This window comes from Mycobacterium sp. DL440 (assembly GCF_011745145.1).
Lineage (GTDB): Bacteria > Actinomycetota > Actinomycetes > Mycobacteriales > Mycobacteriaceae > Mycobacterium.
Map to the genome: position 1 here is coordinate 5472473 of NZ_CP050191.1, position 113961 is coordinate 5586433.

The following is a 113961-nucleotide window of genomic DNA, read 5'->3' on the forward strand; positions in this document are numbered from 1 at the left end:
GCACCGAGCCACGACTCGATCTCACGATCTTCACGCTGCGGGGGCCCCGCCGGAGCTCCGCCGGGCCGTGCGGGCGGCTGCGGGGTGCGCTCCGTGCCGGCGTTGGTGTTGCCGGTAGCGGTGTTGACCGTGTTGACCGCCGTGTTCACCGCGTTGCGCACGGCGTTTCGAGCCATGGCGAACCGGGTGGTGGACGGCTCCTGGTCGGGCCGCTGAGGCTGCTGCTCGGGCTGCCTGTGCGGCGGTTTGATCCGCGCCGTGCCCGCCGCCGAGGGCGCGTTGGTCCGCGGCATCTGCGGGCGCATGGGCTCGGCCGCGGGATGGGTCGGATCGTGTGGCCGCGGTGCAGGCAGAGCGCCGACGCCGGCCAGGGCGCGGGGGTCCTCGCCGGAGTCCTGCGCCATCGGGCGCTTCCGCTCGTCGGGCAGTTCGGTCTCACCGAGGCCGAGCTTCTGTTGGACGCGCTTCATCCAGTGCGGAGCCCACCAGCAGTCATCGCCGAGCAGCTTCATGATGGCCGGTACCAGGAACATCCGGATCACCGTGGCGTCCAGCAGCAGGGCGATGAGCAGACCGAAAGCCAGGTACTTCATCATCACCAGGTCGGAGAAGGCGAACGCGCCGACCACCACTGCCAGCACCAGGGCCGCACCGGTGATCAGACGGCCGGTGGTCGCGGTACCGATGCGAATGGCCTCCGCGGTGGACATGCCCCGTTCCCGGGCCTCCACCATGCGGGATACCAGGAAGACCTCGTAGTCGGTGGACAGGCCCCAGATCACGGCGATGATCAAGCCGATCATCGGTGCCATCAGTGGTTGCGGGGTGTAGTTGAGCAGCCCGGAACCATGACCATCTTCGACGAACATCCAGGTCAGGATGCCCATTGTGGACCCGAGTGTCAGCGCGCTCATGAGTGCGGCCTTGATCGGCAGCACTATCGATCCGAATGCCAGGAACATCAGGACGGTCGTGGTGAGAACGAGGATCACCGCCAGCAGCGGCAGGTTGTCGAACAGGCTCTGAATACTGTCCTGCGCCAGAGCCGGCGTGCCGCCTACGAAGACCTGAGTGCCGTGGGGTGCGGGCAGGGCCCGCAGTTCGTTGATCTTCGCGGGTGCGTCGCTGCTGTTGACCAGGCCGTTCTGAATGCTGCGCACCGACGGATCCTTGGATCCGCTTTCCTGTGCGTTGCGTTCCTGCCACATCTTGGACGGGTTGTCGGCGTCGGTGAAGCCGGACACCGCAGCGGCCTTGGAACGTAGCTCGTCGAGCTGCTGGTCGGTGACCGGTTTGCCGTCGTCACTTTGGATGACCATGGTCAGCGGCTCGGTCCGGAAACTGGAGAAGCGTTTGTCGAACTCCTCCTGAGCCATGCGCACCGAGTTGTCCGGCGGCAGGTACTTCTCGCTCATACCGCCGAGCGCGAGCTGGCCGAGCGGGATGACCAGCAGCGTCATCACGACCAGGATCGGCGTGGCGAAGGCGATGGGCCGCTTCATCACGATGTTGACCAGCTTGCCCCAGAAGCCCCGCTCAACTTCTTCGCGGGTTTTGGTCTTCTGGGTCTTCTCGGCGAACCAGTCGATGATCTTCCGGGAGAACGGCCAGTTGGCCAGGAACGGCACCTTCAGCAATGTCGTCACACCAAGTGCGTCGACTCTGGGTCCCAGGATGGCCAGCACAGCGGGCAGCACGGTGATCGACAGGAACGCCGCCAGCAGTACCGAGGCGATGATGGCGTAGGTGATCGATTTCAGGAAGCCGAGCGGTATCAGCAGCAGAGGCAGCGAGGACGCCACGATGATCACCGCGGAGAACGCGACGGTTCGTCCCGACGTCATCACCGATCTTCGTACCGCCGCCTCGGTGTCATAACCTTCAGCCAGCTCCTCTCGGAACCGGCTGACCATGAACAGGCCGTAGTCGATGGCGATGCCGAAGCCCATCATCGTCACGACCGGCTGGGCGAAGAAGTGCACGGGCCCGAACTCGGCGGTGAGCCTCAGGATGCCCAGAGCGCCGGCGATCGTCAGGCCACCGATGATTGCGGGCAGGGCCGCGGCGACCGCTCCGCCGAACACAAAGAACAGCACCACGGCGACCAATGGCACAATCGCCAGCTCGGCGCGTTTCTGGTCGGTGCCGATAGTGCCCGTCAACTCGCTGGCCAGTGGGTTCAGCCCGGCCAGTTTGATGTCGCCGTCGTTGACTTTCCGCAGGTCAGGCTCGATGACTTGGTAATTCTTCAGAATCGTGTCGTCGTCGTCGCCCTTGAGCGGCACGCTGATGAAGGTGTGCTTCAGGTCCTGCGTCTTCATCTGGTTGACGAGTTCGTCGGTGGTGTCAGGGGCTTTGAGCCAACCCACCCAGCCGACTATCTGATCCGGGTGATCCTTGACCACCTGGTCCAGTTCCCCGGTGACCTTCTTCTGCCACGCCTTGTCGGTGACCTTCTTGTCATCCGGCGGCGTCAGGATGGCGACGATGTGGCTGGTTCGGTCACGGCCGTAGACCTCGTCGCCCAACAGCGACGCCTGGACCGATTGACTGCCCTCATCGTAGAAACCACTCTGCGTGACGTGCTCTCCGAGACTGGCGCCGAAGAGGCCGCCACCTAGGCACAGCGTCACCATGACACCGATGACGATGTACCTGAACTGGTACACCGTTCGACCCCACCAGGCGAACACTTAGGCTCCTAACGCTTCATAAAACTTGTGGTGACCCGCGCTTTGGCTGACGAAGGCCTTCAGTTGTTACACACGCGCGGTCAGTAGCGATGACAGCGGCCGGAACGGCTGTAGCCATGCTCCCTGCTCGGGCAGCGAGTCCAGGCCGATCCGTGGCAACGGTTCCCGGAACACACCGGGAATGTCCTCCAGATCGACAAACTCCAAGGTATCCGACGCTAACGCCCAGCTCGCATGTTCGCGAAATCCGAGCACGTGCACCGGGGTGCCCTCACGGGCTATTTCTTCCAGCGGTTGCCGGAACGCCTGTCCGTCCGCCGAGGCAACCAGGACCGCTGCCAGTCCTTCGCTGCGACGCAGCGCGATGTGATCAAGCATGTCGCTGTCGACATCGCTGTCGTCGTCGATCTTCGGCTTGGCGAAGACGGCGAAACCCACGTTACGCAACGCTTCCACCCACGGGCGTACCACATCGGCGCTACCTGGGGCGATGTTGGTGAAGACCGTGGCCTCGGGCTCCAGAGACACCTCTGTGTTGTCTCCGGCGGAGTGGCCGGATTCGGCGGACAGGTCCGAGGCATATCCGAGCAACCAGCGGCCCAACGCGTCGAAGCGGGGACGGTGTGCAGCGGTGGGGCGGCCACCCAGGATCGCGCCCAGTCCCATGTCGAGGTTCGGCGCATCCCACACCAGGAGCACCCGCCGTGCGGGCGTGCCGGCCGGCGTGTCGGACCCGGCGCTGGATCGGGCCTCTACCTGCGCGGTGTCGTCCTGCATGTCTTCGGTCACACTCATGGCAGTTTCTCCCACACCAACTCGGTGACGTCGGGGCCGGCCAGGGCCTTGCGTTCGTATTTGGTGACCGGTCGCTCGACCGAGATGGGCAGTTCCCCGGAAGCGGGAGGCGCCCCTGGCGCCTCTATCGCTACCCTGCGCAGCCGTGGCTCGGCGTCGCCGACCTCGGCGATGTGCTCGGCGTATCCGGCGTGGTCGGTCGCCGCATGCAGGATTCCGCCGGGACGCAACCGGTCGGCGATCAGTGCCACCGTGGCCGGCTGCAGCAGGCGGCGCTTGTGATGGCGTGCCTTGGGCCAGGGATCCGGGAAGTACACCCGCACGCCAGTCAGGGTCCCGCTACCGAACATGTGCTCCAGCACGTCGACGCCGTCCCCGCGAACCAAGCGGATATTTGTGACGGGCGAGGAGGTCTGGGCGGAGCGGTCGATCGCGCTGAGTAGTTGGGCCAGGCCTTTGCGGTAGACCTCGACCGCGATCACGTCCAGATCGGGCTCGGCCTGGGCCATCGCCAGCGTGGACGTCCCGGTGCCGGAGCCGATCTCCAGGATCAGCGGGGCCGAGCGGCCGAACCAGGCCGCGGCGTCGAGGTCGACGACCGGTGTCGAATCCTCGTCACGGGCCTGGATGCCGATCTCGGGCCACAGCCGGTTCCAGGTTTGTTGCTGGGCGGGCGACAGCGTCGACCGCCGGGTGCGGAAGCTGGTCACCCGGGGAAAACGGTGCGGCTGGGCAGACGGCACGTCGGCCGCCTCATCTGCCGGCGCCGGCCCACCGACATCGGACGTGGACGGGTGCATCCGTCCATGGTCTCTTATCGGGGGCGGTGTGCCAGCATCGTGGTAGAGATTGATACCCAACAGTTGCCTCCAGCTGCCAGGGCTTAAACATCCGTTCGCGAGTCCGTCCGGGACGTGTCACGATTTTTCGTGAGGCAGCGGGGTTTGCGCCCGTCACCACGCAGGGAAGGCCGCGAGATTTTCGCAGACGAGCTCACCAACTTTGCCGACCGTGACGGCGATGCGCGGTTGGCGGAGATCAGTGCGCGGGTTTCGGCTGGGATCAGTGTCGATGTGCGCGGGCGCCGCGGCGTCGGCGTGAGCACCGTGGCCTCCGCACTGGCCGGCGCAGGCCAGGAGGTCGCCGATACCGGCGACGTGACGGTGGTCGTGATCGCCGAGGTGCTCAAACCCGAGGATGAGGCTGTGCTCGCCGAGCTGACCCGGGCGGGTCGGCCGACGATCGTCGTTCTCAACAAGGCGGATCTGGCCGGGTCCGGGCCCGGAGGTCCGGTCGCGACCGCCCATCACCGGGCCGGCCGCCTGCAGGAGTTGGCCGGAGTGCCGGTGGTGCCGATGGTCGCGCTGTTGAATCGGGCGGTTCTGTCGGAGGGTCTGGTCGACGCACTGCGGTTGTTGGCCGCTGAGCCCCCCGACCTGACCTCGGCGGACGCCTTTGTGGAGGGTCCGCACCGGGTGGAACGTGCCGTGCGCGCCGAGCTGCTGCGACGTCTCGACCGGTTCGGGATCGCGCACACCACGCTGGCGTTGAGCCGGGGCGCGGCTGCCGAGACCTTGCCCGGGCTGTTGCGACGGCTCAGTGAGGTCGATCGGGTGGTGGCGGCCATCGATACTGCGGCCGCGCCGGTCCGGTACTGGCGGATGCGGTGGGCGCTGGCTGAGCTGCGCGCGGTCGGCGGCCCGGCGGTGGGGCGCTTTCTGGCCGCCGACGAGACGGTGATCGCGGTGATGGCCGCGGCCGTAGACGTGGTGCGGGCCGACGGGCTGACGGTGGATCCCGGAGCGGACCGTGACGCCCATCTGTGCCGGGCCCGCTACTGGCGGCGCTACCGTGACGGTCCGGTGAATGCCTTGCACCGCAGTTGTGGAGACGACATTGTGCGAGGGTCACTGAGACTGTTGGGTGCGGCGGGTAAGGGGCGATGACCGACGTGGATACGGCCCGGGATGAGGCCGTGGCGGATGCGGTGGCGGCGGCTGACGCGGTGGTGGTGGCGATCGATCCCGGCTTGAACTCGCCGGGCGTGGAGACCCGCGACGCGGTGCTGGTGGCCGGCCCGTGGTTGGCCGGATCGACGAGTGTGATGGCGGCATTGCGGGAGCGGATGCCGCAGACCACGTTCGTCGAATCCACCGATTTGGTCGCAGGTGAGGCGCCGGCGGCCGTGGTGTTCGTGGTTTCGGGGGCCGCTCCGATCACCGAATCCGATTGCGCCCTGGTCGATTTGGCTTCGCGATACACCGATCTGGTGGTGGGCGTGGTGTCCAAGATCGATGCGTACCGCGACTGGCGCGACGTGCGCGACGCCGACGCGGAGATCCTGAGCGGGCGCGACGAGCGCTACGAGCGTATGCCCTGGGTGGGGGTGTCGGCCGCGCCCGATCTGGGTGAGCCGCAGCTCGACGAACTCGTCGAACTGCTGACCGGGCAGTTGGCTGATCCCGACATTGCGCGCCGGAACAGGCTGCGCGCCTGGGAAACTCGTCTGGAAGCAGTGATCGGCAGGTATGAGGCCGACGGATCCGGGGCTGACCGTCGGGCGCGAGTGGATGTGTTGCGGGAGCGTCGCGCCGAGGTGGCCAGGGCCCGCAGGCTGACCCGCACCGAGCGCAGCATCGGGTTGCGCAGTCAAATGCAGCAGGCCCGGGTTCAACTCGGCTACTTCGCCCGCAACCGTTGTAATTCGGTGCGCACCGAACTGCAGGAGGATGTCGCCGGCATCAGTCGTCGCCGGATTGCGACGTTCGAGGAGTACGCCCGTCAGCGCGCCGGCGAGGTTGTCGGCGAGGTCGACGAGGGCGTGACCGCGCACCTGCGCGGGGTCGCCGCGGAACTCGAGTTGCCCGTCCCCACGGCGTCGGTTCCGGAGGCGGTGGTGCCCGACCTGCCGTCGCCGCCGCTGAAATCCCGCACACCCGAGACCCGGCTGATGTTGGTTCTGGGCGCGGGCTTCGGGCTGGGTGTCGCGGTGGCGGTGAGCCGGCTGCTGGCCGGTGCGGCGCCGCGACTGGCCGTGGCCGGACTTGTGGTCGGCGCGGTGGTGGGTCTGCTGCTGGCGGTCTGGGTGGTCGGCACCCGGGGGCTGCTGCACGACCGGGCGGTACTGGACCGTTGGGTCGGTGAGATCACCACGACCCTGCGTTCGGCGGTTGAAGAACTCGTCGCGACGCGGGTGCTCGCCGCGGAAACCGTACTCACCACCGAACTGGCGGCCCGAGAGGAAACCGAGACCGCCGCGGCGGCCGAGAAGACCGCCGCGATGGACGCCGAACTGCGTGAACATGCCATCGCCACCGCGCGGGCGGCGGCTCAGCGGGACCGTCGGATCCCGCCGCTACAGCGGGCGCTGAGCGCGGTCCGGGCGGATTTGTACGGCAACAGCGATGCTACTGGCGAGTAACCGGCTGATAACGTTGATCTGAATCGTTCCTGTGAGTCATCGGACATACCACTGGTTCACCGTGGGTATGTGACCCGCGTTAACCTCTACCCAAGGGGTAGCCGTGACCGCGTCGTGACGTGGCTTGGGTTACACGAACCTACGCAGGAGAATTTGATGACCTCAGCGACCATTCCGGGTCTGGACACCGCACCGACGAAACATCAGGGACTGCTGGCCTGGGTTCAGGAGGTCGCAGAGCTGACTCAGCCCGACCGGGTGGTCTTCGCCGACGGGTCCGCCGAGGAGTATGACCGGCTCGCCGCCCACCTGGTCGAGGCGGGCACCTTCCAGAAGCTGAACGAGGAGAAGCAGCCGAACTCGTACCTGGCGCTCTCCGATCCCTCAGATGTCGCCCGCGTGGAATCACGCACCTTCATCTGCTCCGAGCGGGAGCTCGACGCCGGCCCCACCAACAACTGGATGGAGCCCGCCAAGATGCGCGGGATCATGGCCGATCTGTACCGCGGCTCGATGCGTGGCCGCACCATGTATGTGGTGCCGTTCTGCATGGGCCCGCTGGACGCAGCGGATCCCAAGCTCGGCGTGGAGATCACCGATTCCGAGTACGTCGTGGTCTCGATGCGCACCATGACCCGAATGGGCCAGGCCGCGCTCGAGAAGCTGGGCGACGACGGTTTCTTCGTCAAGGCGCTGCACTCGATCGGCGCACCGCTGGAGCCCGGTCAGAAGGATGTGCCGTGGCCGTGCAACGACACCAAGTACATCACCCACTTCCCGGAGACCCGCGAGATCATGAGCTACGGCTCGGGTTACGGCGGAAACGCGCTGCTGGGCAAGAAGTGCTACTCGCTGCGTATCGCCTCGGCTATGGCCCACGACGAGGGCTGGCTCGCCGAGCACATGTTGATCGTGAAGCTGATCTCCCCGGAGAACAAGTCCTACTTCGTCGCTGCGGCGTTCCCATCGGCCTGCGGCAAGACCAACCTCGCGATGCTGCAGCCCACCATCCCGGGCTGGCGTGCCGAGACCGTCGGTGACGACATCGCCTGGATGCGGTTCGGCAAGGACGGCCGCCTCTACGCCGTCAACCCCGAGTTCGGCTTCTTCGGCGTCGCGCCCGGCACCAACTGGGACTCCAACCCGAACGCGATGAAGACCATCGCCGCGGGCAACACCGTCTTCACCAACGTCGCCAAGACCGACGACAACGACGTGTGGTGGGAAGGCCTGGAGGGCGAGCCCGACCATCTGATCGACTGGAAGGGACAGGACTGGAACCTGCGGGAGGCGGAAACCAAGGCGGCGCACCCGAACTCGCGCTACTGCACCCCGATCGCCCAGTGCCCGACCCTGGCGCCGGAGTGGAATGACCCGGAGGGGGTGCCGATTTCGGCGATCCTGTTCGGCGGCCGCCGCAAGACCACGGTCCCGCTGGTGACCCAGGCCCGCGACTGGCAGCACGGCGTCTTCATCGGGGCCACCCTCGGCTCCGAGCAGACCGCCGCCGCCGAGGGCAAGGTCGGCACCGTGCGCCGCGACCCGATGGCCATGCTGCCGTTCCTCGGCTACAACGTCGGTGACTACTTCCAGCACTGGATCAACATCGGCAAGAACGCCGACGAGTCGAAGCTGCCCGCGGTGTTCTTCGTCAACTGGTTCCGTCGCGGCGACGACGGCCGCTTCCTGTGGCCGGGCTTCGGTGAGAACAGCCGCGTGCTGAAGTGGGCCATCGAGCGCATCGAGCACAAGGCCGACGGCAAGAGCACCCCGATCGGCATTGTGCCGACGGCGGCCGACCTCGATCTGTCCGGGCTCGACGTAGATCCCGCTGACGTGGACGAGGCCCTGGCCGTCAATGCCGAGGAGTGGAAGGCGGAGCTCCCGTTGATCGAGGAGTGGTTCGAGTTCGTCGGTGAGAAGCTGCCTACCGGCATCAAGGACGAGTTCGACGCCCTCAAGCACCGCCTGTCTGAGTCCTAAAACCGCGAGCGTGCGTGTCTGCTGCTAGACACGCCGCCACGCGTCAGCATTTCGCGCACCCTCGTGACTCCACGAGGGTGCGCGTTTGCTTTGTGGGCCAAAGTGTCACGCCGGTGAACTCGCGCGGGCCGGCCACCACATGCGTTCTCCCAGCAGGCTCATCGCGGCGGGAACGAGGTAGGTTCGCACGACGGTGATGTCCAGCAGCAGACCGATGCCGACGGTGGACCCGATCTGCACCAGGTTGAGCACCGTCCCACTGGTGAGCGCGAACATGGTGATCGCGAAAACGACTCCCGCGGTGGTGATCACGCTTCCGGTGCTGCCGAACCCGCGGATGATGCCGCTGATCACGCCACTGTGGGATTCATCCCGGATGCGGGCGGCGAACAGCATGCTGTAGTCGGCACCGACGGCGACCAACGCCATGAACGACACCGGGAAGACTGACCAGTCCAGGTTGATACCGATGATGTGCTGCCAGATGAGGGTGGACATTCCGGCCGCAGCGCCGAAAGACAGCACCACCGCTGCGATCATCAGCACGGGTGCCACCAGGCTGCGCAGCATGACGATCAGTACCAGTAGGACAGCCGCCACCGCGACGACACCGAAAAGGGCGAAGTCACGCCAGGTTTGGTCGATGTGACGTTGCGACAGCGAGGCCAGTCCGGTCGACTCGATGTTCGCGTGCTCGAGCACCGTGCCGGTGGCCGCGTTGTTCGCTGCTGCGATGACATCCGGTACCGCACCCATCGCCTCGGCGCCGTACGGATTGACCGACCAGACCACCATCATGCGGGCGCTGTGGCCGTCCGGCGAGATGAGCAGCCGCTCACCTGCGGTGAACCGGCGATCGCTGCGGCCCTCCTCGGGTAGGTAGAAGCCGCGCCCCGCGCCGGTCGCGGTGTCGGCGGACAGCCGGTGCAGGAAGTCTGATGCCCGGTTGAGCCCGGCACCGAGTTCGGTAGTCAGCGCCACCATGGTGTCGGTGCCGGATTTGACCTGGCCCAGCCCGGTGGTGAGCCGGCTCAGACCTGTTGACAGTTCGTTGATTCCGGACATCAACCGATTGAGGTCGCCGCGGGTCTGCTCGGGCGTACGGGTGCCGAGTTGGTCGAGCATGGTCCGCAAGCCCTTGATGCCGGCGCGGAGATCGGGCAGGGTGTCCAGCGCGGTGCTCACCGGACGCTCGGGAACCAGCGGCGCGGCGAGCGTCAGGCCGTTGATCGCGAGGAGCGCCTGCCCACCGGTGGCCGCGTTGAGGTCGGCGAAAGCCTGACGTGCCCGCAGGCAGTCCGCAGCGCAGTCAGGCCCAGGTGCGGCTGCCGTGAGGGGATCGAACACTGAATGCACCGCAGCCGTGGGGGCAGCCAATTTATTTCGGGTGGCGTCGATTTCGTTGACCGCACGGTCCAGCGCGTCGGTGGCGCCTGCCATGGTGCGCACCACGGTCGCCACGTCGAGAGATCCGTCCGAGACGGTGTTGACCACCCGGTTCGCGGATTCCAGGGTGCCGAGCAGGTTTCGGGTGAGGGCGACGAGATCGCGGGCCCCCGTGGCGAGCTCGGGCAGCCTGTCGGCGGCGCCGGCCGAACCGTTGTGCAGCTGGGTCACCCCGGCCGCGAGCTGTTTGAGTTGAGGGATGGCCTGCTCGACGCGGTCGTGCGCGTCGGCCAAGCCATCACCGACCTGAGCGGTCTGCGATCCGATTGCCGTCTCGGGCAACGGCTTTCCTTCGGGGCGCGTGATGGACCGGACATGGGCGACCTGCGGGAGGTTGCCGATCGACATCGCGATCAGGTCCAGCGCGGCCAGATCGTTGGTGTTGCGCATATCGTGGTCGGCCCGGATGGTGACGAACTCCGGTGCTGCTTCGTTCACGCCCCAGTGCCTGTAGACCGCCTCGTAGCCGCGCTTGCTGTCGGTGGCGCGCAACTGCATCGCGTTCTCATCGATGTTCGGTTCGAAGGTGAACAGCACCGAACTGGTGGCGATCAGGAACGCCAGGGAGGCCGCGACGAGCGCCGGTGCCCGGCGGATGATGTTGGCACCGCGCCTACGCCAGCGGCGTTCGTCGAGCGGGCGGGGTTCGGCGTATCCGCGCCGGCCCCACAGCGCCATGATCGCCGGGGTCAGTGTCAGGCTGACAGCCATCGTTATCGCGATGGACAGCGCGATCGGCGGACCCGCGGTGCGGAACATCCCGATCTTGGTGAAGATCATGGCCATTCCGGCGCCGGCGATGGTCAGAGCGGAGGCGATGACGATGCCTGCGGTGTGCGCGCCGGACCGGGTCACCGCCTCGTCGACGGCCAGCCCGCGGCGCCTGCCCTCGTGGTAGTTGGCCAGCAGGAAGATGCCGTAGTCGGTGCCCGCGCCCAACACCATCGCGGTGACCAGGGCGATGGTGAAGTTGGAGACCGTCAGTAGCTCGTGACCGCCCAGCCACGAAACGACCGGCCGTGCGACCGCCAGTGAAATGCCAACGGTGAGAAGCGGGACCATCGCGGTCAGCAGTGAGCGGTACACCGCCAGCAGCAAGAGCGTGATCAGCACGACCGAGACCACGGTGATGATGGCCAGCGAGGTGTCGATGGCGGAGAACAGGTCCGACAGTGTGGGTGCGGCCCCGGTGAAATTCACGTCGAGCCCGGACGGGCGGGGGAGTTCCTCGACCACGGCGCGGACGTTCTCGGTGGACCGGTGCGCGCGGGTGGAGCCGACGTCGCCGGTGGTGGCGACGATCAGGTGGATGGCTTCCCCGTCGGGGCTCAGGCCGATGCCCTCCAGCCCGGGGGTGCCGTAGGTGTCGAGCACGTAGGCGACGTCATCCTTGTCTGCCACCAATCGGGCCACCAGGTCGCGGTAGTACGCCGTGTCCGCCGCGCCGAGGACGCGGTCACTGGAGACCACGATGCTGCCGACTGCGGTGGTGTCGGGGACGCCGAAGTCCCGCGACATCTGCCGCAGGGTTTCGGTGGTCGGGCTTTCCGGGGTGAACGGCGCGGAGTGCTTGGCCACCGTGCGTTCCAGCTGGGGGATGGCCACGTTGAGCACGCCGGCCACCGCCAGCCACGCCCCGAAGATCAACCACGCATGCTTCGCGCAGACCCTGGCGAGTTTGCCGAAGATGGCGAGATTGTGCATCCCGGAATCGTAGACCAGTCGGTCTATGTGTAGTCAACTAGGATGGACCGGCTGGTCTATTCGGTGGTGGGGAGGTGGGCGATAGTGGCGGGTCCACGTGAACGTCTCATCCAGGGCGCAATCGAGTTGATGCGCGAGCGCGGCGTCCACGCGACGGGTCTCAGTGATCTGCTGGACCGCAGCAACACCGCCCGCGGATCTATCTACCAGCACTTTCCCGCGGGGAAAACGGAACTGATGGAGCAGGCGACGCTGGTGGCCGGTCGGATCCTCACCGCTAGGATCGAAGCGCTGGCGCGGGCACTGTCCCCCGAGGACGCGATCCGCGCCTTCATCGAAGGCTGGAAACAGAACCTCATCGAGAGTGAATTCACGGGCGGATGTCCCATCGTGGCGGCTGCCCAGGCTGGACCGGATGCGCTCGCAGTGCGGGAAGCCTCGGCCACGGTATTTGCTGATTGGGCCAGGGTGATAGCAGATTCGATCGAAGCCAAGGGGGTTGACGCAGCCACCGCGGCCCAACTCGGCAGCTTCATCGTCAGCGCAGTCGAAGGCGCCATCATGCAGAGCCGAAGCGCCAGGTCCGTGCACCCGCTCGACGACGCGAGCGCCGGTCTGACGTTGCTGCTGCGCGGTGTGGGTGCAGACTGGCAATCGGGCTTGAACGTGTAACCGCGCCCTACTTGACACCTGTCAAGTGGCGCCGGTTACAGTGCCATCATGCAGATCCGCGAGCATGCCGAGGCCAACCCCGAAAAGCCGGCGATCATCCTCCACCCGTCGGGAACCGTCGTCACGTTCGGTGAACTCGAAGCCCGCGCGAATCGGCTGGCCCGGTACTTCCGGCAGCAGGGGCTGCAGGAGGGCGATGTGGTCGCGATTCTGATGGAGAACAACGAGCACATCCACGCCGTGATGTGGGCGGCCCGCCGCAGCGGGCTGTACTACGTGCCGATCAATACGCACCTGACCGCCGCCGAGGCGGCCTACATCATCGACAACAGTGGGGCCAAGGCCATCGTCGGCTCCGCCGTGCTGAAGGACATCCTGAGCGGCCTCGAAAAGGAGTTGCCCAACGGCTTGCCGGGCACTCTGCTCATAGCCGACGGCGAGCTGGACGGTTGGAAGCGTTACCCGGAGGCCGTCGCGGACCTGCCTGCCACCCCGATCGATGACGAGTTGGACGGCGATCTGTTGCAGTACTCGTCGGGGACGACGGGCCGGCCCAAGGGCATCAAGCGCGACCTGCCGCATGTGCCGCCGTCGGAAACCCCCGGCATGATGTCGGCCCTCGTCGGGTTCTGGATGCAACCGGATTCGGTGTATCTGAGCCCTGCCCCGCTCTACCACACGGCACCGTCGGTGTGGTCCATGCAGATTCAGGCCGCCGGCATCACCACCGTGGTGCTCGAGAAGTTCGACGCCGAAGGCTGCCTGGACGCGATCCAGAAACACAAAGTCACCCAGGGCCAGTTCGTGCCGGTGATGTTCACCCGGATGCTGAAACTGCCCGAGGACGTGCGTAATTCGTACGACCTGTCGAGCCTGCGGCGCGTCATGCATGCGGCTGCACCGTGTCCGGTCGAGATCAAGAAGCAGATGATGGACTGGTGGGGGCCGATCGTCGACGAGTACTACGCGTCCTCCGAGGCCATCGGCGCGACGGTGATCTTCGCCGAGGACTGGCTGACGCACCCCGGTTCGGTGGGCAAGCCGATGAACGGCCTCGTGCACATCCTCGACGAGGACGGCCAGGAAGTGCCACCCGGCCAGGCCGGTGAGATCTTCTTCGAGGGCGGCGCCGATTTCGAATACCTCAACGACGCCGAGAAGACCGCATCCTCGCGTGACTCACACGGCTGGAAGACGGTGGGAGACATCGGGTATGTCGATGAGGACGGCTACCTGTACCTGACGGACCGGCGCCACCACATGATCATCTCGGGCGGAGTGAACATCTATCCGCAGGAAGCCGAGAACACGCTCGTCGTCCACCCGAAGGTGATGGACGCCGCGGTGTTCGGCATCCCCGACGACGAGATGGGCCAGAGCGTCAAGGGTGTGGTGCAGACCGTGGACCCGGCGGATGCGACGCCGGAATTCGCCGAGGAGCTGCTGAGCTGGCTGCGTGAACGGCTGACGCATTACAAGTGCCCGCGGACCATCTCGTTCGAGGTTGAGCTGCCCCGCACCGACACCGGCAAGCTGTACAAGCAGGAGCTGATAAACAAGTACTCGTGACCGTCCTGGAACTGCCCGCGGGTATCCGGGTCGGGGTCGACACCCCGACCGATGCCGCGACGTTCACGCTGACCGAACACCCCGGTGCGGACCGGCGGGCGGTCACCGTGGACTCGGTCGAGCAGGCCCTGGCCGAACTCACAGAGCGGTGTAGGACATGGTCGCAGGCCGCGGCGGTTTGTGACGACGTGCTGCGTTCGCTCGATCCGGCCGGGCCGACTCGATCGGGGTTGGTCACCGAGTCCCTGGCGTATTCGACGCTGCAATCGGGATCCGAATTCGCCCGGTGGCTGGCCGAGCGTGGGCCGGCGACCGTGCCGCAGCTGCCCGAACCGGTGCAGGCCCACCGCGACGGGAACACACTGCACGTCAGATTCAACCGGACCCAGCGGCACAACGCGTTCTCCACCGATGCCAGGGGCGCGCTGCTTGAGGCCCTCGAAGTGGCGCGATTGGACCCGTCGGTCGAGGAGGTGGTGCTCGGCGGCAATGGCCGATCCTTCTGCAGCGGAGGCGATCTGGCCGAATTTGGTTCGTTCACCGACCCGGCGAGCGCCCACCTGGCCCGCACCCGGCACAGTCCGGCGCTGGTGCTCGACGAACTGACGGCGAGGCTGGGGCCACGCTGCCGCGCGGAGGTGCACGGCCAGGTGCTGGGCAGTGGTCTGGAGATGGCGTCGTTCTGCGGGTGGGTCAGCTGTCATCCCGATGCCACGATCGGCCTGCCGGAACTGGCCCTCGGGTTGATTCCCGGGGCGGGCGGCACGGTGAGCATCGCGCGACGCATCGGCCGGTGGCGCACCGCCTACCTGGTGCTCTCCGGGCGCACCATCGACTCGGCCACGGCGCTGGCGTGGGGCCTGGTCGACGAGGTGCGCCCAACAACGGCGACATCGCGGTGAGGGCGATGCCTTACTCACACATCCACGCCCTAGACGCAGAATCAACGTCGGTGAATGGCATAGTGCGAGATGTGAAACAGGGTGGCCCGTACTTCGATGACTTGGCGGTTGGCCAGGTATTCGACACCGCGCCGTCGATGACGCTGACCGCCGGTGCGGCGGCGACGCATCAGGCGATCCTCGGCGACCGATTGCGCCTGGCGCTCGACACCGACCTCGCCACTGCGGTGACGGGGGAGTCGGGCCCGCTGGCGCACCCGGGGTTGGTCTGCGACGTGGCGATCGGTCAGAGCACGCTGGTGACGCAGCGGGTGAAGGCGAACCTGTTCTACCGCGGCCTGGCGTTTCACCGCTGTCCGCGCATCGGGGACAGCTTGTACACCCGTACTGAAGTGGTTGGCCTCAAGCAGAACTCGACGAAACCCGGGCGAGCGGCCACCGGTCTTGCCGCCCTGCGGATGACGACCGTCGACCAACAGCACCGCAAAGTTCTCGATTTCTACCGCTGCGCGATGCTCCCGCTGTCCAGGGACGACATCGACACCGGTCATGCCGACGACCTCTCGACCATCGGGGCCGATGCGACAGCCCCGAACCCCACCGCGGGGTGGGACGCCGACGCATTCCGCACCCGGGTACCCGGACCGCATTTCGATCCGGACCTGGCCGGCGCGGTGCTGCACAGCACCGCCGACGTGGTCAGCAGTGCCCCCGAACTTGCCCGGCTGACCTTGAACATCGCTGCCACCCATCATGATTGGCGCGCCGGTGGCCAGCGCCTGGTGTACGGCGGGCACACCATCGGACTGGCCCTGGCCCAGGCCGGCCGCCTGTTGCCGAACCTGGCCACGGTTCTGGGCTGGGAGTCCTGTGACCACACTGGTCCGGTGCACGAGGGTGACACCCTGTTCAGCGAGCTGCACGTCGAATCGGCCGACGCCGGAGTCCTGAGGTTGCGCTCGCTGGTGTACGCGGCCGGCGGACGCGACGACACCGACCGCCAGGTGCTGGACTGGCGGTTCAGCGCGTTGCACTTCTGATGGCCCAGTTGGCGATTCCGAGGGCTCTGCTGAGGCAGGCCCAGACGGTCGCCGACGGTTTCACCGCACACACCGGCGTGACGGTCGACGCCACTGAACTGCTCACCGGCCGCGCCGCGCTGTTGGACATCGCGCCTCGAGGGCAGATCTCGGCGGGCGGGGCGTCGCGGCTGCTCGCCACCCGTGACGGGTGGTGCGCCCTGACCCTCTCTCGCCCCGATGATGTCGCCATGATTCCCGCACTGCTGCAGGATGATTCGGCAGAGGCTGACCCATGGCCGGCGATCCGGAGATGGGTTGCGGAATCCCGCACCGCGGAGGTGGCCGAACGCGCCCGCCTGCTCGGACTGCCGGTGGGCGTGCTTGGTGAAACCTCGCCCGCGCCGCCGGTGGTGCGCTCACTCGGACCGCCCGGGGCCGCACCGTTGGCCGGAATCCTGGTGGCCGACCTGTCGTCGATGTGGGCCGGCCCGTTGTGTGGACAACTGCTGGCCCGGGCCGGGGCCATCGTGGTCAAGGTCGAGAGCTGGAGCCGCCCGGACGGGACCCGTGCCGGAGTGCCGGGATTCTTCGATTGGATGAACGGCGGGAAGCTCTCGTATGCCACCGATTTCGATGATCCGCGCGATCTGGCCGCGCTGATCCGGGCGGCCGATGTGGTGATCGAGGCCTCGCGGCCGGTCGCGCTGGCCCGGCGTGGGCTGGGTCCCGATACCGCCGATCCCAGGCCGGGGCGGATCTGGTTGCGCATCACCGGGCACGGCGCCGCCGGGGAGAAAGCCGATTGGGTGGCGTTCGGCGACGACGCCGCGGTATCCGGAGGTCTGGTCGAATACGATGGCAGCGCACCGGTATTCAGCGGGGATGCCATCGCCGATCCGCTCACCGGACTGCATGCTGCCGCCGCGGTCGCGGCATCTCGGGAACGCGGAGGCGGTGAGCTGATCGAATTCTCGATGGCGGCTGTGGCTGCCGGGTACCGCTCTCTGGTGGGCGACGACACCGAGGTGACGCCGGCGCGTCCCGCAATCGGGCCGGCCGCCCCGGGACTCGGAGCCGACAATGAAGCAGTGCGCCGGTTGGTGGCGGAACGGACCGTGGCCCCATGCTGATTCGTCGCGCGACACTACTCGACGGGGTGGTGGTCGACATCCGGGTCGGCGAGACCATCGAGCAGGTCGCCGAGGCGTTGTCGCCCGAGCCGGGCGAAGAGGTACTCGATGCGGCATCCGGCACCGTGATACCCGGGCTGCACGACCATCATCTACACGTGCACTCGGCTGCGGCCGAGCAGGATTCGATCCGGGTCGGCCCCGCCGAGGTGGCCGATGAGGCAGGACTGGCTCAAGCGTTGTCCGCGGCGGTCGTGGGCAGCGACGGTTGGATCCGGGCTGTCGGTTACCACGAGGCCGTGGCCGGACCGCTGGACCGCCAGTCGCTGGACCGGTTGCGGCCCGGCACACCGGTGCGGGTGCAGCATCGCAGCGGCGTGATATGGACGGTGAACTCGCCCGGCCTCGCGGCCCTCGGATTGGGCGATCACCCCGATGGGCGACTGCGCAGCGAGGACCGGACCTGGTCAGATGCGTTGCAGCGTCGTCCCGCCCAGATCGGGGAATTCAGCGCCCGCCTGGCCGGCTATGGCGTCACGGGTGTCACCGATGCCACCCCCGGCCTGCAGCCCGCAGATCGTCCCAAAGGCATGCGGCAGCGCGCGCACTACCTGGCTCCGGGGAAGCGAATCCTCCACGACGACGGACTCGACCTGGATGCGTTGACAACCTGGATATCCGAACGCCACCGGGCCGGTGAACCGGTGGCGGTGCATTGCGTGACCGCGGTCCAACTCGTGGTCACCATCGCTGCATTGCGCGTCGCGGGCAGCCATCCGGCTGACCGGATCGAGCATGCCGCGATGGTCCCCGCGGACTGTGTCGACGACCTCGTCGCCCTCGGGGTCACGGTGGTGACCCAGCCCAACTTCGTCGCGGAGCGGGGCGACCAGTACCGCGCGGATGTGCCTGGCGCAGAACATGATCAGCTGTGGCGGCTGGCCACCCTGCTGGCCGCCGGGGTGCCGGTGGCGCTGTCCACCGATGCGCCGTTCGGAGACGCTGACCCCTGGGCGGTCATGCGCGCCGCAGTACATCGCCGCACCCCCCGCGGTGCGGTGCTGAACCCGGTCGAACGGATCTCGGGGCGTCGCGCATTGACGCTGTTTCTGGGCAGCGCAGCCAATCCAGCCCGGCCGCGCCGTATCGCGCCCGGCGAGCCTGGGGACCTGTGCCTGCTGGTCGGCTCCCCGCAGCGGGTGGTGGATGCGCTCGACGCCGATCTGGTGGCCGCCACGATCATCGCCGGTGCGGTGGTGTTCCGGCGGTGACCCGGGAAAGTGTGTGGCGGGTGTCAGGCATGCCCGCCCTGTTGGCCTGTGCCGCACTGGGATTCGCCGGCTTTTCCCTGCTGCTACCAGTTGCCCCGATGTGGGCGGTGCGGATCGGTGCGGACAACCTCGGTGCCGGTGTGGTCAACAGCGTGCTGATGCTGTGTACGGTCGTCGCGCAGCTGCTGGTCGGGCGGGTGTTACGGCGAGCCGGATGGGCGGTCACGCTGTCGCTGGGGCTGGTACTCCTGGGGGCACCGGCACTGCTGCACCCGCTCACCTCGTCGCTGTGGCAGGTGTTGGTCCTGGCAGCGTTGCGTGGATTGGGTTTCGGCATCCTGACGGTCTGCGGTGTCAGCGGCATCGCCGCCCTGATTCCACAGGAGCGCCGCGGCCGTGCGATCGGCGCGTACGGGCTGGCCATCGCCGCACCGCAGTTCGGGCTCATTCCACTGGCGCCATGGCTGGCCGAGAATGTCGGCTATCAGCTGGTATTCGTGCTGGCTGCCGCCCCGCTACTGGGGCTACTGCTGGCTTTTGCCCGCCCGGCACCGATCCTGGCCGACGAGGCGCATGCCGATCGCCTTCGCGGTATCGGCGGGCTCGTCGGCCCGATCGCAGCCCTCGTGGTGATCACCGCGGCCGGCGGTGGGATCCTCACCTTCGCCCCGCAATTGGGCGGTGCGGCAACCGCATTTGCGGCGCTGCTCGGCATGACCGGGACGGCCGCACTGGCTCGGTGGTGGATCGGGGGCGTTGCCGATCGTCACGGCCCGGCCAGATTCATCGCCCCGATGCTCGGCCTGGGCGCGGTCGGTCTGGCGGTGATCGGGACCGGCATCGGCATCGGCTCGATCAGGGGCGCAATCGCCGTGATTCTCGGCTGTGTCCTGCTCGGGATCGCCTACGGGGCCCTGCAGAACCTCACCCTGGTGCAGGCGTTCGCCGCCACCGGTGAGCGTGCCCGCGGCGCCGTCAGCGTGGCCTGGAACGTCGGATTCGACACGGGCACCGGCCTGGGGTCTCTCGTGGTCGGCGCGCTGGCCACGTCGTTCTCCTTCCCGACGGCGTTCGCGGTGATGACTGCGTTATGTGTGGGGGTGGGGTTGATGTGGGTATTCCCCCGGCATGACCGGCATGGACCAGGGCCAGGCTCCGCTGCTTGACGCGTTGCACGAGTACCACCATTCCAATCGGTACGGGTTTTCACCGCCGGGGCACCGGCAGGGCCGCGGTGTTGACCAGCGAGTACTCAAGGTGCTGGGCCGCGACCCGTTCTTCAGCGACGTTCTGGCCAGCGGCGGTCTCGATGACCGGCGGATGAGCAAGGGCTATCTCAAGCGGGCCGAGGACCTGATGGCCGAGGCGGTCGGGGCAGACGCGGCGTGGTTCTCCACATGCGGCAGTTCGTTGTCCGTCAAGGCGGCGATGATGGCGGTTGCGGGCACCGACGGCAGCCTCCTGCTCAGCCGGGACAGCCACAAGTCGGTGGTGGCCGGGCTGATCTTCTCGGGCCTGGTGCCACGTTGGATCACGCCGCAGTGGGATGCCGAGCGGCACCTGTCTCACCCACCGTCGCCGCAACAGGTGGAAGAGGCCTGGCAGCGGCACCCAGATGCGGCGGCCGCGCTGATCGTGAGCCCCAGCCCGTACGGCACCTGTGCCGACATCCAGGGTATCGCCGACGTTTGCCACGCCCGGGGCAAACCGCTGATCGTCGACGAGGCCTGGGGTGCGCATTTGCCGTTCCATGAGGACCTGCCGACATGGGCGATGAACGCGGGCGCCGACGTGTGCGTGGTGAGTGTCCACAAGATGGGCGCCGGCTTCGAGCAGGGCTAGGTTTTCCATCAGCAGGGTGACCTGGTGGATCCGAGCCGACTGTCCGCCTGTGCTGATCTGCTCATGACGACGAGTCCGAATGTGCTGGTGTACAGCGCGATTGACGGCTGGCGGCGGCAGATGGTGCAACACGGTCACGAGTTGATGGGCGCAGCGCTGGATCTGGCGAACGAAACCCGGCGCGAGATCGAGGAGATCGATGATGTCGAGGTGCTCGACAAAGAGCTGCTGGGCAAGGAGGCATCACACGATCTGGACCGGCTGCAGGTGTTGATCGACGTCGCGGCGACCGGCACATCGGGTTATCAGGCCGCGGACTGGCTGCGGGAGTACTGCGAGCTCGATCTCGGGATGACCGACCATCGCCGGGTTCTGGCCACCATGTCACTGGCCGACGGACCCGACACCGCGGCCAGGTTGGTCGAGGCACTCAAGCTGTGGCGCAAGGCCGCCCACGATTTCGACCCACCACCACGCGTCCACCTGCCCGCTCCCGCCGAACTGGAGCTGGAGACCGTGGTCGCGCCCCGCGACGCGTTCTTCGGCCCGGTCGAAGACGTTCCGGTCGAGAAGGCAGCCGGACGGATCTCCGCCGAGCAGATGACCCCGTACCCGCCGGGTATACCCGCGGTGGTCCCGGGTGAGCGGATCAACCAAGCCGTGCTCGATTACCTGCGCACCGGCCTGGCCGCCGGGATGAATGTGCCCGATCCGGCCGACCCTTCGCTGGGCACGGTCCGGGTCATCGCGTAGGCGGTGCGAAGGTCGGTGACCAGGCCGTCGAAGGATTCCTCGCGGGTGTCTGACGGTCCACGCAGCACGGCCGACGGGTGAATCGTCGCTACCAGCGGAGGGTCTCGCTCGGACATCAGGCCCGCAGCGTGGAGGATCTCCCATCGGTGGCGAGAGACCCGAAAGTCGTTGCCCAGAAGCGATTTCGCGGCAGTCGCTCCGAGCAGGACCACGACCTCCGGGGAGACGGTGTCCAATTCAGCGAGGATCCATGGCCGGCATGCCTCCACTTCGGTTCGGCTGGGGGTCTTGTGGATACGGCGTTTGCCGCGCTCGTTGGTGGTGAACTTGAAGTGCTTCACGGCGTTGGTGAGATAGAGCTCGTCACGGTCGATCTCGGCTGCGGCCAAGGCTTTGTCCAATATTCGGCCCGCTGGACCGACGAAGGGCTCTCCCGCCCGGTCCTCCCGGTCACCCGGCTGCTCGCCGATCAACATCAGCCGGGCAGACGGTCGTCCGGACCCGAAAACCGTTTGTGTGGCGTCTCGATAGAGCGGGCACCCCTCGCATTGGCGCGCGGCCTCGGTGAGCTCGGCCAGCTCACGTGTGTCGGGCACGAATGGCGCTGCGCTGTTCATTGCCGTGGAATACCCGATCGACTGTTTGCCACGCGCAAGTGCGGGTATCCGTTGTGATGACACAAGGAGATGATCGCCATGACCGGGGCATACGCGGCCAAGAGGGTACTTCACCGCAGGAGCAGCCTTGAGGCCGCGGCCCTGGGAATCGGCTGTCGGTTGGCCGTGAAGAACGTGGTCCGCGCCTGGGCGTTGCAGCCTGATCTGGCGTGGCCGCTCAGCTCCATTGATCAAATTGTCGGATTGGTCCCGCGGCGCTCGCCGGTGTCGGTGCAGCCCGTGGCACTGCCGAATTGCCCGGCGGAACTGGTGCGCGCACCGGGGATATCGGGGCGTAACGCGGTTCTGTACTTGCACGGTGGGGCGTTTCTTACCTGTGGGCTCAACACCCACCGTGCTCTGGCTTCTCGATTGTCGGCTGCGGCAGACGCACTGGTGCTCAACGTCGGCTACCGGATGTTGCCCGTGTGCGGCCTTGCCGACGCGGTCGAGGATGCCCTGGCCGGGTTGTCCTGGCTTCGGCGGCGGGGTTACGGCGCCGAGCGGACAGTGATCGCCGGCGACTCGGCCGGTGGATACCTGGCCTTCGGGACGGCGCTCAGGTCGCTGGCCCGCGGTGTGGTGCCGGCAGCCGGTCTCGCCGCGATCTCGCCGTTGATCGATCTGAACCCGGCGCAAAAAATGGCTCACCGCAATGTCTCTCGGTGCTCGATGTTCACCGGTGCGGCGTTGTCGGCATTCGCCCGGTGTGTGCGGGGGAGCCAATGTGAGCCCGAACGGTGTGACGCCGAGCCGTTGATCGACCCGGCCACAGCCGATCTGACGGGTATGCCGCCGGTCATGATCCATGTGGGGGCCGACGAATTGCTCTTGGCGGACTCGGAATTGGTGGCCGACCGGCTGGCCGCCGCGCATGCACCCTGTGAGCTTCACGTCTGGAGCGGCCAGATCCACGACTTCCCGCTGGCCGCCGAGATCCTGCCGGAAGGAAGGCGGGCCATCGGCTATATGGGCGACTTCGTCAAAGGTGTGACCGCCGCACCTGCTCAGCGTGCAGCCTGATCGATCTGCCGCAGTTTCCCGCGGCGGTGCCGTGGGCATCCCACCACCATGAGCGATATCGAAAATGGCCCGGACGATACTCTCTCGCCGAGTGAGTCGACCGATTCCGACGAAGTCGCCAATAGCGACGGTGACGATGTGGTCGATCCGCCGGAGCAGTGGCACGGCGCTGACCGGGCGGGCGAGCCGGAATCGCTCGAGAGCAAACTGGATGCGGAACGGCCCGACAAGCCGGCCGGCGCGGCGCCAGCGCGAGATGTCGACGAGGCGATCGCCGAGCCTGAGGGCTTTCGGATCATCAGCCCCGACGATGAGCCTCAGGAAGGGTGACGAAATCCACCCGGGCGGCGGAGAACTCCGTCAGCCGGCCTGGCGTTGCAGTGTGACAGAGGCCGTGTTGGCGTCGGCGTGGGTGGCGATGCCACTGCCCTTCGCCGTGACGGCCAGTGCGGTCCGGTCCCCGCGGAACAGGTCGCGCGAGAACTCGCACGGAGAACCGTTCTGGTCGTAGGTGACCCGCGTGATCAACAGCAGTGCAGCCTTGGGCTTGATGCCGAGCAGGGTGGCTTCATTGCTGGTGGCGTTGACTGCCTCGATGCGCTCATCGGCCCGGCCGGTGACCAAACCGTATTGGGACTGCAGGATTTCGTAGAGTGACCCACCCAGCTGCTGGTCGAGCAGGCCGGGAAAGGTGTCCGCGGGGAACTGCGCGTGTTCGAGCGAGATGGGCGAGCCGTCGGCCAGGCGGACGCGCTGGATCTCGATGACGTAGTCACCGGGGCCCAGGCGCAGCGCGTTCCGGGTGGCGTCGTCGGGGGTGGTGATGCGCGTGGAGAGCACCCGGGTACCGGCGACATAACCCTGGTTGGCCAGGAATGCTGGCACACCGACCACATCGGAGAGGTGCCGCTCCACCTGCCCGTGGCTGATGAAGATGCCGCCGGCCCGGCCGATAACCCGGTGCACCAACCCGGCTTCCTCCAGGGCGGCCAGCACCTGGCGCAGGCTGGAGCGACTGGTGCCGTGACGTTCGGCCAGGTCACGCTCGCTGCCGAGTTTGGCGCCGGGGGCGCCCGCGTTGATGTCGGCGACGATGCGCCTGCGCAACTCTTCGCTGTGAACTGCCACCCCGGCCCCCTGCCCGTGTATTGGTACAGCCAATTCTATCCGGGCTGAACTAGAGTTCAGCGATCGCCATGTGTGATTCGGGCAGAATCTGCCCGCCGTCCACGACCAGCGACTGTCCGGTGATGTAGGCGGCCTCGTCAGTGGCGAAGAACAACGCCGCATTGCCGATGTCGGCGACCGATCCGAGACGGCCCGCAGGCACTGCCGAGGCCATTTGGTTGAGGTAATCCTGGCCCATTTCGCCAAGGCCCTCGGTGATGATGTTGCCGGGCAGGACGGCGTTGACGGTGATGTTCTTGGGTGCCAGTTCCATTGCGGCGGTGCGCAGGAAGCCCAGCTGAGCAGCCTTCGACGCACCATAGTGTGACCAACCGGGGTAGCCGGTGATCGGACCGGTGATCGACGAGGTGATGACGACGCGTCCGTGGCCGCTGGCGGTCAGCGCCGCGAGCGCGGCCTGCACGATGTACACGGTGCCCTTGAAGTTCACCGCAAGGACCTGGTCGATGTCGTCGGGGGTGAGGTCTTCGATGCGCCCCGACGGGAAGATACCGGCGTTGGCGCAGACGATGTCCAGTCCGCCGTGCCGCTCTACGGCGGCACTGACCACCTGACGGGCGTCTTCGGGGCTGGTCACGTCCGCGCGCAGGGCGCTGACCCGCCCGGGGGCGTCGGCGGACGCCGCGACCGCCTCGTCGAGGTCGGCCTGGTTGCGACCGGTGATCAGGACGTCCACACCGGCGTTGGCGAAGGTCCGGGCGATGCCGCGGCCGATGCCCTTGCTGCCGCCGGTGACGATGGCCGAGCGGCCCTGAAGCGAAGCGAACATATTGGGGTCCTTTGAGGGTCAGGTCAAGGTGAGGCCGTTGGAGCGCAGGTAGCGCTCGGCGAGTTCGCAGCTGCCGGCGGCATAGCTGATGGCCTTGGTGGCCGATTCTCTGGAGTGACTGTGAGTGCCCATCCAGGCCAGCAGCAGCAGCCTGCGCAGCAGGACGAAGGAGGCCAGCATGTCTTCGTCGGAGACCGGCAGATCGCGCCGGGTGCGGTAGCCGTTCACCCAGGCATCCTGCCACTCCGGCAATGCTGGATCATCCTCGATGAACGAAACTGCGGTACCGAAATCGTAGAAATACCAGCCGAATCCACAGTCATCGAAGTCGATGACCGTGATCTTCGGGGATCCGGTCGGGTCGGGGTCCACCAGCAGGTTGGCCAGCCGCAGGTCGGCGTGGATCAGACCGTAGACATCGGGTCCGGTGCCGTAGGCATGCAGCCGATCGTGCAGCAGCGCCTGGGCGCGCTCCAGCACCTGCTGCTCTGCCGAGCCGACGCCGGAGGCGTCCTGCCAACGGCCCCAGCGCGGAGTTCCGCCCAGGCTGTGCTCCCAGTCCCAGGAGAACCTGCCGAACCCGGTCGGGCGTTCCCACCGCTGCGAATGGTCGTGCAGCGCAGCGGTGATCCGGCCCAGCGTGTGGAAGTCGTCGAGGGTCAGCGTGCCCTCGTCGGGCTCGGCCCCCTCAACCATGCCGAAATGTACGACATGGCGGGCGATTCCGCCTGTCTCCTCACCGTTGACGGTGACCAGCCGCCGACCGTCGCTGGTCGGCAGCACGGTCGGCACCGTGACGTCACTGTCGGTCTGCAGGGCCTGCAGCCAGTCCAGTTCGGACTCGATCTCATGGGGTCGGTGGTAGTCCTGCCGGTGCACCCGGAGGATGGACTGGGTGCTGCCATCTTCGACGAGATAAGTGGCGTTCTCGGACAGGTTCAGCAACCGCAGCGTTGCGTCCGTCCCGATGTCGTACTGGCGTAACGCCAGTTGGGCGACATCGATCTCGTCGGTGATGACCATTAGTGATCCCGTCCTTCGATACCGTTCAGCACCCCAGTGATCCGGTCCCGTGCCACCGTCACATCAGCAGTGCTGCCACCGATGTAGAGCCTTCCAGCAGCACCGATCATCTGCACGTCCACCACAGTAAGCCCGGGTGCGGCGCGTTCCGCCTCATTGGCCGCCACCGCTGCGAACAGTGCCGGGGTCATCTCGTACACCAGCAGAGACTGCCCGGGCAGGATCATCGACGCCTGCCGGTTGCGGTTGAGGATCACCGCGTGCTGATCGGTGATGTTTTCGATGATGTCGTGGTACAGCACCTGTGGCCGCAGCTGGTCGGAGGCCTTGTTGCCGGTGCCGGCCAGGATCGCCTCGCCGGCGCGCCGGACATCCTCCAGGTTGGCCGAGTGGATCTCCAGGACACCGAATTGGCGTTCCACGTACAGGATTCCGGGCTGGATGCCGGGAACCTCACGTAGGGCCAGGTCGATCACCCGCTCGATGGCCAGGGCGGGGGACACCTCGACGATCAGCGCATGCTCACCTTCATACGGTGGGTATCCCCGGGCCCGGGTCGGCGTTCCGAGGTACGCGGCGAACTGGCGCTGCAGATCCTCCACCAACAGGTAGACACGGATCTGGGTGCGGATCCGTGTGCTCTCCTCCGCTTTGGTCGGCATGGTTACTTGCTGGCGACCGCGAAGTGCGCGCCGAGCTCGTTGTGCGGACGCGGGATGACGTGCACGCTGACCAGTTCGCCGACCTGCGAGGCGGTCTCGGCACCGGCCTCGGTGGCGGCCTTGACGGCGCCCACCTCGCCGGTGACGATCACGGCGACCAGTCCGTCACCGACTTGCTGACGATCGGTGATGGTGACGTTGGCGGCCTTCACCATCGCGTCGGCGGCGGCCAGCGCAGCCACGTAGCCCTTGGTCTCGATCAATCCGATTGCATTGCTGGACATGGGTGTTTCTCCTTATTTGTTGGGGTTGGTGTCGATGGATCCGATGATGAGGGCGTCGACGGGCGGCGGGGTTCCGGTGAACCAGCCCGAAGCCACCGAGCCCTGGGCCACGAGGACGTGCTCGCCCACGCCGCTGCCCAGGACGTCGAAGGCGATCAGCTTCGATCCGGTGCCGTCGACCTCGACCTCGAGGAACGCGCCGGCGGGGATACCGTCGATGCGCCGGGTCGACCACACGTTGCCGGTGACAGTCGCTGCTAGCACTTTGGCTCCTTTTCAATCTTGATTCCCAAGGTGCGGGCCTTCTCCCGGGCCAGCGGGGTGAGCACCGCCTTGCGACCGAGCACGAGCGTGCCGCCGGCCATGTCGGCGATCTGGCGTTCGGTGACGGCACCGGTGTCGATGCGCCTACTGGCGCCGCCAGCCGAGGGCCGGGCCGATCCGGTCAACCGGAAGCTGAGCCGGCCGGCCTTGAGGTCAGCGCGGGTCTTTGGGCTTTCGAAGAGCCGCAACAACTTCCGGACGAAGCCGTCGAGGTCCTTGTCATTGGCCAACTGCACGGTCTCGGTGCGGTTCTTGCCGTCGGCCGCGCGAGGTCCGGTGGGCTGGAGGCCCATCTGGTCGGCGACCGTCGGCGGGGCCGGAGCCGGCGGCGGGGGGTCAGCCGCCGGCCCCGGGGTCCTGGCGGCAGCGCCGGCATCGCGGACCGCCTCCCGCACCACCTCACGCACCAGCGCGCGCAGTTCGTCACGGTTCATGCAGTCGCCCTGGCGAGTGCGTCCTGCGCCGCCTCGGCTGCGGTGCGGATATCGGCCTCGGTACCGGACAGGTACACGCGGCCGGTGGCACCGATCATCCGGAAGTCGACCACCTTGATGTCGGCGGCCTTCTCGGCCTCGTTGGTGGCCAGGATGGCGTAGGACGCCGGGGCAACTTCGAGCACGAACAGCGACTCGCCCGGCAGCACCATCGACCCGATCTTGTTGCGGTTGATCAGGAATGCGTGTTGGTGGTCGATGCTGGAGATGATGCGTGAAGCCAGCACGTTGGCCTGCTTTGCCGCACTTACGTCACCGCCCAGCTCGTCGAGTGCGGCATCGGCCGCCGCCTTGACCGCGCCGGTCTCCCCGTGGAACTCCAGGTAGCCGAATTGCCGTTCGACCACCAGGATTCCGGCCTTGACCTCGGCGTGCTTGAGGGCGACGTCGGTGACGCCCTCGATGTCCAGTCCGGGAGCCACCTCGATGATCTGGGCGGCCTGGTTGGCCCGCGGCAGCGCACCCTTGATCCACGTGCCCAGATACGACATGGTCTGCGGTTGCAGCCGGTCGATGAAGATGAAAGAACGAAGTTCAGCCACAGCCCTACCTCTTGATCAGTTGTGCGAGTTCTTCGACGACCAGTGCGCGCAGTTCGGCACGCAGCGTGTCCAGTCCGGGATCCGACGACCGGTTGACGGTCGGGTACGAGCGGCGCGCCGTGACGGGCACACCGTCGCGATCGTTGGAGGCGCGCGGGTATTCCGGCACGGGGCCGGCCGGTGCCTGCCACGGGTTGATGCCGACGAAGTTGCCCATCGCCACGCCGGAGTCGCTGTTGTAGGCGATGCGAGCCCAGTTGATCAGGTTCTGCGGCTGCAGGTTCTCCCCGATCGAGCTTCGCCCGACGAATCCGGTGCCGATGGTCATCGACGGCGCCAGGTTGGTGTCCAGCCCGGAGCTGCCGGTGGAGTTGCCGACGTTGACCGACACCCGCAGCACGGGCACCTGAGCGGCGAAATCGGTGATCACCGAAGGGTTCTCGCTGTGGATGGCGGCAGAATGTCCGGCCCCGCCGATCCGCACCACGGCCCGGGCCGCCCGGATACCGCGCGCGGTGTCGGCAACGGTGGTCATGCCGAGTACCGGAGACAGCTTCTCGTGGGCCAGCATCTCCTCGCTGATCACGTCATCGAATGGCGCGATCAGCACTCGGGTCTTGGGGGTGACCCGCAGGCCGGCCTGTCCGGCGATCCATGCGGCGTCGCGTCCGACCACGTCGGTGTTGAGGTGGCCGTCGGCGAACATGTAGGCCCGCAGCCGCCGGGCGCCGTCCGCGTCGAGGATGTGCGCCCCGGCCCGGGTCAGCGCCGAGCGCAGTTTGTCGGCAACGGCGTCTTCGACGATCAGTACCGACTCGTTGGTGCACAGCACGGAGTTGTCGAAGGCCTTGCTGTCCACGATCCGCTTGGCCGCGGCGTTGATATCTGCACTGGCGTCGACGAACACCGGAACGTTGCCCGGACCGACGCCCAGTGCCGGGTTGCCCGACGAGTACGCGGCGCGCACGACGCCGGTGCCGCCGGTCGCCACGATGACGTCGGTGCGCTCGTCGGCCATCAGCGCCTGCACGAGAGGGATCGACGGCTCGTCGATCACCTGCACGATGCCGTCCGGTGCGCCGGCCGCGACGGCGGCCTCGCCGAGCACGCGGGCCGCGTCGGCCGAGCACTGCTTGGCCCGCGGATGCGGAGCGACGACGACGGCGTTGCGGGTCATCAGCGCCAGGATCACCTTGAAGTACACCGTGGCAACGGGATTCGTGGTCGGTGTCAGTGCCAACACCACGCCCGCGGGCCGGGGCAACTCGACAATCTTGCGGGCCTGGTCGATCCGCGGCGACACATAATCGCCAGCGGCGTCCCCGCGAGCGTAGTAGTCGACGATGCCACGCGAGCAGGCCCGGTTCTTGGTGGCCTTGTCGGCCACCACACCCATTCCGGTCTCGGCCACTGCTTCGGCGGCGAACCGTTCGGCCTCGGCGTAGCCGGCCTCGGCCACCGCGTTGACGATGTTGTTCACCGCCGCGGCGTCGTAGTCGGAGTACGCTGCCGCGGCCCAACGGGCCCGTTCCAGCATGTGGCCGGCCTGTGCGGTACTGGTCATGATGCTTTACGTCCTCTCACGACGGTCTCGGCCCTGGCCACCGCGACGGCGAGGCGGTCCAGGACGTCCTCGCAGAGTTCGCGCGAGAGCAGGAGACCCGGTTTGAACTGCAGGACACGGGGATCCAGCGTCGAGAAGATCGCCCACACCCCGTTCTCGTAGAGCTCCCGCATCACGAACTTGGCGCCTTCGGGGTGGTCGAACTCCAGGCCGATCACCACACCGTTCTGCCGGATACCGACGAACCAGTCCGGGTGGTCGGCCTGGATGCGCTGCAGCCCGTGGTCGAAGATGTCGGCGATGTAGTGGACCATCGAGCGCACTTCGGGGCGGGTGGAGATCTCGAGCGTCTTCAGCGCGGCGACACAGCCCAGCTCGGCGCCGCCGAAGGTGGAGATGTGGCCGAAGCCGTCCTCGTCGAGCCACTTCGCGGCGCGATCGCTGAGCAGGGCCGCGGTGATCGGGTACATGCCACCGGACAGGCCCTTGCCGGTCACCAGGATGTCGGGCTCGATGCCGTGTTTGGTGATGCACCACAGCTCACCGGTGCGCATCAGACCGGTCTGCACCTCGTCGGCGATGTAAAGAGTCCCGTGCTTCTCGGTGATCGCCTTGACGGCTTCCAGATATCCCGGTGCGGGCAGCGGGAATCCGTAGGTGGCCGGAATGGTCTCCATGATCACCGCGGCGACGTCGCCGGGGGCCAGCACCTGTTCCATCGCCTCGACGTCGTTGAACGGCACTTGGAGGAACTCATCGGGCTGGTCGGCCAGAAACATCTTGGCGAACCGGTCGTCGCCGGTGGCCACCGCCAGACCGGTGTGGCCGTGGTAGGCCTTGACGATCGAGACGATCTTGCGGCGCTTGGTGGCGTGGCGGGCACTCTTGAGGGCGATGTCGATCGCCTCACCGCCTCCGGACCCGTACGCCACCTTCTTGATGGACGCCGGCGCGGTCTCGACCAGGCGCTGCGCCAGGGCGGTGCGGGCCACTGACGGGAAATGGTGGTTACCGACGTCGAAGTGCTGCATGCCCTCGGTAATCGCCTGCATCACTTCGGGATTGCGGTGACCCAGATTGTAGGTGCCACCGTTGAGGTGCAGATCGATCAGGCGGCGTCCGCCCATATCCCACAGGAAGTACCCTTCCCTGCGGTCGATCACGAGATCGACTCCCGTGTCGGTCCAGAACTGTGTCTTGTCTGGATTCCAGAACGTTTTCGCCTTCTCCAGCACTTCGGCTTTGGATTCGAACGTGAACGTGCCGTAGTCGTACATGCGGCTCCCTTGAGTAGCTACCCGGTAGCTGTGATGGGCCTCACCGTAAACGGTCGCAACCATTTATGTCAATGGTTGCAGAAAGTCCTTGCCAATCAATTTTGGTAGTGCCAATATACGTAAGTCTCGACTGTGGCCCGGGCCACATCAGGCATCCAACTGTTACCTGGAAGGTGCCCCGATAGATGACCGATCAAGCTGTCGCTGGGAGCGAAGACACAGCTCACGACGTACAAAGACTCAAACGCAACGCCGTCGGCACGGTCGGCGTCATCTTCATGGCGGTGGCGACCGCCGCTCCGATCACGGCAATGGTCGGTAACGTCCCTATCGCTGTCGGCTCGGGAAATGGTTCGCACGCGCCCGCCGGCTACATCGTCGCGACCGTCGTCCTCGGCCTCTTCGCGGTGGGCTACGCGACCATGGCCAAGCACATCACCACCACCGGTGCCTTCTACGGCTATATCTCCCACGGCCTCGGCCGCATCGCCGGGATGGCCAGTGGCGGACTGATCACCATGGCCTATGTGGTGTTTGAGGCCTCGTTGATCGGGATCTTCTCGTTCTTCTTCCAGAACCTCATGCAGACCCAACTGGGCATCCACATCCATTGGGTGATCCCGGCGCTGCTGATGCTGGTGACCAACGCGGTCCTGACCTACTTCGACGTCAATCTGACTGCGAAGGTGCTCGGCGTGTTCCTGGTGACCGAGATCGTCATGCTCGCACTCGGCGCGCTGGCGGTACTGGTCAAGGGTGGTGGTCCGCAGGGCTTCGCGGTCGCCGAGACCCTCAACCCGATCGGGGCGTTCACCCCGGCCGCCGGAATCGCCGGTGCCAGCGCAGGATTGGGTCTGTTCTTTGCCTTCTGGTCGTGGGTCGGCTTCGAATCGACCGCCATGTACGGCGAGGAGTCGCGCAACCCGAAGAAGATCATCCCCCGGGCCACCATGCTGAGCGTCCTCGGCGTCGGCCTGTTCTACGTGTTCGTGTCCTGGATGGCGATCGCCGGCACCGGACCGCAGCGCGCGGTGGAGCTCGCGCAGGATTCCGCGACGTCTTCGGAGATCTTCTTCGGCCCGGTGCGCAGCACCTACGGCGAGTGGGCGATCACGGTCTTCAACATCCTGCTGGTCACCGGTTCGTTCGCCTGCGGCATGGCGTTCCACAACTGCGCCTCGCGCTACCTCTACGCACTGGGCCGGGAAGGCCTGTCCAAGAACCTGCAGAAGACCATCGGCTCAACGCATCCCACCCACGGGTCTCCGCACATCGCCTCATTCGTGCAGAGCGGTATCACCCTGGTGATCATCCTGTCGTTCCTGTTCGCCGGGATGGACCCGTACGTGCACATGTACACACTGCTGGCAATCCTCGGCACCATGGCGATCCTGATCGTGCAGTCGCTGTGCGCCTTCTCGGTGATCAGCTACTTCCACATCCGCAAGAACCATCCGGTGTCCAAGCACTGGTTCAAGACGCTCATCGCCCCCGGCCTCGGCGGAATCGGCATGCTCTACGTCGTGTATCTGCTGTGGGAACACAAGGACGCTGCCGCGGGCACCGCATCCGGCACGCTGTTGTTCAAGCTGACCCCGTGGATCGTGGTCGGGGTGTTCGTGTTCGGCGCGGCCATGGCGACCTACTTCAAGCTGCGCGATCCGCGCCGCTACGATTTGATCGGCCGGATCGTGTTCGAGGACAACGTTGTTCGAGACTGAACTGTTCGAGGCGGAAGTCTTCCGCGACTGGAACACCGACCTGGCGGGTAGATGGACTCCTTCGAACGTCTCCTGCTGAAGTTCGTCCTCGCGTGGGCTCCCTACGGGGGTCCGCGCGAGGACGACGTCTGGCTTGAGTTCGGGATGACCGCTGAGCAGTTGTGTGCCCGGTTCGTCAGGATCGTCTCCGGTCAGGTGTCCAGGGCCAGGTCGCTGTCGGCCGACGACCGCTGCCTACTGGAACGTGCCTGCCGGTACCTGCGTCACCAGCGTGAATCAGGCAAACGCCGCGCGTAGATTCGCGCACTGGCTGGCCAGGAAGGCCTGGGCCACAGGTGTTTTCGCGGCGATCTGGTCGAACCCGTGGAAGGCCCCGTAGACCTCTTCGACCTGGCATTCGACCCCGGCGGCCCGCAGGCGCTCGGCGTAGGCCATGTCCTCGTCGTGGAACAGGTCCAGCGTCCCCACGCCGATCCAGGCCGGCGGCAACCCGGCCAGATCGTCACGGCGTCCCGGTACCGCGGTCATCGGATCGGCACCACCGAGGTAGGCCGACCAGCCGAATTTGTTGCTGCCCTGCGTCCACAGCCGGTGGCCGGGATTCTCCAGCTCCGGGCCCACCGAGCGGTCGTCGAGCATCGGGTACACGAGTATCTGTGCGGCGAGGGAAACCTCGCCGCGGTCACGGGCGAGCAGCGCCAGGGCGGCAGCCAGTCCGCCGCCTGCGCTGGCGCCGGCGACCGCGACCCGTGACGCGTCGACCGCGGGAAGCGCGGCGAGCCATTTCAGTGCCTCGTAGCAGTCCTCCAACCCGGCCGGGTAGGGGTTCTGCGGCGCCAGGCGGTACTTGACCGCCGCTACCGTGATGCCGAGTTCCCTGGCAAAGCGCCGGCACAGGGCGTCGTCCTGCGCCGGGCTGCCCAGTACGTAGCCACCGCCGTGGATCCACAGCAGCGCGGGCGTCGGTTCGGTGATCCCGGTCGGCCGGATCAACCGCACCCCGACACCGGAGCTCAAGGTGAGCACCTCGACGTCCTCGGGCGTCTGCCGGTTCTGAAGCCCGGTCAACCGCTGAAGCAACGGCAGCGAACGCCTGGTCACCAGCTGACGTGGGATGAAGCGGGCGATGCGTTCGAGGTCCGGGTGGAAACCAGTGGCGGTCGTCACCCCACAGTTCTACCCGGTGATCTCGGTCGTGTGAAAAAGATGCCGCGAGACGCTGGTAAGACGTCGACATTGGCGGACACTAACGTCGTGAAGGCTTCAGTCGACGGTCGTGGAGGAGTACGGGGTGAACCCCGGGGTGGATGAGGTGTCCCGTGAGTGGCTGAGGCTGCTCGACGGGTCTCCTGCCGAGCGGGCAGCCGGCGTGGAGCGGCTGCACGCGCTGCTGGTGCGGATCGCTCGTCGCGAGGTGCACCGCAGGCAGACACCGATCCGCGGAGCCGAGCTCGATGACCTCGCGCAGCAGGCCGCCACGGACGCCACCTTGGCGATTCTGGGCAAGCTGCCGACATTCCGAGGGGAGAGTCGGTTCACCACCTGGGCATACAAGTTCGTGATGTTGGAGGTCTCCAGCAAGCTCGGCCGACACCATTGGCGTAATCCGCCCGTCGCGCTGGGACAGCAAGACTGGGACCGGTTGCCGGCCGGCGCGGGGATGGACCCCAGTGCGCAGGCCGAAGCCGCCGAACTAGTCGCGGCGGTGCGAGTGGCGGTCGAGACGATGCTCACCGAACGTCAGCGGCTGGTGTTCGTCGACATCGTGCTTCACGGCGTGCCGCTCGATGCGCTTGCGCACAAACTGGGAATCAGCCGCGGCGCGGTCTACAAGACGGTGTGGGATGCGCGGCGAAAGATCCGCGCCTACCTGGTGACCAACAATTATGTGAACGTCGACGTTGTATTGGATGCCCCATGACCGAATGGACGCGGCTGCAACAGTTCCTCGCGACGGATCCGCGCGACATCGGATGCGACGAGGCGACGGACCTGCTGCACATCTACGCCGAACTGGCACCCGCCGAGCGGGCCGCCCGCTATCCTGGCGTGCTGGCGCACCTTCAGGCCTGCACGCCGTGCGGTGAGGACTTCGACGGCTTACTGGCAGCGCTGGCCGCGGAGCCCACCGAGGACTGATCGGGCGAAATTTCCGCGGCCGCACAGGTAAGACATCGACTGGTGCCGACGCTCATGATCGTGAACCTCAAGAAGCAGTACGACTTCATCGTGTGCGGGTCCGGTTCGTCGGGGTCCGTGGTGGCCCGGCGTCTCGCCGAGAATTCCGAGGTCAGCGTGTTGCTGCTGGAAGCCGGCGGTCTCGACGACGCACCGGCCGTGCAACGGGCGGACCGGTGGCCGCAGAACCTTGACACCGAACGGGACTGGCAGTTTTCGGCCGAGGCCAATCCGCACCTCAACGGCCGGGCGATCCCGATGAATATGGGCAAGGTGCTCGGCGGCGGCTCAAGCATCAACGTGATGATGTGGTCGCGCGGTCACCGGGACGACTGGGATTTCTTCGCCGCCGAAGCCGGTGACCCGGCCTGGGGGTACGAGTCCGTGCTCGACATCTATCGGCGTATCGAAGACTGGCAGGGTGTCCCGGACCCGGACTATCGCGGCACCGGGGGCAATGTGTTCGTCCAGCCCGCACCCGATCCCAATCCGATCGCGCCTGCGGCCGTCGCTGCCGCAGCCACGGCGGGCATACCCACCTACGAGCACCCCAACGGCGCCATGATGGAGACGGCGGGCGGTGCCGCGCTCAGTGACATCCGGGTGCGCGACGGCGTGCGACAGTCGGTGTTCCGCTCCTACCTTCATCCCTATCTGGGCCGGCCCAACCTCACTGTGCTCACCGATGCCCTGGTGACCCGGGTGACGCTGGACGGCTCGCGGGCAACCGGGGTCGAGTTCGTCTGCGCGGGCAGTACACACCGGGTCGCCGCCGCGGCGGAGGTGGTCCTGAGCCTGGGCGCCATCAACACACCGAAAGTGTTGATGCTCTCCGGGATTGGCGATGCCGCCGAACTCAACCGGCATGGCATCGCCACCGCGTCACACCTGCCCGGCGTTGGCCGAAACTTGCAGGACCATCCCGGATTCGGCTGCGTGTGGGAGTACCGGACCCCGTTGGCCGCCCGTAACACCGCGTCCGAAGCCACCTACTTCACCAAGAGCGATTCCCGTCTGGGCGCTCCGGACCTGCAAACCTGCCAGATCGAACTGCCGCTGCCGAGCGTCGAGAACGCCGCTCGATTCGGTGTGCCGCAGGCTGGTTGGACGTTGTTCGTCGGACTCGTACGTCCGGCCAGCCGCGGCAGCGTGCAGTTGACCGGAGCCGATCCGGCCGACCCCGTGCGCATCGACCCCAACATGCTCTCCGACCCCGCTGACCTGGTGGCTGCCGTGGCCGGGGTCGAACTGTGTCGCGAGATCGGCAACGCCGCACCACTGGCTCCCTACACCCGACGAGAAGTCATGCCGGGCAACCTCAGCCGTCGCGAGCTCGAGACTTTCGTGCGCGATGCCGCCTGCACCTATTGGCACCAGAGCTGCACCGCGAAAATGGGGCGCGACGAGATGTCGGTCGTGGACGGCGATCTCCGGGTGTACGGCGTCGAACGCCTCCGCATCGCCGACGCCTCGATCATGCCCCGCGTCACGACCGGCAATACGATGGCGCCGTGCGTCGTCATCGGGGAACGTGCCGCGCAACTGCTCAACGACGCCTATGCGTGAGTGTGCCGGTTCGTCAGGACTTGTTGAGCACGATGAACAACGCGGCGATCAGGTTGTCGCGGGTCACGATGTAGTTGGTGAGAATCAACTCCTCGGGCAGGTTCGTTTTGTCGTAGTCGCCGTCGTAGCGGGCACGCAGCACCGTCACCCCGGACCGTTCCACCACCTCGACGACCCGCATGGTGACTCTGTCACCGACGATCTCGTCGCGCACCCAGGTACGGATGGCGTCGGGTGTGGTGAACTCACGCTGGTTATCGTGGACCAGTGCGTCAGGGGTGAAAGCGGCCAGTACCGCCTCGACATCGAAAGAATTGACGGCGTCGACGTAACGGCGCGCCGCGGCGGGTACTTGAGACATCTGTTCAATGGACATGCCGACAGCGTCGACCCGTCGGTAGGCGGAGGGTCAAGGCCGAGATCGAACCTTGAGTCTCCCCTTGGGGGAGCCTTCACACTGACCTCATGACGATCGATCTGTCCATCGGCGATTTCTCCCGAATGACGCAGCTGTCGGTCAAGACGCTGCGGCACTATCACGAGGTCGGCCTGCTCGAGCCGGACCGTATCGATTCGAGCACCGGGTACCGGTACTACGCCGCCGACCAGGTGCCGACGGCCCAGGTCGTGCGCCGGCTGCGTCAGCTGGGCATGCCCATCGCCGATGTGCGAGCGGTGCTGACGTCCGCCCCCGCCGACCGCAACAGGCTGATCAGCGGTCATCTGCAACGGTTGGAGGACCAACTCGCCGAGACCCGCAGCGCCGTAGAATCCCTGCGCGCGATCCTCGAACGCCCCGTGGGGAATTCAGCAGCTGCGACGATCGAGCACATCAGCGTCGCGGCGACCGCGGCCGCTGCGATCACCGCGACCGTCGACCGCGACGATCTGTTGCCCTGGTGGCACGGTGCGATGGGCGAACTGCGGGCCACGGTCGCCGCCGATACCGGCTCGAGGGCCATCGGTGCGCCCGCGGCGCTGTTCGACTTCGACATCTTCGCCCACGATCACGGCACCGCGACCGTGTTCATTCCGGTCGAACGCGGTGTGCGGCCGGCCGGGCGCGTACAGGACGTCGTCATCCCGGCGGCCGAGCTCGCGGTCCTTCGTCACCGCGGATCGCATGACGATGTCGACCTGGTCTACAGCGCTCTCGGCGAGTACGCGAACCGCCACGAGATCAGTGTCGAGGGCCCGCTGCGTGAGTACTACGAGCGATTTACTTGGGACACAGACGATTCCACGGAGTGGTTGACCACATTGTGCTGGCCGGTTTTTCGGGCTGACGCATGAGCGCGTTGCAGGGGCGGCGCGCGGTGGTCACCGGCGGCACCAAGGGCGCGGGTGCGGCCATCGTCGCGCGGCTGCGGTCCGCCGGCGCACACGTGACCGCGGTGGCCCGTCACCACGGTGACGGCGTCCTGACAGCAGATGATTTCGTCGCCGCGGACCTCACCTCGGTGATCGATGTCGCCGATCTGGCCTCTCATATTCGCCGGAACGGCGGCGCCCAGATCCTGGTGCACACAGCGGGCGGCTCCGGGGCGCCACCCGGAGGTTTCGCGGCGCTGAGCGATCAGGACTGGGCCGACGAGCTCAACCTGAACCTGTTGGCGGCGGTTCGGCTCGACCGGGCACTGCTGCCGATGATGATCGAAGCCGCCACGGGCGCGGTGGTGCATATCGGGTCGATTCAGAGTCGGATGCCGCTGTATGACGGCACCCTGGGGTATGCCGCGGCAAAGGCTGCCCTGCGGGCCTACAGCAAGGGACTGGCCAATGAGTTGGCGCCCAAGGGCATTCGGGTCAACACCGTATCCCCGGGCTTCATTCAGACCACGGCAGCCGAGGCGTTGATCGATCGTATCGCCGCAGCCGCCGACGGATCCCGTGAGGAGGCACTCGAATCGTTGATGTCCGCGCTCGGTGGCATCCCGCTGGGGAGGCCGGCCCAGCCTGCCGAAGTCGCCGAGGTGGTCGGGTTCCTGGTGTCCGACGCCGCATCCTCGATCGTGGGTGCCGATGTGGTGGTCGACGGCGGCACGGTGCCGACGGTGTAGGCCCGGCGGCTACTTCAGCAGCGGATCGCGGGGCAGGCCCAGGATCCGCTCGGCAATGGTGTTGCGGGTGATCTCGGAGGTCCCTCCCGCGATGGTCATGGCCCGGTTGCCCAGGTAGGCCCGGCTCAGCTTCGGCGTCTGTCCGGTGACCCCGGCCGAGCCGACCAGATCCATGCCCAGCTCCGTCAGATGCTGAGAATGCTCGGCGACCAGCAGCTTGGTGACGTTGCCCTCGGGTCCGGGCTCGGTGCCTGCGATGGCGCGGCTGACCCGGCGCAGGTTCAGCAGCCGCAGGGTGTGGCCCACGGCGATCATCTCACCGGCGCGGCGTACGTAGCGGGCCCCGTCGGGATCGGCGTCGATCAGAGCCACCAGTTCGTCGGCGTCGAATCCCGTCGGAGCGGCCGAACCGCCGCCGATGGAGATGCGCTCATTGCCCAGGGTGGCGCGAGCGACCAGCCAGCCCTTGTTCACATCGCCGACCACATCGGTGTCCGGGACGAACACATCGTCGAAGAACACCTCGTTGAAGTGGGCGTCGCCGGTCAGCCCGCGCAACGGATTCACCGTCACCCCAGGGGCTTTCATATCGATCGCCATCATGGTGACACCGGCGTGCTTGGGGGCGTCGGGGTCGGTGCGCACCGTGGCCAGGCCCCACTGGCAGTGCTGGGCCAGGCTGGTCCACACCTTCTGGCCGGTGACCCGCCAGCCGCCGTCGACCTTCTTGGCCGCGGTGCGAACCGCGGCCGCATCCGAGCCGGCGCCCGGCTCGGAGAACAGCTGGCACCACATGACCTGCCCGCGCAGCACGGGCTCCACCCAGCGTTCGCGCTGATCTTCGGTGCCGGCCTGGGCGATGGTCAGGGTCACCCAACCGGTGATACCCATGTCTGCCCGCTCGACGTCGGTGAACTCCTCCTCGATCACCAACTGCTCCAACACATTCGCGGCCCGGCCCCATGGCTTGGGCCAGTGCGGCACCAGATAGCCGGAATCCACCAGGTAGTCGCGGCGCCTGTCCTCGGACAGTGCGTGCACCGCGGCCGCCGCGTCCCTGGCGTCCTGGCGGTACTGCTCGGCCTCGTCCGGTAGCGCGAACGACGCGCCGTGCGCCTGCCCGCTGCGTTGCCCGTCGACGACGTCGATCAGGGGATCGGCACCGTCGCCGAGCACCGCGGCCAGGGTCCGGGCCCGGCGCAGGTACAGGTGCGCGTCATGCTCCCAGGTGAAGGCGATGCCGCCGTGAAGCTGAACGTTGTTCTGCGCACAGAAGATCTGGGCCCGGATGGCGTGGGCGGCGGCCACCGCAGCGGCGAACCAGGCACCGTCGAGGTCGTCGGCGCGGGCAGCGTCCCACACCGCGGCGGTGGTCTGTTCGGCGTCGACGAGCATGTTGGCCGCGTGGTGCTTGACGGCCTGGAAGGTGCCGATGGTGCGACCGAACTGCTCGCGCACCTTGGCGTACTCGACCGCCATGTCCAGTGCGGCCCAGGACACGCCGACGGCCTCCGCCGAGCCGAGGATACGGAACACTGTGCGTGCCCCACGTGCGGCGCCGCGCAGGATGCGGCTCTCGTCGACCGTGACCGCGCGCAGATCCACGGCGCCGATGCTGCGGGTGGTGTCCAGGGAATCCTGTGCGGTGACGGTGATTCCGTCGGCCGTGGCCTCCAGGACGACGATGTCGTCGCCGGCAGCCAGCACGAGCACCTGCGCGTCGGGTGCGCCCAGTACCGCGCGTGCCTGCCCGCCGAGTAGGCCGTCGGCACCGATAGTCACCGAGCCGGCCAACCCGATGGCGCCCACAGCCGCGCCGCTGGCGAGGCCCGGAAGGAGTTCGGCCCGAACGGAATCCGGTGCGTAACGGTCGATGACCACCGCGGCGGAAACGGTCGGCAGGAAGGGGCCCGGGCACAGTTCGCGCCCGGCGGCCTCGGCTACCACCGCCAGTTCGGGCAGGCCGAACCCGGAGCCGCCGTACTCCTCGGAGATGGCCAGTCCGTTCCAGCCGAGTCCGGCGCCGGCTGACCAGAGCTCGTCGGGGTAGCTGCCGGCTTTCTCCAGGGTGGCGCGGGCGGCCGCGCGGCTGTCGAGCCGGTTCAACTGCCCGAGCGCGGCGTCGGCAAGGTCCTGGTGCTCTTCGGTGATGGCCAGCGCTGACTTAGTCATGGTTAGCGAAGCTAACGGGGGTTACGCGGAGAAGTCGACGTGATGCAGGTCACATTTGGACGTCGGGTGGACAAGTCGGCGAAGTTGTCGCCTGAGTCAATACGCTGCGGGGTACGCTCGCGCAATGACGGCACGACCGGATAACCGGTACCCCGCACCGACGCTCGCTGATCGAGCACGATGGTTGCTGCATGCCAAGCCCGCTGACCACATGCTGGCACTTAGCGTCGCAACGGCTTCGCTGCCAGTGGTGGGTAAGCACCTGGAACCGCTCGGCGCCCTCACCGCCATGAGCGTGTGGGGGTTCCGTCACCTCCCCGAGTTCGTCACCTCGTCGGCGAAGTCTTGGCTCGCGCCGGACAACAACGAGTTGCGGCAGACGGAGCGGGAGCAGACCAACGCGGTCGCCCAGGAGGCACTGCGCGGCGTGGTCTCGCCCGCTGACCTGGCCATCGACTGGCCGGCCCCGGACAGCGTGCCGCCGTTGTGGCACACCCTGGAGTACCGGCGCGACGTGTACCGGACCTCGGTGCGCTACGGCGACGACCCGGCCCAGCTGCTCGATGTGTGGCGGCCCGCTGAACTTCCCAGCTCTTCCCCCGCTCCTGTGCTGCTGTTCGTGCCGGGCGGTGCGTGGGTGCACGGCGGCCGGATCCTTCAGGGCTATGCGTTGTTGTCACACCTGGCCCAGCAGGGTTGGGTGTGTCTGTCGATCGACTACCGGGTGGCCCCGCACCACCGTTGGCCGCGGCACCTCGATGACGTGAAGGCTGCGATCGCCTGGGCCCGAGCCAATGTCGACAAGTTCGGTGGTGACCGCAATTTCGTCGCTGTCGCGGGCTGCTCGGCCGGCGGTCACCTGGCCGCGCTGGCCGGGCTCACTCCCAACCGCCCCGACATGCAGGGTGATCTGCCAGAGGGGTCCGACACCAGCGTCGACGCAGTGGTGGGCATCTACGGGCGCTACGACTGGGAGGACCGCTCCACTGAGGAGCGGGTCCGGTTCATCGACTTTTTGGAACGGATCGTGGTGGGCCGCAAGCTCGATCGCCATCCGGAGATCTTCCGACAGGCCTCACCGATCGCGCAGATCCATCCCGACGCGCCGCCGTTCCTGGTCATCCACGGCACCGGCGACAGTGTCATCCCGGTGGCGCAGGCCCGCAGCTTCGTCGACAAGCTCAAGGCTGTGTCGCGGGCGGTGGTCAGCTACATCGAGTTGCCCGGCGCCGGACATGCGTTCGATATGACCGACGGGGCCAGAACAGGGGCAATGGCCACGGCAATTGGTCTGTTCCTCAACCAGATTCACCGAAACCGGGCGATGGACGAGGCTAAAGCGGTCATATAGGCGTTTCCACACCTGGGGAGGGATACCGTGAAGCGGTTGAGTGGGTGGGACGCGTTCCTGCTGTATACAGAGACGCCCAACGTGCACATGCACACGTTGAAGATCGCGGTCATCGCGCTCGAAGACATGGGTGAGCGGACTTTCGGGATCGACGAGTTCCGGGAGGTGATCCGCGGGCGGTTGCACAAGCTCGACCCGTTCCGCTACCAACTCGTCGACATCCCGTTCAAGTTCCACCACCCGATGTGGCGGGAGAACTGCGACGTCGACCTGGAGTACCACGTCCGGCCCTGGCGGGTCCGTGCGCCGGGCGGGCGCCGCGAACTGGACGAGGCCATCGGCGAGATCGGCAGCACCTCGCTGGACCGCAGCCGGCCGCTGTGGGAGATGTACTTCGTCGAAGGTCTGGCGGACGGGCGCATTGCGGTGGTCGGCAAGATCCACCACGCACTGGCCGACGGGGTCGCCTCGGCGAATCTGTTGGCCCGCGGGATGGACCTGCAGGACGGGCCGGAGCGCGATGACGACTCATATGCCACCGATCCCGCGCCCACCAAGAACGAACTGGTGCGCTCGGCGTTTGCCGATCACATGCGGCAGCTCGGCCGGTTGCCCGGGACCATGCGTTACACGGCCCAGGGGTTGGGCCGGGTTCGACGCAGCAGTCGCAAGCTGTCGCCCGAGCTGACCCGCCCATTCACCCCGCCGCCCAGCTTCATGAACCACATCCTCGACGAAAAGCGCCTGTTCGCCACTGCCACACTGGCATTGGCAGACGTCAAGGAGACGAGCAAGAAGCTCGGGGTGACGATCAACGATCTGGTGCTGGCCATGTCGTCGGGTGCGCTACGTGCGTTGTCCCTGAAGTACGACGGCCAGGCCGACCACCCGTTGCTGGCCTCGGTGCCGATGAGCTTCGACTTCTCGCCGGATCGCATCTCGGGCAACCGTTTCAGCGGTGTCTTGGTGGCGTTGCCGGTGGATGTCGCCGATACGGCCGAGCGCGTACAACGCGCGCATGACGCGGCCGCCCTGGCCAAGGAAAGTCATCAACTGATCGGTCCGGAACTGATCGCGCGCTGGGCCGCATACATGCCGCCGGCCCCGGTCGAGGCCGCGTTCAAGTGGCTGTCCCATCAGGACGGCCAGAACAAGGTGCTCAACCTCAACATCTCTAATGTGCCGGGACCTCGGGAGCGCGGCAAGGTCGGCGGTGCCACCGTCACCGAGATCTATTCGGTGGGGCCGATCACGACCGGCAGCGGGCTCAACATCACTGTGTGGAGCTATGTCGACCAGCTCAACATCTCGGTGCTGTCCGACGATGCCACGGTCGATGATCCGCACGAGGTCACCGATGGAATGGTCGAGGAGTTCCGCGAAATCCGCAGGGTCGCAGGACTTTCGGACAAGTTGACGGTGGTCGAGTCGGCAATGCCGCAGTAGCTTCTGCACCGCGAGCGTGCGTGTTTGTCTGCCGACACGCCCTGCAGCAGCGACAGTTGCCGCACCCTCGCGCATTCGCAGATCGGCCGGGGTGCCGGATAAGCCGGCCAAAGGAAAGGATTCCACCCATGGACATCGGGGACTCGAGCTCCGGCGATCTCGCCGAGCTGCAGGAGGAGATCAGGCTTCGACTGATCGCCGGGTTCTGGGACTACCGCGACTTGCTGGACTGGGTGTCCGATTCCGAAGTGCTGCAGCCTGACGACGCGGCGCTCCTGGTGGGATCGATGTGGGATGAGCGGGTGGCCGAGCAGGCCGCCTGGCTCGACACCGGTGATTACGGACGGCTGAAGGACGCGTTCACTCAGCTGGAATCGGAGGGCATCCTCGGTCGGATGTGCTTCTCCTGTTGCATGACCTGTGGCACCAGCGAGATCGATGACGAGCGCACCCTCAATCCGAATCCGCCGGACTGGTATCGCTACCGCGAGTGGGCCTACACCTTCTTCCACGAGCAAGATGCACTGCGGCTCGGTGAATACCCGCCGCAATTGGCATTGGGATACAGCTCTTTTCGTGCGCATCCCGACTTGCCGGAGGCATTGGTCCAGGCATCCTACGACGGCGACGAAGCGGCGACCGAGGAGGTAAAGGACCGCACCGACACCATGGTGGGGCAGCGAATCGTCGCAGTGGCCGAGAGTTTCGGTCTGACTACGTACTGGTCGGGGTCACGCCGCGAACGCATCGAAGTGGAGATCAAGGAGTGGCGCAAGCCGCTGTCACCCCGCGCGGCCGACGTGTCGCAGGAGCCGAACCGGAGCTGGGCGGCGCCGGTGCGGTGGCTGGGCAGTCTGTTGAAACCGCGTGGCGACAGTTTCTAGGGCCGAGGGCGCCCATCAGAGGTAGTATTTCTACAAATAAATCTTGGAGAAACTCCTCGGGAGGTTGCCGTGCGCGTCGAAGTCGACCTGGACCGTTGTGAAGGCAATGCGATCTGCGAGAAACTCGCGCCGCAGCTGTTTGAACTCGACGAGGACGACTACTCGGTCGTGAAGCTCGATCCGGTGCCGGCCGAGTTGGAAGCACTCGCCGCTCGTGCGATAGAGGAATGCCCGCGCGCGGCACTGCGGCGCGGCTGACCGGGTCCTCTATCTGCCTGTCGGTCAAATGGTCGATCCGCCTGCGCATCTCGAGTGAACTGGCTAGCCTCCGTGGCATGCCTGCCGCCGACATTGCTGACTTCATCGTCGTCGGTGCGGGTTCGGCCGGATCGATCGTGGCATCCCGGCTGGCGTCGGCAGGTGCCGATGTGGTGCTGATCGAGGCCGGCGGCACGGATCACCGGCCCGACGTCCGCGTACCGACCGGGATTGCCTCGCTCTACATGACGGCGAACTGGAAACACCAGTGCGCACCCGACCCGAGCAAGGGCGACATCGCCGAGCACTTCCCCGGTGGCCGCATCATCGGCGGCAGCGGGTCGATCAACGCCATGGTCTACGTGCGTGGACGCGCTGCCGACTACGACGGTTGGTCCGAGGCTGGATGCGCGGGTTGGTCGTTCGATGAGGTTCTGCCGCATTTCAAGGCGATCGAGAACTGGGTCGGCGGCGGTGACGAGTATCGCGGCGACGCCGGCCCGATTCCGGTGTCGTGGTGTGGGCACCACCATGCGGTTGACGAGGCGTTCATCGCTGCCGCCGCCGAGGCCGGACATGACCTCAACCCGGACCAGAACGGCCGGTCACAACTGGGCGTGTCCCGAACCCAGGTCAACCAGCGCCGGGGCCTGCGGGTCTCCTCGGCACGTGGCTTCCTCCGATCGCTGCCCCGAGATCGACGGCCGCGGCTGCTCGCCAGGACGACGGTGTCACGGGTACTCATCGAGAACGGTCGAGCCGTCGGCGTCGAGTGCGGGGGTCGCAAACTTCTTGCCCGCCAAGAGGTTATCTTGAGCGCGGGCGCCATCGGCTCGCCGGCGCTGCTGTTGCACTCGGGTATCGGGCCGGCAGGCGCCGTACTCGACCTTCCCGGCGTCGGCGAGAACTTCCAGGACCACCTGGTCGGCACTCAGTTCTGGGAATCGAAGGTGCCCACCGCAAATACGCTCGGCCCGATCGGGGCGCTGAGGGGTGTCGGCTCACTGCTGCTCGGCGGCACCGGCATACTCACCATGGCGCCGTTCGAAGCCCAGATTTTCACCGACGATTTCCAAATCGCGGTCAGTCCCATACATTACGAGCTCGACGGGAGCACGGGCCGCACGGCCATCGAGCGCATCGACGGGTTCACCGTCTATACCGTGCTCATGCATCCGGAGACCCGGGGCCGGGTCGGACTGCGCGACGGGAAGGCCCGGATCGAATTCGAGCGGTTGGGCGCCGGGGACGACATCGATCGGCTGCGCAAGGGGATGAGCCATGCCCGCGATGTCGTGGAGGGAACCTCGGCGATGAAAGGCATTGCGGGCGCGTACCTGAACACCGGCGATCAGGATCACGCATGGCTGGCCCGCCGGGAGACCAGCATCGGCCACGCGGTCGGCACGTGCCGTATGGGTACCGATGACGCGTCGGTCGTGGACCCCGAGTTGCGCGTGCACGGCATCGACGGGCTCCGCGTCATCGACGCATCGGTCATGCCGACACTGACCTCGGGCAACACCAACGCGCCCACCATGATGATCGCTCACCGCGCCGCCGATCTCGTGTTGCAGAGCGTCTGAGACGCCTTACTCCGGAGCGCGACCCGGTTCACCGGCCCGGGGCTGCGGCGAGCAGAAACTCGGCCAGCTTGGCACTGGCGGGCCCGAGCCGCGACTGATCGGCCGACGCGAGGTAGATGTCCCACATGATTGCTGGTCGTATCTCGATGGCCCGCAGGTCCGGGTAGCAGGCAGCCTCACTGGCGGGCATGACGATGGTGCCGAGGCCATGTTGGACCAGACGGCCGGCAATCGCATATTCGAGTGCCACTTCGTGCGAGACCCGCGCAGCCACTCCGGCGGCCGTGAACGCGGCGTCGACAAGACGTCTGAGCCCGAACTCGCGCGGAAAACCGATCAGATCCTCGTCGCAGAGCTCGGTGACTTCGACGTGAGTACGGTGCGCAAGCGGATGATCGGTTCGGCAGACGAACACCATGGGCTCCTGGCACAGCAACTGCATCTGAACACGGGCGGGGAAACGATCGGGGGCTGACACGAGGGCCAGGTCGAGCGACCCGTCGGTGATCGCCGAAAGATAGGCTATGGAGCCAATTTGGCTCTGACGCAACCGGATACGGACGAGCGGGTATTCGCGGTGAAAGTCACCGAGCATCTTGGGCACGTCGAGCGTGCCGAAGGAGATCAGCGACCCGAGGTCGACTGTTCCGGTCAGTTCCCCTTGGTACGCACTCACCGCATCTTTCGCCAGACGGGCGGCCTGGACCACCTGGCGGGCATGCTCCCGAAACAACTCGCCCGCGGGCGTGATCCGGATCGATCGCGGCGCAGTTGGCGCACGCATGCGGGGTCCGGGTGATCGGTACTGGCCGGCCCACGCATCGGCGCGCCGCGCTCGACCTGGGGGTCGATGTGTTCGTGGATCTCGAAGGTGGATGGGTCGAGGCGGTCGGCCAGGTAGATGTGGTCTTCGATGTGCTCGGTGGCGAGATCCTGGATTGCTCGACGCAATTGGTGCGCGCGGGCGGCACCTTGGTCACCATCGCCGAGCCGCCCCGAGTTCAGCCGGCGGATGCGCGTGCGGCCTTCTTCGTCGTCGAACCCGACCGGGCGAAACTTGCCGTGCTGGAGCGCAGGCTCCGCAAGGGCAAACTGCGGTCGATCGTCGGAGCGGTACTTCCGCTCTCGGATGCGGTGTCGGCGTTCAACCCGGCGAAACGCGTCGCGGGCAAGACGATCATCCGGGTGGTCGAGGGCAGCTGAAGCCGCGCACCGCGAGCGTGCGCACAATGCGGCCGTTTCGAGGCGTGTCGGGCGACAAACACGCACGCTCGCGGTACCCAGGGAGCTACTGAATCGGTTCGTCGCCGAGCACCGTGGTGCGCAGCATGTGCCGGGGAGAGTTGGGCTCATACGGTGCCGCGCGGTGCAGGACGCCCTGGTTGTCCCAGATGACGGTGTCGCCGACCGACCACTTGTGGCTGTACACCTTGTCGGCGGTGGTGGCGTGGGCGAGGAGTTCGGCGAGCAGGGCCCGACCTTCGTCGCGATCCATGCCGACGATGTAGTCCGCCGAAGCGCCCAGTACCAACGACTTTCGCCCGTTGCGATGCGTCCACACCAGCGGGTTCTCGTGGGTCGGCCGGGCCTTCCAACGGCTCAGCTGGTCTGCGGTCGGATCCGCATAAACCCGTCGCTGCGAGGCTTCCAGGGAATGGACCACCCGCAGCGCGCGGTAGCGCTCCTTCTCGGCCTCATCGAGTGAGTCGTAGGCGGCGTAGGTGTTGGCGAACTCGGTCTCGCCGCCCCGCGCTGCGACTTCCAGGGCGGACAGCACCGTGGCCTTTTGCGGGCATTCGTCGTGCATGGGAGTGCAGCCGTCGATATGCCAGTCGAAGGTGGCCTTGAGGTATTCGGCGGCCTTGTTCTTCGCCTTGTCCAAGGTGATCGGGTAGATGCCCGACACCGGGTGGTGGCCGTCGGCCGAGCGGTCGATCTCACCCAGGCGCAGCGAGAAGGCCACTTGGGCTTCGGGATCCAGGTGCAGGCCGTGAAACACCAGCACCCCGTTGTCCTCGAGGGCGTCCAGCACGGCGGCCCCCAGGCTGTCGTCGGTGCCCAGGCGTCCCGGGTCGACGCCGACAACCTCGGCGCCCACCGAAGCGGTCAGCTTGTTGATGGTCAGCACACTCATCGGTGCGTCCTCTCGGTGTTCAGTAGTGGTGACGGTGGCGGTTACGGCCGCGGTTCTCCGGTGCGGATCATGACGGCATCGGCGGAGTCGGTCGGGGCCGGTTGGTGCATGATCTCCACCGACATGGCGACCATGATCAGCGAATAGATCAGGTGCAGCAGGTTGAGCGCATCGTCGGGGATGTCGTCGAGCGGAAACTTGTCGCAGTACTCGATGGCCTCTTCGACGCGCGGGAAGAAGGCGTCGTAGAACTGGTGCATCTCCGGCATGGTGCTGGCCAGCCGTCGCTCCCAACGTTCGGTCTCCGTTGGCAGACACCAGATGTCGGTGTAGGGCTCCAACTCGGCGAAGGCACTGGGCAGTCGGGACGAGGTCATCGTCACACTCCTGCCGGCGCGCGGTCGCGCTGATAGGCCTCGACCCAGTCGACCGCCATCTTGTGCAGGTGGCGCACCAGGATCTCCTGGTCGCTGAGCGGGTAGTCGTCGATGACGTCGTACTCGAGGGCTGCCTGCGTGCCACCGAGCATGCCGGCGTCCTGCAGGGCGAATTCCTTGAGCACCACCGCGGCCACCTCGTGCTCGACGCGTTCCCGCACGGTGCGGGCCGGATGGAAATAGGTGAACGCTTCAAAGCGGTGGGTGTTGTGCGAGGTCGGCCAGTAGCGGTAGAGCAGGTACCAGCCGCCGTAGATCAGGATCTCCAGGTTGGGGAAGATCTGGAAGTTGCTGATACCCCACGGCTCGATGTCGCCCGGGTTGAGTCCGTGCATCGGTAATTCGCCGATGTCGGGGGTCCGCCACGGACCCACCAGGCCGCTTTGGGTGGCGCGCTCGATCGGGTACATGTACTCGGGCGCCAACAGCCAGCGGCGGGTGCCGGCCGTCGAGACGAGGCGATGCGGACCGTCGAGTTGAAAGTGTCCACAGGTGAAGCCGGCGTTGGGATCCCGTACCTCGGGCGGCACCTGCTGGGTGTGCAGCGACGGTACGTGGTAGTACTCCTGGAAGGCGTCGGCGAAGATTTTCCAGTTGCTGTTGTTGTGCGCCACCCAGTCGTATCGCTCGGTGAGTTTGCCGAAGGGGTAGTCGTCGAGGGCGGTGACCATGGGCCCGAGGAACTCGCGCAGGCTCTGGCGCGGTTCGCTGTCGAAGTTGACGAACACGAAGCCGGCCCACACATCGCAGTGCACCGGCGCCAGACCGTAATCCGCGGTGTCGAGACCGGCGAAGCGGTCCGCATCTGGCAGGGATATCAGGTTGCCGTCGAGACCGTAGCGCCATCCGCAGCGTCGGCACTCGAATTCACTGCCGGTGCTGCGTAATTCGGTGGCGCGGAACTCTGCCGGTACCAGTGTGTGTCCGCGTCTGCGGCAGAGGTTGTGAAAAGCGCGGATACCGCCGTCATGGTCTCTCACCAGGAGCAGCGACGCATCGGCCGCCTCGATCTGGCGGGTGATGTAACTGCCGACGTCGGGAGTCTCCTCGATCCGGCTGATGTTGAGCCAGGCCCGCTTGAAGACGGCCTCCTTCTCCACGGCGTAGAACTCTTCGGAGATGGAGTCCCGGAACGGGATCGCCCCGGTACCCAGATCGGGGTAGTGCTCGGTCCAGGATCCCTCAGCCGGCTTGGGCCACTTGATTGCCATGTGAACCTCCGTGTCACTAGTGCGTTTTGGGACTGCTTGGGCGGCTGGAGGCCGCTACATCACTGCGCCGCCATTTACTCCGAGGGTTTGTCCGGTGATGAAGCCGGCCTCCTCGGAGCACAGGAACCCCACGGCGGCAGCGATATCCGCTCCGGTGCCGAGCCGGCCGAGCGGGATATTGGCGGCGATGGTCTCATTGGGCGGCAGGTAGCCCGCGGCTTGCGACTGGTGCTGCATGGGGGTCTCGATACCCGAAGGTGGGATGTTGTTGACCGTGATGCCGTGTGCGGCGTACTCGCGGGCCAGCGATTTGGTCAGGGTCAACAGGGCGCCTTTGGAGGCGGCGTAGTGGGCCGCGAACGGTGTACCGCGCTGGGCGCTCGATGAGGAGATCATCACGATGCGACCCCACCCGGCATCGACCATGTCCGGCAGGGCCACCTGACAGCAGCGGAACGTTCCGCTCAGGTTCACCTCGAGCATCTGTGCCCAGGACTCTTCGGCGATCTCGGCGAACGGTGCGTATCCGAACATCCCTGCGCTCGTCACCAAGATGCCGACCGGCCCGAGTTCACTGCGGACCTTTCCGAAGGCCTCTTCCACCGCGGTTCGGTTGGTGATGTCGACGCCGACCGCGAAGGCGGTGACGCCGTCCGATCGCAGATCATCGGTGACACGTTGAGCGGCATCGGCATTCACGTCGAGCACGGCGACCTGATGGCCGCGCCGGCCCAGCTCGTGGCACGTCGCTTCACCCATGCCCGATGCCCCGCCGGTCACCACGGCCACTCTGCTCATTCGTAAACCACCTTCACTGTGCGGCTGGTGGGCAGTGCCTGGCACGTCACCACCCAGCCTTCGGCAACTTCGTCGTCGTCGAGGGCATCGTTGTTGAGCATGCGTGCGCTGCCCTCGACCACCTGAGCCATACATGTTCCGCACGAACCGGTTTCGCAGGATGACGGAGCCTTCAGGCCGGCCAGTCGCGCGGTCTGCAGCAGGGTGTTGCCGGCGCGGTAGGGCGCGGTAACGGTGCTGCGGTCGAGTTCGATCGTCACCTCTTCGGTGACCACGGGTTCGGCAGGGTCGGGCGGCGGGATCGTAACGACGCTGAACCGTTCCAGATGCACCTGCTGCTTGGGGATCCCGGTGTCGAGCAGGACGCGCTCGACGGTGTCCATGAACGGTGCGGGACCGCAGACGTAGTAGTCGGTATGAGCGTGGGTGCCGCCGGCCTCGATGAAGTCGGCGATGCGTTGCGGCGACACGACGCCGTCGAGGTCATCGAGATGGTGGTGGACCTCGAGGCGCCCGCTGTGGGCGTCGGTGAGATCGGCCAATGCATCCCGGAAGATCACCGAGTCGAGATTGCGGTTGGCGTAGAACAGCCGGGCTTTACGGGTGGTGGCGGCCAATGCCGAATGCACCAGAGCGAACACCGGGGTGATGCCGCTGCCGCCGGCGAAGGTGACGACGTCGCGCTCGGTGTCGGTGAGGACGAAACGACCCTCGGGCGGCGCGACGTGGAGAGCGTCGTCGACGCTCGCCGTGTCGTTGATCCAGTTGGAGACCAGACCGTCGCGATCGCGCTTGACGGTGATTCGCAGATCGGACTCGACGGCCGGTGAGGAGGACATCGAATAGCAGCGACGATGTTCCGCACCGTCGATCGTCACCCGAACGGTAACGAATTGACCTGCCGCATAACGGAACCTGTCCCTGCTCGGCTCGGGGATGTCGAGCACCAGTGACACGGCGTCGGAGGCCTCCTGGATCACTTGTTTGACCCGCACGGGGGTGAACCCGTCGGCGTCGATCACGTCGGCGGGTTCCATGCGGGGCGTCGTCGATGTCTCCATCACGGCCAACAGTATCAAGTACTTGTCATTAATCTCAAGTGCTAGATATCGGCGACGGCGTGGGGCATGGCCGAGTCCGTCAGAGACGCGCAGGCCGTTACGTCAGCGCTGCCATTTCTCCTGTCCGCCGCACCTCGATTACCCGTCGGTAAGTCTCAGGCTCTAGGCTGCGGTCTGACGCTCGCGGTGTTTGCGCCGCTCTACCTGCCGCACCACCCCGAGGACACCTTGATGGCGATCGCCGATGTTCCCGCCTATCTGCATCTGAGCAGTGAGGACGTCGACGAGATCGCCTATGAACTTGACGTGATCCGCCGAGACGTCGAGGAGTCGCTCGGGGCGGCGGACGCGGCCTACATCCGGCGGGTGATCCATTTCCAGCGGGCGCTCGACGTCGCGGCGCGGCTGATGATCGCCGGCAGCCGGTCGAAGACCGGTTGGTTGGTGGGAACGTGCGCGCTGGCATATGCGAAGTCCATCGAGAACATGGAACTTGGCCACAACATCTCCCATGGCCAGTGGGATTGGATGAACGATCCCGAGATCCACTCCAACACCTGGGAGTGGGACATGGTCGGACATTCCGCGCAGTGGCGGTACTCCCACAACTACCGGCATCACGTGTACAGCAACGTGCTCGGGATGGACGAGGACATCGGCTACCGCCTGCATCGCGTCACCACCGACCAGCCGTGGCGCTGGGTCCACTTGGCGACTCCGGTGCGAAACCTGGTGCTGGCCGCGATGTTCGAGTGGGGCATCGCCTTGCATGGCCTGCACTCCGAGCGTCTGCGAGACGAGACGTCAGACGGCCTCGCCGTGGAGAACAGGAAGTTCCTCGGCAAGATCGCCCGCCAGTTGAGCAAGGATTATGTGCTCCTGCCCGCTCTGAGCCTGCGTCGGTGGCGTCGGACTCTGGCAGCCAACATCACCGCGAACCTGCTCCGGAACCTGTGGGTGTACGTGAATATCATCTGCGGGCACATTCCCGACGGCACCGAGACGTTCGACCCGGCGGTGGTCAAGGATGAGACCAAAGGCGAGTGGTATCTCCGGCAAATGGTCGGGACGGCAAACTTCAACGCGAGCCCGCTGCTGGCGATCTCGGGCGGTCACCTGTGCTACCAGATCGAGCATCACCTGTTCCCCGACCTGCCGAGCAACCGCCTTCCACAGGTCAGCGTTCGCGTACGGGAACTGTGCGAGAAGTACGACCTGCCCTACAACACGGCATCGCTTCCGCGCCAGTACTTCCGGACGCAACGGATCATCCACGGGTTGGCATTTCCCGACTGGCTGCTGAGCATCGGCGGGCGACGCCGCAAATAGACCCGGCTGCTCGCCCCATCCGGAGACAGAGATCTCATGGGTCGATGTGATCGGAGTGCGGCGTGTGGCCCGTTCCCTGCTCGATCACCCGGCGCAGGAGTGCCTTCAGCTGCTCCTGCTCCTCGTCGCTGAGTACGCCGAAGACCCGCTCATGGGCCTCGACGGCATCGGCGACGACGGCCGAGGCCACCGCCCGACCTTCATCGGTGAGGAAGACCTGCAGGATGCGCCCGTGCTGGGGATCCTGTTTGCGCTCGACCAGACCCCGTTTCTCCAGCGCGGTGAGTGCGAGCTGCACGCCCTGCGGGGTGATCAGCAGCCGACGGGCCAACTCGGCGCCGGACAGGCCCGGTTGATTGGTCAACTGGCGCAGGACACCGATCTGGGCGGTGGTGACCCCATGTTCCTTGACCGACTCGTTGACCTCGGTGAGCGAGAAATAGAAGGCCTGTTTGAGCCACCACAGGGTGTTCTCGGTCAGATCCATCCTCGTCTCCTGCCACACGCGTCAACTCGACGCTAGCGCACCGTCATGTTTGACGATGTTTCCGTCCTTCATCACGAACCGGACATCGAGCGTCGTCGCGATATCGGTGCTGGGATCGCCCGCAACGGCGATGACGTCGGCCAGGTAGCCCGGGGCCAGCTGCCCCAGCTCGTCGGCGGCATCGACCAGGTCCGCGGCCACTACCGTCGCCGCCTGCAACGCCTGCATCGGGGTCATGCCCCGTTCGACAAGTGCACACAACTCCTTGGCGTTCTCGCCGTGCGGGACGGCTGGGGCATCGGTGCCGCAGGCGATCCGCACTCCGGCGGCAATGGCTTTGGGCAGCATGGCTTTTGCTCGAGGGAAGACTTCGAGTGCCTTCTTGCGGAGCTCCGGCGCGATGCGGTCGATCGCCATGGCGTCGGTGAGGTAGGTCGTGGAGACCAGGAAGGTGCCGTGGTCGACCATCATCTGGATCGTCTCGTCGCTGGCCAGGAAGCCGTGCTCGATGCAGTCGATGCCGGCGCGGATGCAGGCCTGGATGGCGGTGTCCCCGACGGCGTGGGCGGCGACCTTGACGCCGGCGCGGTGGGCCTCGTCGGCGATCGCGGCGAACTCGGCATCGGAGTACTGCTGTGCGCCGGGTGCCGTGCTGTGCGACATCACCCCACCGGAGGCCGATACCTTGATCAGCTTGGCGCCGTGGCGGATCTGGTAGCGCACGCACGCGATGACGTCCGGTACCCCGTTGGCGATGCCCTCGGCGACCGACAGCGGCATGACGCCGGGAGCGAGGCGCTGGAAGACCGTGGGATCGAGGTGGCCGCCATAGGGGGTGACGGCGTGGCCGGCCGGATAGATGCGCGGCCCTTGGTGCCAACCCTGGTCGATCGCCCGCTGCAGTGCGACGTCGAGCAGGTAACCGCCGGTCTTGACCATCAGACCTAGGTTGCGGACGGTGGTGAACCCGGCGTCGAGTGTGGTGCGGGCGTTGACCGCGCCGCGCAACGTCCGGTACGCCGGGTCGTCCTGTACGCCGTGCATCGGGGTCGGCAGGCCGCCGGGGTTACCCGGACCGCCGATCAGCAGGTTGAGCTCCATGTCCATCAGCCCAGGCAGCAGGGTGGTGTCCCCCAGGTCGACGACGGTGGCCGAATCCGGCAGTGGCCCTTTGGGGTTGATCGCGGTGATCCGATTGCCCTCGATGACCACAATCGCGGGGGAGTGGACCTGGCCGCCGGCCACGTCCACCCAACGGGCGGCGCGAAGGACCGTCGTCGCGACGTCAGCTTGGCTCACGGGACCGGCTCGACGACGCAGTCCAACGATGTCGCGCCGGAATCGGGTACCCGTGGCTGCTTCCAACACTCCACCGGGAAGGATACCGTCACCATCGAATACAGCAGGTGCATCAGGTTGAGCACATCCTCGGGCATGTCGTCGAGGCTGAACTTGTCGCAGTAACTGATCGCTTCCTCGGCCCGCGGCGTGATCGCGTCGTAGAACGCCTGCATCTCGGTCATGGTGCTGTCCATTCGCTTGCCGTAACGCTGTGGCTCACTGGACAGGCACCAGTCCGAAAACTGTTCGAGGTCGGCGAATTCGGCCGGCAGTTTCGTACTCATCGGTTCACACCCCCGCGGTCTTGCTCTGGTAGTCGTCGATCCATGCCGCGGTCTCCTTGTGCAGGTGCCGAAGCAGGATTTCCTGATCGCAGAGCAGGAACTCGTCGACCACGCGGGTCTCGATCGAGCTCTGGGTGGCCTCCAGGGTGTTGGCGTCCTGGAGGCCGTACTCCTTGAAGGAGACCGCGGCCAATTCCTGGCCCAACCGCTCCCGCGGTGTCCGCGGCTGCGGGAAGTACAGCGTGCACTCGAAGGTGTGCGTGTTGAAGGACGTCGGCCAGTAGTGGTACGTCAGGTACCAGCCCTGCCCCCAGAACAGAATCGTGAAATTCGGGAACAACTGGAACGAGTCCAACCCCCACGGATCGCATTTGGCGGGGTTGAGGCCGGCCGGCATCGCGCCGAGATCCGGAGCCGCCCACGGGCCGAAAAGTCCGCTCTGGCAGATGTCTTCGATGGGCTTACGCATCTCGTCGGCCATCTCCCAGGCCCGCACCCCGGAGGTGCTGACCAAACGGTGCGGACCTTCGATCCTGTAGTGCGGCGCCTCGAAGCCCGACTCGGCGGCAGCCTTCGAGTAGGCGGTGGGGGATTGGTTCGCGTGCAAGATGGGCGCGTGGTAGAACTCCTGGAAGGCGTCCATGTAGAGCTTCCAATTCGCCTTCACCTCAGAGCGATAGGTGAACCGCGAGGTCATCTTGTCGAATGGGTAGCCCTCCAGATCGGTGATCATGGGGCCCAGGAATTCGCGGAGCGATTGTTCGGGTGCTTCAGCATTGCTGGCGAAGTTGACGAAGATGAACCCTTCCCACACCTCGCAGTGGACGGGAACCAGGCCGTAGCGGCTCTTGTCCAGGTCGAAGAACTCGGCCTCCTGCTGGACGAAGTTGAGCTCACCGTCCAGGTCGTAACGCCAGGCGTGGTACTTGCAGGTGAACTGCCGGCACACCCCGCTGGTCTCCTCCAGGGGCATGTCGTCCCACACCAGCTTGTTGCCCCGGTGACGGCAGACGTTGTGGAAGGCCTTGACCTCGCCGGACTTGGTGCGCACCAGGATGATCGACGTGTTGGCGGCTTTCATCTCCCGGGTGAAATAGCTGCCCTTGCGTGGAAGTTGTTCGACCCGGCCGACATTCAGCCAGGCGCGTTTGAAGATCGCCTTGCGCTCCAGTTCGTAGATCTCCGGACTGATCGAGTCTTCATACGACACCGGGCCGGTGCCGAGCTCCGGGTAGTGCTGAGTCCAGCTGCCTTCAGCCGGCTTGGGAAATCGAGCCATGCCCGCTCCTAAAGAGATGTGATTCGACCGATGATGCCGACATGGGGCTGCACATGCCGGCCAGGGCTTCAGGCTTGACGGTAGACGGCGGTTTCATCAATAACAAGTAGTTGATACTCTGAATTCGATTGAGGCGGGAGAGTCTGGATGGATCAGCATCTTGGGGAATACCTCGGAATCGAGGCCGACTGGTCGCTCGACGGCGACCACGCCAATGCCATGGAGGTGATCTCGCCGCACACCGAGCAACCCATTGCCCGTGTGGTGGCGGCCGGTCCGGCCGAGGTGGACGCCGCCGTCGCGGCAGCTCGTGCGGCCATCGACCAGGGACCGTGGCCACGGCTCGACCCGGCGGAACGCATCGCGGCGGTGCGACGCCTCGCCGAGGTCTACGCCGGACGACGCGGTGAGATGGCCCAACTCATCTCGGCCGAGATGGGTGCGCCGATCACTTTCGCCCAACGCGCGCAGGTCGGGCTTCCGACGATGATGATGTCCGCGTTCTGCGACCTTGCCGAAACGTACCCCTGGCGCGAGGTCCGCGCCGGTTTCTTCGGATCGGACATTCACGTCCGCAAGAATCCGGTGGGGGTCGTCGCCGCCGTCGTGCCGTGGAACATGCCGCAGTTCCTGATTGTCACCAAGCTGGTGCCGGCGCTGCTGGCCGGCTGCGCGGTGGTGCTCAAGCCCGCACCCGAATCCCCGTTGGATGCACTGCTTTTAAGCGACATGCTCAAAGAGGTCGGCCTGCCCGACGGCCTCGTTTCCGTCATACCGGGGGACGCCGGAGTCGGTGCCCATCTGGTGGGTCACCCCGGCGTCGACAAGGTGTCGTTCACCGGCTCCAGCGCCGCCGGCCGGGCCGTCGCCGCGGCGGCCGCCGCCAACCTGACCAAGGTGAGCCTCGAGCTCGGCGGCAAGTCGGCAGCCATCATCCTCGATGACGCAGACCCGGCGACGGTCGCCGCGGGGGTGCGGTCGGCCAGCCTGTCCAACAGTGGCCAGATCTGCAATGCACTGACTCGCATCGTCGTCCCGGCCGCTCGGGAACACGAGTTCGTCGACGCTCTGGCTGACCGGATGGGCGCACTCGTCGTGGGCGATCCGGCCGACCCGGCCACCGAACTGGGACCACTCGTATCACGACGACAGCAGCAGCGCGTCCGCGACTACATCGACCTCGGCCAAGGTGAGGGCGCCCGGCTGATCTGTGGCGGCACCGAGCTGCCCGACGGCGTGGACACCGGCTGGTATGTCCGGCCCACCCTGTTCGCCGGGGCGCACAACTCGATGCGTATTGCCCGCGAAGAGATCTTCGGTCCCGTGCTCACCGTGATCGGGTACCGGGATGAGGATGAAGCGGTCGCGATTGCCAACGACTCGGACTACGGCCTGGCGGGCTCGGTGTGGACGGCCGATCCGGACCGCGGGATCGGCATCGCCGAACGTGTACAAACCGGCACTTTCGGGGTAAACCAGGGGTACACGATGGATCCGTTCGCACCGTTCGGCGGCGTCAAGGACAGCGGCTACGGCCGGGAACTCGGCCGTGAGGGACTCGATAGCTATCTCGAGACCAAGTCCATCGCCGTCGCGGCCACCCGGTGATCGAGAGGGAATGACGATGACCACCACCACCTCACCCAGGATTCCCGCCGCCGAACGCATCGCGGTGCGATGCGTCGACTCCGACGTGCATCCGACGCCCCGCCGGGGCGACCTCGGGCAGTACATTCCCGAGCCGTGGCGGTCCAGATATTTCAACAACCACGACGTCGGCGACCTGATCTACTACGACGCCCCCGACTATGCGCATGCCTACGCGATGCGGGTGGACACCTTCCCCTCCGATGGCGAATTCGCCGGCAGCGACCCCGATCTCGCATTCCGGCAGCTGATCATGGAGGCCGGGGCGGACATCGCGATCCTGGAACCCGCGGCATACTCGGCCCACATTCCCGAGGCCAACCACGTGATGAACTGCGCGCTGAACGACTGGCAGGCCAACCATTGGCTGGACAGTCACAACAACTGGCACGAGCGCTGGCGCGGTTCCATCTGCCTGGCCGTCGAAGCGCCGGAGCTCGGGGCCCAGGAGATCGAGCGGTGGGCCGGCCACCCCTACATGGCGCAGATCCTGATCAAGGCCGAGCCGCGTCCGTCCTGGGGTGACCCGAAGTACGACCCGATCTGGGCCGCGGCCACCAAACACGACATCACCGTGAGCTGCCACCTGTCCCGGGGCGAATACGACGAGCTGCCGCTCCCGCCGGTCGGGCTGCCAAGTTACAACCACGACTTCATGGTCACCTACTCCTTGTTGGCGGCCAACCAGGTGATGAGCCTGATCTTCGACGGGGTCTTCGATCGGTTCCCGACGCTACGCATCGTGTTCGTCGAGCACGCCTTCACCTGGATCCTGCCCTTGATGTGGCGCATGGACGCCATCTACGAAGCACGCAAGAACTGGATGGACATCAAGCGCAAGCCCAGCGAATACGTCAAGGACCACATCAAGTTCACCACCCAACCGCTGGACTACCCCGAGGACAAGACCGAACTGTCCCGGGCCTTCGAATGGATGGAATGCGACAAGATCCTGTTGTTCTCGTCGGACTATCCGCACTGGACCTTCGACGACCCCCGCTGGCTGGTCAAGCACCTACCCGAGCACGCGCGCGAAAACGTGATGTTCCGCAACGGGATTGCGACCTACAAACTGCCCGACACGGTTCCAGTGCTGGAAGGTCAGGTCCGGGTCTTCTAGGGCAGCTTGATCGCTGACACGTACATCTCGACGATCGGCCGGTAGAGGTCGACATCGTCGAGTTCGCTGCCGAGGACCACGGCGTCACTGGTGGCGATGAGCACCTGAGCGAAGGTGGACGCGGGAATCAGCAGCGTCGCGCCCCAGCGTTCCATCCCGGTCGCGATGAACTTGCCAAGCGCCTCGACGACTTCGGCGCGCTTGGCCGCCACCCGATCCCGCGCCTCTGGATTGCGACGCAGGTAGAGCGTGAATTCGTGGCCCAGCGCGGCGTGGTCGGCGCCTCGGTCACGGCTCAGCTCGCGCCAGCGTTTGGCGATCTCGTCGAGCTCGGCCGGCCCGACCCGGGACGCACCGGACATCACCTCGGCGAAGTTGTCGAAATACCGCCGCCAGTACCTGTCGCTGACGGCCAGAAAGAGGTCGTCCTTGGTGGCGAAATGCTTGTAGATGGCGCCCTTGGTGTAACCAGCGGCGCGGGCGATGTCATCGAGAGTGGCTGGCGCAAAACCCTTCTCGGCGAACACCTCCTCGGCGGCATCGAGCAGCACTGAGCGCGTGTGCTCAAGTCTGCGTTCCCGGGTCCAGCGCTCCGCCATGGCCAAAGTCTGCCACAGAATCTGAGTGACCTATTGGAATCTCAGATACCAGCGAGTATATTTGCATCGGTCGGCCTGCCTCGCGCCACCGACTGCATCCACGATCGTCAAGGGGAAACCGATCATGAGTGATCTGTCCAAGAAGCCCGTCGTCACCGAATCGGTCAGCGGGATCGCTGACCTCGGAAAGCAAGGCCCGTCGTCATCGAACGCGTTCAAGATCTGGGCGACCATCGGCGGTTTGGTTCTCGCGCTGACGTTGTACCTGTTCGTCCGATGGGTCACCGGGCCCTATTTCGAGCCGGTGTCGGGTGGCCCGAGCGAGCCACCGCTGTATATGAAGATCCCGCTGCTGGCCAATGCTGTGGTGCTGTGGATTGGCCTACCAGTCGCATTGTGGTTCTTCATCATTCGTCCCTGGGTTCGGGAGAGGCGAATCACCCTCGACGGCATGCTGCTGGTGTCGATGGGTCTGATGATGTTCCAGGACCCGATGCTCAACTACTACAGCACCTGGTGCACGTACAACGCCTGGCTGTTCAACCAGGGTTCGTGGGCACCGCACATTCCGGGCTGGGTGGCACACGAGGAGCCGGGGCATACCGTGCCCGAGCCACTGCTGACCAACGTTCCCGGCTACGCGTACGGTGTCTTGCTGCTCACCATCGTCGGATGCCTGATCATGCGCAAGATCAAGAACCGGTGGCCTGGCATCAGCAACCTGCGCCTGATCCTGGTCACCTATGGCATCGCCATCGTCTTCGACTTCGTCATGGAGGCCCTGATCATGCTGCCGATCGGGTTCTACTCCTATCCCGGTGCCATCCAATCGCTCTCGTTCAACGCCGGAACCTATTACCAGTGGCCGATCTACGAGGGCTTCATGTGGGGCGGGGTCCAGACGGCGCTTGTCTGCCTGCGCTTCTTTACCGATGACCGGGGGCACACCGTGGTCGAACGCGGAATCGACCGGCTCCGCGGCGGTTTCGTCAAGCAACAGTTCATCCGCTTCCTGGCGATCTTCGGCGGTGTCAGCGCGTGCTTCTTCCTCTTCTACAACGTTCCCGCGACCTGGCTGGGCATGCACGGAGATGCGTGGCCCGAAGATGTCCAGAAGCGCTCGTACTTCAACCCCGGCATCTGCGGCGAGGGGACTGACCGGCCGTGCCCGAATCCTGATCTGCCGCTACCGACCAAGCACTCGGGGTTTGTCAATCACGAAGGTGAACTGGTGCTGCCGGATGGGGTGAGCATCCCGCCCGTCGTGCCGATCGTTCAGGGCGCACCGCGATGACGGTCAGCAAGGTTCGACCGATCACCGAGTCGGGTTCACCTCCGCCGTTCTACCGGGCGGCGGGCCGGGAGGTCGAGATCTTCCGGGCGGCCGCTCGTCGCGGCGCACCGGTGCTGCTCAAAGGACCTACCGGGTGCGGCAAGACCCGGTTCGTCGAGGCGATGGCTCACGAACTCGGGCGTGAGCTCATCACCGTCGCCGGTCATGAGGACATGACATCGGCGGATCTGGTGGGGCGGTTCCTGCTCAAGGGCGGCGAAACCGTCTGGGTGGACGGCCCGTTGACCAGGGCGGTGCGCGACGGCGCCATCTGCTATCTCGACGAGATCGTGGAGGCGCGTCAGGACACGACGGTGGTCATCCATCCGCTCGCCGACCATCGGCGTGAGTTGCCGATCGATCGGCTCGGCACCACCTTGTCCGCGGCGCCGGGCTTTCAACTGGTGATCTCCTACAACCCCGGTTACCAGAGCATCCTGAAGAGCCTCAAAGACTCGACCCGCCAGCGCTTCGTCGCGATCAGCCTCGACTTCCCGACCGCCGACATCGAGACCGAGATCGTGGCCCGGGAAGCGGGGATCGACTCATCTATCGCTGAGTCGCTGGTCGTCCTCGGAAACGCCATCCGGGACCTGGATGGCTCGGCACTGAGCGAGGTGGCCTCGACCCGCATGCTGATTCTGGCCGGCGGCCTCGTCGCCGAGGGGCTCAGCCTGCGCGTCGCTGTCCAGTCCGCCGTCGTGGAGGTGCTGTCCGACGATCCCGACGTGATCCGGGGCCTCGAAGAACTCGTCGACGCGGTCGTGCCATTACGGTGAGTGCTGGTCTCCCGGAACCGCACCACTTTCGGTATCTGGCCGGTTTTCTCGCCCGGCGGCCCGTCGATATCGCGGTAGCCCGCGCGGGTGAGTTCGCCTACACCGACGGGCAGATCGTCTACGTGTCGGCGCGCGCCGATCGGGACAGGCAGCGTCGCGAAGTGCTGGTCCAGAGCGCGCTTCTCGGCGCCGGAAGCTTAGGGGGTCAGTACGTCAAGCGGCTGCTGGCGCGGCCCCCGGTTGCCCGCCGCTACCTGGCGCTCGAAGGGCGCCGCGTCCTGGCCGAACTCGGTCCGCGGATCCCCCTGGCGGCAGCCGTCGGCCCCGGCCTTCCTCCGCAGTCGGCCAGTTCCGAGGAATCACTGCGGATCGCTCTGGGCCGCACCCAGCTCGACGCACCGCCGGACTGGTTCGGGACGATCAAACCGGCCAAACTGATCCGCACCCGGGGCGAATCGGGGCCACCGGCGAGAGCGGCCGACGTTCGGATGAATGTCGAATACACGTCCGAGACGGATGAGGACGATGACGACGACGGGCCGGCAGAGACGAGCTGGATTCTCAAACTGTTCGAGGTTCCCATCGGCACGCAGGCGCCGGCGAAGTTCCTGCGCAAACTCTTCGGCAGCGCCCGCTCCTCCGGAAGCGAGGGCGCCGGCGGGGAATTGGGAGTCGGCTCGATGCGGCGGACGTCGCGTGCCGGCGTGAACGCACGTCCGGTCCCGACCCCGATCCGCTTCGCCGACGGCGAGAAACCTGGTGTGGCACTGGCAGTCGGTGGCGCGACGTATCCGGAATGGGACGTCTTCGGTGACCGGTACCGAGAAGACTGGTGCCGTGTCATCGATTTCCTCATCCCCACCGTGGTGGACGCCTCGCCGCTCGGCGTGACACGTGACGCGGTGCTGCGACGCAGACTGGCGCGAGTGGGACTCGGGCCCAAGGTATTGCGTGCCCGCTCCGACGGCGACGACGTGGACATCGAGGCCTTGATCGACCTGTTTGTCGATTTGCGGTCGGGCTGTTCACCACCCGAGCATGTGTACACGGAGCGCCGCAAGCTGGCCCGCAACCTCGGTGTTCTCATCCTCGTCGACGCATCCGGATCGGCGACCGATGCAGACGGCGACGGCCGCGCCGTCCACGATCACCAACGCCATGCGGCAGCGACGCTCGCCATGACGCTAGAGGAACTCGGTGACCGCGTCGCGGTGTACGGGTTTCGTTCCCAGGGGCGCCACGCCGTGCATCTGCCTGTCGTCAAGACCTTCGGGCAACGGTTCGGTGCGGGTGCGCGCGCCCGCCTCGGCCAGTTGCAGCCCTTCGGCTACACCCGGCTGGGCGCAGGGATACGCGGTGCCGGTGAAATCCTCAAAACCCAAGCGGGAACGCCCCATCGGCTATTGATCGTGCTCTCCGACGGCTACCCGTACGACGACGGCTACGAAGGCCGCTACGCTCGGGCCGATGCCGCCAAGGCGCTCGAGGAGCTTCGCGCCGACGGGGTGGCCTGCCTGTGCCTGGCCATCGGTGCCGATGCTGACGCCCCTGATGCCCTCGATCAGGTCTTCGGCGCAGCCAGTTACGCCAGTGCCGCGACGCTGGGCGAGTTGAGTCCGCGCATGGACGAGTTGTTCTTGTCCGCGTTGGCCGAGTTGGCCGCTCCGAAGCCGCGGTGACGTGTGTCAGGAGTCGGCGGGCCCACATGCGGTGTCGTCGCGCCCGGCCTTGCGTAGCAGCGCTTTGAGTTGCCGTTGTTCGGTGGGTGTCAGTCGGTCCAGTACCCGTTGATCGGCGATGTGGACGGCATCCTCGGCGCGGGTGAGCAACGCGCGGCCTGACGGGGTGAGTTCGGCAGGCAGAGCTTTTCCCGCCGCTGCGGTATCAGGGCGGTACACGGCGCCCGCGCCTTGCAAGCGGTGCAGCAACTGGTTGGTGGCTTGCGCGCTGACGTTGGTGATGCGGGCCAGTTCGGCGCTGGTGAGCCCGGGATTCAGCGAGATGATCCGCAGGCAGACGAACTCCGCCAGCCCGAGTCCCAGCGGGGCGAGAACCGTGGCCGCCTCTGGCCGCAGCGTGGCAGCCACCCGGTGTAGGAGGTAACCCAGCGGCTCGCTGTCGGGGGCGGTCATAGCAGGCATCCTCACATGCGTAGCCTTCGTCGACCATGCAGATCGATCGCACCGTTTCGCCCACAGCTCAACCAGTTCTCAGGCAGATCTCATTGAAATGTCTCCCGGGCGGGCGTATCAAGGAACTTGATACACCTACTGGGCCGCGTTCCGTCGGTCCGGATGAGATCTGGAAAAGGATGTGTGACATGGGTTTTGGAGGATTCGGTGGCGGCTGGGGTCCGGCGGGATTCGGCGGCGGCAGCTGCGGCCATGAAGGACAGGGCGGTTTCGGCCCGGGAGGGTTCGGCGCATCCGGTTTCGGCGGAGGCTTCGGCGGCCCCGGTTTCGGCAAGGGCTTCGGACCCGGCTTCGCTCTCAAGCGTGCGGCAGTCGGCACAGCAGCACTCTTGCTTGACGGGCCGGCCACGGCGGAACAGATCGTCGAGCGCACCACCGAAGCGACGGGCGGTGCCGTCACCCCACCGCTGGACATCGTCGAATTGGCCATCGCGGGGTTGGCCGGCCGCGGTGTGGTCACCGTCTCCGACGGCGTCGCCACGCTGACCGAATTCGGCACCCAGCTGCTGGCCTGGCGTGGTGTCACCAGCGAGACCGCGCACGCGTTGTTGGGCAAGGTGGGCAAGTTCGCCGACGTCATCAAGATCCGCACCGGTCTGCACGAGGTCGCGGGTCTGGCCCGCACCATCGCGTTCACGGGCACCGACGAACAGAAGGCCAAGCTCGGTGAGGTGCGGTCCAACCTGCTCGCGGCGGTTACCGAGGCGAAGAAGGCCCTGCACGGGGTGCTGGCCGAAAGCTGAAATTCCCCGCCGAGACTGCGGTTTGTGGCCCAAATACCGGGCGGATCACGTCAGAAACCGCAGTCTCGGCGGGCGGCTAGTTCAGTACCGAGCCCGGACTGAGGATGCCGAGTGGGTCCAGGGCGTCCTTGATTCGACGGGTCAACTCCATCACGTCATCGCCGAGCTGTAGCGGCAGCCAATCCCTTTTGAGCCGACCGACACCGTGCTCGCCGGTGATGGTGCCGCCCATGGCGATGGCGAGTTCCATCACCCGAGCGAACGCCTGGCGGGCACGCTCGCTCATGTCGGGATCCTCGGCATCGAACACCACCACCGGGTGGGTGTTCCCGTCGCCGGCGTGGGCGACGACGCAGATCAGCACGTCGCAGTCCTCGGCGATGCGCTTGATGCCGGCCACCAACGCCGGCAGGTCGGGTATCGGCACCGTCACGTCCTCGAGATAGAACGTGCCCAACTGCATCAGCGCCAGGCCCACCAGCCGCCGGGCCGCCGTCAAGGCAGCCCCTTCCTCGGGGTCATCGGTCGCGTAAACCTCGGTGGCCCTAGACTTCTCGCAGGCCTCGACGATGTGGGCGATCTCCTCGGCCGCCGCACCCGGTGCGTCCGACTGGACCAGCAGCAGCGCCTGTGCCGAACGGTCCAAGCCCATGCGGCGGTAGTCCTCGACCGCGTTGATGGTGGCGTGGTCCATCAACTCCAACATGGCCGGCCGCACCGTCGCCGTGATCGCCACGACCGCGTCCGCAGCGTCTTCCACCGAGGAGAACACCGCGACCACCGTCGACGCCGGAGGCTGCGCCGGGATCAGCCGCAGGGTGAGTTCGGTGATCACCCCGAGGATGCCTTCGGAGCCGACGAACAACTTGGTGAGCGACAGACCGGCGACGTCTTTCAGCCGCGGGCCGCCCAGTCGGACGGCGGTGCCGTCGGCCAGCACCACCTCCATTCCCAGTACGTAGTCGCTGGTGACCCCGTACTTCACGCAACACAATCCGCCCGCATTGGTGGCCGCGTTCCCGCCGATCGAGGAGATCTCGACTGAGCCGGGGTCGGGTGGGTACCACAGGCCGTACTCGGCGGCGGCCTTCTTCACCTCGGAGTTCAACAGGCCGGGTTGCACCACCGCGGTGCGGTTCGCGGAGTCGATGTGGATCTGCCGCATCCGTTCGGTGCTGAGGATGATGCCGCCGTCGACCCCGTTGGCGCCGCCGGCGAGCCCGGAACCCGCGCCTCGGGCCACCACGGCTACGTGGTGTGCACTCGCCCACCGCAGCACGGCCTGCACGTCTTCGGTGCTGGTAGCCCGCACCACGGCTCGCGGCACGCCCGCCTCGGGATCGAGGGCGGCATCGCGGCGATATCCCTCGATCACGGCCAGGTCAGTGACCACCGTGCCGTCGGGTAGTGCGGCGGCCAGCGTGGCGATCCCGGTGTCCGGTGCGGACATCTTCGGGAGTTTACCGACCGGCAGCGGAGCTCGCGGTGAGCTGAGCCCGGGCCCGCGCCCAGGCCAGAAACTCTGCGACGGCATCGGCCGTATAGTGCCCACGGGGTGAGCCGAAGATGTCGAAGGCGTGCTGTGCATGCGGGATCTCGGCGTAGATCACCGGCGATTTCGATACCTCGCGCAGGGCGGCGACGAAATCGCGGCCTTCGACCACCGGGATGAGTGAGTCGTTAGTCCCGTGCAGCACGAAGAACGGCGGTGCATCGGGATGTACCAGGGTGATCGGTGACGCGTCCCGGTACACCTGGTCATTGGTGGCCAGCGGCAGCTTGACGATCAGCCGCTCCAGGATCTCCATGAACTCTTCGCGCCCGGGGCCCGTGGTGCTGAACCAGTCGTAGCGACCGTAGACGGGCACCGCGGCCGCCACCGAGGTGTCGGCGTCCTCGAATCCCGGTTGCCACTTGGGATCGTTGGGAGTCAGCGCGGCCAACGCGGTCAGGTGCCCGCCCGCCGAACCGCCGGTGATACACACCGCGTCCGGGTCGCCGCCGTACTCGGCGATGTTCTCCTTCACCCACGCCAACGCCCGTTTCACGTCGACGATGTGGTTGGGCCACGGGTGGCGCGGGCTGATCCGGTAACCGATCGATACACAGATCCAGCCCTGCTCGGCCAGGTGGCTCATCAGCGGATACGACTGCGGCCGGCGCATGCCGATCATCCATGCCCCGCCCGGGACCTGCAGCAGCACCGGCGCTTTGCCGTCGCGCGGCAGGTCGGGGCGCATCCAGATGTCGGCCAGGTTGGCCCGGTGCGGACCGTAGTGCACAGTCTTGCGGGCGTAGCGGTGCCGGCTCATCGCGGTGGAGTACACCTCACCACGGCGTAGGGGCCGCACCGTCGACGGGTACTCGTCGGCGAGGGCTTCGTGCACCGGATTCTCGAAGAAGGGCCGGGACTGCACACCGCGCCGGTGCACCAGCACCAACAGCCCCCACGAAATGGCCTTGAGCAGCAATGAGATTCGACCACCCGCGGAGCGATAGTCGCCCCGGATGCCGCGGCGCAGCGCATCGAGCGCTGACACGGTGATCACCAGCGGGGCGTTCTCCGAGGTCGGCCAGCCGAACGCGAAGGACTGTACGGTGCTGTAACCCCTGCGCCCGAGCGGCTTCACTGCGTTGGCGGCATTGAGCAACTCGGCGGCGGCTGCGAGCAGCCGTCGGCGTTCAGCCATTCACGATCTCCTGCAGTTGACGGCGGTCGATCTTGCCGGTGCTGTTGCGTGGCAACTCATCGAGCACGGTGATCTCCCGCGGCACTTTGTAATTGGCGAGGTTCTCCCGAACATACGCCTTGAGGTCGTCGGCCGTGGCGGCGCCCGAGAGCCTCACGAACGCGACGAGTCGCTGACCGTACTTCTCGTCGTCGACACCGATGACCGCGGCCTCGGCGACATCGGGATGGCCGGCCAGGACCTTCTCCACCTCGATCGGGTACACGTTCTCGCCGCCGGAGACGATCATCTCGTCGTCGCGGCCTACCACGAACAACCGGCCCGCCTCGTCCAGGTAACCGACATCACCCGAGGACATGAAGCCTTCGTGGAAGTCCTTGCCTTTGACGGTGGGGCCCCCGGTGTAGCCGTCGAACTGCGTCGAATTGCGCACGTAGATGGTGCCCACCTCGCCGGTGGGGACCCGCCGGAACTCGGTATCGAGGATGCGGATCTCGGTGCCCTCGGCCGGTTTACCCGCCGTATCGGGAGCGGCGCGCAGGTCGGCCGGCATCGCGGTGGCGATCATGCCGGCCTCGGTGGCGTTGTAGTTGTTGTAGATGATGTCGCCGAACCGGTCCATGAACGCGGTGACGACGTCGGGGCGCATACGGGATCCGGATGCCGCGGCGAACCGCAGCGTCCGGCCGTCATAGCGATTCAGTACGTTCTCGGGCAGGTCCATGATCCGGTCGAACATCACCGGTACCACGCACAGGCCCTTGGCCCGGTGCCGGTCGACGAGCTCGAGCGTGGCTTCGGGATCGAACTTGCGCCGGGTGACGATGGTGCAGGCCATCGACGCCGCGAAGGCCAACTGGGAGAAACCCCAGGCGTGGAACATCGGCGCGACGATCACGACGCGCTCTTCGGTGTGCCACGGGGTGCGATCCAGGATCGCCTTGAGTACCTCGGGCCCGCCACCGGAATGCTTGGCGCCCTTGGGAGTTCCGGTGGTACCCGAGGTCAGCAAGATCACCTTGCTTTTCTCGGTTGCCCGTCGCGGTTCCGTGCCGCGGTGCTGCTCGACGAGCTTGGCCACCGTGACGTCGTGGGCGTGGGTGTCGGTCCACGCCACGATCCGTGCGGATGTGGGGAGATCGGACAGCGCCCGGTCGACGGTCTCGGTGAACTCCTCGTCGTAGATGACGGCGTCAACGGACTCGCGGTCGACCACCTCGGCCATGGCGGGTGCGGCGAAGGACGTGTTGAGCAGCAGGACGTCCGCACCGATGCGGTTGGCGGCGATCAGCGACAGGACGAAGCCGCGGTGATTGCGGGCCATGATGCCCAGCACTTTCGGCTCACCACCCGGCAGCGCCTGCAGCCCGGCGGCCAGGGCGTCGGCCTGTTGGTCGACCTGCTGCCAGGTCAGCGTGCCGAGCTCGTCGACCAGACCGGGCCGGTTGGGGCATCGCTGGGCCGAGGCCGCGAAACCCGAAGTGACGCTCATGTTTTCGCGGGCCATGGCCGAAGCGATGCGCAGGTACTTGTCCGGGCGCATCGCCGTGATGACACCGGCGCGGCGCATGGTCGTGACCAGACCGACGGTGTCGGTGACTCGGTCCAGCGGTCCCGTCAGCAGATCGAGCGGATTCACCGGTCCTCAGCCGATCACCGGGAAGCGGCGCTCATCGGCCAGCTCGTCCAGCGCGCGCTGCATCACCCGACGGACGTGCGCGTCGACCTCGTCGATGTCGGGGTTCTCGCCGAATTCGGCCGCGATGTCGATCGGCGGCAGCGTCGTCATCACGATCTTGGTCGGCAACGGCACATTGAGGGGCAGCACAGCGGACAGGCCGAACGGGAAGCCGAACGACACGGGCACGATCTTGGTGCGGGCCATCCGCGCGATGGGGCCGAGCGCCTTGGCGATCTCGGTGCCGCGGGACAGGAACAGTTGGGTTTCCTGCCCGCCGATGCCGACCATGGGCACGATCGGGACGCCGGAGTTGATCGCGGCCTTGATGTAACCGGTACGTCCGGCGAAGTCGATCTTGTTCGCTGACAGGGTTGGTCGGTACACGTCGTAGTCACCGCCGGGGAACACCACGACAACGCCGCCCGAGCGCAGCGCCTCGTCGGCGTTCTCGTGGTTGGCTCGGATGAAGCCGGTCTTCTTGAAGAAGGCCGCGGTCGGGCCGGTCATCAGCATGTCGTGGCTGAGGGTGTAGACCGGGCGCTCGTAACCGAACTTCTCGTAGAAGCCGGTCGCGAACACCGGCACGTCCAGGGCGAACAGGCCGCCGGAATGGTTCGACACCACCAGGGCGCCGCCGTTGGGGAAGTTGTCCAGCCCGCGCACCTCCGCACGGTGGTAGCCCTTGATGAGTGGCCGCAAGAGGCCCATGACCTTCTCGGTCAGGCCCGGATCCCACTTGGTGATTTCGGACGGGTCGACGTCGGTCGCGGCCACAGGGTCCCCCTATGTGGATTGGAACGTGTTCTAGTTTTGCTAGTGTACCCAGGTCGAGGGTGAAAAACCCATTCGCTCCGCAGGTTCATCTACCTACCGCCGAGTAGCTGCGGTCAATCCTCTCAAAACCACAGGTCGAGTGGCGTCGCTATGAGTTCAGCTCGCTTATCTCCTCGGCGACGTTGCGTCGGGCCTGCTCTTCCCAGCGCTGCAGGCCGGGGCCGGTGTGGAAGATCGGTCCGTCGAGCAACGCCGCGAGCACCTGCGCCCGCGCCGGCCGGAAGACGCCGTCGGGCACCGATGCATACTCCTCACGCACCGCGTCGACGTAGTGGCGGTAGCGCAGGGCGGGTGCCCCGAGGACCGACAGGTCGGCGTCGCTGAGCACCGCGCCGTTGACGTCACCTGGGTCGACTTTGTGCGACTTGGTGGCCAGCACGAGGCGGGCCACCTCGTCGCGGTCCGCGAATCCGGCCAACAGTTGGCGGGCCAACACTGCCGACCGCTCTTCGTTGTCGTCGCGCCCGATCTCGTAGATCGCATCGTGGAACCACGCCGCGAGTTCGACGGCTTCCCGGTCGAAGTGCAGGCCGTCGTCGCCAAGGGTTCCGATCGCGTCGAGCACTTCGCGCAGGTGCGCGACATTGTGATGCTTGCGGTGGGGTTCGGACCAGCGGGCCAGCAGGTCTTCCCGCAACGCCTCGGTGAGATGTGCAGCCATGGGACCAGTGTCCTCCGGGTTGACCTCAACCGCCGTTGAGGCACCATCATTGGCGACCATGGGATTCGACCTCATCGCGTACCTCGACCGGATCGGCTATGAAGGCTCGGCGTCAGCCGATTCGGACACGCTGTGCAGCATCGTCGCCGCGCACGGTCGCTCGATCCCGTTCGAGAACCTCGACCCGCTGCTGGGCATCCCGGTGGCTGACCTCAGCTCCGAGGCGCTTGCCGACAAGCTGGTCACCCGGCGCCGCGGTGGCTACTGCTACGAGCACAACGGGCTGCTCGGTCATGCGCTGGACGAAATGGGGTACGGCGTCGACCGGTTGGCCGGGCGCGTGGTGTGGATGAAGGAACCCGACGCTCCGTTGCCCGCGCTCACCCACAACGTGCTTGCCGTGACGGTGCCGGGCGAGGCTGGACGCTTCCTGGTCGACGTCGGTTTCGGTGGGCAGACGCTGTCGTCCCCGATCCGCTTGCAGACCGCCGCGGTGCAGCAGACCCGCCACGAGCCCTACCGGCTGATGGAATTGCCCACCCGCCACGAGCCGGAGTACGAGCTGGCCGCGCAGGTTCGCGGGCAGTGGCAGCCGCTGTACCGGTTCACCACCGTGCCGCAGCCGCGCATCGACCTGGAAGTCGGAAGCTGGTATGTGTCAACGCATCCGGGCGGGATCTTCGTCACCGGGCTGACCGCGGCCCTGGTCACCGATGACGCCCGGATCAACCTTCGCGGCCGGAACCTGGCCATCCACGGTCACGATGGGACCGAGAAGATCCGCTTCGACACCGCCGCAGAGGTTCTCGATGCGCTCACCGAGCGGTTCGGCATCAACCTGTCCGATCTCGATGGCGTCGACGTCGAGGCACGGGTGGCGCAGGTGCTGGACAGCTGAGGCCGACGACCGCAGGGGCGCAGCAGGAAATGTCATGGTCGCGCCGATGGCGGGCGACCATACTCGGTGACCGTGGAGGTTGAACCGAACGGGCGTGACCGGCTGCGGGAGCTGCTCGACGCCGTCGTCGACGACGAGAACTCCGGCGTGGGCGATATGGCCCGTAGCAGTTACTCGTCGGAGTTTCACTTCTCCCGGGAGGTGCGCAGGCTCACCGGGGAGCCACCTGCGGCGCTGCGCCGACGGGTCATGCTCGAGCGGGCGGCGTGGCGGCTGCAGCAGGGGGCCGGGGTGGCCGAAGTAGCCGAGTCCGAGGGGTGGTCTTCGGCCGAGGTGTTCTCCAGGGCCTTTCGCCGCGCATTCGGGGTGCCGCCCTCCCGTGCCGACGATGTCGGGTTCCGGTTGACCGCTCCCAACGGGGTGCATTTCCACCCGCCGCAGGCGTTGTGGTGCGACGCGGAGCCCGGAGAGGCCGCCGGCCCGGACATCGCCCAGTTCATGCTCGTGCACGATGTCGCCGACACCGAGTACCTGGTCGGCGAGGCAGCCAACCTCTCTGAACAGCAATGGGCGCAGGAGATCTCACCGGGGCAGGTGGTGCTCGACTGGGACGGGACCGAAGCGAGTGTCGCCGCGGCGCTAGGCGCGATCGTGTGGACCAAGGAGGTCTGGCTGGCCACCATCGAGGGCCGGGACTTCCCCTCCCGGGCCACGACCGGCCAGGCGACTGCCAAGCAACTCGCCGCACACCATCGCGTGATCGGAAAGCGTTGGACCACGCTGATATCCGAATACTCAGCTGCCGGACGGTTGGGTGACACGGTGATCGACGCACTGTGCGATCCACCGGAATCGTTTCAGCTGTACGGGATCATCGCGCACGTACTCACCTACTCGGCACACCGGCGTGCGCTCGTGCGCGGCATGTTGTCCCGGCACGGTGTCGCTGTCGACCGGGGTGACCCACTCGAATGGATGAGGAAGGACTGACCGTTGAAGACCGTGTACTACACCGCGTCGAGCTTGGACGGTTTCATCGTCGACACCGAGGACAGTCTGGATTGGCTGATCTCGCGTCACATCGACCAGCAGGGCCCGTTCGGCTACGACGAGTTCATCAAAACCATTGGCGCACTGGCGATGGGGTCGTCGACCTACGAATGGATCGTGAAGAACCATCCCGACGAGTGGGGGTACGAGCAGCCGACATGGGTGCTGACCCGCCGGCCCGAGATCGTGTCTGCTGCGCATCCGGTGCGGGTGTTCTCGGGTGATGTTGCCGAGTTGCACCCCGAGCTGGTGGCGGCCGCGGCGGGCAAGGACGTCTGGGTGGTCGGGGGAGGGCAGGTCGCTGCCCAGTTCGTCACGGCCGCGCTGATCGACGAGATGATCGTCAGTTACGCGCCCTGTTCGCTGGGTGCGGGGTCACCGGTGCTACCGGTCCGTTCCGAGTGGGCGCTGGCCGAGTCTGCGCTCAACGGTGATTTCGTCTGCGCCCGCTGGGTCAGGACGCAGACGGCCGGCTGAGCCGGGGCACGCCGTTGCGGAGAACGAACTCCTTTGACTTGATCAGGAATTCGAGTTGGCGGGCGACATCGTGCAGGGGTCCGACCGATCTCGACGATCGGCACAGCACCACGGCGCCCTCCAGGGCCGCGATGCACGTGACCGCCAGGGAGGACGCGTCGGATGCCTCGAAGCCGTCGGCGGCGAAGTCAGCGGTCAGGGCGGTGCGCCAGCGGTCGAAGATGGCGCCGGCTGCCGCGGTGAGTTCCGGTTCTTCGTCCGGATCGGCGATCGCGACCGCCACCACCGGGCAACCTGCGGTGAAATCGCTTCCGGTGAGCACACGTTGCCAGAACTCGACGAACCGGTGCACCAGATCCCATGCGTTGTCCGACGTTTCGGCGCCGATGACGTCACCGATGGTATCCGCGGCGAACTGCAGTGCCTCCATGAGGATCTGACGGCGGCCGCCGGGGAAATGGTGGTACACCGAACCGCGCGGGGCGCCGCTACGGGTGAGAACTTCATCGATCGTGACACCGGCTGCGCCCCGCTCGCGCAACACCTCGACCGCGCTGCCGAGCATGCGGGCGCGGGTGGAGCCGCGCTTGTTCCGCGGCTTCGTGGCGGTGTCAGGCGACTCGGTCATGCAGGAATTGCGAGGAACAGCGAAGCAGCATCCGCGGGGTGAGGGTGCGCACCGGGGTATGTGGCGTGCGGACCCGACGGGTGAACCGGTGACCGGCGAGGTTGAGTTCAACGACCCACATCGCGCACCGCCCTTCTATGTCATCCATCATAAAAACGATGGAATCCTCGCATGATGTCGAGTATCCAACGAACATGCTTGTGCGCAAGAGGCTAGCAGGTGAACGGCTCCTGAACAGGTCCTCACTCGGGCGGTTGATGCGGACAGAATTATGATGTCTTGCATAATTCTGCGGGTCGGCGTTGACTGCCCCTATGACGACAGACCCGGCACTCGACACCCTCACGCTGCAGCGGGATGGCCACGTCCTGCTGATCGGGCTGAACCGCCCGGAGAAACGCAACGCGTTCAACCTCGCGATGCTCACCGATCTCTCGCTGGCCTACGGACTGCTGGAATCCGACGACGACCTGCGCGTCGGTGTGCTGTTCGCGCACGGTGAGCACTTCACCGCGGGCCTCGATCTCGTCGACGTGGCGCCGTATGTCGCCAGGGGTGAACTGCCCGTGCCCGAGGGCGGACGCGATCCCTGGCGCCTCGACGGTGACTGGTCCAAACCGGTCGTCGCCGCAGCCCAGGGCCGGTGTCTGACTCTCGGCATCGAACTGCTCCTGGCCGCCGACATCCGCATCGCCGCGCGGGACACCCGTTTCGCCCAGATCGAGGTGCTGCGCGGCATCTACCCGTTCGGCGGTGCCACCCTGCGGCTACCGCGCCAGACCGGCTGGGGCAACGCGATGCGGTGGTTGCTCACCGGGGACGAGTTCGACGCGGTAGAGGGGTACCGCATCGGGCTGATCCAGGAGGTGGCCCCGGATGCCGATACGGCCGTCGCCCGAGCCCGGGAGATCGCGCACACGATCGCCGATCGCGCCGCGCCGCTCGGGGTTCGCGCCACCCTGGCCTCGGCGCACACCGCGCTCCGCGAAGGAGACTCCGCGGCAATCGCGCGGCTCCGGCCCGTCGTTGCCGAACTGTTCGGCACCGCCGACGCCGCCGAAGGTGTGCAGTCCTTCATCGAACGACGCGCCGCGAACTTCCAGGGCCGCTGAGTTCCCCGGCGAGCAGACACTTAGGTACCCCAAATCGCGTGAAAGCGGGTACCGCCGCGTCTGCTCGCCGAAGGAAATCAGCCGGCGGACTCCAACGCGACCAGCGCCGCGGCCACCGCGAAGAACTTGTTGGACCCGAGCTGGCGCACGGTCTTGATGTTGAACGCCGCGGCGAGATGTTCGGCGTCGGCGTCCGTGACCCCGGCCAGTGCCGCCGGAGAGGCATCCAGGATCTCTTTGAGCGACTTGTCCTCGTAGGCCTTGTCGAGCGACTTCGCCAGATCAACGGAAACTGCCACGGTGCCTCCTCATGGTCGGAGGGGCCACGCTAACGGCCGAACCTGAATCCCGGCTGTCCACTTCCTGGCCGAGAAGACACAAATGTCCCGGAAAACCGTGGTCTTCCGGGACATTTGCGTCTGTTCGCGGGAGATGACTCCCGACGATTTTTACTCGGGGGTGTAGCCGAACGGCAGCAGCACGCTCTTGGCCTGGGTGTAGGCGTCGATGCCCTCCGGGCCGTTCTCGCGTCCGATACCCGAGTTCTTGAAGCCGCCGAACGGGGCGCCGGGATCGAAGGCGTACATGTTCACGGCGTAGGTGCCGGTGCGGATCTTCGAGGCGATCTCGACGGCCTTCGGGAAGTCCGTCGTGTACACGCTGCCGGCCAGGCCGTACGGCGAGTCGTTGGCGATGCGCACCGCGTCTTCCTCGGTGTCGAACGGGATCACTACGAGCACCGGCCCGAAGATCTCCTCCTGGGCGATGGTCATCGAGTTGTCGACGTCGGCGAACACCGTCGGCTGCACGAACCAGCCCGAATCCAAGCCTTCGGGACGGCCACCGCCGGTGACGATGCGGGCACCTTCCTCGACGCCCTTCTTGATGTAGCCCTCGACCCGCTCACGCTGCTTCTCCGAAATCAGCGGGCCGATCATCGAGGCCGGGTCGTCGGGCAGGCCGACCGGCATGGCGGCGACAGCTGCCGACAACTTCTCGACGACCTCGTCGTACCGCGACCGCGGTGCCAGGATGCGGGTCTGGCCCACACAGGCCTGGCCGCAGTTCATCAGGCCGGAGAACACCAGCATCGGCATGGTGGAGTCCACGTCGGCGTCCTCGAGGATGATCGCCGCGGACTTGCCGCCGAGTTCCAGCGTGCAGGGCTTGAGCTTCTCGGCGGCGATCTTGCCGATCTCCTTGCCGACGCCGCTGGAGCCGGTGAAGGTGAACTTGTCCAGCTCGGGGTTGGCGGTCAGGGCGCGACCGGTTTCCGGTCCGCCCGGCACCACCGAGAGCACGCCCTCGGGCAGGCCGGCCTCGGTCAGCACCTCGGCGAACAGGTTGGTGGTCAGCGGGGTCTCACCGGCCGGCTTGAGCACGACGGTGCAGCCGGCGAGCAGGGCCGGGCCCAGCTTGTTGCAGGCCAGGAAGAACGGCACGTTCCAGGCGATGACGGCGCCGACGACGCCGATCGGCTCCTTGACGACCAGGGTCTGGCCGTAGATGCCGTCGCGGATGTCTTTCCAGTCGTACTTGTCGGCCGCGCCGGCGTAGTACTGCAGGCTGGAAACGCCCGCGCCGAACTGCATCATGTCGACGATGGTCGGGGGCTGGCCGGTCTCCAGCTTCAGCAGGTGCTTGAAGTCGTCGGCCCGTGCGTTGATGAGTTCGACGGCCTTGGCCAGCACGGCCTGGCGCTCTTCGGGCGACATGCGGGGCCACGGGCCGTCGTCGAACGCCTTGCGGGCCGCGACGCACGCGGCGTTGACATCGGCCTCGGCGGCCAGCGGGACCTGGCCGACCTTCTCGCCGGTCGCGGGGGAGAAGACCTCGATGACCTCGGAGGTCGAAGGCTCCACCCAGTGGCCGCCGATGAACAGTTTGTCGAACTCGGTGCGCGTGGTGGTGCTTTGTGTCATGGCCGTCACATTACCTAGGTTTCCTAGAAACGAGAACCTGTTCCAGTTGACGGTTTCAGGAGGGGCGCAGAACCAACACCAGATTGCTCACCAAAAACTCCCGCAACCCCGGTACCGCGGTCATCCACCAGGCCCATCGTGGGTGGTAGCGCGGAAAAGCTGATATCAACGCGCCGGTGCTGGCCGCCCATTGCAGACCGTCGGCCGCGGACACTGCGAACAACGACGAGCCGTAGTCGTTCTTGGGGCGGTGGCCATGTTTGCGGGTGTAGCGCTCAGCCGCCCGGGCACCGCCCAGATAGTGCGTCAGCCCCATCTCATGGCCGCCGAACGGGCCGAGCCACACCGTGTAGGACAACACCACCAACCCGCCGGGCTTGGTCACCCGCAACATCTCGTTGCCCAGCCGCCACGGATGCGGCACATGCTCGGCGACATTCGACGACAGGCAGATGTCGACGCTGTCGTCGGCGAACGGCAGCGCCATCCCGGAGGCTCGGACGAACTTGCCCGATGCGGAGTCGGTCGCTGGGCTCAGGCCGGATGTCGCCGCCCTCGCGGCTCCGGCGTGCGCCTCGCGGGGATCCGGCTCCACCCCGATGTAGTGCATGCCGGCCTGATCGAACGCCGACGCGAAGTAGCCGGGCCCGCCGCCCACGTCGAGCACGGTGCGCCCAACAGGGGATTCGCCGGTGGCACCGGACCACAAATCAGTGACCACGTCGAGGGTGTCGGCGGCCAGCGCGCCGTAGAAGCGGGCCGGTTCGCTCTGCTCGAACCGGAATTGCGCGAGTAGGCGCACCGACCGGCTCAGGGTCGCCCGGCGGGCAAAGCGCGCCGAGATGTCGCTGGGCTGCACCTGCCCAACCTACTGACCGGTACCCTCAACACGATGTCTGCCCGTCCCGATCCTCGCCTGCGGAGCGTCCTGCTGCTCTGCTGGCGCGATACGGGGCACCCGCAGGGGGGCGGCAGTGAGGCGTATCTGCAGCGAATCGGCGCGTGCCTGGCCGACGACGGGGTCAGCGTGACGTTGCGCACCGCGCGGTACCCGGGTGCAGCCCGCCGCGAGGTGGTCGACGGCGTACAGATCAATCGGGCCGGGGGACCGTACAGCGTGTACATCTGGGCCGGGCTGGCCATGGTGGCCTCCCGCGTCGGCCTCGGGCCGTTGGGCAGGGTCCGGCCGGACGTCGTCATCGACACCCAGAACGGGCTGCCGTTCCTGGCCCGGCTCGCGTTCGGCCGCCGGGTGGCGGTGCTGGTGCACCACTGTCACCGGGAACTGTGGCCGGTGGCCGGCCCGGTACGCGGCCGGATCGGCTGGTTCGTCGAGTCCAAACTCTCCCCGCGGCTGCACCGCCGCAACCAGTACGTCACCGTGTCGCTGCCCTCGGCCCGTGATCTCAACGGGCTGGGGGTGGATTCCGGCCGTATTGCGGTGGTGCGCAACGGACTTGACGAGGCTCCCGTCCACACTCTGGAGCTGCCGCGGTCGACCAGTCCGCGTCTGGTGGTGCTGTCCCGGCTGGTGCCGCACAAGCAGATCGAAGACGCCCTGGAAGCCGTCGCGACGCTGCGCACCAAGATTCCCGGGCTGCACCTCGACATCCTGGGCGGCGGCTGGTGGCGGAAACGACTGGTCGAACACGCCGAGTTGCTCGGCATCTCCGATTCGGTCACGTTCCACGGGCACGTCGACGAAGAGACCAAACACCGTGTGCTGCAGCAGAGTTGGGTACATGTGCTGCCGTCGCGGAAAGAGGGCTGGGGGCTGGCGGTCACCGAGGCTGCCCAGCACGGGGTGCCGACGATCGGTTACCGCGCCTCCGGCGGGCTGACCGACTCGATCATCGACGGGGTCACCGGGCTACTCGCGGAGGACCGCGACGCCCTGGTCGCCGGGCTGCATCAGCTGTTGAGTGACCCGGTGCTGCGGGTTCAGCTGGGCAGTAAGGCCCAGGCTCGCAGCGACGAATTCTCTTGGACGCTCAGCGCGGACGCGATGCGGACAGTGCTGGAATCGGTGCACGGGGGCAGCTACGTCAGCGGGTTGGTGTAGGGGCGCAGTCGGTCAACGCTTGTCGGCGTCCTTATCGACAAGAATGGTGGCGATGTCCAGGCCCGCGTGTGAATTGCTGTGGTGAGGGTTTCGAGGGCCTCGCTCCGCGCCACGTGGGAGGCGACCGCACAGCGGAGCTGAAGGGTCACGCACTTACGCGCGTGGCCCAACTCGTACTCCGGTGGCATCGAACTGCCGGCATGCATTCGCGGCCGGATTGACGAACCGTCGCAACGGCCTGTTCTTTGACTTCGTCACTGAACTTCGACGGCGGTTGCGCAACGCGTAGAACGACTTTCGAGATATGTCGGGCTCGGTGCAGAACGTCGAGCACCGGAACTGTCACCGATGTCTTGAGAGATGAGCTTGTGTGAGGTCATCACGAGGCGTAGACTCGAACATATGTTCGAATAGAAGTTCTTCCCCGGAAGGCAACTGAGAGCTTCGCCCGCACCACCTTCTGTGTTGAAAGCGTGGGTATCTGTCATGGACGCCACCTATCTGGACACCGTCATTGATGTGCTCATCGATGAACTGTGCCCGTCACCGCCATCCGAGGCCGATGCTGATCGCCGGTTGTTTCATCTGCTCGACAGTCCCCGGCCGGTGGTGGATGACCAGCCGCTGCTGGCGGTCCTCGCGGCGGCGGTCACCGCCGCCAACCTGTTGAATCATGTGATCGCCCAGGCGGCCGCCGCGGCCGAACGCGCCGGGATCGCGGCCCGCCAACACCTACGCAGCGGGGCGCAGTTGTTGACCGGCCTGGGTGTGGCCCCCGCAGCGGCGTATCGGGCAGCACGGGTCGGGCGCGTCGCGCACACCCTGCCCGCGCTGACTGCGCAGCAACGTCTGGGGGCCGTGGGCATCGAGGTCGCCGATGCGGTCGGCACAGGCATCACACACATCGGCGGCCGTGTCGCGTTGTCCGATCAGGACCGGGCCCAGGTGGTGCGCACCCTGATGATCCAGACCACCCCCTCGGCAGTGAACGCCAAAGCCCGCGAGATCGCCCTGGGCTGGGCACCGACCCCACCAGGGCCGGAGGCGGTGGTGCCGGTCGCCGAGAACACCGACCTCAACGAGATGACGCTGAACCAGAACGACGAGGGCCGCCTCAGCGCCACCCTGGACCTCGATGCCCTCACCGGGGAAGAACTGTTCGCCGCATTAGACCCGTTATGCCGGCCCGTGCCACTACCGGATGGATCACCCGACCCCCGCCCGGCCACCCGGCGTCGTGCCGACGCGTTCGGGCAACTGGTCCGTGATTACTTGTCGCATTCGGGGCGTCCCACCTCCGGTGGAGTGCTCCCGCATGTCACCCTGATCCGGCCCGCCCACCCGACACCACCCACAGCGGCGGGGGTGGGGGTGTTCGGTCCGCAGGGCGTGGTGGACACGCTCGGTTTCACCGGGCCGATCAGCACCGCGACCGCGGACCTGATCGCGTGCGACGCCACCGCCGAGTTGGTCCTCGTCGATGAGAACCAGGCGCCCCTGGACGTGGGACGCGCCGAGCGACTGTTCCCACCCCGCATCCGCAAAGCCCTGGCCGTGCGCGATCGCGGATGCGCCTTCCCCGGTTGCGGCAGACCCGTGTCCTGGTGCGACGCTCACCACATCAACCAATGGGCCACAGGAGGAGCCACCAGCCTCGACAACGGTGTGCTGCTCTGCCGCCACCACCACACCTTGATCCACCACAGCGACTGGCAGCTTTACCTCGGACCCGACCGCCATCCCTGGTTCATCCCACCCCGCGATCCGGCAGGCCCCGAACCACCACACCTGCGCTCACACGCACGCCGCACCCTGACCATCTTGCCCACCGCCGCATAACCAACATCTCGACGCTGTTTGACAACTACACAGTGAAAACCGCCAAAATGCGGCGGGTCTCGGCGGCAAGGCCCGCCGGACCCGCCACGACCAACCCACACCAGCACGCTACCCAGAGATGCACTCTCAGAACAGGTTTGGCCGAGTCACGTCGACGGGACGGCACAATGCCGAGCGCTGGACCGGCGCAACCCTATCCAAGACCACACCGTGACCGCAGCCCGTCGGACGTCGGACGTCGGCTGATGCCCATCCCGATCGCCCCACCGGCCAGGGTCAGAAGCCACACCAGGTGCGAGGCGATCATTACGCCGCGATGTGGCGCCGCGGGCGCCGAGCCGCCGACGTACTGCACCGATACCTCCTGATCGGATTCGCGCACCACCCAGCCCACCCCGGCTTCGGCCAGTTGTTGATCGGTTGCCCCCGAGAGCACCAGGTCCTGCACGGCCCGCGCGTGTACCCCTTCACCGGGTACGGTCTGGCCGCCGATGGACAGGTCGCCGGTCGTCAGCACCTCCGCACGCAGCCACCGCGGCAGTGGGTCGAGCACCGGAGCGCCAGGCGCCCAGGAGAATTCACGCATGCTGTGCGGGGGGAGCGCAACCACGGGCCGGGGGTCGGAGTTGATCTGCGCCGCCGCGTCGGCCCAGCTCGCGGGATACTGCACCGCGCGCATCTGATTGCCGACGCCCCAGGCGAGATCCGGCAGCACCGCGATCAGCGCTGCGCAGCACACCGCGGCAGCAGCGGTGTCCGGCACCCGCAGGCGCTGCAAGGTGACCGGGGCGGCGGCAGCGGCCAGCACGTAGCCCGGCATGGCCAGGGCCACCCATTTCTGTCCGTCGCGCACCACGCCGAGGCCGGGTATGGCCTGGATCGTCGCGTCGACGAACGCCAACCCGGGGCCCGTGGCCATCGCCGCCGGGATCAGCACGGCCGCCACCGCCAGGATCAGCAGCGGTACCGCCGTGCGGTTGCGGACCACCACGGGCAGGCCGAGCGCGACGATGCCAACCAGTACGACAGTGGCAACCAGGGCGAAAAGCGTTGTGCGCGAGCCGGGTACGGCTTCGCCGTTCCAGATTCCACCCAGGCCGGCCAGGCTGCCCAGGGTGGCCAGCCCCGGCTCGGCCCGCGCGGCGAACGCCTGAACCCCGGCTGCTGAGGACGGCGATGACACCGTGCCACCGACAGCGGCGGCCACCAACCACGGCGTCGCAGCCAAGACTGAGATTCCCGACGCGAGGGCGGCGACGCGCAGACGTCGCCAGCCCTCGCCGGGGACCGCAACGCACACGAGAGCGACCGTGGCGGCCAGCATCAGGCCCGTCGGGGTCAACCCGGCCAGCGCGATCCAGAACGCCAGACCCCACGCCGGGCGGGAGCCCGAACCGCTTTGTCGCGCGCGGGACCCCCCGCGCAACCGCAACACGCACACCGCCACCCAGGGCAGGCAGCCGTAACCGACCAGCAGACTCCAGTGCCCCTGCAGCAACCGCTCGGCCACATACGGGTTCCAGATGGCCAGCGTCGCCGCGATGAACTGGCCGGGCAAGCCGGGCCCCGACACCGTCGAGGCCAGTCGTGCGGCGCCCCAGCCGGCCAGCCACAGGCCCGCAACGAGCAGGACCTTGACCACGATCCCGCCGTCCAGTCCGGTCGAGGTCAGGGCGACAAAAAAATCCTGCGGCAGTGCCCGGGGCGCGGCTTCGGTCAGGCCCAGCGCCGCATCGGTCAGGTATGAGCGGGGCGTGGAGACGGCGTCCCGCAAAAGCAGGTAACCGGGCCCCAGCAGGGGCCCGGTTACCAATAACGACAGTGCCAGCGAATAGGCCGGCAGCAGGGCAGAGCGCAGGCTCAGATCACCGGTCCGGCGGTAGATCGGATGGTCGTTGAGCCGGCAGTTTTTCGGTCTTGGCCTCAGCGCCGGGTACCTGGAAACCCTGGGTGTCGAAGAAGCCGTGATCGGCGGTGTCGAGCCCGGGGTCGATCAGCGTGGACTCGGCGCGCACCGCGAACGAACCCACCACGGCGCCACCGACGAGCGCCAGCAGGCCCAGCGCGGTGAACGTGATCGGCAGGACGCGGGTCCACAGTGACACTCGGTCACGCTCGTCCTGAGCGGCCGCGACCTGGGACTCCACGGTCTCCTCGTTGTAGGTGACCTTGTAGTCGACATAGGTCACCTCGGGCTTGAGCCTGTCCCGCGCGTAGTACTGGTAGCCGTGGTCCTGCGCCTTGACGATGGTGCCCGACACCGGGTCGACCCAGAAGGTGCGCTGCGCGGCGTAGAAGCGGTCCATCGTGATCCGCTCGTCGGGTTCGCCGGGCACACCCCACATCTCGGGGCTTGCGGTGACCGAACTGTCGGCGTCGTCCTCGTAGAGCGACGAGTACTTGACCGGATCGGCCAGCTTGCCGTTGGAGTCGTAGCCCACGTTCTGGATGAACCGGTAGGTGGTCAGCCCGTTGACGTCTTCTTCACCGTCATAGTTCGCGTCGTACGCCTTCTGGGCGATCGCGTCGAAGAACGGGTAGGTCTTCTTCTCGGTGTCGAACGGGAACCGGTAGGTCAGGCCCTCGTGCGGCAGCGCGACGTTGGTCGGCGGCTTCTCGTCTTCGATGGCGCGGGGCTTCTGCAGCGCACCGCCCGGGTTGTTGTCGCTGGACACGGCCAGCGCGGTGCTGCGGTTCATCGTGACGGTGTCCACCAACGCCAACAGCAGACCGCCGTCCTTCTGGCGGTCCGTGCGTCGCAGTGTGCTGCCCACCTGCAGCGTCACCACCTCGGCGTTCGACGGCGATTCCACGCTGACCTGCTGCTGCAGTGCGACCGGCACGTTGCGGTCCACCGAGAACTTCGGGGCCACCAGCGTTTCCGGATCGAAAGCGGTCGCGGTCCCATCGCTGACCAGACTGGCATCCAGATTGAGCGGGATCTTGGCGATCTTGCCCTTGGTATACGTGGTCAACAACAGTGCGGCGATGAGCAGAGCTGCACCCAGCCCCATCAGTCCACATGCCGCGATACGCAGCGTCACTGCGCGGTTCAAACCGGGCCTCCTTCAGTGTGGGCCAACTCGTCGTGAGGCAAACCCGTTCGACCCTAACAGCACTATCTAAGGTCATTGCTTACTCCTGTGACATCTCCCGGGCGCGTTAACCCGCAGTTTGGCGGGGTTGCCATCGAGCGGCACACTGGTCGGCGTGGCCACCGGAGCACCGGACCCGGAAACCGGACCGGAATCTCAGGTCGGCGGGACCCGTAGCTTCCTGCCGGCAGTCGAAGGCATGCGCGCCTGCGCTGCCATGGGGGTGGTGCTCACCCACGTCGCCTTCCAGACCGGGCACACCACCGGGGTGAGTGGCCGGTTCTTCGGCCGGTTCGATCTCGCGGTCGCCGTGTTCTTCGCGCTGTCGGGGTTCCTGCTGTGGCGCGGCCATGCCGCCGCTGCCCGCGGCTTGCGTCCCCGCCCGCGCACCGGTCACTACCTGCGCTCCCGCATCGTGCGCATCATGCCCGGCTATGTAGTGGCCGTCGTGGTGATCATTCTGCTGCTCCCGGAGGCCAAGGCCGATCTGACGGTGTGGCTGGCCAACTTGACCCTGACCCAGATCTACGTGCCGCTGACGCTGACCGCAGGGCTCACCCAGATGTGGAGCCTGTCGGTGGAAGTCAGTTTCTATCTGGCGCTGCCGGTGCTGGCGCTACTGGCACGACGGCTGCCGGTGCGGGCCCGCATCGGCGTGATCATCGCGGTGGCGGCGCTGAGCCTGTTGTGGGTGCGCATTCCGTTCTCCGGCACCACCGGGCTGAACCCGTGGAACTGGCCGCCGGCGTTCTTCTCCTGGTTCGCCGCGGGGATGGTGCTGGCTGAACTCACGGTGAGTCCATTCGGCTGGGTGCACCGGCTGGCCCGGCGCCGGGTGCTGATGGCGGTCATCGCCGCGGTGGCGTTCGGGATCGCGGCCTCGCCGCTGGCCGGCCTGGAGGGTCTGCGGCCCGGCTCGGTCGGCCAGGTGACGCTGAAGACCGCGATGGGCGCGATCGTCGCGGGCGCGCTGCTGGCCCCGCTGGTCCTCGATCACCCCGGTACCGCCCACCCGATTCTGGGCAACCGCGTGATGGTGACCCTGGGCCGCTGGTCTTACGGGTTGTTCGTGTGGCACTTGGCCGCGTTGGCCATGGTGTTCCCGATGATCGGGGAGTTCCTGTTCAACGGCCAGATGCTGGTGGTGTTGGTACTGACGCTGGTGTTCGGCTTCGCCCTGGCCGCGGTGAGCTACGCGCTGGTGGAATCTCCGTGCCGGGAGGCGTTGCGGCGCTGGGAGTACCGGAACGAGAGCCCGGTGCCGCCGCTGGACAGTTCGATCACCGACGAGCCCGAGCCTGCTCCAGCCGCGCGATGACCTCGTCGCGCACCGCGGCGCGACGAGCCTTCCCGGCGTCATCGCGTAGCGGGGCGTCGACGAATTCCACGCTTTCGGGCACCTTGTAGCCCGACAGCTGCTCGCGCAGGAAGGTCTGCACCGCTGCTGCGTTCAGGTCTGACCCGTCACCCGTCTGCACCAGGGCGTGCGGCACCTGGCCGAGATCCTCGTGCGGTATGCCGACGACCAGACACGACAGCACGTCGGGGTGGGCAGCCAGCGCGGCCTCGATCTCGGCCGGGTAGACGTTCTTGCCGCCCACGGTGAACATGTCGACCCGTCGGTCGTTGAGGTAGAAGAACCGCTGAGAGCCGTCGTCGACGTAATACCCAAGATCTCCGAGTGACTCCCAGCCGTCACGGCTCTTGGCCGTGCTGCCGACGTAACGGTACGTGGGAGCGCTGCCGGGGCCCGGCCGCATGTAGATCTCACCGGTCACGCCGGGCGGGCACTCGCCGCCGTCGTCGTCGAGCACCTTCATCTCGCCGGCCACTACGACACCGACGGATCCGGGGTGGGCCAGCCACTGCTCACCGGAGATGAAGGTCAGCGCCTGCAACTCGGTGCCGCCGTACAGTTCCCACAACGCCTCGGCGCCGAGCAGCTCGATCCAGGCCTGCTTGACCGCTGGCGGGCAGGGTGCCCCGACGTGCCAGAACCGGCGAATGCTGGACAGGTCATAGGCTTTTGGGTCGGCGCGGTACACCGGCAGCAGACGCTGCATGATGGTGGGCACCGTGGTCAGAAACGTCACACGGTGTTCGGTGACGAGCCGCAGGAACTCGACCGGGTCGAAGCGTGGCATCAGCACCAGGTGGTGGCCCTGCAGCAGCGCGATGGCGAATGTGGTGAAGCCGGTGTTGTGGCTCATCGGCACCGACATCAGGGTGACGTCTCCGGGCTGGGCGCCGAGGGGAACCCCGATCAGGGCAGGCACCCGGCTGTCGCCGCCGGCTTCGATCAGCTTCGGGCGTCCGGTGCTGCCGCCGGAGGCCATCGACTTCCATGTCGGTGCGACCGCCTCGGGCAGCGGTGCGTCGGACAGTCCGGTATCCGGGGCAAAACCTGGTGGAAGCCAAGGTGTTTCACCGGCATCGCGGCCGACGACCAGGGCGCGGGGGCGTAGCGCGAGGATGCCGGCGAACTCGGCGTCCGGCAACCGCGGCGAAAGGGGTTGCGGCACTGCGCCGAGCTTCCAGGCAGCCAGGACGGCCTGCACCCACTCGATCGAGTTGGGCAGGCTGATGGTGACGTAATCGCCTTGTTGCACACCGTGTTCGGCATAGGCACGGGCGAGTCGGTTGCTGGACCGATCCAGTACGTCCCGGGTGAGCGTGATGCCCTGGCAGGTCACGGCCGGCCGGTCGGGGTCGGCTGCGGCCAGTTGGCTGACCTGGGTCGGGATCGGCGGGAACACGTCGGTCATCTCAGTACCCGCCCTTGCGGTCGAAGATCCGGCGCGGATTGTCGATGAGCATCGTGGCGATCTGTTCCTCGGTGACGCCACGCGCGCGCAACGCCGGCAGCACGTCATTGTGGATGTGCAGGTAGTGGCTGTTGGGCAGCGCCGCGGTGGTCCTCTCGTCGGGCAGGGCGTCGAAGTAGCACCAGGTGTCGTGCGAGAGCACCATCTTCTCGGCATGGCCGCGCCGGCACATGGTCGCGACGGTGGCGATCCGGTCCTCGAACGGCAGGAAAACATCCACGCCGAAGCGGTCCATGCCGATGTAAGAACCGTTGGCGATCAACTCTTCGAGGTAGCCGATATCGGTGGTGTCGCCGCAGTGACCGATCACCACCCGGGACAGGTCGACACCTTCCTCGGCGAAGATGCCCTGCTGTTCCAGGCCGCGCCGGCTGGCGGCGTGGGTGTGGGTGGAGATCGGCACCCCGGTCTGCCGGTGGGCCTGGGCGACGGCCCGCAGCACTCGTTCAACCCCAGCGGTGACACCGGGTTCGTCGGTGGCGCACTTGAGGATTGCCGCCTTGATGCCGGTGTCGGCAATGCCGTGTTCGATGTCGCGGACGAACATCTCGGTCATCGGGTCGGGGCGGCCCGCCTTGGGTTCGTTGAAGTGGAAGGCCAGCGGCAGGTCGTTGTAGGTGTAGAAGCCGGTGGCGACGACGATATTGAGGTCGGTGCCTTCGGCGATCCGGGCGATGCGTGGAATGTAGCGGCCCAGACCGATCACCGTGAGGTCGACGATGGTGTCGACGCCGCGGGACTTGAGTTCGGTGAGCCGGGCGATCGCATCGGCTTCGCGGCTGGCGTCGTCGCCCCAGGACTCCGGGTAGTTCTGGGTCAGCTCGGTGCTCATGATGAAGACGTGCTCGTGCATGAGCGTGGTGCCGAGGTCGGAGGTATCGATGACGCCACGCGCGGTGTTCACTGTCGGCACCGCCCCGATGCTAGGCGGATCAGTCAGCTGTGTGTGGCGGTTCCGCCGGGTCCCTGGCAGTGGTGCCCGCACCGTCAAGCCCCCAGCTGATGATCCGGCGCGGCACGATCCGGATGATGTCCCCGGACAGGCCGCCATCGGTGGTACCCACACCGGGCAGTGCCATTGCGGTGCCACGGATTTCGATCCCGCGCGCCTCGGGCGGGCGCACCGAGAGCACCGTGTCGACGATGAAGGCCACCTGTGGGTTGCCGAGCACATTGCGCCACTTTTGCGTCGATGCCAGGGCGTGGCCGACGATGTCGATGGTGGTGTCGTCGGGTGAATACCCGTTCGATGCAGTGAAGCGCGTCTGGCCGGATGTGGTCGAAGAACAGCTCGCGCACTGAATCGGAGTGCAGCGGTAAGGCATCGCGCAGTGCATCGATACCTGTGGCGGTCAGCACCGCGCGGCCGCCCCGGTGCCCGCGACGAAGATCTAACTGGCGGCTTCGACCACGGCCAGCGTCTCGGGGGTGACCGGGTCGAGGGCGTCGTCGAAGTCGTGGTGCTTCTGTACGTACTTGGCGACGTACGGGCAGACCGCCGCGATGCGCTTGCCCGCCGCGCGGGTGTCGGTCAGCGCAGCCGACACCAGTTCGCCCGCCAGGCCTTGGCCGCTGAACTGGTCGTCGACTTCGGTGTGGTGGAAGATGCGCTGGTCGTCGGAGTCGACGTAGGCGGCCAGGCCGGCATGCTCACCGTCGACGGTGAGCTCGTAATGGCGTGCTTCTGGGACGTTGCGGACTTCAGCCATGTCTTCACTATGCACGTAGTGCGCTGGCACGATCAGGCAGATGGCCGTCCGAGCAACGTCGACGTGGGCGCCGTTGGCGTCGCCGATCTACCGTGCGCTGTGGATTGCGCAGTTCGTCTCCAACCTGGGCACGTGGATGCAGACGGTGGGTGCCCAGTGGATGCTGGTGGGAGATCCGCGCGCCCCGGTGCTGGTCCCGTTGGTGCAGACCGCCACCACACTGCCGGTGATGCTGCTGGCCCTGCCGTCCGGCGTGCTTGCCGATCTGGTGGACCGGCGCAGGCTGCTGCTCGCCACCCAGGGGGCGATGGCGGCCGGCGTGGCGGCGCTGGCGGCACTGACCGGCGCCGGGTTGGCCACTCCGACGGTCCTGCTGATCCTGCTGTTTCTGATCGGCTGCGGGCAGGCGCTGACCGCTCCGGCCTGGCAGGCCATTCAGCCGGACCTCGTTCCCCGCGAACAGATTCCCGCCGCGGCCGCGCTGGGCAGCATGAGTATGAACGGGGCCCGGGCAATCGGCCCGGCGATCGCCGGGGCGCTGGTATCCCTGTCCGGCCCGACGCTGGTGTTCGCGCTCAATGCGGTGTCGTTCGCCGGCATCGTGGTGGTGCTGCTGCTCTGGCGCAGCCCGGTCGCTGAGCAGCTGCTGCCCGCTGAGCGACCGTTGGCCGCACTCGGCGCCGGCGGCCGGTTCATCCGCAGGTCGCCGATCGTCAGGCGAATTCTGCTGCGGGCGGTGTTGTTCATCGCGCCGGGCAGCGCGCTGTGGGGCCTGCTCGCGGTGGTCGCGGATAGGCAGCTGGGGCTGTCGTCGTCCGGCTACGGGCTGCTTTTGGGTGCGCTCGGGGTGGGGGCCGTGCTCGGTGCCCTGGTCCTGGGCCGATTGCAGTCGGCCTTCGGCCTGAACGCGTTGCTGATCGTCGCGGCGCTCGGATTCGCCGGGGCCACTGCCGTTCTGGCGCTGGTGCACAATTTCGGCATTGTCCTGGCGGCGCTTGTCGTCGGCGGTGCGTCGTGGCTGCTGGCGTTGTCCACGCTCAACGCCTCGATGCAGTTGAGCCTGCCGGCGTGGGTGCGGGCCCGCGGGCTGTCGGTGTACCAGCTGACCTTCATGGGCGGTCAGGCCATCGGGTCGCTGGTGTGGGGCCTGGTGGCCGGTGCGACGAGCACCGTCACGGCCCTGCTGATCAGTGCCGGACTGCTGGGGTTCTGTGCGGTTTCGGACTGGTGGTGGCCGCTGCACGAGCGCACGGGCGACCTCGATATGACGCCGTCCGCGCACTGGCCCGAACCGGCACTCGTGTTCGAACCGGAACCGCCTGACGGTCCGGTCCTGGTGCTGACCTCCTACCGGGTGGAACGTGAACACGAGACCGAGTTCTTCGCCGCGATGGGCGTGTTGGGTCGGTCGCGGCAGCGCACCGGGGCCACGCAATGGCGGTTGTTTCGTGCTGTGGAGCGCGAAGGTGTGTTTGTCGAGGCCTTCGTGGTGCGGTCCTGGGATGAGCATGTGCGCCAGCACCGCACCCGCCTGACGGGTAGCGACCTGGTCATCGAGCAGGCGGTTGAGCGTTGGGTGGAGGGGGAGCCGGTCTCGCACCATCTGATCGCGGTGAAGACTCCTTGACTGTGAGCCTTATCACAGTAATATGACCAGTGGTCATACAGGCTGGAGAGTCAGATGCCGACGGTCACCTGGGCGCGTTTGGATCCCGCTCGTAGAGCGGCGGTGGTGGCAGCCGCCGAGGCGGAATTCGGGGCGCACGGGTACTCGCGTGGAAGCCTCAACGTCATCGCCCGGCGCGCGGGTGTGGCGAAAGGCAGTCTGTTCCAGTATTTCGCGGACAAACGCGACCTGTACGCGTTCATCGCGGATATCGGAAGCCAGCGGGTGCGGGCATACATGGAGGACCGCATCCGCACGCTCGATCTCGACCGCCCGTTCTTCGAGTTTCTCACCGACCTGCTCGACGACTGGGTGGCCTACTTCGCCGACCATCCCCAGGACCGTTCGCTGCATGCCGCGGCAAGCTTCGAGGTGGACACCGAGGCCCGGGTCAGCGTGCGGACCGTCATCCACCGCCACTATCTCGAGGTGCTCCGGCCGCTTGTGCAGGACGCTCAGACCCGGGGCGATCTGCGGGCGGACGCGGACGCCGGCGCGCTGTTGTCGCTGCTGCTGATGATCTTTCCGCATTTGGCGCTCGCGCCGTACGTGCGTGGGATGGACCCGATCCTGGGCCTGGATGAGCCCAGCCCCGAGCAGCCGGCACTCGCAGTACGACGACTCGTCGGAGTGTTGAAGGCCGCATTCGCGGTACCCAATTTCCCGGCGGCCACGGAAGCAGCCCATCAGACCTGAGGAGGTCAATTCCCATGTCACACACACATTTCGGCTCGCTCTCCAAGGGCGGTCTCAATTGGGACAGTGTGCCGTTGCGGTTGTTCTCCGGGGGGAATGCCAAGTTCTGGAATCCGGCCGATATCGACTTCTCCCGCGACCGGGCGGACTGGGAGGCGCTGACGGACCGGGAACGTGAGTACGCCACCCGGTTGTGCGCCGAGTTCATCGCGGGTGAGGAGGCGGTCACCAAGGACATCCAGCCGTTCATGACTGCGATGCGGGCTGAGGGGCGCCTGGGCGACGAGATGTACCTGACCCAGTTCGCCTTCGAGGAGGCCAAGCACACGCAGGTGTTCCGCATGTGGCTCGACGCCGTCGGGATCACCGACGATCTGCACAACTACTTCGACGAACTTCCGGCCTATCGGCAGATGTTCTATGAGGAGCTGCCGGCGTCGCTCGATGCGTTGTACACCGACCCGTCGCCGGCCGCCCAAGTACGGGCGTCGGTGACCTACAACCACATCGTCGAAGGAATGCTGGCGCTCACGGGATACTATGCGTGGCACAAGATTTGCGTCGACAGAGGGATCCTTCCCGGCATGCAGGAGCTGGTGGGGCGGATCGGTGATGACGAGCGCCGCCACATGGCGTGGGGCACCTTCACCTGTCGGCGTCACGTTGCCGCCGATGATGCCAACTGGGAAGTGTTCGAGAACCGGATGAACGAGCTCATCCCGCTGGCGTTGCGACTCACCGAGGAGGGCTTTGCCCTCTACGCGCCGGACATCCCGTTCGGCCTGGTGCAGGACGAGTTCATGCAGTACTCCGCCGACAAGGGCATGCGCCGATTCGGCACCATCAGCAGCGCCAGGGGCCGTCCGCTCGAAGAGATCGACCTCGACTACTCGCCGCTGACGTTGGAGGACACGTTCGCCGACGAGGATGCACGGGCGCTGGCGGCCACCGCATAGGCCCCGACGATGCGGTGTCGGCGAACCCCTCCGTCGCCGACACCGCAGCCGTGCGCACCGCACGATGCGCAGCCGCGCGAACACGGCTGAGCCGGAAGGCCAGCCTGTCAACTGACTGCATAGTTAATGCACTCAGTTCTGCACAATCCAGGTCCGCAACCTGTAGTCCCCCATGTAGCAAAGGGCATTCCGGGCGTGTGCCACGCGTGCCGGTACCGTAAGTACCGCATATGTGCGTTGTCAACAGTTACGGCAAATGTTCCGGTGTTCGCCGAGGTGTTCGCTCAAAGGTGACCGTGGATGCCGCGACGAAGGTGACCGACAGGAGCGCCAGCAACTGCACCCACGGCGAGTGTCCGATATAACCGTCGACCGAGCGCCAGGGGTATTGACTCAGCGTTGCGCCGGCCAGTGTGAGTCCACCCGCGGCCACGCCCACGGTCAGCTTCTCCTGCCAACCGTCGCGATCACGCAGTAGGTAGCGCACTCCCAGCGTGGCACCGGCGACCAGCAGTCCCGGCAAGCCGGAGATGGCCGTCCCGACCGCCAGTACCGCGACCGCGATCAGGTTTGGCGATGGTTGCCATGGCCGCACGGGATCGAGATCCGGGTTGCGGCGCCGGGTCGGCCACAGTGCCAGCAGGGCCAGGACCGGCAGCAACGTGAGCCCGCCGATCAATCCGACCCGGTAGGGACGGTTCGACGGGAAGGACAGCGTCACCGGCCCGTCCTTGCCGGCCGGGATCACCCAGCCCTGCTGCCAACCGTTGACCTTCACCGCCGTCAGGGCGACGCCATCGGCGGTGCGCGCGACCCACCCCGGGTTCACGCTTTCGGGCACCACCAGGACCCTTGCCTTGTCTGATGCCGGCGCCTCCACCTGCCGGCGGTCCGATGACCAGACCGGCGTTTCGACAGGAGTTGTTGTGGCCGTGCGCAGTAGGGGGGCCGTTCGGGTGTTGAGCACGACTCCGTCGACGACGAACGCTGCGCCGGGGCTGGCCAGGAGTTCCTGTTGACCGGCAGGCAGGGCGATCGGACCGGTACGGCATGGCTGGGCCGGAATCGGGTCGCCGTCGAGCAGCGCCCCCACGGTGGTGTGTACCGAGGTCTGGATGAACTGGCCGGCCACACCGATGACCGGACCCTGACCGCACGGAAGTGACACTGTCCGTTTGCGATTGGCGGCAGAATCGGCCGCAGCGACAGGCTTGCCGTGCACGTCGAGAACGGTCAGTTCGGCCAGCCCGGGAGGCTTGAGCTGGTCGAAGCCCAGCGAGGTGCGGTCGATGATGTCGTTCCAGCCCAGCAGCGACACGGTGATGGTGTCGGTTACCCGTGGTTTGAGCTGTGCGGTCTGGGCCTCACCGTTGCCGGGGAGCTTGTGCACCTGCGGGCCGTCGCCCAGGTCGATCGAGACCAGCGTCGGGTGCGCGGGTGGTTGGCTGGTGCCGGGGTCGATACGGAGCGCGCCGACTTCGGTCGGCGCAGGCAGTTTCAGCGTCAGCGTGGGTGGTGCCTTGAACTGAACAACGCGTTGCGGCGCGGTCCATGATGTCCGCGGGTCACCGTCGGTGGCGGCGTAGGCCGAACCGAGCACGTCGATCGGGTCGGCGTCACCGGAGGCGCGGGTGGTCCCAGGTTGGGCGACCAGATCGGCGAGTTTGGGTCCCTGACGGGACCGGATCCACACCGTCGGCTCGACGTCGATGGGCGTCGGCACCGTGAGTGTGCGGCTCATATTGACCGCCTCCTCGGAGGCCAGCGCCAGCGCCGCCGCGCACCGGATCCCGGCCGGACTGTCGGCACACCCGGGCCTGCCCAGTAGTTCGGTTCCCAGATCCCATTGTGCGACATTCGAATCCGCGGGAGGTCCGGGGACTTCGACGGTGTGCCTCAAGTTGATGGGATGGGCGAATCCCGATGCGTCGTACTGGGTCACGGAAAGATCGGTGATGCCGAACTGCACACCGGCAGAACCGTCGTTGGTGGCGACCGCAGTGACCCGCACCCATGGGGTTTCGCCGACCGGCAGCGGGATGGTCAACTGCTGGCCGGCGGTGTCGAAGCGCAGGCTGCTCGAGCCGGTCGCGGTGGCCACCTCGATGCGGCGCACCTGGGCGCCGACCGCCGTTGCACTTGGGGTGATGGTCAGCGTGGCGTTGGTGACCGGGTGATCGAAATCGACCTGCAACCACTGGCCGACCGCAGCCTGCAGGGCGTTGGACACCCACGAGGTCGAACCGTCGCTGTCGACGGCCGCGGCCGGCCCGGTGGCCGGTGCGACGTTGGGCAGCGCGGTGGAGTCCGCCGCCGAACTCGACACCGATACCCGTCCGCCGTTCCACTTGCCGTACACCGGCGCGGCCCCGTCGGACGGGTAGTCCGGGACGCGGTTGTGGGTGTGGCGGGCGTCGTCGGGGGCGCGGATCGCCGAGGCGTGGTCGTCGACGCGGCCGTAGTCGATCTCGCGGGCGGTCGGGGTGTCGGTGACGATCACCCCGGCGGATCCGTCCGGTTGTACGGGCAGGCCGGCCCGCTCGGCGTCGGCAGTCAGCAGCATCGGCCCCAGCGGGGGTCGCCCGGCCAGGCGACGGCGTTCGTCGAGGCGTAGCAGCGCCTCGGGTGCGCCCGCCACCCGGGTCATCGCGTCGGTGTCGACCAGATACGGTGCGGACGGGTTGGTTCCGGCGGTGTCCACCCGGTAGATCTCGATGGCGGGGTAACGCGGGCGCAGGCCGCTGTCGGCGACGAAGCCCTCCAGCGTTCCGGGTCCCGCCGACTCACCGAACTCGACCATCTTGGACAGTCCGGGAGACCCCTCTATCGAACGGTGCACCAGTACCGGCCGGGCCGATCTGGACACGTCGGGGTCCAGATCGTTGCGTAGTACGACATACGAAATACCTTGCCGGGCAAGGGTATCGGCGAGCCCAGCGGAAGGGCGGCCGGCGGCGAACAATCGCTGTACCGAATCCAGCGCGCGGATCGTCTCGGGCGGTGTCAGCGGGATCGAATCACGCACGCCCCACGGACTCGAGCCGAGGACCTGTAACGGTTCGTCGTGGCTGTTGCCCCAGGTCTGGGTGGCGAACGGGGCGCCGGGTGCGACCAGGACCCGGCCTCGGTCGGTGTTGTGTTCGTCGAGCCAGTCCGCGGCGTCGTGCCAGTACTGCGGGATCGCGGTGAAGGTTCCGGCGGGGGTGATCCGGCCGGTCCAGGCGAGCGAGGTACCTGCTGCCAGCGCGGCGAGCACCACGATCGCGACCGCGATGCGCTTGTCGCGTTCGGGCCGGGCGAAGGCCCGCACCCACACCGGCAGGGCCGCGGTGCCCGGCAGCGGGATCCGGCCCAACAGATGAGCCAGACCCAGCGCCAGCGGCAGCCGCAGCACCGGATCGAGCTTGGCCAGGTTGCGCAGCGGCGTGCCCGTTCCGTCCAGGAAATCCTGAACGGCCGTCGCCACCGGGGATCCCAGCCCTCCGGAGTAGCCCAGGCCCAGCAGCACCACGCCGATCAACAGCATGGTGATCAGGCGACCCCGCGCAGGCATCGACCGCAGCGCCAGCCCGGCCAGGCCGGCCGCCGCCACCAATGCGGTGGCCAGCACCGCGACCGTGCTCGTCACCAGTGACGCCGCCGCGGTGGCAGTGGATGCCACGAACGGGGTCCAGGTATGGGTGCCGCGCAGCATCTCGGTGAGCGACATCCACTGTGTGGTGACACCCGAGGATTCGATGAAGTCGAGGAACGGCGGGCTGATCCGGCCCAGCATCACCAGTGCGACGACCCACCAGGCGACGGCCAGTGCCGTGCAGCCGAACCACCACGCGGTGAATCGCCACCACAGCCGGTTAGGCCGGTGACAGGCCCACCAGATGATCGCGGCCAGGCAGCCGGTCAGTGTCGCGACGGCGTTGACCGCACCCATCAGCGCCACGGCGCCTGCGGATCGGGCGGCCATCAGCCGCAGATTGCGATCCCCCCGAAACGCCAGGATGATCGGCAGCAGCACCCACGGCGCCAGCATCATCGGCAGCGTCTCCGACGAGATCGCGCCGAGGGTGGTCAGTACGCGGGGCGACAGGGTGAAGGCGAGCGCACCGAGGACACGCGAACTGGTACTGCCGATGCCCAGGATTTCGGCCAGGCGCAGCATGCCCCAGAAGCCCACCGTGAGCAGCAGGGCCCACCACAGTCGTTGGGTGACCCAGCCGGGAATCCCCAGCAGATCGCCGGCCAGGAAGAAAGCCCCGTGGGGAAAGAGGTAGCCGTAGGCCTGGTTCTGCGCCTGCCCGAACGGCAGGTCGCTGTTCCACAGATTGAAGGCGCGGGCCAGGAACCTCAGGGGATTGGCGGTGAGGTCCAGCTTGGTGTCGGGCGATATCTCCCCGGGGGACTGGACGAAAGTCAGGAGCAGTGTCGCCGCCGCGACCACCCACAACCAGCGCCGCGACAGTGGCGCGTCGAGCGCCCGCCGCGTTAGCGGCACATCCAAGCTAGGACCGGTCGCCGTACTCGACCCTGTTGAGCACCGATGACGCCGGGTCGCCCGCTTGCAGCGGAGGCTTCGTGTCCTGCTGCACCATTAGTGTCACACCGAAAACGGCAGCCGCACCCAACAGCAGGCCGACGACAATGCTGGCCGCGGAGGGTATGACGAACCGGTTCACCCGGCCAACCTAGCATGGCAACCCCGCAGATCCGTGCGAGGCGGACGTGGCTCGACACGCAGAGAATCGATTACCGCTTGCTCAGCGGCTAAGGTCGGGCCCCATGGCTTCACCGCGTCTCGTCGCAACTTTCGCAGCGTTGTCCGGGCTGTTGCTGGCCTGCTCTCCGAGCACCCCGGCGCCGGAGTCTCAATCTACGGACACGAAGCCGATGTCCACCCACGCGCCGATGCCCGCTGCGCCGGTGTGTGACCTGGCGGCCCTGTCACCTCGCGACAAGCTGGCCCAGCTGCTGACCGTCGGAGTCAAGGACGCCGCCGACGCACGTTCGGTGGTGAGCAGCCAGCACGTCGGCGGCATCATGATCGGCAGTTGGACCGACCTGTCGATGCTCAACGACGGATCCCTGCCTGACATCTCCGCCGCCGGCCCGCTGCCGCTGGCGGTCACCGTCGACGAGGAAGGTGGCCGGGTGTCTCGGCTCGCCTCGTTGATCGGCGAGCAGCCGTCGGCGCGGGTGCTGGCGCAGACCAAGTCCGTCGACGAGGTGTACGGCATCGCGCTGGAGCGTGGGAAGAAGATGCGCGACCTCGGGATCACCGTCGACTTCGCACCCGTCGTCGACGTCACCTCCGACGCCGACGACACCGTCATCGGTGACCGGTCCTTCGGGGACGATCCAGCCAAGGTCACCGAGTACGCCGGTGCCTACGCCCGCGGACTGCGGGAGGCCGGGGTGCTCCCGGTGCTCAAGCACTTCCCGGGCCACGGTCACGGCTCAGGTGACTCGCACACGGGCTCGGTGACCACCCCGCCGCTCGACGAGCTGAAGGCCAACGATCTGCTGCCCTACGCCACCCTGACCACCCAGGCGCCGGTGGCCGTCATGGTCGGACACCTGGAGGTACCGGGCCTGACCGGTACCGATCCGGCCAGCCTCAGCCCCGCCGCATATGAGCTGCTGCGTTCGGGCGGATACGGCGGCCCGGGCTTCAACGGCCTGGTCTACACCGACGACCTGTCCAGCATGGCCGCGATCAATCAGCGCTACGGAGTGGCTGCTGCAGTGCTCAAGGCTTTCCAGGCCGGGGCCGACAACGCGTTGTGGATCACCACCGACGAGGTGCCCGCGGTGCTGGACGGCCTGGAGAAAGCGCTGGCCGATGGTGAGTTGAACCAGGCTGCGGTGGATGCTGCGGTGCAGCGCAACGTGGATGCCAAGGGCGGGGTGCACTGCTAAGAGCGGACTGAGCCGCTGCCCGCACCGTCAACCGGACGCTTATCCTGTTCGGATGGCAGGTGGAACCAAGCGGCTCCCGCGGGCCGTACGCGAACAGCAGATGCTCGACGCTGCCGTGCAGATTTTCTCGGTCAACGGGTATCACGAGACGTCGATGGACGCGATCGCCGCGGAAGCCGAGATCTCCAAGCCGATGCTGTACCTCTATTACGGCTCCAAAGAGGAGTTGTTCGGCGCCTGCCTGAACCGCGAGCTGACCCGGTTCGTGGACGTCGTGCGCGGGGAGATCGACTTCACCCAGAGCCCCAAGGAACTGCTGCGGAGCGCGGTGCTGGCGTTCCTGACCTACATCGATGCCAACCGGGCGTCCTGGATGGTGCTCTACACCCAGGCCACCAGCTCGCAGGCGTTCGCCCACACCGTCCGCGAGGGCCGCGACCGGATCATCGACCTGGTGGCTCGGCTGCTCAGTACCGGCACGCGTAATCCTCAGCCCGACAGTGACTTCGAGATGATGGCGGTGGCGCTCGTGGGTGCCGGTGAGGCGATCGCCAGCCGGGTGAGCACCGGGGACGCCGATGTCAACGAGGCCGCCGAATTGATGATCAACCTGTTCTGGCGCGGACTGAAGGGAACGCCGTCGGACGCGGGAACACCGTCGGTCACTGCAGGCTAGTCGCGGTTGCCTGAGCACTCTGCGCCCCACAATTGGTGTCCGGACGCCCCCGCTGAGGGCAGTACGCTCCCGGTATGGGTTCCGAGCTGAAAGTTGCTCCGGCCGTATTGCGGTCGGCCGCTGCCGCTGAGACTGCGGTCGGTGGGGCCGTCACCGGCCTTCAGGTCGGGCCACCGTTGAGTGCGGCGGCCGCGGCGATGCCGGGCCTGCAGAGCGGCGCGGCCTGCGGCCAGGCCTCCTCGATCGTGGCGGGCGCCGCCACCGCCGTCGGCGGCGAAATCAGTGCGCATGCAGGTAAATTGACCGACGCCGCCAGCGCCTATCAGCGCACCGATGAGGAGTACGCGCGTCGGCTGAATTCAGCCCTACCCGCGGGTTGACATGGCGGTTTCGATCTCTCAGGTGGCGTCCTCCCACCCGGAGGCACTGGTGCAGAGCGGCGCCGATATCGGCACCCGGGCAGCCACTCTCGCCGCCCAGATCGACCAGCAGCGCGCCACCATCGACCAACTACGCGCCTCTTGGACGGGCACCTCGGCCGATGCCGCCATCGCGAGCGCCACCGCCTCATTGGAACGCATGCAGCGGCTCCACGACTCACTTTCCGCACTGCGCTCGGCCTTGCAGGACGGCGGTGGCGAACTGGTGCAACAACGCAGCCGCATCGTGGGCACCGTCGAGAAGCTCAAAGGGCAGGGATGGCAGGTCGCTGACGACGGAACCGTGTCGGTCCGTCCCGGCAGCGTGCTCGATTTCTACGCGAAGCTGAGTCCGGTGAACCGGATGCTGCTGCAGGCGATGGCCGCCAAGGCATCGGCGCAACTGAAGACGATGTTGGCGCAGTTCGAGACCACCGACACCAAGGTCGGACAACAGGTGCGGGACGCCGTGGCGACGCTTAGCCCGCCGGATCCCAAGCAGGCGCCCGATCCGAACAGCCCGAAGGCACTGGTCGAGCGTCTCGCCGGGATGACGCCCGACGAGCGGGCCGCATTCCTGGCGGGGCTGAGTCCGGAAACGCTGCACGAGATGGTGCTCGCCGACCCGCAGCTGATGGGCAACACCGACGGTGTGCCGTTCGATACCAGGATCGAAGCCAACAACATCAACATTCGCAACGCATTGGATGAAGAGCTGAAAAAGCCGTCACCCGATGAGGCCCGGGTCAAGCAGTTGCAGGCCATGCTCACGCCGATCGAATTTCCGCCCGGCAGTGGTCAGAAGGTGCCCCGAAAGTTCGTCGGATTCTCGACCGAGGGCAATGGGCGGATGATCGAGATGATCGGCGACATCAAGCCCGGTATCAAGGGTGTCGGGGTGGTGGTGCCCGGCACGAGCACCAACCTCAACGGCAGCGCCTCGAACCACAAGGCGGCAGTGGAATTGGCACGACAATCCGGATCGCCGGTCTTTCTGTACATGGGTGACGACTTCCCCCAGGATCTGGGCAAGGCGTCAGACCCGTCCTATGCCGCGTCGATGGCACCCAAGCTGGTGTCCTTCGGACACGAGATCGACCGGGCGGTGGGTGCGGGGGCGCCGGGCACGCCCGTCACCTATATCGGTCATTCCTATGGTGGTGCCATCGTCGGGACCGCCGAACAGATGGGGCTGCGCGCCGACCGCGTCCTGCACGCGTCGTCGGCGGGCACCGGAATCCTCAACGGCGAGTACACCAATCCGAACCCGAACGTGCAGCGCTATTCGATGACCGCACCGGGAGATCCGATCTCGCTGGTGCAGTCCCTGCCGCGCGACCTCGTCGACAACGGATCGCTCGACCTGCCGTCCTGGATTCCGCAGACCGTCGACGGCCAGCTCGGCAACCCGCTGGGCGGCCTACCCTCGGCAACCGATCCCGACAAGATCCCCGGTGTCACACGGTTGGACACCGGGTACTACGGGCGTGAGGGTGCGCACCACGGCGACGTCATCGTGGGTCAGAACGCGCACGGCGAGTACTGGAACGATCCGGATTCAGATGCGTTCCACAACATGGCCGCTGTCATCAGTGGGGGTGAGGCCACCGCCTATGTGGAGCGCGGCATCGAGACCAACTACGTCGATATCGATGTCGGTGACGATGGCAACTTCCAGGCCGAGGCCAGTGACCAGGCACGGGCCGGTGGTGCACCCAAGATCCCCGAACTGCCCTGGGATGACGACGGATCCTACGAAAGACGCCAGCACCCGTGGGACAATCCGCGGGTGACCGACAACCCAGGCCGCGGCCCACAGATACAGGTCAAATGAGATATCTCGCAGCACTTTTCCTGACCCTGGTCGTGATGGTCACCACTTCGTGCGGGCCTTCGCAGAAGAATGATTCGCACACGGACGATGAGGCGACGATGGAACCCACCACCTTGACGGTCACCGAAGCCGCCCGAGTAGTGGCCGGCTATGTGTCCATGATCGTCGGCAAACCGATCGATCCCGATCCCGCTTTCGCGGCCATGCACGGGTGCCGCACAAATGCCGGGATGATGCCGGACGGGCCGCCCTGGCGGGTGTACCGCAACGCCTGGATCGCCGATCCACCGCCGGAGTTGGTCCAGACAGCCCTCATCCGAATCGGAACGTTGGCCGAAGAGGGGTTCAAGCCCATCCCGTGGAACCGGCCGGATCCAGAACCGCCGAACAACAAGGCCTACGAAGACAGCCGCGGGTACACCGTCTCGGTCAAGGCGGAAACCACTCCGGCGGGCGACTACGGGCTCAACGTGTCCGCGACCTCGCCGTGTGCGAATGAGGACTAGACCGCCACACCCTCCACGAGGCTGAATGGTGATGCCGTCTCCACCACGCGGGTGAGCTGGAAACCGGCCTGCGCGTAGAGCTTTCGGTAGTCTTCCGCGCTGCGTTCCCTCGCGGCAATGCCGATCAGCATTTCCATGTCGGTCCACTTGCCGAGGAACTCGCGGTCGTGGTCGGGGATCACTCCCTCGATCAGCAGCAGAGTGGCGCCCGGTGTGGCGGCAGCTCGCACATTGCGCAGGATCACCGATGCCTCTTCGTCGGGCCAGTCGTGAATGATGTTTTTCATCAGGTAGGCGTCGGCGCCGGAGGGGACACTGTCGAAGAAGGACCCGGGGACCACCTGCACCCGATCTGCCACGTCGTACTTGCCCAACATCGCCGGTGCTCCGTCGACCACTTGCGGCAGGTCATAAAGCACCCCGCGGGCCGTAGGGGTGGCCGTCAGTACCGCGGCCAGCAGTCGGCCGTGGCCCCCGCCGACATCGGCGATGGTGCCGAACCGGGCGAAGTCATAGGCGGCCACCACGGGGGCGATGGCCAGCTCGGAGACGCTGGTCATGGCGTCGTTGAAGATCGCGCCCAGTTCAGGCTCGGAGCCCATGTAGTCGAACGCCCCTTTGCCGCGCAGCTTGGGGATGACCGCTTCGCCGGTGCGAACCGCGTCGGCGAGATGGCTCCAATGCTCGCGATGTTGCGGTGAGCCGACGAATTTCGCCATCCCTGCGATCGAGACCGGCGCGTCTTTGCGCAACGTGTCGCCCAGCGCGTTGAGCGCGTAGCGCCCGTCACGGGTGCGTCGGAAGATGCCCTCGCTGACCAGGGCCCGCATCAGCCGGTCCACGGTGTCAGGGTTGGCTTCGACCCGGCCCGCCAGCTCCTCTGCGCGCAGCGGGCCGTCGGCCAGCGCGTCGGCCACCCCGAGCTGTGCGGCGGCGGTGATGCCCTGGGCGACCCAGGCGCCCAGGATCATCTCCAGCATGGCTGCGGGTGGCGGAACCGCGCGCTGATGCAGGCGACGCAGGTGGTGGCGGACACGTTCGACCGCGCGAACCAATCCGGCTGGCGGCACCTTGGCGGGAGTCACCGGATGACTCTAGGGCAGGTGGGCGAGGCGTAGGTCACAACGGCCGGTCTCGATGGTGAGCAGCAAACCGAACTGGCGTCGGAACCTGACGCGTCAGCCGCCTAGAGTGGTGCGAATGTTCATCGCGACCGAAGAGACCGGGAATGCCTGAGGCAGGTATCGGTGGCTCGTCGCTGGACCAGCTCTACCAGCTCAACCGGGAGGTCGCGGATTCGCGCTCGGCGAAGCTGCTGGTGACGAACAATCTGGCCACCTATCTCACGCTGATGGAACGCCACCTGGACCGGGGCACCAAGCTCACCGAGACCGAGCTGGTGGTCCGGCTGGAACGCGACCTGGCCGACCTCGGCTCCGAGACCGAACAGTCGGGCCTGGCCGTGATCAAGTACTGGGCCAGCCAGGGCTGGCTGCACCGGGTCACCGAGCAGTCCGGCGACGCCGAACGCAACGTCTGCTACCTGACCTACGAGGCCCGGGCCGTGCTGGATTTCGCCCGCCGCATGCGCCGTGAGGACACCATCGCCACCGGCGGCTCGATCACGGGCATCGCTGCCGGGCTGCGACGGGTGGCGGGACAGGTCAGCAACGACCCCGAGCGCATCCGCGCCGATATCGAAGCCGAGATCGCCAGGCTGCGTGACGAATTGGATGCCCTGGACCAAGGACAGCGTCCCGAACCCGACCTGGTCGACGTCGAGGACGACGCACGGGCCATCGCCTTGCAGATGGAGCAGATCGTCTCTGACATCGGGCAGTACGGCGCCATGCTCAACCGCATCACCACCCGACTGCTGGATGCCTCTGCCGATACCGATCTCGGTTACCGGGAGCGCCAGCGTCAGTTGTTCGACGACTACGAGTCACTGTTCGCCTCCCGCGAGAGCGCCTCCTACACCGCCTTCACCCGGATGATCCAGGACCCCGAGCAACGGGCCGCGCTGGTGACCGACATCGAGGCGGTGACCCGCGAGCTGCCGCACCTGGACCCGGGCCTGCGTGAGGTGATGACCGGGTTCTTCAGCCTGGTGTCGGCGCAGACGGCCGAGGTGGGCCGGACTCGTCAGCGCTGCGCCCGCCGGATCAAGCGTTTTGTCGCCTCCGGCACGCTGGAACACAGCCGCGGTGTCACCCGTCAGCTCAACGATGCACTGGCCAGCGCGCACGAGCTGCTCAGCGCCTCGCTGGCCGACAGCCGGATCGGCGTCGAGGTGCCGCTGGTCCGCACCGATCTCAATTCGATTGGCGCCGTGGCCTTCAAGATTCGTGACGCGATCCCGCCGTCGCCGGCCGAGTCTTCGGAGGGGGAGGTGAATCTGTCGGCGTTCTCGGCATTGGCGTCCCAGGTCGACGCGACTGAGTTGGCCGAGTTGATCAACGGCGCGGTGGCGGCCGGGCCACTGTCGCTGCCCGACGCGATCGGCATGCTGGACTCGGCGTATCTGGGGCATGTGATCGTGTTGTGGTCGTGGGCGCTCAAGCAGCACGCTGGACGTTCGGACGACGGCCCCGGTCATTCCGTCCGGGTGCGCTTCCGGTCCCTGGAGGGCGCCGACCGCGAAATCGAAATCCCCCGACTGGTTTTCACCGAGCCGATCCCTACTGCCAGTGAGAGCATGCTATGACCGACACCCCGGACACAGTGTCCGTCTCAGATACGGCGATCGACTTCGATGCCCTGCCGAGCATCGACGCCGTCGAACGTTCCACCGATCAGCGTCGCGCGCCTCGCTTCGACGGGGATGTCAGCGAGTTACCCGACCGGGCCTGCTGGGCGCTCCAGCATCTGCTGTCGCGGCGTTACGTCAGCAAGGACAATCACTCGGAGCTGTGGTCGTGGGTCACCCGGTATCGCACCGAGCTCACCGTGCGGCTCTCGGAACTCGACATGCGGCTGTGTATTTCGGATGATCATGACATCGCCTACGTCGAACAGGCCGACTACGAATCGCAGTGGCGTCGCCGATTGCTGCGCCGCGAGACCCTCAATACCTACGACTCGATCCTGGCCCTGCACCTGGCCAAGCTCATGCGGGCGGCGACGGGCGACGAGAACGTGCTGATCAGTCGCGACGAGATCCACGAGCTGTTCGCCGGGGTGAACAACGACACCGACCGGGACGTCGCCTCGTTCGACAAGCGGATCGACAACGCGATCGAGCGGCTCACCGACATCGATATGCTGGCCCGCAACCGCGAGGACGAGGACAGCTTCACCATCAGCCCGGTGGTCAACGCGATCATGACGGCCTCGATGATCACCGAACTGCAGCAGCAGTTCGAGCAGCTCAAGCGGACCGCGAACGGCACAGTCGATGACCCCGACGACTCCGACGTATCCGAACGGCTCTCCGACGATGTGGACGCTCATGGCTGAACCGACCAACCAGTTTTCGCTGTCCCGCCTGCAGGTCATCAACTGGGGCGTGTTCGATGGATATCACTCGATCCCGTTCAGCCAGCATGGCACGCTGATCACCGGATCCTCTGGCAGTGGTAAATCCTCACTGCTGGACGCGATTTCGTTGGCCTTCCTGCCCTCGCACCGGCGTAACTTCAATGCCTCCGGCGATACCACGGCCGCCGGGGCGGGCACCGGAAAGCGCACCGTGGACAAGTACGTCCGCGGCGCGTGGGGTGAGCGACGCGAGGGCACCAGTCGCCAGATCATGTACCTGCGCGGGACGGGCCCGGCCTGGTCGGCGGTCGCGGTCACCTACAGCGACCGCACCGGGCGCTCGGTCACCGGGCTGGTGCTCAAATGGCTTGCTGCCGAGAAGACCTCGGATCCGGGTAGCCGGTATTATCTGATCGACGCCGACCGCGACATCTTCGGTCTGTGCAACCGGTGGGCGGCCAACGGCTATGACGCCGCGGTGTTCCGTGACGACGGCTGGACCGGTGGCCGTAGTGAGAGCCAGTACCTGGCCCAGTTGTACTCGAGCATCGGGATCCGGGCCTCGGAGGCTGCCCAGCAGTTGCTGGGCAAGGCCAAGTCGCTGAAAAGCGTTGGTGGTCTTGAACAGTTTGTCCGCGAGTTCATGCTCGACGAGCCCGCCAGCCTCAGCGGCGTGGAAGAGGCCTTAGATCAGATCAACCCGCTGGTCGAGGCCCGCGGCCTGCTCGACGTGGCCCGGCGCAAGCGCAACACGCTGGGTAACATCGCTGCGGTACAGGCACGTTACGCCGACGAGGCGGCCAAGTTCGGGGTGATCGACACCATCGACAACGCCATGGTCCGCGACTATGTCGACCACCTCCGGCTGGCCCAGGCCGGCCCGGAGATCGACAATCTCGACGATCAGATCACCCAGCTCGGCGCTCAGCGTGACGAGTTCGGTTCCCAGCAGCGTCAGTTCAAGAACGAGCACAACTCGCTCATGGCGCAGATCAACACCGTCACCGTAGATCTCGTGCCGTTGCAGCAACGTCTGACCGAGGCCGAGCGGATCAGTGAAGAGGTATCGCGCCGGCGCAGCGGCTACGAGGACAAGGTCGCCGCACTGGGGTTGACCCCGCCGGACAACGGTGAGGAATTCTGGTCGCTGCGTGAGACTTTGATGGACGAGGCCGACCGGCTGCATCGTGAACTGTTCACCGGTAACCAGCCCTACGTCGAGGCCTCTGCAAAGGAAGTGCGGGCCCGGGAGGCACGCGAGAGTATCGAATCTGAGTTGGAGCGGGTGCAGCGACTGGGTTCCCCGCTGCCGCGAACCGAGTATGAGATGCGGGCGCGTATCGCCCGGGCGCTCGACATCTCCGAGCGCGATCTGATCTACGTGGCCGAGTTGATGGAGCTCAAGCCCGAAGAGTCGCGGTGGCGGCTCGCCGTCGAAAAAGTGTTGCGCGGGGCCGGCTTACGTCTGCTGGTGCCCGATGCCTACATGGAACGGGCGCTGCGGTTCGTCAACGAGAACGACATGCGTGGCCGGATCCAGTTGCAGCATGTCCAGCACGGATCGCAGTTGCGTACCCCGCCGCCGCAGACCCTGGCAACCAAACTCCAGCTCGCCGATCCGACGCACGACAGTGCGGTCGAGGCGCTCAACGTGGTCGCAAGCATCGGTGACTACGTGTGTGTCGACGGGCCTGGCGAGTTCACCGAGCAATCCCGTGCGGTCACCGACCAGGGGCTGCGCAAGGACAGTGGCCGGCTCTCGGTCAAGGACGACCGGTCTCGGCTACGGCCCTCGGACTACATCTTCCTCGGTGGCACCGCCGCCAAAGTCGAAGCGCTGCAGGATGATCTGACTGCCGCGCAAGACGTGTACCAGACGGCGCGCAGTGCCCGCGAGCGTCTCGACGAGCACCGCGGCCAGTTGCAGTCCCGGGAACGGGCCTGCCGGGCGCTGTGTGACCAGTTCATGCAGTGGAGCGACATCGACACCGACTCGGTCGACGAGATGCTTGAGCGGCTGCAGGATGAACACAATCTGCTGGTCTCGGACAACCCCGACGCCGAGCGGCTGCAACTGCGGGCCGATGAATGCTGGGAACGCGTCGAGAAGGTCATCCAGCAGATCGGGTCGCTCAACGAACGCGAGACCACGCTCGACCGCAGGCGGACTGCGCTGCTGGAACTGAGCGAGTTCCTCACCGCGCGGCTCGGCTCCGACGTGCTCCCGCAGCATGCCCGCGACACCATCGACGGCCATGCCGCCGAAATTGCGCTGACCCTCGAACTGCTCGAATCCGAGCCGTACCGAAGCGAACTGACCCGCGTCATCAGCCGTGAGCGGGACCGGCTGCGGGCGGACCGCAACCGGTCGCACGACGAGTTGGCCGGCATCATGGCCGCCTACGACAGCTCGTTCCCCGACGCCATCCCCAACGACAGCGATGTGTTCGACGAGCGGGTGCACGATTATGTGGCGTTGTGCCGTCGGATCGACGAGCGGGAGTTGCCCGACGCTTACGAGCGTATGCAGCGGCTGATCACCGAGCAGGCGCCCGGCGCGATCCTGAATCTGCACATGGTCGCCGACAACGAGGCGCGGCGGATCACCGAGCAGATCGCCCGGGTCAACACTGGCCTCGGCGCGGTGGAGTTCAACCGCGGCACCCGACTAACCCTGCATGCCGGCACCCGTCATCTGGCCGCGGTCGACGAACTCAACGAGAAAGCGCAACGCATCTCGTCCCGGGTGTCGTTGGTCAGCTTCGGCGACGAGACCGCGATGTTCGAGCAGTACACCGACATCCTGCAGCTGCGGAAGCTGTTGGCCGGCAACACACCCGAAGATCGCCAGTGGACCCGCGACGCGCTGGATGTGCGTAACCGGTTCGTGCTGTACTGCGAGGAGCGCGACGCCGAGACCGGCGAGGTCATCCGGACCTACAGCAACTCTGGCGACAACTCGGGCGGTGAGCAGGAGAAGCTCATGGCCTTCTGTCTGGCCGGAGCGCTGAGCTTCAACCTGGCCAGCCCGGACAGCGACGACACCCGGCCGCTGTTCGCCCAGCTCATGCTGGACGAGGCATTCTCCAAGTCAGACCCGCAGTTCGCCCAGCAGGCGTTGTCGGCGTTCCGCAAGTTCGGTTTCCAGTTGGTGATCGTGTCGACCGTGCAGAACAGCACGACCATCCAGCCCTACATCGACAACGTGGTGATGGTGTCCAAGCCCGACGCGTCGGCGCCCAACGCCCGGCCCGTCGCATCGGTCACCTCGGCGTCGATCTCCGAATTCGCCGATCTGCGACGGACTTCCGGCGACGCGGTACCGAGCGCGTGATGTCGCGGGGTATGTCCCCGCCCTGTCAGAGCGGGCTGACCGTCGCAGACAGGTGCGGGTAGCCCTTCGAGAGATTCCGTAGGGTCAGCTCCCACCCGTCGGCGCCGCGCTCGACGTAGAGCCCGGCCTTGGCCGGCAGCACCACCGGCTTGGCGAACCGCACCGAGTACTTGACCGCATCGGGCAGCTGTCCCTCGATGTTGGACAGAACCGCTGCAGCACTGAACATCCCATGTGCGATGACGGTGGGGAAGCCGAACAGCTTGGCGGCGATCGCGTTGGTGTGGATCGGGTTGTGGTCCCCGCCGATCGCCGCGTAGTTCCGGATCTGGCCGGCGGTGATGTTCAGAACTGCGTTGGGTGGCGGCAGCTTCGGCTGCTTCTGCGGCTCCGGCTTCGGTTCACCGGACAGGCTGGTCCGCTGCTGGTGCAGGAACGTCGTCACCTGGTGCCACACCGTGTCGTTGCCGACCTTGAGCTCGGTGACGATGTCCACCAGCAGTCCCTTGCGGTGTTCACGCAGGTTCTCCGCATGCACGGCCGCGCTGACGGCATCGGTCACCTTGATCGGCTTGTACTGGGTGATGTGGTTTTCGATGTGCACCGAACCCATTGCGGCGAACGGGAAATCGAATCCAGTGACCAGCGACATGACCGTCGGGAAGGTCAGCGCGAACGGGTAGGTCAGCGGCAGGGTGTCGCCGAACCGCAGCCCGGTCACCTGCGCATAGGCGGCAACGTTGGCCGGGTCGATGGGCAGGTTGTCGACTGTGACGGTGCGGGCCGGCAGGGTCTCGTCGCGCGGGATGAACGGCAACGCCCCCACGACGGCCCGGAGCATGTTGTTCACCTCTAGGCTCCCAGCATGGCCTGGCCGCAGACCCGGATCGTGTTGCCGGTGACCGCATTCGATGCCGGGCTGGCGAAGTAGGCGATCAGTTCGGCCACGTCCACCGGCTTGCCGCCCTGGAACAGCGAGTTCAGCCGACGGCCGACCTCACGGGTGGCCAGCGGGATGGCATCGGTCATCTTGGTCTCGATGAACCCGGGAGCCACGGCGTTGATCGTGATGCCCTTCTCGCCCAGCACCGGTGCCAGCGCATCGGTCAGCCCGATCATGCCGGCCTTGGTGGCGGCGTAGTTGGTCTGCCCACGGTTACCGGCGATGCCGGCCATCGAGGACAGGCCGATCACCCGGCCGCCCTCGCCGAGCGTGCCGCTGGCAACCAGGCCCTCGGTGAGTCGCTGCGGGGCAAGAAGGTTCACCGCGATCACGGAATCCCAACGGCTCTCGTCCATGTTGGCCAGCAGCTTGTCGCGGGTGATACCGGCGTTGTTGACCAGCACGTCGACCTTGCCACCGTGCTGTGCGGTGACATGGGCGATTATCGCGTCGACTGCATCTTCTGAGGTGACGTCCAGCGTCAGCGCGCTGCCGCCGACCTTCTCGGCAACCTTGCCCAGATCTTCGGCGGCCTGGGGCACGTCCACCGCGACCACGGTCGCGCCGTCACGCGCGAACACCTCGGCGATGGTCGCTCCGATGCCGCGCGCCGCACCCGTCACCACGGCGACCTTGCCGGCCAGCGGCTTGTCCCAATCGCCCGGCGGGGTCGAGTCGGCGGCGCCCACGCGGTACACCTGCCCGTCGACGTAGGCCGACTTGGCGGAGAGGATGAAGCGCAGGGTGGACTCCAGGCCGGTGACGGCGGGCTTGGCGTCTGCGGCGAGGTACACCAGCGACGCCGTGGCGCCGCGCTGCAGTTCCTTGCCCAGTGAGCGGGTGAAGCCCTCGAGGGCGCGCTGCGCGATCTGGGCGTTGACACTGCCGGCCTGATCCGGGGTGGTGCCGATGACGACCACGCGGGCACACGACGCGAGGTTGCGCAGCACCGGGGTGAAGAACTGGTAGAGCTCCTTGAGTCCGGCGGCGTCGGCGATGCCGGTGGCGTCGAGCACCACGCCCCCGAACGAATCGGCCCAGCGGCCGCCGATGTTGTTGGACACCACGTCGTAGTCACCGGCCAGCGCAGCGCGGAGGGGCTCGACGACGCGGCCACCCCCGCCGATGAGCAGGGAGCCGGCCAGGGGCGGCTGGCCGGGGCGGTAGCGGCGCAGAGTCTCGGGCTGCGGCACGCCCAGCTGCTTGGCCAGGAACGATCCGGGTCCGGAGTTGACCACTTGGGAGAACAGGTCGGAAGCCACTTCAGCTGCCTTTCGCTTCGCAGTACTGCGTTGTCCATACCGAACTTACTCCAGAGTAAGAACAGTGGGTAATATGGCCCCGGACAACCCGAAAGTGGAGGGCAAACAGATGGCCAACAACACGACCCGGCGACGCGTTGCCGTTCTGGGTGGCAACAGGATTCCGTTCGCGCGGTCCGACGGCGCCTATGCCAACGCCTCCAACCAGGACATGTTCACCGCCGCGCTGGACGGGCTGATCGAGCGCTTCGATCTGGCCGGTGAGCAGCTCGGTGCGGTGATCGGCGGGGCGGTACTCAAGCACAGCCGTGACTTCAACCTGATGCGCGAATGCGTGCTGGGCAGCGCTCTGTCGCCCTACACGCCGGCCTTCGACCTGCAGCAGGCCTGCGGCACCGGCCTGCAGTCCGCGATCGTCGCCGCCAACGCCATCGCGCTGGGGCAGTACGAGTCCGCGGCCACCGGTGGTGTGGACACCGCGTCGGACGCGCCCATCGCGTTCGGCAACGACCTGCGTCAGGTGCTGCTGGGCCTGCGCCGGGCGAAGTCCAACCTCGACCGGCTCAAGCTGGTCGGCAAGCTGCCGGCCGCCCTGGGCGTGGAAATCCCGGTCAACAGTGAGCCGCGCACCGGGATGTCGATGGGCGAGCACGCTGCGGTCACCGCCAAGAAGATGGGCGTCAAGCGCGTCGACCAGGACGAACTGGCCGCCGCCAGCCACCGCAACATGGCCGCCGCCTACGACAGCGGCTTCTTCGACGATTTGGTCACCCCATTCCTCGGCCTGTACCGCGACAACAATCTCCGGGCTGATTCCTCGCCGGAGAAACTGGCCAAGCTCAAGCCGGTGTTCGGCGTCAAGGCTGGTGACGCGACCATGACCGCGGGCAACTCGACCCCGCTGACCGACGGTGCCTCGGTGGCGCTGCTGGCCAGTGAGGACTGGGCCCAGGCACACGGCCACGAGCCGCTGGCGTACTTCGTCGACGGGGAGACCGCCGCCGTCGATTACGTCAACGGGCCGGACGGCCTGCTGATGGCACCCACGTACGCGGTGCCCCGCCTGCTCGCCCGCAACGGATTGACGCTGCAGGATTTCGACTTCTACGAGATCCACGAGGCGTTCGCCTCGGTGGTGCTGGCGACGTTGGCGGCCTGGGAATCCGACGAGTACTGCAAGGACCGGCTCGGTCTGGACAAGGCGCTGGGAAGCATCGACCGCGCCAAGCTCAACGTAAACGGCTCCTCGCTCGCAGCGGGTCACCCGTTCGCGGCCACCGGTGGCCGGATCGTGGCGCAACTGGCCAAGCAGCTGGCGCAGAAAAAGGCGCAAACCGGTAAGCCGGTGCGCGGCCTGATCTCCGTCTGTGCGGCGGGTGGGCAGGGCGTCACCGCCATCCTGGAGGCGTAGCCGGAGCTCGACCAGGCCTGACTACCGCCCGCGAAAACATCCGAAAAGTTTGTTTTGGAGATGTGTAACGGCCGCGGCATAGAGGTCGATACATGGGTAGCTCCGTGTTGCCGTCTGACCCCCCGACCCGACGGCAACACGGGGCGACCTAGCTTCAAATTCTCGGTAAAATTCGGCCGTACTTTCTCTGGTTTGAGGGGTACCCGAGGCGTACGATCGAGCCTACGACGGGTTCGGGAGTGACTGATCCAAAGAGTCGGTACAGGGGTGAAAGACCGGCTGCGTGAGACGAATTAAAACGCCCCCAGGTGTCCTCCCGAACCCGCCCTTATTTGTTTGAATCCCCTCGGAACCAGGCTCGCGCCCGCATAGCGTGGTGCCATGCAGATCAGCCTCATCGCCTCGCTCAGTGAAACCGGTGGCCGCTCGCCGGTCGACGCCACCGTGGAGAATCTCGCGCAATTGCACGACGAGGGTTTCCGGCGGGTCTGGATGACCCAGATGCCCTATGAACCCGACCTCCTGACCGTGCTGGCGGTCGCGTTTCGTGAGGTCGACGGCATCGAGGTGGGCACCGGTGTCATCCCGATCCAGAATCAGCACCCGATGCTGCTGGCCCAGCGCGCGCTGACGCTCAGCTTGATCAGCGGCGGCCGGTTCCTGCTCGGCCTGGGCATGACGCATGCGGCGGTGACCGAAGGCATGTGGGGCATTCCGTGGGACAAGCCGGTGCGTCGGCTCCGTGAGTATCTGGACGGGTTGCAGCCGCTGCTGGACGGCGAGCCCGCCGATGCGCCGGGGGAGACAGTGACCACGCGCGGCGCCCTGCAGATCCCGGGGGCGTCGGCGCCCGATGTGTACATCGCCGCACTGGGGCCGCAACTGCTCAAACTCGCGGGCCGTCGCACGGCGGGAACCGTGACGTGGATGACGGGCCCGACAACGTTGGCCGAACATGTGGCCCCGACGCTGCGAGAGGCGGCGGGGGACCGCTCGGTACGGGTTGTCGCGGCGCTTCCCGTCAGCGTCACCGACGATGTCGACGGCGCTCGGGCCCAGGCCGCCAAACAGTTCGCGATGTACGGGCATCTGCCGTCCTACCGGGCCATGCTCGACCGGGAGGGTTACGCCGGTCCCGAGGATGCAGCGATCATCGGCGACGAAAGCACTGTGGCAGAACGTATTCGGGCTCTGGGACCGGTCGGTGTCGACGAATATGTCGGGGTGGTGTTCGACGCATCGCCCGAAACCAGGGCGCGGACCAGGGCACTGCTGCGCTCCCTGGACAGCTGAGCGCCGGCTTCAAATCTCCTGGGCGAGTTCCCTCGGCGCAGTTAAGGAGCGCCCTCCGGCGTCGGCTCGGGCTCCGGTTCGAGGAGGCGGCGCACCGAGGTGCGCGATCCGTACGGGCGCAGCATCCGGCTGGCGGGCCGGGGCCGCACGATCTGTGGCCACCAGAACCACCGGCCGAGCAGCGCGGCGATGGACGGTGTCATGAACGACCGCACGATCAGGGTGTCGAAGAGCAGGCCGAGGCCGATCGTGGTGCCGATCTGGCCGAGCACGATGAGATCGCTGAAGATGAACGAGGACATGGTGGCCGCGAACACGAGGCCGGCGGCGGTCACCACCCGGCCGGTGCCGGCCATGGCGCGAATGACGCCGGTTTTGAGCCCGGCCCCGATCTCTTCCTGGAATCGGGATATCAGCAGCAGGTTGTAGTCGGCACCGACCGCCAGCAGCAGGATGATGGCGAGTGCCAGCACGATCCAGTACAGCTGGATGCCGAAGATGTACTGCCACACCAGGACTGACAGACCGAACGATGCTCCCAACGACAGCACGACCGTGCCGACGATGACAAGCGCCGCGACAATGCTACGGGTGATGAACATCATGATGAGCAGGATGAGGCTGATGGCCGCCAATGCGGCGATGAGCAGATCGTATTTGGCGCCGTCCTGAATGTCCTTGTACGCAGAAGCGGTTCCGGCTACGTAGATTTTGGCGTCCGACAGGGGCGTGGCCTTGATCGCATCGAACGCGGAGTCCTTGAGCGCGTCGATGTGTGAGATGCCCTCGGGTGTGGCGGGAGTGCCCTCATGCGTGATGATCATGCGGGCGGCCTTGCCGTCGGGTGAGAGGAACAGTTTCAGACCGCGCTTGAAGTCCGGATTGTCGAAGGCTTCCGGAGGTAGATAGAACGAATCGTCGTTCTTGGCGGAGTCGAAAGCCTGTCCCATCGCGGTCGAATTCTGTAGGGCTTCGTCAGACTGCGAGTTGGTCCCGGCCGTGGTGGCGTAGTTGGACAGGGTCAGGTCACGGTTGCGCTCCTGGATGGCGATCTGCGGCGGTAGCAGCGCGACGAGTTTCGGCT

At 66.6% G+C, this 113961-nt stretch carries 103 protein-coding genes and 2 pseudogenes (1 of these 105 running past the window's edge); 53 read left to right on the top strand and 52 right to left on the bottom strand.

Annotation, left to right across the window (positions count from 1 at the left end):
• The 3 genes from HBE63_RS26700 to trmB form a co-directional block, all read right to left on the bottom strand.
• The coding region (locus tag HBE63_RS26700; RefSeq protein WP_243858305.1) for an MMPL family transporter at window positions 1-2693 on the bottom strand (2693 nt) is incomplete at its 3' end.
• 66 nt (window positions 2694-2759) lie between these two features.
• A complete protein-coding gene (locus tag HBE63_RS26705) occupies window positions 2760-3488 on the bottom strand; it encodes an NYN domain-containing protein (protein WP_166907728.1) in 729 nt (242 codons plus the stop codon).
• Window positions 3485-4306 (bottom strand): tRNA (guanosine(46)-N7)-methyltransferase TrmB, encoded by an 822-nt coding sequence (gene trmB, locus HBE63_RS26710; RefSeq protein ID WP_166910242.1) that lies wholly within the window; start codon window positions 4304-4306, stop codon window positions 3485-3487. The genes HBE63_RS26705 and trmB overlap by 4 nt, the downstream gene beginning before the upstream one ends.
• A gap of 126 nt (window positions 4307-4432) precedes the next feature.
• Here trmB and HBE63_RS26715 point away from each other — a divergent pair, with 126 nt between their 5' ends.
• The 3 genes from HBE63_RS26715 (at window position 4433) to HBE63_RS26725 (ending at window position 8892) form a co-directional block, all read left to right on the top strand.
• Window positions 4433-5434: a hypothetical protein gene (locus HBE63_RS26715; RefSeq protein ID WP_243858307.1), complete on the top strand. Its 1002-nt coding sequence runs from the start codon at window positions 4433-4435 to the stop codon at window positions 5432-5434.
• Complete coding sequence (locus HBE63_RS26720; protein ID WP_208301220.1) at window positions 5431-6909, top strand: hypothetical protein; 1479 nt, start codon at window positions 5431-5433, stop codon at window positions 6907-6909. The genes HBE63_RS26715 and HBE63_RS26720 overlap by 4 nt, the downstream gene beginning before the upstream one ends.
• A gap of 156 nt (window positions 6910-7065) precedes the next feature.
• The gene (locus HBE63_RS26725; RefSeq protein WP_166907732.1) at window positions 7066-8892 is read left to right on the top strand and encodes a phosphoenolpyruvate carboxykinase (GTP); all 1827 of its coding nucleotides are present in this window, start codon (window positions 7066-7068) and stop codon (window positions 8890-8892) included.
• A 105-nt stretch (window positions 8893-8997) separates the two neighbouring features.
• Here HBE63_RS26725 and HBE63_RS26730 read toward each other — a convergent pair whose 3' ends face one another.
• Window positions 8998-12042 (bottom strand): MMPL family transporter, encoded by a 3045-nt coding sequence (locus HBE63_RS26730; protein ID WP_166907734.1) that lies wholly within the window; start codon window positions 12040-12042, stop codon window positions 8998-9000.
• A gap of 42 nt (window positions 12043-12084) precedes the next feature.
• Here HBE63_RS26730 and HBE63_RS26735 point away from each other — a divergent pair, with 42 nt between their 5' ends.
• From HBE63_RS26735 to HBE63_RS26770, 8 genes and pseudogenes are all read left to right on the top strand, one after another.
• Complete coding sequence (locus tag HBE63_RS26735) at window positions 12085-12714, top strand: TetR/AcrR family transcriptional regulator (protein ID WP_166907736.1); 630 nt, start codon at window positions 12085-12087, stop codon at window positions 12712-12714.
• A gap of 48 nt (window positions 12715-12762) precedes the next feature.
• On the top strand, window positions 12763-14283 hold the full coding sequence (fadD4, locus tag HBE63_RS26740; protein WP_166907738.1) for a fatty-acid--CoA ligase FadD4: 1521 nt from the start codon (window positions 12763-12765) through the stop codon (window positions 14281-14283).
• 5 nt (window positions 14284-14288) lie between these two features.
• A complete protein-coding gene (locus HBE63_RS26745) occupies window positions 14289-15185 on the top strand; it encodes an enoyl-CoA hydratase/isomerase family protein (RefSeq protein ID WP_166910245.1) in 897 nt (298 codons plus the stop codon).
• Window positions 15186-15322: 137 nt separating this feature from the next.
• Window positions 15323-16225, top strand: coding sequence for an acyl dehydratase (locus HBE63_RS26750; RefSeq protein WP_371815058.1), 903 nt, complete (start codon window positions 15323-15325; stop codon window positions 16223-16225).
• Window positions 16225-17337 (top strand): CoA transferase, encoded by a 1113-nt coding sequence (locus tag HBE63_RS26755; protein WP_166907742.1) that lies wholly within the window; start codon window positions 16225-16227, stop codon window positions 17335-17337. The genes HBE63_RS26750 and HBE63_RS26755 overlap by 1 nt, the downstream gene beginning before the upstream one ends.
• The gene (locus tag HBE63_RS26760) at window positions 17331-18608 is read left to right on the top strand and encodes an amidohydrolase family protein (RefSeq protein ID WP_166907744.1); all 1278 of its coding nucleotides are present in this window, start codon (window positions 17331-17333) and stop codon (window positions 18606-18608) included. The genes HBE63_RS26755 and HBE63_RS26760 overlap by 7 nt, the downstream gene beginning before the upstream one ends.
• Window positions 18609-18637: 29 nt before the next feature.
• Complete coding sequence (locus HBE63_RS26765; RefSeq protein WP_166910247.1) at window positions 18638-19774, top strand: MFS transporter; 1137 nt, start codon at window positions 18638-18640, stop codon at window positions 19772-19774.
• Window positions 19746-21203: pseudogene (locus tag HBE63_RS26770) on the top strand (aminotransferase class I/II-fold pyridoxal phosphate-dependent enzyme). The gene HBE63_RS26765 and the pseudogene HBE63_RS26770 overlap by 29 nt, the downstream one beginning before the upstream one ends.
• Here the strand turns inward: HBE63_RS26770 and HBE63_RS26775 are convergent.
• Entirely contained in the window at window positions 21119-21820 is a 702-nt protein-coding gene (locus tag HBE63_RS26775; protein WP_166907747.1) for a UdgX family uracil-DNA binding protein, read from the bottom strand. The pseudogene HBE63_RS26770 and the gene HBE63_RS26775 overlap by 85 nt on opposite strands.
• 69 nt (window positions 21821-21889) lie before the next feature.
• Between HBE63_RS26775 and HBE63_RS26780 the strand changes: the two genes are divergently transcribed.
• Both HBE63_RS26780 and HBE63_RS31990 read left to right on the top strand, forming a co-directional pair.
• Window positions 21890-22882: an alpha/beta hydrolase gene (locus HBE63_RS26780; protein WP_166907749.1), complete on the top strand. Its 993-nt coding sequence runs from the start codon at window positions 21890-21892 to the stop codon at window positions 22880-22882.
• 48 nt (window positions 22883-22930) lie between these two features.
• Window positions 22931-23212 (top strand): hypothetical protein, encoded by a 282-nt coding sequence (locus HBE63_RS31990; protein ID WP_166902210.1) that lies wholly within the window; start codon window positions 22931-22933, stop codon window positions 23210-23212.
• Between the two features lie 30 nt (window positions 23213-23242).
• Here HBE63_RS31990 and HBE63_RS26790 read toward each other — a convergent pair whose 3' ends face one another.
• From HBE63_RS26790 to HBE63_RS26835, 10 genes are read right to left on the bottom strand one after another with little or no spacing between them, the layout of a single operon-like run.
• Complete coding sequence (locus HBE63_RS26790; protein ID WP_166907751.1) at window positions 23243-24010, bottom strand: GntR family transcriptional regulator; 768 nt, start codon at window positions 24008-24010, stop codon at window positions 23243-23245.
• Between the two features lie 49 nt (window positions 24011-24059).
• Window positions 24060-24839, bottom strand: a complete 780-nt coding sequence (fabG, locus tag HBE63_RS26795; protein WP_166907753.1) for a 3-oxoacyl-ACP reductase FabG — start codon at window positions 24837-24839, stop codon at window positions 24060-24062.
• An 18-nt stretch (window positions 24840-24857) separates the two neighbouring features.
• Window positions 24858-25862 (bottom strand): phosphotransferase enzyme family protein, encoded by a 1005-nt coding sequence (locus tag HBE63_RS26800; protein WP_166907755.1) that lies wholly within the window; start codon window positions 25860-25862, stop codon window positions 24858-24860.
• Entirely contained in the window at window positions 25862-26524 is a 663-nt protein-coding gene (locus HBE63_RS26805; protein ID WP_166907757.1) for a microcompartment protein, read from the bottom strand. The genes HBE63_RS26800 and HBE63_RS26805 overlap by 1 nt, the downstream gene beginning before the upstream one ends.
• 2 nt (window positions 26525-26526) lie before the next feature.
• Window positions 26527-26808, bottom strand: coding sequence for a BMC domain-containing protein (locus tag HBE63_RS26810; protein WP_044514625.1), 282 nt, complete (start codon window positions 26806-26808; stop codon window positions 26527-26529).
• A gap of 12 nt (window positions 26809-26820) precedes the next feature.
• Window positions 26821-27072 (bottom strand): EutN/CcmL family microcompartment protein, encoded by a 252-nt coding sequence (locus tag HBE63_RS26815; RefSeq protein ID WP_166907759.1) that lies wholly within the window; start codon window positions 27070-27072, stop codon window positions 26821-26823.
• Entirely contained in the window at window positions 27066-27566 is a 501-nt protein-coding gene (locus HBE63_RS26820) for a hypothetical protein (protein ID WP_166907761.1), read from the bottom strand. The genes HBE63_RS26815 and HBE63_RS26820 overlap by 7 nt, the downstream gene beginning before the upstream one ends.
• A complete protein-coding gene (locus HBE63_RS26825; protein WP_166907763.1) occupies window positions 27563-28168 on the bottom strand; it encodes a BMC domain-containing protein in 606 nt (201 codons plus the stop codon). Before HBE63_RS26825 ends, HBE63_RS26820 begins: the two co-directional genes overlap by 4 nt.
• 4 nt (window positions 28169-28172) lie before the next feature.
• Window positions 28173-29732 carry an aldehyde dehydrogenase family protein gene (locus HBE63_RS26830; protein WP_166907765.1) on the bottom strand — a complete coding sequence of 520 codons (1560 nt, stop codon included), beginning with the start codon at window positions 29730-29732 and terminating at the stop codon, window positions 28173-28175.
• Window positions 29729-31009, bottom strand: coding sequence for an aspartate aminotransferase family protein (locus HBE63_RS26835; RefSeq protein ID WP_166910249.1), 1281 nt, complete (start codon window positions 31007-31009; stop codon window positions 29729-29731). The genes HBE63_RS26830 and HBE63_RS26835 overlap by 4 nt, the downstream gene beginning before the upstream one ends.
• 185 nt (window positions 31010-31194) lie before the next feature.
• On the opposite strand from HBE63_RS26835, the gene HBE63_RS26840 reads away from it, so the two are divergent.
• Both HBE63_RS26840 and HBE63_RS26845 read left to right on the top strand, forming a co-directional pair.
• Window positions 31195-32730, top strand: coding sequence for an APC family permease (locus HBE63_RS26840; protein WP_166907767.1), 1536 nt, complete (start codon window positions 31195-31197; stop codon window positions 32728-32730).
• Between the two features lie 51 nt (window positions 32731-32781).
• Window positions 32782-33027 carry a hypothetical protein gene (locus HBE63_RS26845; RefSeq protein ID WP_166907769.1) on the top strand — a complete coding sequence of 82 codons (246 nt, stop codon included), beginning with the start codon at window positions 32782-32784 and terminating at the stop codon, window positions 33025-33027.
• On the opposite strand, the gene HBE63_RS26850 is transcribed toward HBE63_RS26845, so the two are convergent.
• On the bottom strand, window positions 33007-33897 hold the full coding sequence (locus tag HBE63_RS26850; protein WP_166907771.1) for an alpha/beta hydrolase: 891 nt from the start codon (window positions 33895-33897) through the stop codon (window positions 33007-33009). The two genes, HBE63_RS26845 and HBE63_RS26850, sit on opposite strands and share 21 nt — an antisense overlap.
• A gap of 124 nt (window positions 33898-34021) precedes the next feature.
• Between HBE63_RS26850 and HBE63_RS26855 the strand changes: the two genes are divergently transcribed.
• Genes HBE63_RS26855 through HBE63_RS26865 form a run of 3 tightly spaced genes read left to right on the top strand, consistent with a single transcriptional unit; the run spans window position 34022 to window position 36474 of the window.
• Window positions 34022-34651 (top strand): RNA polymerase sigma factor, encoded by a 630-nt coding sequence (locus HBE63_RS26855; RefSeq protein ID WP_243858311.1) that lies wholly within the window; start codon window positions 34022-34024, stop codon window positions 34649-34651.
• Window positions 34648-34869, top strand: a complete 222-nt coding sequence (locus tag HBE63_RS26860) for a hypothetical protein (RefSeq protein ID WP_166907773.1) — start codon at window positions 34648-34650, stop codon at window positions 34867-34869. The genes HBE63_RS26855 and HBE63_RS26860 overlap by 4 nt, the downstream gene beginning before the upstream one ends.
• Before the next feature lie 54 nt (window positions 34870-34923).
• Window positions 34924-36474, top strand: coding sequence for a GMC family oxidoreductase (locus HBE63_RS26865; RefSeq protein ID WP_166910252.1), 1551 nt, complete (start codon window positions 34924-34926; stop codon window positions 36472-36474).
• Between the two features lie 13 nt (window positions 36475-36487).
• On the opposite strand, the gene HBE63_RS26870 is transcribed toward HBE63_RS26865, so the two are convergent.
• Entirely contained in the window at window positions 36488-36850 is a 363-nt protein-coding gene (locus tag HBE63_RS26870) for a nuclear transport factor 2 family protein (protein ID WP_208301221.1), read from the bottom strand.
• Between the two features lie 89 nt (window positions 36851-36939).
• On the opposite strand from HBE63_RS26870, the gene HBE63_RS26875 reads away from it, so the two are divergent.
• Entirely contained in the window at window positions 36940-37767 is an 828-nt protein-coding gene (locus HBE63_RS26875) for a MerR family transcriptional regulator (RefSeq protein WP_166907775.1), read from the top strand.
• Window positions 37764-38534, top strand: a complete 771-nt coding sequence (locus HBE63_RS26880) for an SDR family oxidoreductase (RefSeq protein ID WP_166907777.1) — start codon at window positions 37764-37766, stop codon at window positions 38532-38534. The genes HBE63_RS26875 and HBE63_RS26880 overlap by 4 nt, the downstream gene beginning before the upstream one ends.
• Window positions 38535-38543: 9 nt before the next feature.
• On the opposite strand, the gene HBE63_RS26885 is transcribed toward HBE63_RS26880, so the two are convergent.
• Window positions 38544-40706, bottom strand: coding sequence for an acyl-CoA dehydrogenase (locus tag HBE63_RS26885; protein WP_166907779.1), 2163 nt, complete (start codon window positions 40704-40706; stop codon window positions 38544-38546).
• A gap of 124 nt (window positions 40707-40830) precedes the next feature.
• On the opposite strand from HBE63_RS26885, the gene HBE63_RS26890 reads away from it, so the two are divergent.
• The 5 genes from HBE63_RS26890 (at window position 40831) to HBE63_RS26910 (ending at window position 46231) form a co-directional block, all read left to right on the top strand.
• Window positions 40831-42057 (top strand): alpha/beta hydrolase, encoded by a 1227-nt coding sequence (locus HBE63_RS26890; RefSeq protein WP_166907781.1) that lies wholly within the window; start codon window positions 40831-40833, stop codon window positions 42055-42057.
• 27 nt (window positions 42058-42084) lie between these two features.
• Complete coding sequence (locus HBE63_RS26895) at window positions 42085-43503, top strand: wax ester/triacylglycerol synthase family O-acyltransferase (protein ID WP_166907783.1); 1419 nt, start codon at window positions 42085-42087, stop codon at window positions 43501-43503.
• 128 nt (window positions 43504-43631) lie between these two features.
• Window positions 43632-44387 (top strand): hypothetical protein, encoded by a 756-nt coding sequence (locus tag HBE63_RS26900; protein ID WP_166907785.1) that lies wholly within the window; start codon window positions 43632-43634, stop codon window positions 44385-44387.
• A 69-nt stretch (window positions 44388-44456) separates the two neighbouring features.
• Window positions 44457-44645 carry a ferredoxin gene (locus tag HBE63_RS26905; RefSeq protein WP_166907787.1) on the top strand — a complete coding sequence of 63 codons (189 nt, stop codon included), beginning with the start codon at window positions 44457-44459 and terminating at the stop codon, window positions 44643-44645.
• Window positions 44646-44722: 77 nt separating this feature from the next.
• Complete coding sequence (locus HBE63_RS26910) at window positions 44723-46231, top strand: GMC family oxidoreductase (RefSeq protein ID WP_166907789.1); 1509 nt, start codon at window positions 44723-44725, stop codon at window positions 46229-46231.
• A 28-nt stretch (window positions 46232-46259) separates the two neighbouring features.
• Here the strand turns inward: HBE63_RS26910 and HBE63_RS26915 are convergent.
• Window positions 46260-46994: pseudogene (locus HBE63_RS26915) on the bottom strand (LysR substrate-binding domain-containing protein); the annotation flags it as partial.
• 32 nt (window positions 46995-47026) lie between these two features.
• Between HBE63_RS26915 and HBE63_RS26920 the strand changes: the two are divergent.
• Window positions 47027-47434 carry a zinc-binding dehydrogenase gene (locus HBE63_RS26920; protein WP_243858313.1) on the top strand — a complete coding sequence of 136 codons (408 nt, stop codon included), beginning with the start codon at window positions 47027-47029 and terminating at the stop codon, window positions 47432-47434.
• Window positions 47435-47519: 85 nt separating this feature from the next.
• Here HBE63_RS26920 and HBE63_RS26925 read toward each other — a convergent pair whose 3' ends face one another.
• The 5 genes from HBE63_RS26925 to HBE63_RS26945 are packed head-to-tail and all read right to left on the bottom strand — an operon-like array spanning window position 47520 to window position 51872.
• A complete protein-coding gene (locus tag HBE63_RS26925; RefSeq protein ID WP_166907793.1) occupies window positions 47520-48365 on the bottom strand; it encodes a TauD/TfdA family dioxygenase in 846 nt (281 codons plus the stop codon).
• A 41-nt stretch (window positions 48366-48406) separates the two neighbouring features.
• On the bottom strand, window positions 48407-48742 hold the full coding sequence (locus HBE63_RS26930) for a hypothetical protein (protein ID WP_166907795.1): 336 nt from the start codon (window positions 48740-48742) through the stop codon (window positions 48407-48409).
• A gap of 2 nt (window positions 48743-48744) precedes the next feature.
• Window positions 48745-50013, bottom strand: coding sequence for an aromatic ring-hydroxylating dioxygenase subunit alpha (locus tag HBE63_RS26935; RefSeq protein ID WP_166907796.1), 1269 nt, complete (start codon window positions 50011-50013; stop codon window positions 48745-48747).
• A 54-nt stretch (window positions 50014-50067) separates the two neighbouring features.
• Complete coding sequence (locus HBE63_RS26940) at window positions 50068-50811, bottom strand: SDR family NAD(P)-dependent oxidoreductase (RefSeq protein ID WP_166907798.1); 744 nt, start codon at window positions 50809-50811, stop codon at window positions 50068-50070.
• On the bottom strand, window positions 50808-51872 hold the full coding sequence (locus tag HBE63_RS26945) for a ferredoxin--NADP reductase (RefSeq protein ID WP_166907800.1): 1065 nt from the start codon (window positions 51870-51872) through the stop codon (window positions 50808-50810). The genes HBE63_RS26940 and HBE63_RS26945 overlap by 4 nt, the downstream gene beginning before the upstream one ends.
• A gap of 231 nt (window positions 51873-52103) precedes the next feature.
• Here HBE63_RS26945 and HBE63_RS26950 point away from each other — a divergent pair, with 231 nt between their 5' ends.
• Window positions 52104-53201 carry an acyl-CoA desaturase gene (locus HBE63_RS26950; protein WP_166910258.1) on the top strand — a complete coding sequence of 366 codons (1098 nt, stop codon included), beginning with the start codon at window positions 52104-52106 and terminating at the stop codon, window positions 53199-53201.
• A gap of 34 nt (window positions 53202-53235) precedes the next feature.
• On the opposite strand, the gene HBE63_RS26955 is transcribed toward HBE63_RS26950, so the two are convergent.
• Genes HBE63_RS26955 through HBE63_RS26970 form a run of 4 tightly spaced genes read right to left on the bottom strand, consistent with a single transcriptional unit; the run spans window position 53236 to window position 56592 of the window.
• Window positions 53236-53688, bottom strand: a complete 453-nt coding sequence (locus HBE63_RS26955; protein ID WP_166907802.1) for a MarR family winged helix-turn-helix transcriptional regulator — start codon at window positions 53686-53688, stop codon at window positions 53236-53238.
• 21 nt (window positions 53689-53709) lie between these two features.
• The gene (locus HBE63_RS26960) at window positions 53710-54987 is read right to left on the bottom strand and encodes an amidohydrolase family protein (RefSeq protein ID WP_166907804.1); all 1278 of its coding nucleotides are present in this window, start codon (window positions 54985-54987) and stop codon (window positions 53710-53712) included.
• Window positions 54984-55313, bottom strand: a complete 330-nt coding sequence (locus HBE63_RS26965) for a hypothetical protein (protein ID WP_166907806.1) — start codon at window positions 55311-55313, stop codon at window positions 54984-54986. The genes HBE63_RS26960 and HBE63_RS26965 overlap by 4 nt, the downstream gene beginning before the upstream one ends.
• Window positions 55314-55317: 4 nt before the next feature.
• Window positions 55318-56592 (bottom strand): SRPBCC family protein, encoded by a 1275-nt coding sequence (locus tag HBE63_RS26970; RefSeq protein ID WP_166907808.1) that lies wholly within the window; start codon window positions 56590-56592, stop codon window positions 55318-55320.
• A gap of 219 nt (window positions 56593-56811) precedes the next feature.
• Between HBE63_RS26970 and HBE63_RS26975 the strand changes: the two genes are divergently transcribed.
• Together HBE63_RS26975 and HBE63_RS26980 are read left to right on the top strand one after the other, a co-directional pair.
• Complete coding sequence (locus tag HBE63_RS26975) at window positions 56812-58200, top strand: aldehyde dehydrogenase (protein ID WP_166910260.1); 1389 nt, start codon at window positions 56812-56814, stop codon at window positions 58198-58200.
• Window positions 58201-58216: 16 nt separating this feature from the next.
• Window positions 58217-59359: an amidohydrolase family protein gene (locus tag HBE63_RS26980; protein ID WP_166907810.1), complete on the top strand. Its 1143-nt coding sequence runs from the start codon at window positions 58217-58219 to the stop codon at window positions 59357-59359.
• Here the strand turns inward: HBE63_RS26980 and HBE63_RS26985 are convergent.
• Window positions 59356-59958 carry a TetR/AcrR family transcriptional regulator gene (locus HBE63_RS26985; protein ID WP_166907812.1) on the bottom strand — a complete coding sequence of 201 codons (603 nt, stop codon included), beginning with the start codon at window positions 59956-59958 and terminating at the stop codon, window positions 59356-59358. The genes HBE63_RS26980 and HBE63_RS26985 overlap by 4 nt on opposite strands.
• Window positions 59959-60082: 124 nt before the next feature.
• Between HBE63_RS26985 and HBE63_RS26990 the strand changes: the two genes are divergently transcribed.
• Genes HBE63_RS26990 through HBE63_RS27000 form a run of 3 tightly spaced genes read left to right on the top strand, consistent with a single transcriptional unit; the run spans window position 60083 to window position 63749 of the window.
• The gene (locus HBE63_RS26990; protein WP_166907814.1) at window positions 60083-61252 is read left to right on the top strand and encodes a spirocyclase AveC family protein; all 1170 of its coding nucleotides are present in this window, start codon (window positions 60083-60085) and stop codon (window positions 61250-61252) included.
• The gene (locus HBE63_RS26995; RefSeq protein WP_166907816.1) at window positions 61249-62070 is read left to right on the top strand and encodes a CbbQ/NirQ/NorQ/GpvN family protein; all 822 of its coding nucleotides are present in this window, start codon (window positions 61249-61251) and stop codon (window positions 62068-62070) included. Before HBE63_RS26990 ends, HBE63_RS26995 begins: the two co-directional genes overlap by 4 nt.
• The gene (locus tag HBE63_RS27000) at window positions 62061-63749 is read left to right on the top strand and encodes a nitric oxide reductase activation protein NorD (protein WP_371815059.1); all 1689 of its coding nucleotides are present in this window, start codon (window positions 62061-62063) and stop codon (window positions 63747-63749) included. Before HBE63_RS26995 ends, HBE63_RS27000 begins: the two co-directional genes overlap by 10 nt.
• Before the next feature lie 6 nt (window positions 63750-63755).
• On the opposite strand, the gene HBE63_RS27005 is transcribed toward HBE63_RS27000, so the two are convergent.
• On the bottom strand, window positions 63756-64202 hold the full coding sequence (locus HBE63_RS27005; RefSeq protein WP_166907820.1) for a MarR family winged helix-turn-helix transcriptional regulator: 447 nt from the start codon (window positions 64200-64202) through the stop codon (window positions 63756-63758).
• A 188-nt stretch (window positions 64203-64390) separates the two neighbouring features.
• On the opposite strand from HBE63_RS27005, the gene HBE63_RS27010 reads away from it, so the two are divergent.
• On the top strand, window positions 64391-65005 hold the full coding sequence (locus HBE63_RS27010) for a hypothetical protein (protein WP_166907821.1): 615 nt from the start codon (window positions 64391-64393) through the stop codon (window positions 65003-65005).
• A gap of 76 nt (window positions 65006-65081) precedes the next feature.
• Here HBE63_RS27010 and HBE63_RS27015 read toward each other — a convergent pair whose 3' ends face one another.
• From HBE63_RS27015 to HBE63_RS27035, 5 genes are all read right to left on the bottom strand, one after another.
• Window positions 65082-66455, bottom strand: a complete 1374-nt coding sequence (locus tag HBE63_RS27015; protein ID WP_166907823.1) for an FAD-binding oxidoreductase — start codon at window positions 66453-66455, stop codon at window positions 65082-65084.
• A 10-nt stretch (window positions 66456-66465) separates the two neighbouring features.
• Complete coding sequence (locus HBE63_RS27020) at window positions 66466-67695, bottom strand: alpha/beta hydrolase (protein WP_166907825.1); 1230 nt, start codon at window positions 67693-67695, stop codon at window positions 66466-66468.
• On the bottom strand, window positions 67688-69265 hold the full coding sequence (gene fadD12, locus HBE63_RS27025) for an acyl-CoA ligase FadD12 (protein WP_243858787.1): 1578 nt from the start codon (window positions 69263-69265) through the stop codon (window positions 67688-67690). The genes HBE63_RS27020 and fadD12 overlap by 8 nt, the downstream gene beginning before the upstream one ends.
• Before the next feature lie 75 nt (window positions 69266-69340).
• On the bottom strand, window positions 69341-70150 hold the full coding sequence (locus HBE63_RS27030) for a 1-acyl-sn-glycerol-3-phosphate acyltransferase (RefSeq protein ID WP_166907829.1): 810 nt from the start codon (window positions 70148-70150) through the stop codon (window positions 69341-69343).
• Window positions 70151-70298: 148 nt separating this feature from the next.
• Entirely contained in the window at window positions 70299-70871 is a 573-nt protein-coding gene (locus HBE63_RS27035) for a hypothetical protein (RefSeq protein ID WP_166907831.1), read from the bottom strand.
• Window positions 70872-70929: 58 nt separating this feature from the next.
• Between HBE63_RS27035 and HBE63_RS27040 the strand changes: the two genes are divergently transcribed.
• The 3 genes from HBE63_RS27040 (at window position 70930) to HBE63_RS27050 (ending at window position 73296) form a co-directional block, all read left to right on the top strand.
• Entirely contained in the window at window positions 70930-71769 is an 840-nt protein-coding gene (locus tag HBE63_RS27040; RefSeq protein WP_166907833.1) for an arylamine N-acetyltransferase, read from the top strand.
• A gap of 66 nt (window positions 71770-71835) precedes the next feature.
• Entirely contained in the window at window positions 71836-72759 is a 924-nt protein-coding gene (locus HBE63_RS27045) for a helix-turn-helix domain-containing protein (RefSeq protein ID WP_243858315.1), read from the top strand.
• A gap of 3 nt (window positions 72760-72762) precedes the next feature.
• Window positions 72763-73296: a dihydrofolate reductase family protein gene (locus HBE63_RS27050; RefSeq protein WP_166907837.1), complete on the top strand. Its 534-nt coding sequence runs from the start codon at window positions 72763-72765 to the stop codon at window positions 73294-73296.
• Here HBE63_RS27050 and HBE63_RS27055 read toward each other — a convergent pair.
• Both HBE63_RS27055 and HBE63_RS27060 read right to left on the bottom strand, forming a co-directional pair.
• Window positions 73274-73924, bottom strand: a complete 651-nt coding sequence (locus tag HBE63_RS27055) for a TetR/AcrR family transcriptional regulator (RefSeq protein ID WP_166907839.1) — start codon at window positions 73922-73924, stop codon at window positions 73274-73276. The genes HBE63_RS27050 and HBE63_RS27055 overlap by 23 nt on opposite strands.
• Window positions 73908-74072: a hypothetical protein gene (locus HBE63_RS27060; RefSeq protein ID WP_166907841.1), complete on the bottom strand. Its 165-nt coding sequence runs from the start codon at window positions 74070-74072 to the stop codon at window positions 73908-73910. The genes HBE63_RS27055 and HBE63_RS27060 overlap by 17 nt, the downstream gene beginning before the upstream one ends.
• A gap of 166 nt (window positions 74073-74238) precedes the next feature.
• Here HBE63_RS27060 and HBE63_RS27065 point away from each other — a divergent pair, with 166 nt between their 5' ends.
• The gene (locus tag HBE63_RS27065) at window positions 74239-75036 is read left to right on the top strand and encodes a crotonase/enoyl-CoA hydratase family protein (protein WP_166907843.1); all 798 of its coding nucleotides are present in this window, start codon (window positions 74239-74241) and stop codon (window positions 75034-75036) included.
• A gap of 77 nt (window positions 75037-75113) precedes the next feature.
• On the opposite strand, the gene HBE63_RS27070 is transcribed toward HBE63_RS27065, so the two are convergent.
• The 3 genes from HBE63_RS27070 to HBE63_RS27080 all read right to left on the bottom strand — a co-directional run bounded on the left by HBE63_RS27070 (window position 75114) and on the right by HBE63_RS27080 (window position 77802).
• Complete coding sequence (locus tag HBE63_RS27070; protein ID WP_036446466.1) at window positions 75114-75335, bottom strand: hypothetical protein; 222 nt, start codon at window positions 75333-75335, stop codon at window positions 75114-75116.
• 150 nt (window positions 75336-75485) lie between these two features.
• The gene (locus HBE63_RS27075; protein WP_166907844.1) at window positions 75486-76958 is read right to left on the bottom strand and encodes an aldehyde dehydrogenase; all 1473 of its coding nucleotides are present in this window, start codon (window positions 76956-76958) and stop codon (window positions 75486-75488) included.
• A 55-nt stretch (window positions 76959-77013) separates the two neighbouring features.
• Window positions 77014-77802 carry a class I SAM-dependent methyltransferase gene (locus HBE63_RS27080; RefSeq protein ID WP_371815060.1) on the bottom strand — a complete coding sequence of 263 codons (789 nt, stop codon included), beginning with the start codon at window positions 77800-77802 and terminating at the stop codon, window positions 77014-77016.
• A gap of 48 nt (window positions 77803-77850) precedes the next feature.
• On the opposite strand from HBE63_RS27080, the gene HBE63_RS27085 reads away from it, so the two are divergent.
• Together HBE63_RS27085 and HBE63_RS27090 are read left to right on the top strand one after the other, a co-directional pair.
• Complete coding sequence (locus tag HBE63_RS27085; RefSeq protein WP_166907848.1) at window positions 77851-79020, top strand: glycosyltransferase family 4 protein; 1170 nt, start codon at window positions 77851-77853, stop codon at window positions 79018-79020.
• Window positions 79021-79506: 486 nt separating this feature from the next.
• Window positions 79507-80859, top strand: coding sequence for an HNH endonuclease signature motif containing protein (locus tag HBE63_RS27090; protein ID WP_166907850.1), 1353 nt, complete (start codon window positions 79507-79509; stop codon window positions 80857-80859).
• Between the two features lie 193 nt (window positions 80860-81052).
• Here HBE63_RS27090 and HBE63_RS27095 read toward each other — a convergent pair whose 3' ends face one another.
• Both HBE63_RS27095 and HBE63_RS27100 read right to left on the bottom strand, forming a co-directional pair.
• Window positions 81053-82702: a hypothetical protein gene (locus HBE63_RS27095; RefSeq protein ID WP_166910262.1), complete on the bottom strand. Its 1650-nt coding sequence runs from the start codon at window positions 82700-82702 to the stop codon at window positions 81053-81055.
• 22 nt (window positions 82703-82724) lie between these two features.
• Window positions 82725-83915, bottom strand: a complete 1191-nt coding sequence (locus tag HBE63_RS27100) for a DUF3068 domain-containing protein (RefSeq protein WP_166907852.1) — start codon at window positions 83913-83915, stop codon at window positions 82725-82727.
• Between the two features lie 238 nt (window positions 83916-84153).
• Here HBE63_RS27100 and HBE63_RS27105 point away from each other — a divergent pair, with 238 nt between their 5' ends.
• A complete protein-coding gene (locus HBE63_RS27105) occupies window positions 84154-85272 on the top strand; it encodes an acyltransferase (RefSeq protein ID WP_243858788.1) in 1119 nt (372 codons plus the stop codon).
• Here the strand turns inward: HBE63_RS27105 and HBE63_RS27110 are convergent.
• From HBE63_RS27110 to HBE63_RS27125, 4 genes are all read right to left on the bottom strand, one after another.
• Window positions 85235-86719: an AMP-binding protein gene (locus HBE63_RS27110; protein ID WP_166907856.1), complete on the bottom strand. Its 1485-nt coding sequence runs from the start codon at window positions 86717-86719 to the stop codon at window positions 85235-85237. The two genes, HBE63_RS27105 and HBE63_RS27110, sit on opposite strands and share 38 nt — an antisense overlap.
• Window position 86720: 1 nt before the next feature.
• On the bottom strand, window positions 86721-87692 hold the full coding sequence (locus tag HBE63_RS27115) for a phosphotriesterase (RefSeq protein WP_166907858.1): 972 nt from the start codon (window positions 87690-87692) through the stop codon (window positions 86721-86723).
• Window positions 87693-87711: 19 nt separating this feature from the next.
• Window positions 87712-88104 (bottom strand): PPOX class F420-dependent oxidoreductase, encoded by a 393-nt coding sequence (locus tag HBE63_RS27120; protein ID WP_243858317.1) that lies wholly within the window; start codon window positions 88102-88104, stop codon window positions 87712-87714.
• Window positions 88105-88170: 66 nt separating this feature from the next.
• Window positions 88171-88488: a GNAT family N-acetyltransferase gene (locus tag HBE63_RS27125; RefSeq protein ID WP_166907860.1), complete on the bottom strand. Its 318-nt coding sequence runs from the start codon at window positions 88486-88488 to the stop codon at window positions 88171-88173.
• Window positions 88489-88528: 40 nt separating this feature from the next.
• On the opposite strand from HBE63_RS27125, the gene HBE63_RS27130 reads away from it, so the two are divergent.
• Genes HBE63_RS27130 through HBE63_RS27140 form a run of 3 tightly spaced genes read left to right on the top strand, consistent with a single transcriptional unit; the run spans window position 88529 to window position 91806 of the window.
• On the top strand, window positions 88529-90115 hold the full coding sequence (locus tag HBE63_RS27130) for an MFS transporter (RefSeq protein WP_166907861.1): 1587 nt from the start codon (window positions 88529-88531) through the stop codon (window positions 90113-90115).
• A gap of 54 nt (window positions 90116-90169) precedes the next feature.
• Window positions 90170-90850 (top strand): TetR/AcrR family transcriptional regulator, encoded by a 681-nt coding sequence (locus tag HBE63_RS27135; RefSeq protein WP_166907863.1) that lies wholly within the window; start codon window positions 90170-90172, stop codon window positions 90848-90850.
• Window positions 90851-90864: 14 nt separating this feature from the next.
• On the top strand, window positions 90865-91806 hold the full coding sequence (locus tag HBE63_RS27140; RefSeq protein WP_166907865.1) for a R2-like ligand-binding oxidase: 942 nt from the start codon (window positions 90865-90867) through the stop codon (window positions 91804-91806).
• Window positions 91807-92053: 247 nt separating this feature from the next.
• On the opposite strand, the gene HBE63_RS27145 is transcribed toward HBE63_RS27140, so the two are convergent.
• Entirely contained in the window at window positions 92054-96265 is a 4212-nt protein-coding gene (locus tag HBE63_RS27145) for an alpha-(1->3)-arabinofuranosyltransferase (protein WP_208301509.1), read from the bottom strand.
• Window positions 96266-96305: 40 nt separating this feature from the next.
• Window positions 96306-96479 carry a DUF2613 domain-containing protein gene (locus HBE63_RS27150; protein WP_003881739.1) on the bottom strand — a complete coding sequence of 58 codons (174 nt, stop codon included), beginning with the start codon at window positions 96477-96479 and terminating at the stop codon, window positions 96306-96308.
• 103 nt (window positions 96480-96582) lie between these two features.
• Here HBE63_RS27150 and HBE63_RS27155 point away from each other — a divergent pair, with 103 nt between their 5' ends.
• The 5 genes from HBE63_RS27155 to HBE63_RS27175 all read left to right on the top strand — a co-directional run bounded on the left by HBE63_RS27155 (window position 96583) and on the right by HBE63_RS27175 (window position 101154).
• Window positions 96583-97719 (top strand): glycoside hydrolase family 3 N-terminal domain-containing protein, encoded by a 1137-nt coding sequence (locus tag HBE63_RS27155; RefSeq protein ID WP_166907867.1) that lies wholly within the window; start codon window positions 96583-96585, stop codon window positions 97717-97719.
• 52 nt (window positions 97720-97771) lie between these two features.
• A complete protein-coding gene (locus tag HBE63_RS27160) occupies window positions 97772-98395 on the top strand; it encodes a TetR/AcrR family transcriptional regulator (protein ID WP_166907869.1) in 624 nt (207 codons plus the stop codon).
• Between the two features lie 74 nt (window positions 98396-98469).
• Complete coding sequence (locus HBE63_RS27165) at window positions 98470-98775, top strand: type VII secretion target (protein ID WP_166907871.1); 306 nt, start codon at window positions 98470-98472, stop codon at window positions 98773-98775.
• Between the two features lies 1 nt (window position 98776).
• Entirely contained in the window at window positions 98777-100648 is a 1872-nt protein-coding gene (locus tag HBE63_RS27170) for an alpha/beta hydrolase (protein ID WP_166907873.1), read from the top strand.
• 98 nt (window positions 100649-100746) lie between these two features.
• The gene (locus HBE63_RS27175) at window positions 100747-101154 is read left to right on the top strand and encodes a hypothetical protein (RefSeq protein WP_243858321.1); all 408 of its coding nucleotides are present in this window, start codon (window positions 100747-100749) and stop codon (window positions 101152-101154) included.
• Here HBE63_RS27175 and HBE63_RS27180 read toward each other — a convergent pair.
• Window positions 101151-102239, bottom strand: coding sequence for a methyltransferase (locus tag HBE63_RS27180; RefSeq protein ID WP_166907877.1), 1089 nt, complete (start codon window positions 102237-102239; stop codon window positions 101151-101153). The genes HBE63_RS27175 and HBE63_RS27180 overlap by 4 nt on opposite strands.
• A 143-nt stretch (window positions 102240-102382) precedes the next feature.
• On the opposite strand from HBE63_RS27180, the gene HBE63_RS27185 reads away from it, so the two are divergent.
• From HBE63_RS27185 to HBE63_RS27195, 3 genes are read left to right on the top strand one after another with little or no spacing between them, the layout of a single operon-like run.
• Complete coding sequence (locus HBE63_RS27185) at window positions 102383-103861, top strand: DUF3375 domain-containing protein (protein WP_166907879.1); 1479 nt, start codon at window positions 102383-102385, stop codon at window positions 103859-103861.
• Window positions 103858-104613: a DUF4194 domain-containing protein gene (locus HBE63_RS27190; protein ID WP_166907881.1), complete on the top strand. Its 756-nt coding sequence runs from the start codon at window positions 103858-103860 to the stop codon at window positions 104611-104613. Before HBE63_RS27185 ends, HBE63_RS27190 begins: the two co-directional genes overlap by 4 nt.
• Entirely contained in the window at window positions 104606-107968 is a 3363-nt protein-coding gene (locus HBE63_RS27195) for an ATP-binding protein (protein ID WP_166907883.1), read from the top strand. Before HBE63_RS27190 ends, HBE63_RS27195 begins: the two co-directional genes overlap by 8 nt.
• A gap of 25 nt (window positions 107969-107993) precedes the next feature.
• Here the strand turns inward: HBE63_RS27195 and HBE63_RS27200 are convergent, their stop codons facing one another.
• Both HBE63_RS27200 and HBE63_RS27205 read right to left on the bottom strand, forming a co-directional pair.
• A complete protein-coding gene (locus HBE63_RS27200; RefSeq protein WP_166910265.1) occupies window positions 107994-108809 on the bottom strand; it encodes a MaoC/PaaZ C-terminal domain-containing protein in 816 nt (271 codons plus the stop codon).
• 11 nt (window positions 108810-108820) lie between these two features.
• Window positions 108821-110173, bottom strand: coding sequence for a 3-oxoacyl-ACP reductase (locus HBE63_RS27205; RefSeq protein WP_166907885.1), 1353 nt, complete (start codon window positions 110171-110173; stop codon window positions 108821-108823).
• 109 nt (window positions 110174-110282) lie between these two features.
• Here HBE63_RS27205 and HBE63_RS27210 point away from each other — a divergent pair, with 109 nt between their 5' ends.
• Complete coding sequence (locus tag HBE63_RS27210; RefSeq protein ID WP_166910267.1) at window positions 110283-111584, top strand: acetyl-CoA C-acetyltransferase; 1302 nt, start codon at window positions 110283-110285, stop codon at window positions 111582-111584.
• 381 nt (window positions 111585-111965) lie between these two features.
• Entirely contained in the window at window positions 111966-112877 is a 912-nt protein-coding gene (locus tag HBE63_RS27215) for a TIGR03564 family F420-dependent LLM class oxidoreductase (protein ID WP_166907887.1), read from the top strand.
• A 41-nt stretch (window positions 112878-112918) separates the two neighbouring features.
• On the opposite strand, the gene HBE63_RS27220 is transcribed toward HBE63_RS27215, so the two are convergent.
• Window positions 112919-113961, bottom strand: partial view of an RND family transporter gene (locus tag HBE63_RS27220; RefSeq protein ID WP_208301222.1) — the 3' portion only. It continues 1861 nt past the right edge of the window; 1043 of the gene's 2904 nt are visible here — the last part of the coding sequence; its start codon lies off the right edge, out of view; it ends in the stop codon at window positions 112919-112921.

Excerpts from the sequence above, each read along its gene's own strand:
- HBE63_RS26800 (WP_166907755.1), bottom strand. The coding sequence starts at position 25,862 with ATGGTCATCACCGACGAGATCGATGTCGCCCAACTGGCGTTACGCCAG.
- HBE63_RS26885 (WP_166907779.1), bottom strand. The coding sequence starts at position 40,706 with ATGACTAAGTCAGCGCTGGCCATCACCGAAGAGCACCAGGACCTTGCC.
- HBE63_RS26875 (WP_166907775.1), top strand. The coding sequence starts at position 36,940 with ATGACGATCGATCTGTCCATCGGCGATTTCTCCCGAATGACGCAGCTG.
- HBE63_RS27200 (WP_166910265.1), bottom strand. The coding sequence starts at position 108,809 with ATGCTCCGGGCCGTCGTGGGGGCGTTGCCGTTCATCCCGCGCGACGAG.
- HBE63_RS26840 (WP_166907767.1), top strand. The coding sequence starts at position 31,195 with ATGACCGATCAAGCTGTCGCTGGGAGCGAAGACACAGCTCACGACGTA.
- HBE63_RS26975 (WP_166910260.1), top strand. The coding sequence starts at position 56,812 with ATGGAGGTGATCTCGCCGCACACCGAGCAACCCATTGCCCGTGTGGTG.
- HBE63_RS26980 (WP_166907810.1), top strand. The coding sequence starts at position 58,217 with ATGACCACCACCACCTCACCCAGGATTCCCGCCGCCGAACGCATCGCG.
- HBE63_RS26900 (WP_166907785.1), top strand. The coding sequence starts at position 43,632 with ATGGACATCGGGGACTCGAGCTCCGGCGATCTCGCCGAGCTGCAGGAG.
- HBE63_RS27035 (WP_166907831.1), bottom strand. The coding sequence starts at position 70,871 with ATGGCTGCACATCTCACCGAGGCGTTGCGGGAAGACCTGCTGGCCCGC.
- HBE63_RS27090 (WP_166907850.1), top strand. The coding sequence starts at position 79,507 with ATGGACGCCACCTATCTGGACACCGTCATTGATGTGCTCATCGATGAA.
- HBE63_RS27105 (WP_243858788.1), top strand. The coding sequence starts at position 84,154 with ATGCGCGCCTGCGCTGCCATGGGGGTGGTGCTCACCCACGTCGCCTTC.
- HBE63_RS27075 (WP_166907844.1), bottom strand. The coding sequence starts at position 76,958 with ATGACACAAAGCACCACCACGCGCACCGAGTTCGACAAACTGTTCATC.
- fadD4 (WP_166907738.1), top strand. The coding sequence starts at position 12,763 with ATGCAGATCCGCGAGCATGCCGAGGCCAACCCCGAAAAGCCGGCGATC.
- HBE63_RS26925 (WP_166907793.1), bottom strand. The coding sequence starts at position 48,365 with ATGAGTGTGCTGACCATCAACAAGCTGACCGCTTCGGTGGGCGCCGAG.
- HBE63_RS26760 (WP_166907744.1), top strand. The coding sequence starts at position 17,331 with ATGCTGATTCGTCGCGCGACACTACTCGACGGGGTGGTGGTCGACATC.
- HBE63_RS27055 (WP_166907839.1), bottom strand. The coding sequence starts at position 73,924 with ATGACCGAGTCGCCTGACACCGCCACGAAGCCGCGGAACAAGCGCGGC.
- HBE63_RS27130 (WP_166907861.1), top strand. The coding sequence starts at position 88,529 with ATGGCCGTCCGAGCAACGTCGACGTGGGCGCCGTTGGCGTCGCCGATC.
- HBE63_RS26890 (WP_166907781.1), top strand. The coding sequence starts at position 40,831 with ATGACGGCACGACCGGATAACCGGTACCCCGCACCGACGCTCGCTGAT.
- HBE63_RS26755 (WP_166907742.1), top strand. The coding sequence starts at position 16,225 with ATGGCCCAGTTGGCGATTCCGAGGGCTCTGCTGAGGCAGGCCCAGACG.
- HBE63_RS26775 (WP_166907747.1), bottom strand. The coding sequence starts at position 21,820 with ATGAACAGCGCAGCGCCATTCGTGCCCGACACACGTGAGCTGGCCGAG.
- HBE63_RS31990 (WP_166902210.1), top strand. The coding sequence starts at position 22,931 with ATGAGCGATATCGAAAATGGCCCGGACGATACTCTCTCGCCGAGTGAG.
- HBE63_RS26955 (WP_166907802.1), bottom strand. The coding sequence starts at position 53,688 with ATGGATCTGACCGAGAACACCCTGTGGTGGCTCAAACAGGCCTTCTAT.
- HBE63_RS27190 (WP_166907881.1), top strand. The coding sequence starts at position 103,858 with ATGACCGACACCCCGGACACAGTGTCCGTCTCAGATACGGCGATCGAC.
- HBE63_RS26735 (WP_166907736.1), top strand. The coding sequence starts at position 12,085 with ATGGACCGGCTGGTCTATTCGGTGGTGGGGAGGTGGGCGATAGTGGCG.
- fabG (WP_166907753.1), bottom strand. The coding sequence starts at position 24,839 with ATGTTCGCTTCGCTTCAGGGCCGCTCGGCCATCGTCACCGGCGGCAGC.
- HBE63_RS27060 (WP_166907841.1), bottom strand. The coding sequence starts at position 74,072 with ATGGATGACATAGAAGGGCGGTGCGCGATGTGGGTCGTTGAACTCAAC.
- HBE63_RS27010 (WP_166907821.1), top strand. The coding sequence starts at position 64,391 with ATGGGTTTTGGAGGATTCGGTGGCGGCTGGGGTCCGGCGGGATTCGGC.
- HBE63_RS27135 (WP_166907863.1), top strand. The coding sequence starts at position 90,170 with ATGCCGACGGTCACCTGGGCGCGTTTGGATCCCGCTCGTAGAGCGGCG.
- HBE63_RS27120 (WP_243858317.1), bottom strand. The coding sequence starts at position 88,104 with ATGCCTTACCGCTGCACTCCGATTCAGTGCGCGAGCTGTTCTTCGACC.
- HBE63_RS27155 (WP_166907867.1), top strand. The coding sequence starts at position 96,583 with ATGGCTTCACCGCGTCTCGTCGCAACTTTCGCAGCGTTGTCCGGGCTG.
- HBE63_RS26830 (WP_166907765.1), bottom strand. The coding sequence starts at position 29,732 with ATGACCAGTACCGCACAGGCCGGCCACATGCTGGAACGGGCCCGTTGG.
- HBE63_RS26705 (WP_166907728.1), bottom strand. The coding sequence starts at position 3,488 with ATGAGTGTGACCGAAGACATGCAGGACGACACCGCGCAGGTAGAGGCC.
- HBE63_RS27085 (WP_166907848.1), top strand. The coding sequence starts at position 77,851 with ATGTCTGCCCGTCCCGATCCTCGCCTGCGGAGCGTCCTGCTGCTCTGC.
- HBE63_RS26835 (WP_166910249.1), bottom strand. The coding sequence starts at position 31,009 with ATGTACGACTACGGCACGTTCACGTTCGAATCCAAAGCCGAAGTGCTG.
- HBE63_RS27215 (WP_166907887.1), top strand. The coding sequence starts at position 111,966 with ATGCAGATCAGCCTCATCGCCTCGCTCAGTGAAACCGGTGGCCGCTCG.
- HBE63_RS27125 (WP_166907860.1), bottom strand. The coding sequence starts at position 88,488 with ATGGCTGAAGTCCGCAACGTCCCAGAAGCACGCCATTACGAGCTCACC.
- HBE63_RS26870 (WP_208301221.1), bottom strand. The coding sequence starts at position 36,850 with ATGTCCATTGAACAGATGTCTCAAGTACCCGCCGCGGCGCGCCGTTAC.
- HBE63_RS26910 (WP_166907789.1), top strand. The coding sequence starts at position 44,723 with ATGCCTGCCGCCGACATTGCTGACTTCATCGTCGTCGGTGCGGGTTCG.
- HBE63_RS27020 (WP_166907825.1), bottom strand. The coding sequence starts at position 67,695 with ATGGCTGAACGCCGACGGCTGCTCGCAGCCGCCGCCGAGTTGCTCAAT.
- HBE63_RS27165 (WP_166907871.1), top strand. The coding sequence starts at position 98,470 with ATGGGTTCCGAGCTGAAAGTTGCTCCGGCCGTATTGCGGTCGGCCGCT.
- HBE63_RS26805 (WP_166907757.1), bottom strand. The coding sequence starts at position 26,524 with ATGCCGACCAAAGCGGAGGAGAGCACACGGATCCGCACCCAGATCCGT.
- HBE63_RS27005 (WP_166907820.1), bottom strand. The coding sequence starts at position 64,202 with ATGACCGCCCCCGACAGCGAGCCGCTGGGTTACCTCCTACACCGGGTG.
- HBE63_RS26810 (WP_044514625.1), bottom strand. The coding sequence starts at position 26,808 with ATGTCCAGCAATGCAATCGGATTGATCGAGACCAAGGGCTACGTGGCT.
- HBE63_RS27170 (WP_166907873.1), top strand. The coding sequence starts at position 98,777 with ATGGCGGTTTCGATCTCTCAGGTGGCGTCCTCCCACCCGGAGGCACTG.
- HBE63_RS26880 (WP_166907777.1), top strand. The coding sequence starts at position 37,764 with ATGAGCGCGTTGCAGGGGCGGCGCGCGGTGGTCACCGGCGGCACCAAG.
- HBE63_RS26750 (WP_371815058.1), top strand. The coding sequence starts at position 15,323 with ATGACGCTGACCGCCGGTGCGGCGGCGACGCATCAGGCGATCCTCGGC.
- HBE63_RS26935 (WP_166907796.1), bottom strand. The coding sequence starts at position 50,013 with ATGGCAATCAAGTGGCCCAAGCCGGCTGAGGGATCCTGGACCGAGCAC.
- fadD12 (WP_243858787.1), bottom strand. The coding sequence starts at position 69,265 with ATGCGCCGCGCCGGTGTCATCACGGCGATGCGCCCGGACAAGTACCTG.
- HBE63_RS26845 (WP_166907769.1), top strand. The coding sequence starts at position 32,782 with ATGGACTCCTTCGAACGTCTCCTGCTGAAGTTCGTCCTCGCGTGGGCT.
- HBE63_RS26970 (WP_166907808.1), bottom strand. The coding sequence starts at position 56,592 with ATGGCTCGATTTCCCAAGCCGGCTGAAGGCAGCTGGACTCAGCACTAC.
- HBE63_RS26940 (WP_166907798.1), bottom strand. The coding sequence starts at position 50,811 with ATGAGCAGAGTGGCCGTGGTGACCGGCGGGGCATCGGGCATGGGTGAA.
- HBE63_RS26945 (WP_166907800.1), bottom strand. The coding sequence starts at position 51,872 with ATGGAGACATCGACGACGCCCCGCATGGAACCCGCCGACGTGATCGAC.
- HBE63_RS27160 (WP_166907869.1), top strand. The coding sequence starts at position 97,772 with ATGGCAGGTGGAACCAAGCGGCTCCCGCGGGCCGTACGCGAACAGCAG.
- HBE63_RS26995 (WP_166907816.1), top strand. The coding sequence starts at position 61,249 with ATGACGGTCAGCAAGGTTCGACCGATCACCGAGTCGGGTTCACCTCCG.
- HBE63_RS27110 (WP_166907856.1), bottom strand. The coding sequence starts at position 86,719 with ATGACCGACGTGTTCCCGCCGATCCCGACCCAGGTCAGCCAACTGGCC.
- HBE63_RS26725 (WP_166907732.1), top strand. The coding sequence starts at position 7,066 with ATGACCTCAGCGACCATTCCGGGTCTGGACACCGCACCGACGAAACAT.
- HBE63_RS26865 (WP_166910252.1), top strand. The coding sequence starts at position 34,924 with ATGATCGTGAACCTCAAGAAGCAGTACGACTTCATCGTGTGCGGGTCC.
- HBE63_RS27065 (WP_166907843.1), top strand. The coding sequence starts at position 74,239 with ATGACGACAGACCCGGCACTCGACACCCTCACGCTGCAGCGGGATGGC.
- HBE63_RS27015 (WP_166907823.1), bottom strand. The coding sequence starts at position 66,455 with ATGTCCGCACCGGACACCGGGATCGCCACGCTGGCCGCCGCACTACCC.
- HBE63_RS26965 (WP_166907806.1), bottom strand. The coding sequence starts at position 55,313 with ATGAGTACGAAACTGCCGGCCGAATTCGCCGACCTCGAACAGTTTTCG.
- HBE63_RS26730 (WP_166907734.1), bottom strand. The coding sequence starts at position 12,042 with ATGCACAATCTCGCCATCTTCGGCAAACTCGCCAGGGTCTGCGCGAAG.
- HBE63_RS26820 (WP_166907761.1), bottom strand. The coding sequence starts at position 27,566 with ATGAACCGTGACGAACTGCGCGCGCTGGTGCGTGAGGTGGTGCGGGAG.
- HBE63_RS26860 (WP_166907773.1), top strand. The coding sequence starts at position 34,648 with ATGACCGAATGGACGCGGCTGCAACAGTTCCTCGCGACGGATCCGCGC.
- HBE63_RS27175 (WP_243858321.1), top strand. The coding sequence starts at position 100,747 with ATGGAACCCACCACCTTGACGGTCACCGAAGCCGCCCGAGTAGTGGCC.
- HBE63_RS27185 (WP_166907879.1), top strand. The coding sequence starts at position 102,383 with ATGCCTGAGGCAGGTATCGGTGGCTCGTCGCTGGACCAGCTCTACCAG.
- HBE63_RS26930 (WP_166907795.1), bottom strand. The coding sequence starts at position 48,742 with ATGACCTCGTCCCGACTGCCCAGTGCCTTCGCCGAGTTGGAGCCCTAC.
- HBE63_RS27140 (WP_166907865.1), top strand. The coding sequence starts at position 90,865 with ATGTCACACACACATTTCGGCTCGCTCTCCAAGGGCGGTCTCAATTGG.
- HBE63_RS26990 (WP_166907814.1), top strand. The coding sequence starts at position 60,083 with ATGAGTGATCTGTCCAAGAAGCCCGTCGTCACCGAATCGGTCAGCGGG.
- HBE63_RS27040 (WP_166907833.1), top strand. The coding sequence starts at position 70,930 with ATGGGATTCGACCTCATCGCGTACCTCGACCGGATCGGCTATGAAGGC.
- HBE63_RS26950 (WP_166910258.1), top strand. The coding sequence starts at position 52,104 with ATGGCGATCGCCGATGTTCCCGCCTATCTGCATCTGAGCAGTGAGGAC.
- HBE63_RS26720 (WP_208301220.1), top strand. The coding sequence starts at position 5,431 with ATGACCGACGTGGATACGGCCCGGGATGAGGCCGTGGCGGATGCGGTG.
- HBE63_RS27210 (WP_166910267.1), top strand. The coding sequence starts at position 110,283 with ATGGCCAACAACACGACCCGGCGACGCGTTGCCGTTCTGGGTGGCAAC.
- HBE63_RS26985 (WP_166907812.1), bottom strand. The coding sequence starts at position 59,958 with ATGGCGGAGCGCTGGACCCGGGAACGCAGACTTGAGCACACGCGCTCA.
- HBE63_RS26780 (WP_166907749.1), top strand. The coding sequence starts at position 21,890 with ATGATCGCCATGACCGGGGCATACGCGGCCAAGAGGGTACTTCACCGC.
- HBE63_RS27195 (WP_166907883.1), top strand. The coding sequence starts at position 104,606 with ATGGCTGAACCGACCAACCAGTTTTCGCTGTCCCGCCTGCAGGTCATC.
- HBE63_RS26765 (WP_166910247.1), top strand. The coding sequence starts at position 18,638 with ATGCCCGCCCTGTTGGCCTGTGCCGCACTGGGATTCGCCGGCTTTTCC.